This is a genomic window from Bacillus sp. J41TS8 (assembly GCF_018333035.1).
In the GTDB taxonomy this organism is placed as follows: domain Bacteria; phylum Bacillota; class Bacilli; order Bacillales; family Bacillaceae; genus Bacillus; species Bacillus paralicheniformis.
The window spans coordinates 1-115,343 of the sequence record NZ_BORF01000004.1; the positions used below are offsets into that span (position 1 = coordinate 1).

Annotated in this window: 108 protein-coding genes, 1 pseudogene and 4 riboswitches (1 of these 113 running past the window's edge); of the genes and pseudogenes, 73 read left to right on the forward strand and 36 right to left on the reverse strand. The window is 45.6% G+C overall.

The window, feature by feature from the left end; all coding sequences use genetic code 11:
• Positions 1-226: 226 nt before the first annotated feature.
• From KI350_RS07000 to KI350_RS07075, 16 genes are all read left to right on the forward strand, one after another.
• Positions 227-913, forward strand: coding sequence for a response regulator transcription factor (locus KI350_RS07000; protein ID WP_065644330.1), 687 nt, complete (start codon positions 227-229; stop codon positions 911-913).
• Positions 914-918: 5 nt separating this feature from the next.
• Positions 919-1,923 (forward strand): sensor histidine kinase, encoded by a 1,005-nt coding sequence (locus KI350_RS07005; RefSeq protein ID WP_212930452.1) that lies wholly within the window; start codon positions 919-921, stop codon positions 1,921-1,923.
• 101 nt (positions 1,924-2,024) lie between these two features.
• Complete coding sequence (locus KI350_RS07010; protein WP_020453508.1) at positions 2,025-2,786, forward strand: ABC transporter ATP-binding protein; 762 nt, start codon at positions 2,025-2,027, stop codon at positions 2,784-2,786.
• A complete protein-coding gene (locus KI350_RS07015) occupies positions 2,776-4,716 on the forward strand; it encodes an ABC transporter permease (protein WP_025810554.1) in 1,941 nt (646 codons plus the stop codon). Before KI350_RS07010 ends, KI350_RS07015 begins: the two co-directional genes overlap by 11 nt.
• A gap of 470 nt (positions 4,717-5,186) precedes the next feature.
• Entirely contained in the window at positions 5,187-5,948 is a 762-nt protein-coding gene (locus KI350_RS07020) for an Imm26 family immunity protein (RefSeq protein WP_065644333.1), read from the forward strand.
• Positions 5,949-6,187: 239 nt separating this feature from the next.
• Positions 6,188-6,880 (forward strand): DUF7003 family protein, encoded by a 693-nt coding sequence (locus tag KI350_RS07025; RefSeq protein WP_106070944.1) that lies wholly within the window; start codon positions 6,188-6,190, stop codon positions 6,878-6,880.
• Positions 6,881-6,904: 24 nt separating this feature from the next.
• Entirely contained in the window at positions 6,905-7,579 is a 675-nt protein-coding gene (locus KI350_RS07030) for a DUF7003 family protein (protein WP_065644335.1), read from the forward strand.
• A gap of 28 nt (positions 7,580-7,607) precedes the next feature.
• Positions 7,608-7,940: a DNA-binding protein gene (locus tag KI350_RS07035; RefSeq protein WP_306420063.1), complete on the forward strand. Its 333-nt coding sequence runs from the start codon at positions 7,608-7,610 to the stop codon at positions 7,938-7,940.
• A complete protein-coding gene (locus KI350_RS07040) occupies positions 7,916-8,674 on the forward strand; it encodes a hypothetical protein (RefSeq protein WP_065644336.1) in 759 nt (252 codons plus the stop codon). The genes KI350_RS07035 and KI350_RS07040 overlap by 25 nt, the downstream gene beginning before the upstream one ends.
• Before the next feature lie 14 nt (positions 8,675-8,688).
• On the forward strand, positions 8,689-9,162 hold the full coding sequence (locus KI350_RS07045) for a hypothetical protein (RefSeq protein ID WP_223254822.1): 474 nt from the start codon (positions 8,689-8,691) through the stop codon (positions 9,160-9,162).
• A gap of 219 nt (positions 9,163-9,381) precedes the next feature.
• Positions 9,382-10,056, forward strand: coding sequence for a hypothetical protein (locus KI350_RS07050; RefSeq protein ID WP_065644338.1), 675 nt, complete (start codon positions 9,382-9,384; stop codon positions 10,054-10,056).
• A gap of 191 nt (positions 10,057-10,247) precedes the next feature.
• Positions 10,248-10,403, forward strand: a complete 156-nt coding sequence (locus KI350_RS07055; protein ID WP_154495462.1) for a hypothetical protein — start codon at positions 10,248-10,250, stop codon at positions 10,401-10,403.
• 55 nt (positions 10,404-10,458) lie between these two features.
• Positions 10,459-10,812, forward strand: a complete 354-nt coding sequence (locus tag KI350_RS07060) for a YxiJ family protein (protein WP_065644340.1) — start codon at positions 10,459-10,461, stop codon at positions 10,810-10,812.
• A gap of 25 nt (positions 10,813-10,837) precedes the next feature.
• Positions 10,838-11,572 (forward strand): DUF2750 domain-containing protein, encoded by a 735-nt coding sequence (locus KI350_RS07065; RefSeq protein WP_223254821.1) that lies wholly within the window; start codon positions 10,838-10,840, stop codon positions 11,570-11,572.
• A 171-nt stretch (positions 11,573-11,743) separates the two neighbouring features.
• A complete protein-coding gene (locus tag KI350_RS07070) occupies positions 11,744-12,859 on the forward strand; it encodes a hypothetical protein (RefSeq protein WP_081303615.1) in 1,116 nt (371 codons plus the stop codon).
• Positions 12,856-13,323, forward strand: coding sequence for a DUF2716 domain-containing protein (locus KI350_RS07075; protein ID WP_065644341.1), 468 nt, complete (start codon positions 12,856-12,858; stop codon positions 13,321-13,323). Before KI350_RS07070 ends, KI350_RS07075 begins: the two co-directional genes overlap by 4 nt.
• A 41-nt stretch (positions 13,324-13,364) precedes the next feature.
• On the opposite strand, the gene KI350_RS07080 is transcribed toward KI350_RS07075, so the two are convergent.
• Complete coding sequence (locus KI350_RS07080; RefSeq protein WP_165395394.1) at positions 13,365-15,527, reverse strand: ArnT family glycosyltransferase; 2,163 nt, start codon at positions 15,525-15,527, stop codon at positions 13,365-13,367.
• Positions 15,528-15,741: 214 nt separating this feature from the next.
• On the opposite strand from KI350_RS07080, the gene yhfH reads away from it, so the two are divergent.
• The 3 genes from yhfH to aceA are packed head-to-tail and all read left to right on the forward strand — an operon-like array spanning position 15,742 to position 18,797.
• A complete protein-coding gene (gene yhfH, locus KI350_RS07085; protein WP_023856901.1) occupies positions 15,742-15,879 on the forward strand; it encodes a protein YhfH in 138 nt (45 codons plus the stop codon).
• A gap of 42 nt (positions 15,880-15,921) precedes the next feature.
• Entirely contained in the window at positions 15,922-17,511 is a 1,590-nt protein-coding gene (aceB, locus tag KI350_RS07090; protein WP_065644344.1) for a malate synthase A, read from the forward strand.
• 14 nt (positions 17,512-17,525) lie between these two features.
• On the forward strand, positions 17,526-18,797 hold the full coding sequence (gene aceA / locus KI350_RS07095) for an isocitrate lyase (RefSeq protein WP_065644345.1): 1,272 nt from the start codon (positions 17,526-17,528) through the stop codon (positions 18,795-18,797).
• Between the two features lie 50 nt (positions 18,798-18,847).
• Here the strand turns inward: aceA and KI350_RS07100 are convergent, their stop codons facing one another.
• On the reverse strand, positions 18,848-19,006 hold the full coding sequence (locus KI350_RS07100) for a hypothetical protein (RefSeq protein ID WP_020453503.1): 159 nt from the start codon (positions 19,004-19,006) through the stop codon (positions 18,848-18,850).
• 204 nt (positions 19,007-19,210) lie between these two features.
• Positions 19,211-19,315: riboswitch (TPP riboswitch) on the forward strand.
• A gap of 114 nt (positions 19,316-19,429) precedes the next feature.
• Here KI350_RS07100 and tenA point away from each other — a divergent pair.
• From tenA to KI350_RS07145, 9 genes are all read left to right on the forward strand, one after another.
• Complete coding sequence (gene tenA, locus KI350_RS07105; protein ID WP_065644346.1) at positions 19,430-20,116, forward strand: thiaminase II; 687 nt, start codon at positions 19,430-19,432, stop codon at positions 20,114-20,116.
• Positions 20,113-20,712 carry an ECF transporter S component gene (locus KI350_RS07110; protein WP_043925260.1) on the forward strand — a complete coding sequence of 200 codons (600 nt, stop codon included), beginning with the start codon at positions 20,113-20,115 and terminating at the stop codon, positions 20,710-20,712. Before tenA ends, KI350_RS07110 begins: the two co-directional genes overlap by 4 nt.
• Positions 20,687-22,279: an ABC transporter ATP-binding protein gene (locus KI350_RS07115; RefSeq protein WP_212930453.1), complete on the forward strand. Its 1,593-nt coding sequence runs from the start codon at positions 20,687-20,689 to the stop codon at positions 22,277-22,279. The genes KI350_RS07110 and KI350_RS07115 overlap by 26 nt, the downstream gene beginning before the upstream one ends.
• Positions 22,276-23,010, forward strand: a complete 735-nt coding sequence (locus KI350_RS07120) for an energy-coupling factor transporter transmembrane component T family protein (RefSeq protein ID WP_020453499.1) — start codon at positions 22,276-22,278, stop codon at positions 23,008-23,010. The genes KI350_RS07115 and KI350_RS07120 overlap by 4 nt, the downstream gene beginning before the upstream one ends.
• 182 nt (positions 23,011-23,192) lie before the next feature.
• Positions 23,193-24,026: a BglG family transcription antiterminator LicT gene (gene licT / locus KI350_RS07125; protein ID WP_020453498.1), complete on the forward strand. Its 834-nt coding sequence runs from the start codon at positions 23,193-23,195 to the stop codon at positions 24,024-24,026.
• A gap of 311 nt (positions 24,027-24,337) precedes the next feature.
• Entirely contained in the window at positions 24,338-26,197 is a 1,860-nt protein-coding gene (locus KI350_RS07130; protein ID WP_212930454.1) for a PTS beta-glucoside transporter subunit IIBCA, read from the forward strand.
• Complete coding sequence (locus KI350_RS07135) at positions 26,187-27,605, forward strand: glycoside hydrolase family 1 protein (RefSeq protein WP_059230929.1); 1,419 nt, start codon at positions 26,187-26,189, stop codon at positions 27,603-27,605. Before KI350_RS07130 ends, KI350_RS07135 begins: the two co-directional genes overlap by 11 nt.
• 167 nt (positions 27,606-27,772) lie before the next feature.
• Positions 27,773-28,225, forward strand: coding sequence for an AraC family transcriptional regulator (locus KI350_RS07140; RefSeq protein WP_020453495.1), 453 nt, complete (start codon positions 27,773-27,775; stop codon positions 28,223-28,225).
• Positions 28,226-28,371: 146 nt separating this feature from the next.
• A complete protein-coding gene (locus KI350_RS07145) occupies positions 28,372-30,456 on the forward strand; it encodes a catalase (RefSeq protein WP_020453494.1) in 2,085 nt (694 codons plus the stop codon).
• 61 nt (positions 30,457-30,517) lie between these two features.
• Here KI350_RS07145 and KI350_RS07150 read toward each other — a convergent pair whose 3' ends face one another.
• Positions 30,518-30,892: a DUF2178 domain-containing protein gene (locus KI350_RS07150; RefSeq protein ID WP_020453493.1), complete on the reverse strand. Its 375-nt coding sequence runs from the start codon at positions 30,890-30,892 to the stop codon at positions 30,518-30,520.
• A gap of 176 nt (positions 30,893-31,068) precedes the next feature.
• On the reverse strand, positions 31,069-32,262 hold the full coding sequence (locus tag KI350_RS07155) for a nucleoside transporter C-terminal domain-containing protein (protein WP_020453492.1): 1,194 nt from the start codon (positions 32,260-32,262) through the stop codon (positions 31,069-31,071).
• A gap of 134 nt (positions 32,263-32,396) precedes the next feature.
• A riboswitch (purine riboswitch) is annotated at positions 32,397-32,498 on the reverse strand.
• A 529-nt stretch (positions 32,499-33,027) separates the two neighbouring features.
• Between KI350_RS07155 and KI350_RS07160 the strand changes: the two genes are divergently transcribed.
• Genes KI350_RS07160 through KI350_RS07175 form a run of 4 tightly spaced genes read left to right on the forward strand, consistent with a single transcriptional unit; the run spans position 33,028 to position 36,546 of the window.
• The gene (locus KI350_RS07160) at positions 33,028-33,324 is read left to right on the forward strand and encodes a DUF4176 domain-containing protein (RefSeq protein WP_020453491.1); all 297 of its coding nucleotides are present in this window, start codon (positions 33,028-33,030) and stop codon (positions 33,322-33,324) included.
• 2 nt (positions 33,325-33,326) lie between these two features.
• Entirely contained in the window at positions 33,327-33,965 is a 639-nt protein-coding gene (locus KI350_RS07165) for a hypothetical protein (RefSeq protein WP_020453490.1), read from the forward strand.
• Between the two features lie 18 nt (positions 33,966-33,983).
• On the forward strand, positions 33,984-35,405 hold the full coding sequence (locus KI350_RS07170) for an alpha/beta fold hydrolase (protein ID WP_101561302.1): 1,422 nt from the start codon (positions 33,984-33,986) through the stop codon (positions 35,403-35,405).
• 10 nt (positions 35,406-35,415) lie between these two features.
• A complete protein-coding gene (locus KI350_RS07175; protein WP_025810560.1) occupies positions 35,416-36,546 on the forward strand; it encodes a hypothetical protein in 1,131 nt (376 codons plus the stop codon).
• A gap of 301 nt (positions 36,547-36,847) precedes the next feature.
• Here the strand turns inward: KI350_RS07175 and galE are convergent, their stop codons facing one another.
• From galE to KI350_RS07195, 4 genes are all read right to left on the reverse strand, one after another.
• Entirely contained in the window at positions 36,848-37,846 is a 999-nt protein-coding gene (galE, locus tag KI350_RS07180; protein ID WP_079289100.1) for a UDP-glucose 4-epimerase GalE, read from the reverse strand.
• 30 nt (positions 37,847-37,876) lie between these two features.
• Complete coding sequence (locus KI350_RS07185) at positions 37,877-38,875, reverse strand: glycosyltransferase family 2 protein (protein WP_020453486.1); 999 nt, start codon at positions 38,873-38,875, stop codon at positions 37,877-37,879.
• Positions 38,875-41,121 (reverse strand): glycosyltransferase family 39 protein, encoded by a 2,247-nt coding sequence (locus KI350_RS07190; RefSeq protein WP_079289099.1) that lies wholly within the window; start codon positions 41,119-41,121, stop codon positions 38,875-38,877. The genes KI350_RS07185 and KI350_RS07190 overlap by 1 nt, the downstream gene beginning before the upstream one ends.
• 139 nt (positions 41,122-41,260) lie before the next feature.
• Positions 41,261-42,391: a 5-methyltetrahydropteroyltriglutamate--homocysteine S-methyltransferase gene (locus KI350_RS07195; protein WP_065644362.1), complete on the reverse strand. Its 1,131-nt coding sequence runs from the start codon at positions 42,389-42,391 to the stop codon at positions 41,261-41,263.
• 73 nt (positions 42,392-42,464) lie between these two features.
• Positions 42,465-42,574, reverse strand: a riboswitch (SAM riboswitch).
• A 675-nt stretch (positions 42,575-43,249) separates the two neighbouring features.
• On the opposite strand from KI350_RS07195, the gene KI350_RS07200 reads away from it, so the two are divergent.
• On the forward strand, positions 43,250-43,933 hold the full coding sequence (locus KI350_RS07200; RefSeq protein WP_065644363.1) for a DUF3298 and DUF4163 domain-containing protein: 684 nt from the start codon (positions 43,250-43,252) through the stop codon (positions 43,931-43,933).
• A gap of 98 nt (positions 43,934-44,031) precedes the next feature.
• On the opposite strand, the gene KI350_RS07205 is transcribed toward KI350_RS07200, so the two are convergent.
• Both KI350_RS07205 and KI350_RS07210 read right to left on the reverse strand, forming a co-directional pair.
• Positions 44,032-44,562 (reverse strand): chorismate--pyruvate lyase family protein, encoded by a 531-nt coding sequence (locus KI350_RS07205; protein ID WP_059230916.1) that lies wholly within the window; start codon positions 44,560-44,562, stop codon positions 44,032-44,034.
• Between the two features lie 188 nt (positions 44,563-44,750).
• The gene (locus KI350_RS07210; protein WP_059230913.1) at positions 44,751-45,725 is read right to left on the reverse strand and encodes a LacI family DNA-binding transcriptional regulator; all 975 of its coding nucleotides are present in this window, start codon (positions 45,723-45,725) and stop codon (positions 44,751-44,753) included.
• Between the two features lie 233 nt (positions 45,726-45,958).
• Between KI350_RS07210 and KI350_RS07215 the strand changes: the two genes are divergently transcribed.
• Genes KI350_RS07215 through KI350_RS07235 form a run of 5 tightly spaced genes read left to right on the forward strand, consistent with a single transcriptional unit; the run spans position 45,959 to position 51,815 of the window.
• The gene (locus tag KI350_RS07215; RefSeq protein ID WP_025810563.1) at positions 45,959-47,257 is read left to right on the forward strand and encodes an ABC transporter substrate-binding protein; all 1,299 of its coding nucleotides are present in this window, start codon (positions 45,959-45,961) and stop codon (positions 47,255-47,257) included.
• A gap of 11 nt (positions 47,258-47,268) precedes the next feature.
• On the forward strand, positions 47,269-48,207 hold the full coding sequence (locus tag KI350_RS07220) for a carbohydrate ABC transporter permease (protein WP_025810564.1): 939 nt from the start codon (positions 47,269-47,271) through the stop codon (positions 48,205-48,207).
• Entirely contained in the window at positions 48,204-49,052 is an 849-nt protein-coding gene (locus tag KI350_RS07225) for a carbohydrate ABC transporter permease (protein WP_025810565.1), read from the forward strand. Before KI350_RS07220 ends, KI350_RS07225 begins: the two co-directional genes overlap by 4 nt.
• 34 nt (positions 49,053-49,086) lie before the next feature.
• Positions 49,087-50,322 carry an MFS transporter gene (locus tag KI350_RS07230; RefSeq protein ID WP_025810566.1) on the forward strand — a complete coding sequence of 412 codons (1,236 nt, stop codon included), beginning with the start codon at positions 49,087-49,089 and terminating at the stop codon, positions 50,320-50,322.
• Between the two features lie 14 nt (positions 50,323-50,336).
• Positions 50,337-51,815 (forward strand): glycoside hydrolase family 32 protein, encoded by a 1,479-nt coding sequence (locus tag KI350_RS07235; protein WP_079289097.1) that lies wholly within the window; start codon positions 50,337-50,339, stop codon positions 51,813-51,815.
• Positions 51,816-51,953: 138 nt separating this feature from the next.
• Here KI350_RS07235 and pepT read toward each other — a convergent pair whose 3' ends face one another.
• Positions 51,954-53,186: a peptidase T gene (gene pepT / locus KI350_RS07240; RefSeq protein WP_025810568.1), complete on the reverse strand. Its 1,233-nt coding sequence runs from the start codon at positions 53,184-53,186 to the stop codon at positions 51,954-51,956.
• Positions 53,187-53,325: 139 nt separating this feature from the next.
• Between pepT and KI350_RS07245 the strand changes: the two genes are divergently transcribed.
• The 5 genes from KI350_RS07245 to KI350_RS07265 all read left to right on the forward strand — a co-directional run bounded on the left by KI350_RS07245 (position 53,326) and on the right by KI350_RS07265 (position 58,700).
• Complete coding sequence (locus tag KI350_RS07245) at positions 53,326-53,739, forward strand: hypothetical protein (protein WP_025810569.1); 414 nt, start codon at positions 53,326-53,328, stop codon at positions 53,737-53,739.
• A gap of 95 nt (positions 53,740-53,834) precedes the next feature.
• Entirely contained in the window at positions 53,835-54,404 is a 570-nt protein-coding gene (locus KI350_RS07250; protein WP_025810570.1) for a sigma-70 family RNA polymerase sigma factor, read from the forward strand.
• Positions 54,374-55,765 (forward strand): DUF4179 domain-containing protein, encoded by a 1,392-nt coding sequence (locus KI350_RS07255; RefSeq protein ID WP_079289096.1) that lies wholly within the window; start codon positions 54,374-54,376, stop codon positions 55,763-55,765. Before KI350_RS07250 ends, KI350_RS07255 begins: the two co-directional genes overlap by 31 nt.
• A gap of 155 nt (positions 55,766-55,920) precedes the next feature.
• Entirely contained in the window at positions 55,921-57,240 is a 1,320-nt protein-coding gene (locus KI350_RS07260) for a PTS sugar transporter subunit IIC (protein WP_025810572.1), read from the forward strand.
• Between the two features lie 23 nt (positions 57,241-57,263).
• Entirely contained in the window at positions 57,264-58,700 is a 1,437-nt protein-coding gene (locus KI350_RS07265) for a glycoside hydrolase family 1 protein (RefSeq protein ID WP_023856929.1), read from the forward strand.
• A 53-nt stretch (positions 58,701-58,753) separates the two neighbouring features.
• Here the strand turns inward: KI350_RS07265 and KI350_RS07270 are convergent, their stop codons facing one another.
• The 6 genes from KI350_RS07270 to argR all read right to left on the reverse strand — a co-directional run bounded on the left by KI350_RS07270 (position 58,754) and on the right by argR (position 64,951).
• On the reverse strand, positions 58,754-59,431 hold the full coding sequence (locus KI350_RS07270) for a Crp/Fnr family transcriptional regulator (protein ID WP_020453468.1): 678 nt from the start codon (positions 59,429-59,431) through the stop codon (positions 58,754-58,756).
• A 109-nt stretch (positions 59,432-59,540) separates the two neighbouring features.
• Positions 59,541-60,491, reverse strand: a complete 951-nt coding sequence (gene arcC / locus KI350_RS07275) for a carbamate kinase (RefSeq protein WP_145608564.1) — start codon at positions 60,489-60,491, stop codon at positions 59,541-59,543.
• 21 nt (positions 60,492-60,512) lie between these two features.
• Entirely contained in the window at positions 60,513-61,919 is a 1,407-nt protein-coding gene (arcD, locus tag KI350_RS07280) for an arginine-ornithine antiporter (RefSeq protein ID WP_212930455.1), read from the reverse strand.
• Between the two features lie 53 nt (positions 61,920-61,972).
• The gene (gene argF / locus KI350_RS07285; protein ID WP_020453465.1) at positions 61,973-62,980 is read right to left on the reverse strand and encodes an ornithine carbamoyltransferase; all 1,008 of its coding nucleotides are present in this window, start codon (positions 62,978-62,980) and stop codon (positions 61,973-61,975) included.
• A 29-nt stretch (positions 62,981-63,009) separates the two neighbouring features.
• Complete coding sequence (gene arcA / locus KI350_RS07290; protein WP_212930456.1) at positions 63,010-64,245, reverse strand: arginine deiminase; 1,236 nt, start codon at positions 64,243-64,245, stop codon at positions 63,010-63,012.
• Between the two features lie 265 nt (positions 64,246-64,510).
• The gene (argR, locus tag KI350_RS07295; RefSeq protein ID WP_020453463.1) at positions 64,511-64,951 is read right to left on the reverse strand and encodes an arginine repressor; all 441 of its coding nucleotides are present in this window, start codon (positions 64,949-64,951) and stop codon (positions 64,511-64,513) included.
• Positions 64,952-65,120: 169 nt separating this feature from the next.
• Positions 65,121-65,227, forward strand: a riboswitch (guanidine-I (ykkC/yxkD leader).
• Between the two features lie 86 nt (positions 65,228-65,313).
• Here argR and KI350_RS07300 point away from each other — a divergent pair.
• The 6 genes from KI350_RS07300 (at position 65,314) to KI350_RS07325 (ending at position 71,299) form a co-directional block, all read left to right on the forward strand.
• Positions 65,314-66,150 (forward strand): YitT family protein, encoded by an 837-nt coding sequence (locus KI350_RS07300; protein ID WP_020453462.1) that lies wholly within the window; start codon positions 65,314-65,316, stop codon positions 66,148-66,150.
• 204 nt (positions 66,151-66,354) lie between these two features.
• The gene (locus KI350_RS07305; protein WP_025810573.1) at positions 66,355-66,912 is read left to right on the forward strand and encodes a YfjD family protein; all 558 of its coding nucleotides are present in this window, start codon (positions 66,355-66,357) and stop codon (positions 66,910-66,912) included.
• 272 nt (positions 66,913-67,184) lie between these two features.
• Entirely contained in the window at positions 67,185-69,104 is a 1,920-nt protein-coding gene (gene ltaS, locus KI350_RS07310; RefSeq protein WP_023856932.1) for a lipoteichoic acid synthase, read from the forward strand.
• Positions 69,105-69,234: 130 nt separating this feature from the next.
• On the forward strand, positions 69,235-69,882 hold the full coding sequence (locus KI350_RS07315) for a hypothetical protein (protein WP_020453459.1): 648 nt from the start codon (positions 69,235-69,237) through the stop codon (positions 69,880-69,882).
• Positions 69,883-70,026: 144 nt separating this feature from the next.
• Positions 70,027-70,296: an excalibur calcium-binding domain-containing protein gene (locus KI350_RS07320; RefSeq protein ID WP_020453458.1), complete on the forward strand. Its 270-nt coding sequence runs from the start codon at positions 70,027-70,029 to the stop codon at positions 70,294-70,296.
• A gap of 142 nt (positions 70,297-70,438) precedes the next feature.
• The gene (locus tag KI350_RS07325) at positions 70,439-71,299 is read left to right on the forward strand and encodes a glycerophosphodiester phosphodiesterase (RefSeq protein WP_144499069.1); all 861 of its coding nucleotides are present in this window, start codon (positions 70,439-70,441) and stop codon (positions 71,297-71,299) included.
• Positions 71,300-71,346: 47 nt separating this feature from the next.
• On the opposite strand, the gene cimH is transcribed toward KI350_RS07325, so the two are convergent.
• The gene (cimH, locus tag KI350_RS07330) at positions 71,347-72,699 is read right to left on the reverse strand and encodes a citrate/malate transporter CimH (protein WP_212930457.1); all 1,353 of its coding nucleotides are present in this window, start codon (positions 72,697-72,699) and stop codon (positions 71,347-71,349) included.
• A 605-nt stretch (positions 72,700-73,304) separates the two neighbouring features.
• Here cimH and KI350_RS23290 point away from each other — a divergent pair.
• Positions 73,305-74,456, forward strand: coding sequence for a glycosyltransferase (locus tag KI350_RS23290; RefSeq protein WP_130627154.1), 1,152 nt, complete (start codon positions 73,305-73,307; stop codon positions 74,454-74,456).
• Positions 74,457-74,488: 32 nt separating this feature from the next.
• Here KI350_RS23290 and KI350_RS07345 read toward each other — a convergent pair whose 3' ends face one another.
• The 7 genes from KI350_RS07345 to KI350_RS07375 all read right to left on the reverse strand — a co-directional run bounded on the left by KI350_RS07345 (position 74,489) and on the right by KI350_RS07375 (position 80,407).
• On the reverse strand, positions 74,489-74,740 hold the full coding sequence (locus tag KI350_RS07345) for a hypothetical protein (RefSeq protein ID WP_020453451.1): 252 nt from the start codon (positions 74,738-74,740) through the stop codon (positions 74,489-74,491).
• Positions 74,741-75,051: 311 nt separating this feature from the next.
• Positions 75,052-75,246, reverse strand: coding sequence for a hypothetical protein (locus KI350_RS07350; RefSeq protein ID WP_020453450.1), 195 nt, complete (start codon positions 75,244-75,246; stop codon positions 75,052-75,054).
• Positions 75,247-75,357: 111 nt separating this feature from the next.
• A complete protein-coding gene (locus tag KI350_RS07355; RefSeq protein WP_065644380.1) occupies positions 75,358-75,711 on the reverse strand; it encodes a YxeA family protein in 354 nt (117 codons plus the stop codon).
• Between the two features lie 6 nt (positions 75,712-75,717).
• On the reverse strand, positions 75,718-77,586 hold the full coding sequence (locus KI350_RS07360) for an FtsX-like permease family protein (RefSeq protein ID WP_065644381.1): 1,869 nt from the start codon (positions 77,584-77,586) through the stop codon (positions 75,718-75,720).
• On the reverse strand, positions 77,561-78,334 hold the full coding sequence (locus KI350_RS07365; RefSeq protein ID WP_020453447.1) for an ABC transporter ATP-binding protein: 774 nt from the start codon (positions 78,332-78,334) through the stop codon (positions 77,561-77,563). Before KI350_RS07365 ends, KI350_RS07360 begins: the two co-directional genes overlap by 26 nt.
• Positions 78,335-78,740: 406 nt before the next feature.
• On the reverse strand, positions 78,741-79,721 hold the full coding sequence (locus KI350_RS07370; RefSeq protein ID WP_023856939.1) for a sensor histidine kinase: 981 nt from the start codon (positions 79,719-79,721) through the stop codon (positions 78,741-78,743).
• Positions 79,718-80,407, reverse strand: a complete 690-nt coding sequence (locus KI350_RS07375; RefSeq protein ID WP_020453445.1) for a response regulator transcription factor — start codon at positions 80,405-80,407, stop codon at positions 79,718-79,720. The genes KI350_RS07370 and KI350_RS07375 overlap by 4 nt, the downstream gene beginning before the upstream one ends.
• Positions 80,408-80,612: 205 nt before the next feature.
• Here KI350_RS07375 and KI350_RS07380 point away from each other — a divergent pair, with 205 nt between their 5' ends.
• Positions 80,613-81,659 carry a lactonase family protein gene (locus KI350_RS07380; RefSeq protein WP_065644382.1) on the forward strand — a complete coding sequence of 349 codons (1,047 nt, stop codon included), beginning with the start codon at positions 80,613-80,615 and terminating at the stop codon, positions 81,657-81,659.
• A gap of 85 nt (positions 81,660-81,744) precedes the next feature.
• On the opposite strand, the gene KI350_RS07385 is transcribed toward KI350_RS07380, so the two are convergent.
• The gene (locus KI350_RS07385; protein WP_020453443.1) at positions 81,745-82,092 is read right to left on the reverse strand and encodes a helix-turn-helix domain-containing protein; all 348 of its coding nucleotides are present in this window, start codon (positions 82,090-82,092) and stop codon (positions 81,745-81,747) included.
• Positions 82,093-82,307: 215 nt separating this feature from the next.
• Between KI350_RS07385 and KI350_RS07390 the strand changes: the two genes are divergently transcribed.
• The 4 genes from KI350_RS07390 to KI350_RS07405 all read left to right on the forward strand — a co-directional run bounded on the left by KI350_RS07390 (position 82,308) and on the right by KI350_RS07405 (position 87,755).
• Positions 82,308-83,297 carry an asparaginase gene (locus KI350_RS07390; protein WP_065644383.1) on the forward strand — a complete coding sequence of 330 codons (990 nt, stop codon included), beginning with the start codon at positions 82,308-82,310 and terminating at the stop codon, positions 83,295-83,297.
• Positions 83,298-83,319: 22 nt separating this feature from the next.
• Positions 83,320-84,747, forward strand: coding sequence for an aspartate ammonia-lyase (gene aspA, locus KI350_RS07395; RefSeq protein WP_065644384.1), 1,428 nt, complete (start codon positions 83,320-83,322; stop codon positions 84,745-84,747).
• 244 nt (positions 84,748-84,991) lie between these two features.
• Positions 84,992-86,389: a Na+/H+ antiporter NhaC gene (gene nhaC / locus KI350_RS07400; protein ID WP_065644385.1), complete on the forward strand. Its 1,398-nt coding sequence runs from the start codon at positions 84,992-84,994 to the stop codon at positions 86,387-86,389.
• Positions 86,390-86,423: 34 nt separating this feature from the next.
• On the forward strand, positions 86,424-87,755 hold the full coding sequence (locus KI350_RS07405) for an NAD-dependent malic enzyme (RefSeq protein ID WP_065644386.1): 1,332 nt from the start codon (positions 86,424-86,426) through the stop codon (positions 87,753-87,755).
• A gap of 17 nt (positions 87,756-87,772) precedes the next feature.
• Here KI350_RS07405 and KI350_RS07410 read toward each other — a convergent pair.
• Positions 87,773-88,161 (reverse strand): annotated as a pseudogene (locus KI350_RS07410) (DUF1259 domain-containing protein).
• An 84-nt stretch (positions 88,162-88,245) separates the two neighbouring features.
• Positions 88,246-89,034: a formate/nitrite transporter family protein gene (locus KI350_RS07415; protein WP_065644388.1), complete on the reverse strand. Its 789-nt coding sequence runs from the start codon at positions 89,032-89,034 to the stop codon at positions 88,246-88,248.
• Positions 89,035-89,825: 791 nt separating this feature from the next.
• Between KI350_RS07415 and KI350_RS07420 the strand changes: the two genes are divergently transcribed.
• The 5 genes from KI350_RS07420 to KI350_RS07440 all read left to right on the forward strand — a co-directional run bounded on the left by KI350_RS07420 (position 89,826) and on the right by KI350_RS07440 (position 96,722).
• Positions 89,826-91,232 (forward strand): cytochrome ubiquinol oxidase subunit I, encoded by a 1,407-nt coding sequence (locus KI350_RS07420; protein ID WP_065644390.1) that lies wholly within the window; start codon positions 89,826-89,828, stop codon positions 91,230-91,232.
• The gene (gene cydB, locus KI350_RS07425) at positions 91,219-92,235 is read left to right on the forward strand and encodes a cytochrome d ubiquinol oxidase subunit II (protein WP_065644391.1); all 1,017 of its coding nucleotides are present in this window, start codon (positions 91,219-91,221) and stop codon (positions 92,233-92,235) included. The genes KI350_RS07420 and cydB overlap by 14 nt, the downstream gene beginning before the upstream one ends.
• Positions 92,235-93,959 carry a thiol reductant ABC exporter subunit CydD gene (gene cydD, locus KI350_RS07430; RefSeq protein ID WP_065644392.1) on the forward strand — a complete coding sequence of 575 codons (1,725 nt, stop codon included), beginning with the start codon at positions 92,235-92,237 and terminating at the stop codon, positions 93,957-93,959. The genes cydB and cydD overlap by 1 nt, the downstream gene beginning before the upstream one ends.
• Positions 93,956-95,707 (forward strand): thiol reductant ABC exporter subunit CydC, encoded by a 1,752-nt coding sequence (gene cydC / locus KI350_RS07435; RefSeq protein WP_065644393.1) that lies wholly within the window; start codon positions 93,956-93,958, stop codon positions 95,705-95,707. Before cydD ends, cydC begins: the two co-directional genes overlap by 4 nt.
• A gap of 163 nt (positions 95,708-95,870) precedes the next feature.
• A complete protein-coding gene (locus KI350_RS07440; RefSeq protein WP_065644394.1) occupies positions 95,871-96,722 on the forward strand; it encodes an NAD(P)H-hydrate dehydratase in 852 nt (283 codons plus the stop codon).
• Between the two features lie 37 nt (positions 96,723-96,759).
• Here KI350_RS07440 and KI350_RS07445 read toward each other — a convergent pair whose 3' ends face one another.
• From KI350_RS07445 to katA, 4 genes are all read right to left on the reverse strand, one after another.
• Positions 96,760-97,785 (reverse strand): pectate lyase family protein, encoded by a 1,026-nt coding sequence (locus KI350_RS07445; RefSeq protein ID WP_065644395.1) that lies wholly within the window; start codon positions 97,783-97,785, stop codon positions 96,760-96,762.
• Positions 97,786-98,118: 333 nt separating this feature from the next.
• Positions 98,119-99,072, reverse strand: coding sequence for a ferrochelatase (hemH, locus tag KI350_RS07450; RefSeq protein ID WP_065644396.1), 954 nt, complete (start codon positions 99,070-99,072; stop codon positions 98,119-98,121).
• Between the two features lie 6 nt (positions 99,073-99,078).
• On the reverse strand, positions 99,079-99,495 hold the full coding sequence (locus KI350_RS07455) for a Fur family transcriptional regulator (protein ID WP_020453429.1): 417 nt from the start codon (positions 99,493-99,495) through the stop codon (positions 99,079-99,081).
• A 114-nt stretch (positions 99,496-99,609) separates the two neighbouring features.
• Positions 99,610-101,067, reverse strand: coding sequence for a catalase KatA (katA, locus tag KI350_RS07460; protein WP_023856947.1), 1,458 nt, complete (start codon positions 101,065-101,067; stop codon positions 99,610-99,612).
• Between the two features lie 184 nt (positions 101,068-101,251).
• Between katA and KI350_RS07465 the strand changes: the two genes are divergently transcribed.
• Positions 101,252-102,850 carry a catalase gene (locus KI350_RS07465; RefSeq protein ID WP_065644397.1) on the forward strand — a complete coding sequence of 533 codons (1,599 nt, stop codon included), beginning with the start codon at positions 101,252-101,254 and terminating at the stop codon, positions 102,848-102,850.
• A gap of 284 nt (positions 102,851-103,134) precedes the next feature.
• Positions 103,135-103,566, forward strand: coding sequence for a hypothetical protein (locus KI350_RS07470; protein WP_065644398.1), 432 nt, complete (start codon positions 103,135-103,137; stop codon positions 103,564-103,566).
• Positions 103,567-103,585: 19 nt separating this feature from the next.
• Here the strand turns inward: KI350_RS07470 and KI350_RS07475 are convergent, their stop codons facing one another.
• Positions 103,586-104,797 carry an MFS transporter gene (locus tag KI350_RS07475; protein ID WP_065644399.1) on the reverse strand — a complete coding sequence of 404 codons (1,212 nt, stop codon included), beginning with the start codon at positions 104,795-104,797 and terminating at the stop codon, positions 103,586-103,588.
• Positions 104,798-104,949: 152 nt separating this feature from the next.
• On the opposite strand from KI350_RS07475, the gene sigY reads away from it, so the two are divergent.
• The 7 genes from sigY to KI350_RS07510 all read left to right on the forward strand — a co-directional run bounded on the left by sigY (position 104,950) and on the right by KI350_RS07510 (position 109,232).
• A complete protein-coding gene (gene sigY, locus KI350_RS07480; protein WP_065644400.1) occupies positions 104,950-105,483 on the forward strand; it encodes an RNA polymerase sigma factor SigY in 534 nt (177 codons plus the stop codon).
• On the forward strand, positions 105,480-105,803 hold the full coding sequence (locus KI350_RS07485) for a YxlC family protein (RefSeq protein WP_065644401.1): 324 nt from the start codon (positions 105,480-105,482) through the stop codon (positions 105,801-105,803). Before sigY ends, KI350_RS07485 begins: the two co-directional genes overlap by 4 nt.
• Entirely contained in the window at positions 105,804-106,022 is a 219-nt protein-coding gene (locus KI350_RS07490) for a transcriptional regulator (RefSeq protein ID WP_065644402.1), read from the forward strand.
• A complete protein-coding gene (locus KI350_RS07495) occupies positions 106,019-106,231 on the forward strand; it encodes a PLD nuclease N-terminal domain-containing protein (RefSeq protein WP_065644403.1) in 213 nt (70 codons plus the stop codon). Before KI350_RS07490 ends, KI350_RS07495 begins: the two co-directional genes overlap by 4 nt.
• Positions 106,231-107,118 carry an ABC transporter ATP-binding protein gene (locus KI350_RS07500; RefSeq protein ID WP_065644404.1) on the forward strand — a complete coding sequence of 296 codons (888 nt, stop codon included), beginning with the start codon at positions 106,231-106,233 and terminating at the stop codon, positions 107,116-107,118. Before KI350_RS07495 ends, KI350_RS07500 begins: the two co-directional genes overlap by 1 nt.
• Positions 107,115-107,891: an ABC transporter permease gene (locus tag KI350_RS07505; RefSeq protein WP_065644405.1), complete on the forward strand. Its 777-nt coding sequence runs from the start codon at positions 107,115-107,117 to the stop codon at positions 107,889-107,891. Before KI350_RS07500 ends, KI350_RS07505 begins: the two co-directional genes overlap by 4 nt.
• A 111-nt stretch (positions 107,892-108,002) precedes the next feature.
• The gene (locus KI350_RS07510; RefSeq protein ID WP_065644406.1) at positions 108,003-109,232 is read left to right on the forward strand and encodes a multidrug effflux MFS transporter; all 1,230 of its coding nucleotides are present in this window, start codon (positions 108,003-108,005) and stop codon (positions 109,230-109,232) included.
• Between the two features lie 41 nt (positions 109,233-109,273).
• On the opposite strand, the gene bslB (KI350_RS07515) is transcribed toward KI350_RS07510, so the two are convergent.
• On the reverse strand, positions 109,274-109,747 hold the full coding sequence (bslB, locus tag KI350_RS07515) for a biofilm surface layer hydrophobin BslB (RefSeq protein ID WP_065644407.1): 474 nt from the start codon (positions 109,745-109,747) through the stop codon (positions 109,274-109,276).
• 227 nt (positions 109,748-109,974) lie between these two features.
• The gene (bslB, locus tag KI350_RS07520; RefSeq protein ID WP_065644408.1) at positions 109,975-110,559 is read right to left on the reverse strand and encodes a biofilm surface layer hydrophobin BslB; all 585 of its coding nucleotides are present in this window, start codon (positions 110,557-110,559) and stop codon (positions 109,975-109,977) included.
• A 319-nt stretch (positions 110,560-110,878) separates the two neighbouring features.
• Between bslB (KI350_RS07520) and KI350_RS07525 the strand changes: the two genes are divergently transcribed.
• From KI350_RS07525 to KI350_RS07540, 4 genes are all read left to right on the forward strand, one after another.
• Complete coding sequence (locus tag KI350_RS07525; protein WP_065644409.1) at positions 110,879-111,541, forward strand: rhamnogalacturonan acetylesterase; 663 nt, start codon at positions 110,879-110,881, stop codon at positions 111,539-111,541.
• 114 nt (positions 111,542-111,655) lie between these two features.
• Positions 111,656-113,371 carry an ABC transporter ATP-binding protein gene (locus tag KI350_RS07530; protein WP_212930458.1) on the forward strand — a complete coding sequence of 572 codons (1,716 nt, stop codon included), beginning with the start codon at positions 111,656-111,658 and terminating at the stop codon, positions 113,369-113,371.
• 144 nt (positions 113,372-113,515) lie between these two features.
• The gene (locus tag KI350_RS07535) at positions 113,516-113,824 is read left to right on the forward strand and encodes a PadR family transcriptional regulator (RefSeq protein ID WP_020453412.1); all 309 of its coding nucleotides are present in this window, start codon (positions 113,516-113,518) and stop codon (positions 113,822-113,824) included.
• Positions 113,825-113,836: 12 nt separating this feature from the next.
• On the forward strand, positions 113,837-115,030 hold the full coding sequence (locus KI350_RS07540; protein ID WP_020453411.1) for a chromate transporter: 1,194 nt from the start codon (positions 113,837-113,839) through the stop codon (positions 115,028-115,030).
• A gap of 42 nt (positions 115,031-115,072) precedes the next feature.
• Here KI350_RS07540 and prpB read toward each other — a convergent pair whose 3' ends face one another.
• Positions 115,073-115,343: the final stretch of a methylisocitrate lyase gene (gene prpB, locus KI350_RS07545; RefSeq protein WP_020453410.1), read on the reverse strand. 647 nt of this gene lie beyond the right edge of the window; only the last 271 of its 918 coding nucleotides appear in the window; its start codon lies off the right edge, out of view; it ends in the stop codon at positions 115,073-115,075.

Genomic DNA, 115,343 nt, shown 5'->3' on the forward strand with positions numbered 1-115,343 from the left:
GTGAAGAATTTCTTGTGTAGAACATTAGAATGACACCGTCCTTTTCAATCCTTTTCTTTATTATAAAATGAAAAAATGGATAATTTAAGGAAAAAAATAAGACTGTCGAGATTTTCTCGACAGCCTGGCTGTCCTTTACAGGACAGCTCTTTTTTTCTCTGTAGCGCATGAAAACGATTTGCTATACACTTGATTTAGAAAAAAGACAAAAAGCGCGGTGAGACAAATGTTTAAACTGCTGTTGATCGAAGACGATGAATCGCTGTTTCAGGAAATAAAAGAGCGGTTAACCGGGTGGTCATATGAGGTGTACGGCATCAACGATTTCAGCGAAGTGATGCAGGAGTTTGCGGCGATTAAGCCTGATTGCGTCATTATCGATATTCAGCTGCCGAAATATGACGGGTTTCATTGGTGCCGGCAGATCCGTTCCCGTTCCAACGTTCCGATTCTCTTTTTATCTTCGCGCGACCATCCTGCTGATATGGTCATGTCCATGCAGTTCGGAGCGGATGATTATATTCAGAAACCGTTTCATTTTGACGTGCTGATTGCCAAAATCCAGGCGATTTTCCGCCGTGTTTACGACTATAATACGGAGCCTGAGATTTTGAAGAAAGCGTGGTGCGGTGCAACCGTTGATCCCGAACAAAACCGCGTCAGCAATAAGGCGGGGTCGATTGAACTGACAAGGAATGAAATGTTCATATTAAAACAATTGATCGACCAAAAAAACAAAATTGTCAGCAGGGAAGAATTGATGAGAAGCTTATGGAATGATGAGCGCTTTGTCAGCGATAACACGCTGACGGTCAACGTAAACCGTTTGAGAAAAAAACTGGATGCCTTGAACTTGGGGCAATTTATCGAGACAAAGGTCGGCCAGGGTTATATGGCGAAAGAAGAAGGATGATGAGAATGCTGAAAGCGTTTTTGACCGAGAGGCGAAGCTGGATCGCCATATTTGTCTTGCAGCAGATCGTCTTTCTGTTTATCGCTTATGTTGATGCATCCATACCTTTTACGTCGATTTTATATATGACCTATTTGTCTTCATTTATTTTTATCGTTTTTGTACTCGTCCGCTTTCGGAGGGAAACGAAGTTTTATAAAAGCCTGGAAGAATGGGATCACAATCTCGATGTGACAAACATTCGAGAGGCGGAAACGCCTTTCGAAACGATGATTGAAAAAAGCATAGCCGAACAAACGAAACAGTTAAAGCAAGAGGCGGCGCAGCATCGCCTGGCATTGGAGAATGAAAAAGATGAGCTCATGGCCTGGATACATGAAGTCAAAACGCCGCTTACCGCCATGCATTTGATCATGGAGACGATTGACGATCAATCATTAAAATCGAGACTCGACTATGAATGGCTGCGCGTTCACCTGCTGCTCGATCGCCAGCTTCATCAAAAGCGGATGTCATTTATCGAAAATGACTTGTCTCTTGAAGCTCTAGAGCTCAAACCTTTAATCTTTAAAGAACTAAAAGATTTGCAATCATGGTGCATTCCAAAAGGGATCGGGTTTGATATACAGCTTGAGGCCGGGGAAGTGCTCAGCGATGCGAAATGGCTGTCTTTTATCATGAGGCAGCTGCTGACAAACGCAGTGAAATACAGCGAAGCATCCGATATTTTGATTAAAAGCTATGAACAAGATGGCCAGGTGCATCTCGCAGTTCAAGATTTTGGACGGGGCATCGATCCAAAAGATATACCGCGTGTGTTTGACAAAGGTTTCACATCAACAACGGAGCATCATGATCAGGCCGCCACGGGAATGGGGCTGTATTTGGCGAAAAAAGCGGCAAAGCCGCTCCTGATTCATATCGAGGTTGATTCTAAACCAGGAACGGGGACAACCTTTACGCTGATTTTTCCGAAGCGGAACGAATTTTCCCGTGTGCTTGGCGTGTGACAAAAGTGTCACACGCTTTTCTTTTTTGTTCGCTGAATCGAAGGAAAACGGCTGTCCTCCTTTCTATAATAAAAATATCCAGTCAAAAGGAGATTTTAAAAATGATGATTTTAGAAGCGAAAAAAATACGAAAAAGCTATGGAAATAAGCACAATAAACACGAAGTGTTAAAGGGAATCGACATTCAGATCCAAAAGGGTGAATTTGTCAGTATTATGGGCCCGTCAGGTTCAGGCAAAACAACATTGCTCAATGTTCTGTCCTCTATTGACCAGGTGAGCGGCGGAACGATTAACATCAACCAAGCTGAGATGACGAATCTGAAGGAAAAACAGCTTGCTGAATTCAGGAAGCAGCATTTAGGATTTATCTTTCAAGAATACAATTTGCTCGATACGCTGACAGTGAAAGAAAATATCCTTCTGCCGCTGTCGATTACGAAAATATCAAAAAAAGAAGCCGGTCAAAAATTTGAGGAAGTCGCGAAAGAATTAGGCATCTTTGAGCTGAAGAATAAATATCCGAATGAAATTTCCGGCGGGCAAAAACAGCGCACATCAGCAGCCAGGGCGTTTATTCATGAACCGAGCATTATTTTCGCTGACGAACCGACCGGTGCGCTTGATTCGAAATCCGCATCAGACTTGTTAAACAAGCTGAGCCAGTTAAATCAAAAGCGCCGGGCCACAATCATTATGGTCACCCATGATCCCGTCGCCGCGAGCTTCTGCAGCAGAGTGGTTTTCATTAAAGACGGACAAATTTATACGCAGCTGAATAAAGGCGGACAAGACAGGCAGATGTTCTTTCAGGACATCATGAAAACGCAAGGCGTGTTAGGCGGGGTTCAGCATGAGTATTAATCAGCTAATCTTCCGCAACCTGAAAAAGAATATACGGAACTATTACCTTTATGTGTTTGCGTTAATCTTCAGCGTGGCGCTTTATTTTGCGTTTGTTACGCTGCAGTATGATCCGGCGATCGATGAAGTGAAGGCATCGATAAAAGGCGCAGCGGCTTTGAAAGCAGCTTCCATTCTTCTAGTGGCAGTAGTAGCAGTTTTTATTTTGTATGCCAATACGATTTTTATTAAGCGGCGCAGCAAAGAAATCGGTTTATTCCAGCTAATCGGCATGAGGAAGCAAAAAATCTTCCGTATTTTAAGTTTGGAAAATGTCATGCTGTATTTCGGCTCTTTGGTCATTGGGGTGTTTGCCGGGTTTTCGATCTCAAAGCTCGTGCTTATGACTTTATTTAAAATAGTTGATGTTCAAGCTGAAACCGAATTGAATTTTTCCGGAGAAGCGCTTATGCAAACTGTCATTGTATTCTGCGGAATCTACCTGCTGGTGATGGTGATGAATTATACGTTTATCAAAAAGCAAAGCATTTTGTCATTATTTAAAGCGACATCAGCTACGGAAGATAAGGTAAAGAGAATATCCGTTTTTCAAATGATCATTGGCTTATTGGGCATCTTGTTTATTTTGTCGGGATATTACATTTCTACTGAGTTGTTCAGCGGAAAATTCAAGACCATAGATGAGCTGTTTTATGCGATGAGCTTTATTCTCGGTACCGTTATCATCGGAACGTACCTCTTTTATAAAGGATCGGTCAGCTTTGTCTCCAACATCATCCGCAAAAGCAAAGGAGGCTACTTAAATATTTATGAAGTGCTGTCCCTTTCATCGATCATGTTCCGGCTGAAATCAAACGCTCTATTATTAACGATCATCACCACTGTTACGGCACTGGCGATCGGTTTGTTATCCTTGTGCTATATTTCGTACTACTCTGCAGAGAAAGCCGCCGAACAAAATGTAGCGGCTGATTTCGCTATGACAAATCAAAAGGATGCAAAACGGTTCGAACAACTATTGGATGAAAACAACATTTCATACAGCAAAAAAGAAATTCATGTCATTCAGGCGACTTTCAATCTGGAACAAGTTGTCGAAGGGGATCCTGAAAATATGGCTGGTGACCCGGGGAAATTACCCCTCGCCGTAGTCAGCGATGCAGAGATTGACGGGATTGACGTGCACAAAGGAGACGTCATTTTCTCAGGATATAACGACCTTCTCCAGAAACTTATGGCTTTAAAAGAGACGGGGGCCATTAAGGTAAAGAGCGAGCATGAGACGATTCCATTAAACTATTTAGGGCTGAGAAAAGAGTCCCTCTTATCCTTCAACTTTACCAGCGGCGGATTGCCTGTAGCCGTTGTGGATGATGCGCTGTTTAAACGTCTGAGCCAAGACAAAGATCCAAAATTACAGCAGAAGTCGAGTCTTTTTTACGGGATCAATTTAAAAGATGAAGATCAGATTCAGCAGGCAAATGAATTGTTTGCAACAGTGAATCAAAACGATCAGCATTTATCGCTCCTCGATGCAAGCACAGCTCAAAAATCGCTTTTCGGACTTGCCATGTTTATCGTAGGATTTCTAGGACTTACGTTTCTGATCACATCAGGATGCATCCTTTACTTTAAACAAATGGACGAAAGCGAAGATGAGAAACCGAATTACACGATCTTGAGAAAACTTGGTTTCACGCGCGGGGATCTTCTGAAGGGGATACGAATCAAGCAAATGTATAATTTCGGCATTCCATTGGTTATCGGCCTGTCTCACAGTTACTTTGCTGTCCAATCCGGCTGGTTCTTATTCGGAGCAGAGGTGCGGACGCCGATGATCATCGTGATGGTGCTGTACACCGTTCTGTATTCTATTTTCGGTTTGCTGTCCGTTCTTTACGGTAAGAAAGTGATCAAGTCGGCGCTGTAGCTGAGCCGTGTGGAATCTAGGCCACAGCATCAGAGACGAATGAAAAGGCTGTTCCCGAGTGGGGGCAGCCTTTTTTGCTTCGCTCAACAAATATAAAAAAATGTAATTTTTATTGGATTTTAACACCTTAAATATTTTAGGAATATTGTAACAGTTCTGTGCATCGGTTAAAATATGCATAATAATGAAGCTAAACGTTGGAAAAAGTGATCTATGCTGAAAAAGAGAGACCGTTGATTATGAGTTTGTGATTCAACCATTTTGATACAAAAGAGCGATTAGTCTTCCTTATGGATGACGACTAGAACGGTTGTTTGATTATACCTTGATTAATTCCACAGCTTGCGATTGCCCAGGTACAGAAACATTCAAAATAGTGCTGAACAGGCGGGTGTATACATACGGAAGAAACGCTATGAACACTTGCTGTCAGTTGCAATAGAGAAGAAAAAGTAGAAAGGAGCTTTCTATTGGGCTTTTGGGAAGAAGAACATAAAAACAAGAACATTATGATCGGTGATGACGGATTGGACATCCTTCACGATGCAGTAGAGAAATTCTATAAAATGTCCAAGGTGCATTTAGATAGGGAACCGGATTTAGACGAATTTTTCGTAACATTACTTCATGTATTGAACACAAATGGAGATTCATTTTTTCCGGAGCTAAACGAAAGACAAATTACAGATATAAAAGCTTCAACAAAAAAAGCAAAATCTCTATCAAAAATTGTGCCCGGCGCTATTATTGAGATTCCCTTAGAGGAGATAAATAAATACAACTATGCATGTGTTTTGGAAGGGAACTTGGCAAAACGTAAAGATGATGATGTGCTAATTCAGTATTATGACATTTTTGTGGATCAGAAGCTGAATAAAGCTAAGATACTTGACTTACTAAAACAAGAAAATAAACTATTTGTAGCAAATACCGGTTACACTGGTTTTTTGCAGGGTGATTGGAAGGTTGTTTATAATGCAACTCAAGATTTGTTGAAACAATATGATGAATCCAAATTAAGATTTATTACTTATGAGGATGGAAGGTATTACATTAGTGAAGGGAAAGAAGGCTCTTTAGGTGGAGATGATATATTAACAGAAGTAGATCAGAAAACAGGTAAGGCTATTTATAACCCAATAGGAATTTTTGGTCACTTAAGTATAGAGACGATTCTAATGAAGTATTCTAACGGCACTTCAATGGAAGATATCATTAAGTATGAAACATAAATAAATATCCAGTGTGTGGCTTGATATATTAATTAGGAGTAGCCATGGTAGCTGTTAAACAATCATAAAACACCATGAGCTTTTGGAAATTTGATTAGCGGTATGGCGTTTTATGACTTAAAATCAGTTTCCAAACGATTATATTAATAGAAATCTAATTACACGCTATGCTAAAGTTATTTTTTTGCTAAAAAATTACACATTAAAAATAGCAAAAGACATCAACGGGGGTGATGATCGTGCTCAAAAATAAAGAAACGATTCTTGCATTGCTTGATGATTCATTCAAAAAGGGAGAGTTTCCATTGCTTGATAACGGAAATTTTGACTTCGCAAAAGGCAAACTTTCGGTATTTGTTGAAGGGGATAACTGGCTCTTGACGTTTCAGTTGTTCGGATTGTCAAAATTGGGGCCGGCCATTGATTTTCATGTGATAGGCAATCAAGTAACCAATCATGAAGTAAGCTTTTTAATTGATGAGCCGTTTGCGTTTTTGGACGAAAAAGGAAACAAATTAGAGTTGGAGGATGTGGAAACCGGTTTTGCAAAAAATTCGTTTAGTGTTGTCCTTAGAGAGAAAGTATTTCATTTTTTCATTGAGCAGGAAGTGCAAGCAAATATTAATGCGGAGAATGAATGGATCACCTGTTTGAGGCAGATGAGTAAAAACCGTTTATTTCTCGACACGCTCTGGCTGACAGAACATGAACAGCTCCAAACTGCAGATCTCCCGTTATTGTACGATCAATTGTATTCAACAGAAACGTGGATACATCCAGAAACAGAAAAGGATTTGCCAAGTCTTTCTCCTTTCTTTCAATCAATTGCCGAAGCAATTTGCCGTAAAAAGGCATTATATCTACCGGACCATGCCGATGGAAATACAGAGTGGCCAATGTGGGCATCCACAGATTCTGTCGATTATTTTTAAAAAGGTATTTAAGGGAGAAATACATTGATTAAAAGCAGAGAAATTCTTAGTTTATTAGACGATGAATTTAGTGAATTAAACCGACCGATTTTTGAATGGCGCGAATGTAACTATATCGGCAGTAAGTGTACGTTAATGCGGTTAAATAAAGAACATTGGTTACTTTCAATACAATGCTTTCAAATAGATGATAAAGGGCCTTTTCTGTCTATTCATGCATACAGCAACAGTTTTTCAGACAACTACAGCTTAATCATTATTGACGACTTCTCTTTAACGACCAAAGCAGGTGAGCTGGTAACATATTATGAAAGTAATCTAGATCAATTAAGCGAAGTATCCAAAATTGAAATTGCGGAAAGTCTTTACTGTATAAAAGCTAACCAGAGAAACAGATACCAAAAACAGACAAAAGAAGGAGCGTGGAAAACATACTTTAGAAACCTGTTTAAAGATCCTTCTTTCAGAGAGGCTCTTTGGATAAAACCCGGAAATCTTCTGAATAAATTAGGGCTACAAGACAATTATGAAGGAGTATACGAAACAGAGAATTGGGAGTATCCCGATTATTTAACTAACCCAAGTGAATTGGTTTCATTTCAATCATTTGCAGAATATCTTGAAACTGGACGAGGTCCGGTTTGTGCAGGAGTCCCAAATAATGATTGGGAAAAGTGGGAAGATTACGATATCGACTAAAGCATGTAGGAAAGCCAATATCTACAATATGTGGGGAGAATCACATTCGATAACAAAAGAGGTGTCAGATGTGGAAAAACCTGAATTATCGGACTGTATCTGTAAAATGAAAGAGGTGCTAAAAGGAGATATGACGAGAGAGGAACTTTCGGATTGGGCAGGGGGTTATGTATACGCTGACGATCCGGAAGTAGAAGATGAGAGGGTATGGAATTTGTTGATTTTACTAAGCGGATTCGATTTAAAGGATTCACCTGAAACATATTTGCATGATAAAGAGGAACTAAAGGATTGGATAGAAGAATACTGGAATGGCCCCATTGGTGAGGCGAGAAAGTGCAGCAACGAACGTTTCGATTAGGAAAAATAGATATCTACTTTCCCGACTCTGTCATCAAGAAATATTGGTTTTATGCAGATGTGGCAGCATTATTGAATCAAGAAACGACAGAGCAGGCTGTCTCTCTCATTAGAAAAGAATTAAAGCAAAGAGGATTCGGGAGGATAGCCCTTGATTCAGAAGCCGATGGAACTTCAGTTTCCAATCGGGATGGCCAAAAAGTGTTTGAAGTGGCCGCGGTTATAAATGAACTGCATAATCCTTCCTTTATGGTACCTCAAGAACTGCGCGACAGTTTTAAAGAAGAGATCGTGAACTATAAGATTCCTAAAGGACAAAAATATAAAATTGGGGATAAGATCATTGTACCTGAAAGGCATAACACTTACTTTCATGTCATGCAGATGATAGATGAGTATGAAGGCAGTGCGGTCTGCATTCTGTTCAATAAGGTTTACAAGGGAATGGACGAGGCGGCTGCAGCAGAAATTGGGAAAGACTTATTAAAAGAACACGTCTTCGCGGCAGTGTGTTTACAAGAAAGCTATATTATCGATTATACCTTTAAGGTTATCAGCTCAAATCATGAGCCGCTCGCTCGTGTATTGTATACAAATCGAAGAAACCGTTTATTAGACGAAACCTTTCCGGATATATCAATTCAAGAATTGTTTGAGTTAGAACGGAATGCTGCAAATAGTGACTTTATGAAGGAAAGCAGACAAAAGCTATCATATCTGACCTGGATTAACTAGAAGGAGTGCGGTCCGTGTGTAAATTAAATACCGAGTCTTTGACGAGTATAGGAAATCTGGATGTGATCAACCTTCTGCATTACCATTCACTGTACTCATCCGATCTTCTGTCAAACAATGACCTCATTACATTTTTTGAACATCTCGATTTTAACCAGATTCTTATCGAAGTTATGGGAGCGCCCGGTTTCATAGAGGAAATGATCCCATTCATTGAAGATAAACAATTTGCTGTAAATGCCCTATCAAAAAGGCTCATCCACGTTGAGTGCATGTTTACTAAAGAAGAATTGCTAGAAAGACATAAGCTGACAGAATACCTCTCTTTTCTTGCATCAATCAATGATTTTGTTGTTTTAATAGCAGACCCTGTTCACAATAAAAAATATTTTAACAGCGTGACTCAAAAGGTTGATGTACGTATCGAATCAAAGGAGAAGGTCATCTGGTTTGAATTTGATGCGACTGATGTCTATGTCGTGGAATAATGCATCATCAAAGGGGCGTTTTTCTTCCCTGACTGAATAATAATAAAGGACTGAATAAAAGAGGTGAGTTCTTACTTTTTAGAATCCGGTGGGCATTAGATATTGAAAAGGTTGAGGGACACTTTAAACTTTATTAAAAGAATTGAAGATTTATATCAAGAGGATAATTACGGGTGCGAGCCCGTTTATTGGTAGTTTGTTTTCTTAGGAGGAAACCTTTTGGAACATATCTTTTACGGAAAAAGTTTCAGTCGACCGATCGGCTATAAAATCATGTTTGAAGAGTCACCGCGAGATGATCATCATCATGTCGGTGGGGATGAGTGGAATCTGCCGAATTGCAGGCTCTGCGAGACTCCGATGCATCAGCTTGTTTGTCTTGATTTAAAGGATGACCGGCTGAGCGAGTTGAGAGGGGAGCACTGTGAAGAACTGGTTTTGTTTTCATGCTTAAATTGTTCAATGCTCTGGGAGGAGCAATTTTTTAAGCTCGATTTTCAAAATCGCTCTGCAGCTGTCATCAAACAAGAACAGGAAGAGTTTGAAAAGGCTGATGACGAAGATCAAATAACGGCTCCGTTGCGGCATGTCCCGGTTTCGCTTGTCGAGATGGAAGCTGAAGATTATCCTACTTCTGAAGAGAGGTACGATGAGATTTTTACAGCACTCGGGACCGCATATTTTGGCCGCGTATTTGGCAAGCCTTTGCTCGCAGAAGATGAGCTTGATTTGACTTGCTGTGAATGCGGACAAGACATGACGTTTGTCGCTTTAATAACAGGTGAGAATGACTTCGACGAAAAATATGGAGATTTGTTTTTTGGAGAGGTGATCCTTTATTTTTCGCTCTGTCCGGCATGTCATATTCTTAAAGTCGAAGCTCAAAGTATATAAACGTGATTGTGAAGGACGATGAACAATGGACATATGGTCTGATTTAGCGTTTGATGGCACTCATCCTAAGGTGTGTTTTAACGGTTCACGAATTTTCACGAACCGTGAATATGAGGCATACCTTGAACAAGCCTGCCATTTTATCTATAAGATCCTGCCCGGAGAGGTGGGTAAGAAGAAGGAAATTCAAATTGGATTTTCGCTCAGAAGTCCATCTGACGAACCCTGCCGTTCCAGGCTTTCCATGCTACTCAGTCAGAAAGCATCATGACATTGAATCAGGCCGGTATTTGGGCGGATTACAAAAATATCTTGAATGGAAAGCGCGCGATGTATGCAATGATTAAGCTCCAATTTTCTTTTGACAAAACAGAATTTTTGACGATCCGCGGGTGAATGACAATGAAGAAAAGATACAGATATTATCGGCTTGATGCTGATACTGTAAATCAACTGAATGATATGGACAAGCGCTTGTCAGGACCGCTTCCGGCCGATTTGGATGCGTTTGAACAAGACGGGCACGGCTTGTCAGGGGATTTTTACGAGTATTTTGCGCTCGTCGCCGGCAGTTTGGGTTACGTTTTGGCGGATAAAAAAATGCCTCAGGCCCAGCGCCAATCACTAGAAAAATCGTTTTTTGAACTTAATCCAAAAGACAAAATCGAAAATTACCCTGAGACTTTTCATGTGGTGGCCATGCATGAAAACGTCAGGAGATTGTTGTGTTCGATCATAAACCGCAGGGAGACTTGATCATACCAATACAGAGGTGACTATAGTGGAGTTGTGCAAACACGAAAAGCTTAATCTGGAAATACCGGAGTTTTCACCGGTTCATATTAAAGAAATTATCCGGTTTCAATACTACAAAGAATTTCATGATGGAAAAGACATTAGTTCAATCGATATGACGGTTCTCTATGAAGATGAGAATGCCAGCTATCATATTGATTTGACATTTAAGGAGGTTTCTTCTGTTCGGTTAACCGATTTTGATCGGCATGGCGGTTTCAAAATCGATCAATTTAACGCCGGCTGGGAGAATATCAATTATGTTGTTGAAGATTATGAAGACGGGACGTTTCAATTTTATTGCCATACATATGATGTTTCACGCATTGAGCGAATCGTGCCAAGGCTCCACAAAAAAGAGGTCGGGGCTTTATTAAAGGCTTCGAAAGAGAAGCGGTACGAGTATTTTATTAAAAGAATCGCCGATTTTGAAGAGGTATGGTCATTATATGGCGACGGCTGGGTGATGACGGAGGATGATGACGGCCGCAAAATGATTCCATTCTGGCCGGCCAAGGACTATGCCGAATTGTGCGCAGTACAGGAATGGAGCGCATGCACAGCCAGACCGATCGATCTCGAAGACTTTGTGAATGAGTGGCTGCCGGGCATGAAAGAAGACGGAATTCAGCCGTCCATCTTTTTCAACTCGAGAGACGCTATTATATCGCCGATCGATTCTCTCTTGGAAGACATCTTGGCGGAATTGGAGAATTATTAAATGTATCGGAAAGGTGATGGTAAAAACAGCAGTGAGCTGCATCTCTTCCGGCAGGCAGCAGACAAATTATTAAATGCAGAAAAGGAGTTTCCAAATCTTGTGTTCAGACAGAAGTTCCGATAATTCTGTTTCGAAGAATTTCATTGGGTGTTGTCAGATGATAGCTGGCATATGCTAAGCCAATTGGCAGCTGCTTCAGGCGATGAGTATATTGTGATGGGAGGAATTGAGGAGTGGTCAGACACTTGGGTGAAGCTTCCCGTTGATATGTCGTCTGAAGCGTATCTTTCGGTTTTGACAAAGGGTTCGGATCAGAATGAAGACATGATAACGCTGGCTTCTAGAGTTGTGTGGATGTCTCCTTCACAAAAATGGGTTATCTACGGCTCTCGTACCTCTGAAATATGTGTCATCGGCTTTAATGATGATGTATGGAGGGAAAGTCTGAAGTCTTGGCAGCCGCTCAATGATATCGTGCTGGGGTGGGTTTCTGTCATATTTTACACCCAGACCATTCCCCCGGATTTGCAGGAAATTTTTCAGAGGCATTACGGAGAAAAGACGTGGAGGACAACTGACATGTTTTTAAAAGAGGTTCAGATGGTCGATGGATATGGGGAAGATTTGCAAGGCGAGTCAACATGTATCACAGAGATGTTTTTGTGGGAACTGGGTAAAACGTTTAAAACGAACGACTGTCAAGCGATTTTCTTTATATGCGGTGACTTTGGAGAGATGAAACTGGTAAAAACAGTCGAGGAAGAACCTGATATGCTTTGTCCAAAACACAGTTATGAAGCGGAGATTCCTTTTGATTTGCCCGCTTTCCAAAAGCTGCAGAGTTACGAGAAAAAAGTGATGATGGCAGGCGTACTGGAAGAAGCGATGCTGTTTGTAGCGGAACAGCGTAACTGGGATAAAGTGGCTGTTGCTAAGGCTTTTGCAAAGATGAGGCAGAAAGATTACAAACACCAGTTTAAAGCATGGCGGCCGAAAATGAGTCCGAATTTTAAATTAAAGGCGTACCCTCTGGTCGAGCTTGATATATACTCGTTCAGATTATATTTAGTGATTGAAGACAGAAAGAAAAATGTGATTGCTAAAGGGGTGGTGGCTGAAACCGAAACTTTTGTTGAGGACATCGCATACTATATGGACAGGCTGGAATGGTTGTCGAATGATGAAGTGGTGATATATACAATAGCTCACAAGCCGTCGTATTTCAGTCTGCGGGTAAACGGGAGCAGCAAATTTGTCAAACAGCAAAAGGAGAACGATACCCAATGAGCTGGACCGTTTTAAGCAGCCGGGAAAATGATGAAGTGTGGACAAAGGTGAATCGGGTCGTCAAATGGAAGCCCGGCTTTCAATGTTCAAAGATGAAGCCGCCGCGGCCGTTTATTGTCTATGATGTGTCCGCAGGGTTTAAAGCAGACGGCCGGTTTCTTGCCGATTTGGAGGAGATGATGATCGGCGCCTTCAAGGCGTGTACAGATCCGCTGGAGACGATGTACGCACTCGATTGGCAGCATGAAGGATATATGTTTCGTCCGCACGGACCGCTTCCTAAAGATGAATATGGGGATTGGCCGGTTCCGATCTTTCCAAATGGGGATTACTATTTCTTTTTCCAGCGGAATTTTGAATGGGGCGTGCTTGGCGACCCTTCGCGGAAAACGATGACCGTTTATGGAGAAAAACTGCTCTATCATATTGAACACCATCCGCCGGTTATTTTTAGAAAAGCATAATCAAAAGCCCATCGGACTCATCCGATGGGCTTCCTCATTTCCTACAGCTCAACCTTGTAGAGCGTTTGCTGCTGTCCGCCGCCCGGGCCGCCTCTTGCGCCCTGTTGTACGGAGCTGTCTGAATTGTTCGTTGTACTGTTGTATTCGTCAGACGAAATTTCGGTTCCGTTTTCTTTGATCCAGGAGACGAGCTCACTGTTGCCTGAGTTGTCGCTGATCAGGAAGTATTTTACTTTTCCTTCTTTGACGAGGTTTTTCAGCTCGCTGACCGACAGGATCGGGTCTGTGCCATTGAAGCCTCCGAGCGCCATGACATTTTCGTCGGCATTGATGATATACGGGGCTGCGGTTACTGTTGTCAATGTCGCGAACAGGTACTCTTCACCGGTATTATTTTTCCGGAGGTATGTGAGCAATCCTGTGTCCACATCCGAGCTGAACATTCCGCCTCCGTTGGAGCTTTGCAGCTGAGGCCCCGATTCAGGAAGAACGCTGTTTCCTCCGTAAAGGATCGGTGTTGCCGACCAATAGACCGGTGTCAAAAGAAGCACGCACAAGCTGATGATGGTGAGCTGCTTTCCGAATGGATGACTTCGCTTCAGTATCAGTAAGGCGATGGTGACACCAAGCCCCATGATTCCCATGACATACATCCAGGCGCTGTCGATTTGGTTTGTATAAGCACTTAAAATGTACACTTGGAATGCTGCCGTTGTCAGAACGGCCGCCGGCAGCAAATAGCTTGCCCAGTCTTTGTGATTTTTGTAAAGGCCGTACATTGCGTACCAGCCGATTCCTGACAGCGCGGCGATCGGCGGAGCCAGCATAATCAGGTAGTAGTGGTGAAAGAATCCGGCGATGCTGAAGAACCCGGCGACAGGAACGAGCCATGCGGCCCAAAAGATTGTTTCTTTCATTTCGCCCGTTTTTTCGCGGCGGCTGCGGTACCAGCTGATGATCATGCCGAGCAGTCCGAATAATGCGAATGGAAGCATCCAGCTGATTTGGCCCGATAAAGCCGATTGGAAGAGCCGCAGCGGTCCTGCGTCACCGGTGCCGAACATGTTCATGCTCTGTCCGCCGCCTTGACCTCCTCCTGGTCCGCCATTGCCTCCGCCCGGTCCGCCACCGGTTGGCGGCTGACTGCCGCCGTTTGCCCCTTGAGAACTGCCGTCAGACGAACCGCCCGCGCCCGGCGGCTGCATCGCGCCGTTTTGTCCATTGGAGCCGCCGGATGAACGGTTTCCGTCTTGAGTTTGCGCATTGCCGTCGGTCGCGCTGTCCGCGCCTGGCGGCTGCATTGCGCCGTTTTGTCCATTGGAGCCGCCGGACGAACGGTTTCCGTTCTGAGCTTGGGCATTGCTGTTCGGCTGCTGCATGTCTCCTCCAAAACCGTTCATATCGCCGCGGGCGTTGCCTGTCGTCTGGCCGAGCAGCCGCTCTGTGCCGTTGTAGCCGAAAGCCAGTTCCAGCACGGAGTTGGTTTGGCTGCTTCCGACATACGGGCGGCTGTCGGCTGATGTATAGTCGACAGCAAGCGCCCAAGAAAGCGAAACGCCGGTGAGAACAATAAGCGATAAAACCGCTGACACGATTTTTTTCTTCCAATTCGCATGGGCCGCGATGAGATAAAACAGCAAGAACGCGGGAAGCACCATAAATGCCTGAAGCATCTTCATATTGAACCCGAGGCCGATGAGGCCAAATGCAGCGAGAAGCCAGAGCAGCCTGCCTTGTTTGACCGCCTTCATCAGGCACCATGTACTAAGAAGGAGCGTGAAGACGAGCATGCTGTCGATATTATTCGTCCGGCTTACGGCTACCGCGATCGGCGTCAGCGCCATCACTAGCGCTGAAATGCGGGCGGCGCCTTTTCCGAATTTCGGCTTAATCAGTGCGTAAAGCAAATAGACGGAACCCGTTCCTGCAAGCGCCTGAGGCAAAATCACACTCCACGTATGCACGCCGAAGATTTTCGCACATATAGTCTGAATCCATAAAACGACGGGCGGCTTATCTACTGATACGAATCCGGAAGAGTCGAATGACGCAAAGAAGAAATTGTGGAAGCTTTGCGTCATGCTTTTGACCGCCGCCAAGTAATACTGGTTGGCGGCATCGTCCTGCCAAATGTTGTATGTATTCAGAATAAGAGCTGCCAACAAAATAAGAATCAGAATGACATCAAGTTGTTTGTTTTTTATTTTCATCATCACTTTCACCTCTTTATGTTCCCTATTCTAGAAGAAAAATATGAACAAGTTATGAATAAAAAGGGAACAATCTATTTTTATTTGAATGGAAAAAAATAAATATTTTTTGGAAAAAGGTGTGTACTTTTTTCTTTTTGCGCTGTATACTGTACTACAACAGAAATATAAAACAAAAAACTGTTCTATAAAAAGGAGAGTGACACAAATGAGCTTGAAAAGTCCGATGGAATTTTTCAGAACGCTTCCCAAAAAAACTTGCCCTGAATGCGGCGAAAAGATGGAGGAGCAGGCTGAATCTTACTTTATGGAATGCGAGCGCTGTCTTTCCAAAAAAGGCGAGTAAGCAAACTGTTTTATAACAATGCATGTAAAGGGGTAGGGAGACATGAAAACAGAGGAGAAGAGAATTCACATCACCGGATCGATGAATCCGCAGTATGAAGAGATTTTGACAAAAGAAGCGCTGGAGTTTATCGGACGTCTTGAACGCCATTTTGGGGGAAGAAGACGGGAATTGCTGCATTTGCGGACGATCAGGCAGGCTGAAATTGATCAAGGGAAGAATCCCGGTTTTTTGGCGGAAACGAAGCACATCCGCGAGGCAGACTGGACGGTCGCGCCGCTCCCCCGGGATTTGGAGGACCGCAGGGTTGAAATCACCGGCCCGGTCGACAGAAAAATGGTCATCAATGCTTTAAATTCAGGAGCGAAAGTCTTTATGGCCGATTTTGAAGATGCGAACTCGCCAACGTGGAAAAACTGCATTGACGGCCAGGTTAATTTACGGGACGCGGTTCGCGGAACGATTTCCTTTACGAATGAACAAGGCAAACGCTATGAGCTGAAAGAAAACCCCGCCGTCATCATTGTAAGACCAAGAGGATGGCACTTGGAAGAAAAGCATGTGCTGATCGGCGGCAAGCCCGTGTCAGCAAGCTTGTTCGATTTTGGCCTTTATTTTTTCCATAACGCAAAAGAGCTGATCAAAAAAGGAAGCGGTCCTTATTTCTACCTTCCAAAAATCGAAAACCATCTGGAAGCAAGGTTGTGGAACGACGTATTTGTTTATGCGCAAAACGATTTGCGCATTCCGCAGGGCACCATTAAAGCGACGGTTCTCATTGAAACGATCCTGGCTGCTTTTGAAATGGATGAAATCCTCTATGAATTGAAGGAGCATTCAGCTGGACTTAACTGCGGCAGGTGGGATTATATTTTCAGCTTTATTAAGAAATTCAGGAACAGGGATGACGTCATTCTTCCGGACCGCTCAACCGTGACGATGACGGTTCCAAACATGAGAGCCTACTCCCTCTTGGCGATTCAAACGTGTCATAAACGCAACGTCCATGCGATCGGGGGAATGGCGGCGCAAATTCCCGCTAAAGACAAACCTGAGATCAATGAAGCCGCATTTGCCAAAATCCACGAAGATAAGGAACGTGAAGTAAAAGACGGCCATGACGGAACATGGATCGCACATCCCGGCATGATTCAAACGGCGCTCGATGTATTCAATCAGCATATGCCGTCGGCGAACCAGATTCATAGAAAGCGGGAAGACGTAAAGGTCGAAGAAAAAGACTTGCTGGAAGTACCGCAAGGCCGGATTACAGAAGCAGGCGTCCGTACTAATATCAGCGCCGGCATCCGTTATTTAGCTTCATGGCTGTCGGGCAGAGGCGCCGCTCCGATTGACCACTTAATGGAGGACGCAGCAACGGCGGAGATTTCCAGAGCCCAGCTTTGGCAATGGATTCGCCATCCGAAAGGGGTTCTTGACGACGGCCGGAAAGTGACCTCCGAAATGGTCAAGATGATGAAAGAGGAAGAAATGCAGAAAATCTTCGAAGAAGCCGGCATAGAACATTTTCGGAGCGGCCGGTTCGAAGAGGCCGGACAGTTATTTGAACAGCTGATTTTGGATGATGAATTCGCGGAATTTCTAACGATACCCGCTTATGAAAAAATATGATGGGGGAATGTGCGATGCTGAAAGAAAAACAACTCGCAGAAAGCTGGGAGCATGAAGAACGCTGGAAAGGGATCACAAGGCCGTATCAGGCGGCTGACGTCATTCGGCTGAGGGGCACGCTCGAGATTGAATACACGATTGCAAGGAGCGGCGCCGAAAAGCTGTGGAAGCTTCTCCACACAGAGGATTTCGTCCCGGCGCTGGGCGCTTTGACCGGAAACCAAGCCATGCAGCAAGTAAAAGCCGGATTGAAAGCGATTTATTTAAGCGGCTGGCAGGTGGCTGCCGATGCCAATATGTCAGGGAGCATGTATCCTGACCAAAGCCTTTATCCGGCAAACAGCGTGCCGGAAGTCGTCAAAAAAATCAACCGCACGCTGCAGCGCGCCGATCAAATTCACCATATGGAAGGAAAAGAAGACATCGATTGGTTTGCTCCGATTGTGGCCGACGCTGAAGCGGGCTTCGGCGGACAGCTGAATGTGTTCGAGCTGATGAAAAGCATGATTGAAGCCGGCGCCGCGGGAGTTCACTTTGAAGATCAGCTGTCGTCTGAGAAAAAGTGCGGGCATTTGGGCGGAAAAGTGCTGCTTCCAACGCAAACGGCGGTGCGTAATTTGATTGCCGCGCGCCTCGCCGCTGACGTGATGGGAGTCCCGACCATTCTTATTGCCCGTACGGACGCGAATGCGGCCGACCTGATCACAAGCGACGTCGATTCATATGATGCGCCGTTTTTGACCGGAGAGCGAACAGCGGAAGGGTTCTTCAAAACAAAGCCGGGCCTTGATCAGGCGATTGCCAGAGGTTTGGCGTATGCGCCTTATGCCGATTTGATCTGGTGTGAAACGTCTGAGCCTAATATTGAAGAAGCCCGCCGGTTTGCACAGGCGATCCATGAAAAATTCCCGGGCAAACTGCTCGCCTACAACTGCTCCCCTTCGTTCAACTGGAAGGCCAAACTGGATGACAACACGATCTTGAACTTCCAGAAACAGCTCAGTGAAATGGGCTATAAATTTCAATTTGTCACACTGGCAGGCTTCCACGCCTTAAACCACGGCATGTTTGAATTGGCCCGCCAATATAAGCACCGCGGAATGGCGGCGTACTCTGATCTGCAGCAGGCCGAGTTTGCCAGCGAAGTCCACGGCTATACGGCGACAAGGCATCAGCGCGAAGTCGGAACGAGCTACTTTGATGAAGTCGCCCAGGTTGTGACAGGCGGGACTTCATCAACCACTGCACTGAAGGGATCGACTGAAGCGGAACAATTTCAATCATAAAAACGTAAAAAGCCGCCCAATCACGGGCGGCTTGCTTGTTGTCTATCAAGTTAGCAATTGACATCATTGGAAGGGGCGGTAAAAGGGTTTTCCCTAATAACAGTCAGTGTCTGATGATTCTTGTTGTTTCTTTTGGCCGGCCGATTGTCTTTGCTGAAAGAATAGAACAAATACACAGCCATTGTCAAAATCAAGATAAACATCATCATAAATATCCCCTCCAAATTTTTTTGTCTTCACTATATTAGACGAACAAGCCTGCAAAAAGGTTTCAGAAAATTAACATTTTTCCATAAATATTTTACCCGCTGCATCTTCTGTATGAAACCCGGCGGTTTTATACAAGAATAAAACTGAAAAACTCAGGTTGACATCATAATCATTGATGTGTAGAGTAAAAGTTAATGTAATAGGAAGTCCACTAGGGGAGCCGTAAGCCGGCTGAGACAAGAAGCGATCTTGGACCCTTTGAACCTGATCTAGTTCATACTAGCGTAGGGAAGTGGAGCCGGTGTCTTTATGATTTCATCATACAAAGGCCGCTCCATTTTGGGGCGGCTTTTTTTGCGTATAAAGCGGCTCGCTCCCCCTGTGCCTTCCTTATAAAACCGATTGCTGAGGAGGCTATCTACATGAGTTTTTCTGCAGAACTTCGCCGCGAGGCAGACCCTATTTTTGAAGCCATTTTTGAACATCCGTTTGTATTGGGGCTGGCGTCCGGGAGGCTGAAAAAGGAGCAGCTTATTCATTATGTGAAGCAAGATTACGAGTATTTGAACGCTTTTATTCAAATCTACGGAATTGCGATTTCCAAGTGTCAAAACCGGAAAGACATGGAGATGTTTCATGAGCAGATTTCGTTTGTATTAAACAGCGAAGTGCACCCGCACAACAACCTGTGCCGGGCCGCGGGGGTGGCGTATGAATCTCTGCAGGGCTATCCGCTTGCACCTTCTGCCCATCATTATATCCGCCATATGCTGACGGCGGCGCACGAAGGCACGCTGGGAGAGATATTAGCCGTCTTGCTGCCTTGTCCGTGGACATATTGGGAGATCGGAAAAAAATTGATGATGGACGTTCAGCCTGACCCGTCGCATCCATTTTATGACTGGATCTGTTTTTACGGAGACAGAACCGATTCGATCACGACAAAGTTTTGCGCCCGCCTGGATGAATGGGCCGAAACAGCGGGCAAGGCTGAAAAAGAAAAAATGAAGGAGCTCTTTTTGCAAAGCTGTCAGCTTGAATACGGCTTTTGGGAGATGGCTTATACGGTTGAAAATTGGCCTGTGGAAATGGAGGCGGTGAGACGATGAATTGGAACATGAAAGAAGTCGTGATGGCAGTGATCTTGTCTGTTGCATGCGGCGTCATTTACTTAGGATGGTCCACCTTGTGGATCCCTGTTTCAGCTATTGTCGGGCCCGTCGGAGCGAACTTTATGTTCGGCATTTGGGTGATCGCCAGCCCGATTGTCGCTTATATCATCCGTAAACCGGGGGCGGCGCTGATTGCCGAGACGGCGGCTGCGGCGGTCGAACTGCTGACCGGAAGCCACTTTGGGCTGTCAGCATTATTAATCGGTGTGTTCCAGGGAGCCGGTGCGGAAATCGCGTTTGCGATCTTTCGCTATAAGCGTTATAACTTGTTTACCCTTATGCTTTCCGGTGCGCTTGCCGCGGTCGGAAGCATGACATACAGCCTGATGGCGAACGGTTTTGCCTACTATACGACGCAAACGCTGATCTTGACGCTTATCATCCAAATCATCAGCGGCATTGTACTCGGCGGCTGGCTGGCAAAAGCCGTTGTCGAAGCGCTTGCGAAAACGGGAGTCCTGAACCAGTATGAGATCATGAAGGAACAGCGGAAGAAGGATGATGCCGATGCGTTCATTTCTCGGATGCAATAACCTTTCCGTCCGTTTTTATCATCGTCCTGAAACAGTCCTGGACCGGGTCTCGCTGTCGATTGGGCAGGGCGAAAAAGTGCTGATACTCGGTCCGAGCGGAAGCGGCAAATCGACGCTGTTGTCCGTGCTTTCCGGCATCATTCCTGAACATATCGAAGCTGAAGTCACAGGCGAAGTCAATCGCAGAAAGAGCGCCGGCGTTATGTTTCAGGATCCGGATTCGCAGTTTTGCATGCTTCATGTTGATGAGGAAATCGCTTTTAGCCTAGAAAACCGGTCCGTCTCCCGAAAAGATATGGACGGCATCATCTCGGAGCTGATGGAGCAAGTCGGCTTAAAGATAGATAAGAAAACGCCGATCGAAACCTTGTCAGGCGGGATGAAGCAGAGACTGGCATTAGCGTGCCTGCTCGCTCTGGAGCCTGAAGTGCTGTTTTTTGACGAGCCGACGGCGCAGCTGGACCCGGCCAGCCGGAAAGACATCTTTGCCTTGCTTCGTAACGTTTCCCGAAAAAGCGGACAGACGATGGTGTTCATCGAACACGTGCTGGACGGCTGTATCGAGTGGATGGACCGCGTCATTCTTTTCAATGGAAAGGGACAGATCATCGCTGACGGAAAGCCGGAAGAAATCGTGAAACATTTTCAGCAGGAGATGAAAGCGGCGGGCATCTGGCAGCCGAAACTGTACCCTGCGGTATGGGAAGATGTCATCACACAAGATGATCATCCGCTCGCCGTCAAGCTCTCTTCTACATTGAAAATGAAAGAGAAGGAGGCGAAAAACAGGCCTTCAGCGGACAGAGACATATTGATCCGTGCAGACGATGCGGCGATTGGCTATCGGAAAAAGATCGTGGCCGACGGCATCACCCTTGAGATTCCAAGGGGGGAATGGATTTCGGTCATCGGCGAGAACGGCAGCGGAAAGAGTACGTTTTTAAAAAGTCTGATCAGGCTTGAAGCGGTCAAAAAAGGGCGCCTTTATCTGGAGGATCGGGAGCTGAAGAAATGGTCCGACCGTACGCTCTATGAGAAGGCCGGCTTTGTTTTTCAAAATCCCGAGCTTCAATTTATTCGGGACACGGTGTTTGATGAGATCGCGTTCGGGGCGAGACAGCGGGGCTGGCCGGAGGACCGGGTCGAAAAGAAAACGGCTGAATTGCTGCGGGAATTCGGACTTGACGCTCATCAAAAAGCGCACCCCTTTACATTAAGCCTCGGGCAGAAACGGCGTTTAAGCGTTGCGACAATGCTTTTGTTTGACCAGGATCTGCTGCTGCTTGACGAGCCGACATTCGGTCAGGACGAAAGGACGGCGCAAGAATTAATCAAGCGGTTAAAGGAACGGCAGGAACGGGGAACGACGATTGTGATGGTGACGCACGACATGGACATCGTAGATGAGCATTCCGGCCGTGTCATCGTGTTTCATCAAGGGAAAGCGGCATTTCAAGGAACGCCGTATCGATTATTTTCTGATCAAGGCCTCGTCCGCCGCTTTTCATTGATACCGCCGCTTCATTACCGGTTCATGCATGAAAGAAAGGAGAGGGTTCCCGTATGAAAAGCAATGGTTCACTTCTTTCGGCATTGAACCCGAGCGCCAAGCTCTTTTCCCACCTCCTGGTCATGTGCTTGCTCATGTTTGTTTCAAATCCGAAACCGACTCTATTCATTTGGCTGTTTGCGGTTGCCATCGGAATTTTTTTCGGGGGATGGACTTTGTCTTATTTAAGTAAGCGGCTGTTGCCTTATCTCGTCTTTTTTATTCTCGTCTTTTGGATGATGGCCGCTTTTGGAAAAGGCGAGGAAACGATTTGGGAATGGGCCTGGTTCCGCGTCACCGAGGAAAGCGTCGGCAATGGGCTGACAATCGCGCTCCGGATGCTCGGGTTTGTCACATACGGTCTTTTGTTTACATCAACAACCGATTTGACGCAGTTTATTATGAGCCTGGTTCATCAATGCAGGCTGTCGCCTAAATGGGCTTATGGCTTGCTGGCCGGCTTCCGTTTTGTCCCGCTTTTTCAGTCTGAGCTTTCGCAAATGAAGGCGGCGCACAAAATCAGGGGCTATAAGCAAAAAAACAGCTGGAAGGCGTTTATTCGCTATGCGCTGCCTTTGTTTTCGCAAGGCATCCGCAAGTCGGAAAGAATCGCCGTTGCCATGGAAGCGAGAGGGTTTACCGGTGCAAAAGACCGCACCTACTATCAAACAGCGCGGCTTTCCGGAAAAGACTTCGTTTATTTTGCGGGTCTGGCGTCAGTCACAGCGGGAATTTTGCTCATTTTTTAAGAGGGTTTTTTACAGGGCCGCACTGCGGCTCTTTTTTTATAAATCGGGCATTCTGTAAAATGTAAATATTTCGGACGTTGACTGAAACATATTGACCTAGGCCAAAAAGATTGTACAATCAATGTGTACCATATGAAAAAAGAAATATAAAAAATCCCCTTACAAGATGGGAGTGGCGCGATGTGAAAATTGCCAAAGTGATCAACAACAATGTGATCAGTGTTTTAAATGAACAGGGTCAGGAATTAGTGGTCATGGGCAGGGGAATCGCTTTTCAAAAAAAGCCTGGGGAAGCGGTGGATGAATCGAGAATCGAGAAGATTTTCAGGCTTGATAATAAAGATGTATCAGAAAGATTTAAGACGCTGTTGGACGAAATTCCGATCGAATTTATGGAAATGTCTGAAGAAATTATCTCCTATGCGAAATTAAAGCTCGGCAAGAAGCTGAATGACAGCATTTATGTCTCGCTGACCGACCATATTCATTTCGCCGTCGAACGGCATAAAAAGGGTCTGGATATTAAAAACGCCCTGCTTTGGGAGACAAAACGGCTGTATAAAGATGAGTTCGCCATCGGCAAAGAGGCGCTGGCCATCATTGAAAAGAAGACGGGGACAGCTCTTCCGGAGGATGAAGCCGCTTTTATCGCACTCCATATCGTAAACGCCGAGCTGAATGAAGAAATGCCGAACATCGTCAATATTACGAAAGTCATGCAGGAGATTTTAAGCATCGTCAAATATCACTTTCATATCGATTTTGATGAAGAATCGCTTCACTATTACCGCTTCATTACCCATTTGAAATTTTTCGCGCAGCGGCTGTTCAGCGGAGCCTATATGGAAAGCCGGGACGACTTTTTATTTGAAACCGTCAAAAATAAGTACCGCGACGCTTATGTGTGTACAAATAAAATCAGGCAGTACATCGAAAAAGAATACGGTCATCAGCTCACAAACGAAGAGCTTCTGTATTTGACGATTCATATCGAGCGGGTCGTTCATCAAAAATAGAGGATGATGCTAAAATGAAAGCGTTGACAATTGGATAAATGTATGCTACTTTTTACTTACATCAACTTATACAGGTTGTTAGGATTGTTACTGATCATGCAGGCAAAACCTAAATGACTGTGAGCGGGATTCTTATGCCCTTGTTTTTCACAGTGATTTAGGTTTTTTTATTTTCATCATGTCTTAAAACGGGATTGTTACTGTTCGGCAGGCAAAACCTAAACTAAGCCTTCTTTGTACTGGCTTTAGTTTAGGTTTTTTATTTTTTAACAGCTTAATAGGGCTTTAGGAGAGACAGGAGATGATCAACGATGGATGTTCAATCAATGGCAAAAGAAATTCTGGAGCGCGTCGGCGGGGAGAAGAACGTTGTATCGCTAGTCCATTGCGCGACAAGGCTTCGCTTCAAACTGAAAGACCGTTCCAAAGCAGACAGGGAAGCGCTTGAAAATACGGATGGCGTGGTAACCGTAGTGGAGAGCGGCGGACAATTTCAAGTCGTTATCGGCAATAACGTTCCTGAAGTCTATAAAGAAATCGGCCGGATCTCTCAACTGTTGGAAGGTTCTGCGGCCGATCACAGCCAAAAAGAGAAAGGAAGCCTCGCCGGTAGATTAGTAGATATCGTATCTAGCATTTTCACTCCGCTGCTCGGTGTCATGGCAGGAGCAGGGATTTTAAAAGGCATGCTTTTGATTTGCACAAACGCCGGCTGGCTCTCGCCGGAAGAGACGACATATACGATTCTATACGCGGCAGCCGACAGCCTGTTTTATTTCCTGCCTTTGCTGCTCGCCGTTACGGCCGCCAAAAAATTTGGAGCGAACCCGTTCATAGCGCTGACGATTGCCGGGGCGCTGATCTATCCAACGATACTCGAACTGAAAAACAGCGGCGCCCAGACGGAGTTTTTCGGCATTCCGGTCGTCTTGATGAATTATACGTCGACCGTTATCCCGATTATCCTTGCCGTATTTGTAATGAGCTATCTTGAAAGATTATGTATGCGCTTTATTCATGAAAGCGTGAAGAACTTTATCACCCCTTTATTATGCCTGACGGTGATGGTGCCGTTAACTTTGATCGTATTCGGACCGCTCGGCGTTTACACAGGAAACGGGATTGCGGCGGCGATTCTGTCCGTTTTTGATTTCAGCCCGATTCTGGCAGGAGCGATTATCGCGGCCTTATGGCAAATCCTTGTCATCTTCGGCATTCACTGGGGGATCGTCCCTGTCATTTTGAACAACATTGCCGTCCACGGCAAGGACTACATCAAACCGGCGACGGCAGCCGCCGTCTTTGCCCAAACAGGAGCTGCGTTTGGTGTCATGCTGAAGACGAAAAACAAGAAGTTGAAAGCATTGGCAGGATCTGCTGCCGTTACCGGGATATTCGGGATTACAGAGCCGGCCGTCTACGGGGTGACACTCAGGCTGAAAAAGCCGTTTGTATGCGGTGTCATCAGTGCAGCGGCAGGCGGAGCCATTATCGGATACTCCGGCAGTGTCGCCCTCGCTTCCGGCGCTCCGGGCTTGTTGACGATTCCGATTTTTTACGGACCGGGCTTTCTCGGCTTTATCATCGGAATTACAGTTTCGTTTGTTTTATCAATTTTGCTCACTTACATTGTCGGCTTTGACGACCCTGTGGAGGAGACGAAAGAGCAGCCCGTTGAAAAAAGCGGCGGTGAACCAATTTACAGCCCTTTGCAAGGAGAAGTCCTGCCGTTAACAGAAGTATCAGATAAAGTGTTCGCATCGGGGGCGCTTGGAAAAGGAATCGCGGTGCTTCCGTCAAAAGGCGTTGTCACCGCCCCTGCGGACGGCATCGTGACAACGGCATTTCCGACGGGTCACGCATACGGCATAACGTCAGAAAGCGGAGCCGAGATTTTGATTCATATCGGGATGGACACGGTCAGACTCGATGGAAGGCACTTCAATTCCAAGGTCGAGCAGGGGCAAAAAGTGAAACGGGGTGATATACTCGCAGAATTCAATCTGGACGCTTTGAAAGAAGAAGGGTTTGACGTGAAAACACCAATCATCGTTACAAATTCCGGTCAATACACGGATATCATTCCAACGGATCAAAAACAGGTGAAAACTGAAGAACCGATCATCACTTTAATTTCATCACCATGGGAGGAAAATAATCATGAAATATAAAACATTAGCTCAATTTCCGGAAGAATTTTTGTGGGGTGCGTCTACTTCCGCTTATCAAGTGGAGGGCGCTTGGGATGAAGATGGAAAAGGGCCTTCTGTCATCGATGCGCGCGAAAGCTACCCGGAAGGGACAACCGATTTTAAAGTCGCAAGCGACCATTACCACCGCTATAAAGAAGATATCGCCTTGTTTGCGGAAATGGGCTTCAAAGCGTACCGTTTTTCGATTGCCTGGACGCGCATCATTCCGGACGGGGACGGCGATATTAATTCGAAGGGCATCGAATTTTACAGCCGTTTGATCGATGAACTCCTGAAATATGGAATCGAACCGATTGTTACGATGTACCACTTTGATCTGCCGAATGCTTTGCAGAAAAAAGGCGGCTGGTCGGACAGGGCCACGATTGACGCCTTTGAAAAGTATGCGAGAATCCTTTTTGAAAGCTACGGAGACCGCGTCAAATACTGGCTGACCATCAACGAGCAAAATATGATGATTCTCCACGGATCTGCACTCGGCACACTTGATCCAAACTTGGAAAACCCGAAAAAAGAGCTATATCAGCAAAACCATCACATGCTTGTCGCACAGGCAAAAGCGATCAAGCTTTGCCATGAGATGCTGCCGGAAGCGAAAATCGGCCCTGCGCCGAATATCGCGCTCATCTATCCTGCTTCTTCGAAACCGGAGGACGTGCTGGCGGCTTTTAACTATAATGCGATCCGCAACTGGCTTTACTTGGATATGGCCGTATTCGGACGGTACAATACAACGGCATGGGCATATATGAAAGAAAAAGACTGCACACCGGTCATCGCCGAAGGAGATATGGATATTCTGCGGTCAGCCAAGCCGGACTTTATCGCGTTTAACTACTATACGTCGCAAACGGCTGAAGCGAGCAGGGATGACGGCAGCGACACGGCTGCCCGAGGCGGCGACCAGCATTTGCAGACGGGAGAAGAAGGCGTATACAGGGGAAGCAGCAATCCGCACTTAAAGAAAAACGCATTTGGCTGGGAGATCGACCCTGTCGGTTTCCGTTCGACGCTGCGCGAGATCTATGACCGCTATCAGCTGCCGCTGATCATCACTGAGAACGGCCTCGGCGCGTTTGATCAGCTTGAAGACGGAGATGTCGTAAATGACGACTACCGCATCGATTATTTAAAGGAACATATTAAGCAAATTCAGCTGGCGATCACGGATGGAGTCGATGTTTTCGGCTACTCCCCATGGTCTGCCATCGACTTGATTTCAACCCATCAAGGCTGTTCAAAACGCTACGGATTTATTTATGTGAACCGCGACGAATTTGATTTGAAAGACTTGCGCCGCATTCGCAAAAAAAGCTTTTACTGGTATAAAGACTTGATTGCTTCAAACGGCGAAACACTAGATTAAACAAAGAAAGAGGATGTTCAGATGATCTCTGAATATCCTCTTTTTTGTTGTGAAAATGATCATTTTTAAAATTTACAGAAAATTTTAAAAATAAAAATGTGATTATTTTTAAAGCATGTTACATTCGAAACGTAACGAACAACAATCAGGAAAGGAAGAAAAAATCTATGACATTCAAAGTTGAAACACTTCCAAACTATCGTATTGCTTATATGCGACGAGTTGGTCCGTACGGTCCTGCCAATATTGAGGTAATGGAGGCATTAAAAAAATGGGCTAAGGAAAAAGGTCTTCTTGAGTCTGCCATTCTTTTTGCGATTCCACAGGATAACCCGGAAACAACATCTCCTGATCAGTGTAGATTTGATGCTTGTATTGTGATTCCGCATGATTATCAAGTCGATGATTCAGTTTTTGAAGGGGAAATTTCCGGCGGAAAATACCTGATTTACGATGTTAAACATACAGCAGAAGATATTCAAAAAGCATATTCTGATATTTTTTCATCTCTGCAAAACAATGAATTTCAACTGGACAATAGACCAATAATGGAAAAATACACGGGGGATATGTTGAGCAACCCGTATTGTGAAATATGTGTACCTTTAAAATCGGTTTAATTCATTTTCTTGTGCAAACTTTGAATTTATTAAAATTACATTTCCCTTTAACGAGCGCTGCGTTTAACTCGCTGATAGACAGGGTAAATCATAAAATAGCAATCCAGATCAACTACATAGGGAATAAGAATGGGGAGGGATGACAAGTGAATAACAATGATGGCCGCCGCAACGTCAATGAGCACAGCAAGGATCAACAACTTGAACAGTACCGGTCTGACAACCGGGGCAAAAAAATGACGACGAACCAAGGTTTACGCGTATCTGAAGACGAGCACTCTTTAAAAGCAGGCGTGCGCGGTCCGACGCTGATGGAGGACTTTCATTTCCGTGAAAAAATGACCCATTTTGACCATGAACGGATTCCGGAGCGGGTCGTCCATGCGAGGGGTTTTGGCGCGCATGGCTATTTCCAGGTTTACGAGCCGATGACGAAATATACGAAAGCAAAGTTTCTTCAAGATCCGTCAGTGAAAACACCGGTGTTTGTCAGGTTCTCGACTGTAGCCGGTTCCAGGGGCTCGGGTGATACCGTCCGTGATGTCAGAGGATTCGCGACAAAGTTTTATACAGAAGAAGGGAACTATGATCTCGTCGGCAATAACATCCCCGTTTTCTTCATTCAGGATGCCATCAAGTTCCCTGACCTGGTGCATTCCTTTAAGCCGGAACCGAATAACGAAATGCCGCAGGCTTCTACAGCGCACGATACGTTTTGGGACTTTGTCGCCAACAATGAAGAAACGGCTCACATGATCATGTGGGCGATGTCTGACAGGGCGATTCCGCGAAGCTACAGGATGATGGAAGGCTTCGGCGTTCATACGTTCAGGTTTGTAAATGAAGAAGGCAAGGCGCGCTTTGTTAAATTTCACTGGAAGCCCGTCCTTGGCGTCCATTCGCTCGTCTGGGACGAAGCGCAGACAATCGCCGGGAAAGATCCCGACTATCACCGCCGCGATCTTTGGGAAGCGATCGAAAGAGGCGATGAAGTGGAGTATGAGCTCGGCGTGCAAATGATTGACGAAGAAGACGAGTTCAAGTTTGACTTTGATATCCTTGATCCGACAAAGCTTTGGCCGGAAGAAATGGTTCCTGTTAAGATCATCGGTAAAATGACGCTGAATCGAAACCAGGATAACGTTTTTGCCGAAACGGAACAGGCCGCTTTCCATCCGGGCCACGTTGTTCCGGGAATCGATTTTACAAACGATCCGCTTTTGCAGGGCCGGCTCTTTTCCTATACGGACACACAGCTGATCCGATTGGGAGGTCCGAACTTTCATGAAATTCCGATCAACCGGCCGGTCTGTCCGTTCCATAACAACCAGTATGACGGCTATCACAGAATGACGATTAACAAAGGGCCTGTCGCTTATCATAAAAATTCGCTGCAAAACAACGATCCGGCGCCTGCTTCAGAAGAAGAAGGCGGATATGTGCATTACGAGGAAAAAGTCGAGGGCAAAAAAATCCGCCGGCGCAGCGAAAGCTTTAACGATCACTATTCGCAAGCGAAGCTGTTTTGGAACAGCATGTCTCCCGTTGAAAAAGAACATATCATTTCGGCGTTCCGCTTTGAAGTCGGAAAGGTCAAAAGCAAGGACGTCCGCCGCCAAGTCGTTCATATGTTTAACAGGGTTGACAGGGAGCTTGCCAAGCAAATCGCTGCGGGTGTAGGTGTAGAGCCCCCTGAAAAAGACGAAGGCTCCAATGTGACGTTCAAATCCCCTGCGCTCAGCCAGGAAAACACGGTCAAACTGCCGCAGACGAGGACCGTCGCCATTTTAGCAGAGCAAGGTTTTGATGATGAGGACCTCAGCCGGGTGTTGAAAGAGTTCAAAAAAGCCGACATCATTCCGGACATTGTCAGCTCGGCACTCGGCGTGATCAAAGGGACCGGCGGTACAGAAATAGAAGTCGGTAACACTTTGCAGACGGTCGATTCCGTGCTGTACGATGCCGTTTATATTCCGGGCGGCCAAGAAAGCATTGAACGCCTGCAATTGCATAAAGCCGCATCGGATTTTATCAATGAAGCATTCGGACATTATAAAGCGATCGGAGCCGCAGGCAAAGGGATCGATCTCCTGCTGTCCGCCGCCGGGTCCCACGCGGCAGCACAGCCGGGCATTATCACCTCTCGCGATGATAAGAGCAAAGACGACTTCGGCAAAAAGCTGGTCGAAGCGATCGGCGGGCACCGCCATTGGGATAGACAAGTTTCATAGTGAAGAGATTTCTAAGCACCCTGTTTCAAGGGTGCTTTTTCAAATAATGAATAAAAACAGTTTAAAACTTCCTGGATAAAATAATCCATGATGAAAATACCGTGATAATCTGTAATGAAACCAGTATCCGAATCACATCAATTCCCGCTAATGTGATAAAGCCCATTTGCATTCCGATGATGAGCACCAAAAGGTACACAGATAAAGCGATCATGGAAAACTGCATTCCTTTTTGTCTGATGTGTTGAGATCTTTCATCCTTTTGTTTGAATTGCGGATAAAGGTATCCTCCGGCAAAACTTAAAAAAGCTAATGTGCCAAACATTAAAAGTTCGATTAAAGATATTGAACCAGCAGCTATACCGAAGGCCAGTTTTGCAAGAAATATAAAGACAAACAATCCTCCAATGATGTAATAGGTTTTTCGCAAAGCCATGATATCTCCTCCTTACTAAAGTATTAGAAACTTTCTTTTTAAATGACCAGTGTGTGATTTTACCATTTACACAATTATATAGTAAAGTGAGCTTTACGTAAAGTCAGCTTTACAAAAAGAACAAAAAAACTTGCCACGTGAATGGCAAGCTAATACATGATGGATTAATAATCAGGTTACCAAACAAACAGCCCGACAATCCCCGCGCTCAACAGCGACACCGCTATTCCACTGACAAGGAGCTTCCACACATTTCTTCCGATAATCGCTGATTTTTCTCCGTTAAATAAGGAATTGTATGTTCCATAGATCATTCCGATCGTACTGAAGTTGGCAAACGACGTCAAAAATGTTGTGGCCACGGCGGCTGTATGGGGCGAAATCGTATCTAGCTGCGTTTTTAAATCCATCATCGCGACGAATTCGTTTGTTGCGAGTTTCATCCCCATCAGCTGTGCGACATACATCGCGTCACCCGGCGCCAGTCCAAGCAGGAATGCGAACGGACTGAAGATGTAAGAAAAGATTTTTTGAATCGTCAAACCGTCCATGATCAACCCCAACATTCCGTTCAAACATGAGGTTAAAGCGACATATCCGATGACCATGGCGAGAATGACGATGACCATGTTCATTCCGACCATCATGCTGTTTGAAATCGTTGAGAAAAAGTCCTTTTTCTCTTCTTTTGGCGGTACGTAAATGATGTCTTCATCCTTAGTGACTTCTACCGGGTTTAAAATGCTGGCCAAGATCAACGCATTTAAGCAATTCAATGGAATCGCTGTAAATACGTATGTTGCAGGAACCATCGTTAAATAAGAACCGAGAATCGATCCGCTGATACTGCTCATGCTCATAATGCCGAACGTCAGCAGGCGGTTGTCCTTTAATACGGCCAATTGCCCGCGAATCACGGCGAGCGCTTCAGTATTCCCCAGAAACATCATTTGAATCGAAAAGAAACTTTCTAATTTAGGAAGGCGCGAGACTTTCGAAATCACCCAGCCGATCTTATCAATCATCCATGTTAAAATTCCGAAATAAGCCAGTATATCAAAAAATGTCACCACAAAGATAATCGGCAGCAAGGCGCTGAAGAAAAAGTCAACGGTTTCATTGCCCATCACTGACGGAAAGGCAAACGCAATACCGTCGCTTGCACAAGCGATCAGCCACGAAAAGAAAGAGGCGATCAGGTTGATGGCCCATCCGCCGATTTTTGTCCCAAGCATAAACCAAGTCACCAAAAGCTCAACGATGAAAAGGGAGAGAATCGGCCTCCATTTTACGCTTTTCTTTCGCGGGGAACAAAAATAAATCACGGACATGACAATGAAAATGCCTAAAATGTTAATGAGAAAATACATGATGCCAACTCCCGAATGTTTTTTGAAAATAAAAAAGCTCTTACTTTTCATGGGTTCCGATAAAGAAAGCATGAAAAATAAGAGCAAATAAAAAATAGATATATTGTTTGCGCAATACACTTTTTACATGATCAAATCTATTCAAACTTCCTTGTAGTCTGGCGATTTACGGTTGCCAGGTAGAAACAATCAGACCCTATTACTGATTATATACAAGAAGTGAGCTTCTATTATTTTGACTGTATTTTATCTCGAGATTGTGTAAAATTCAAGCTAAAAATATATTTTCACAATAATTTTTTAAATAAAGTCACGTCTAGGAGAGGGTGCCGTGAGCTTGTTGCTTAGTCTTTGAAAGCCGGCTTTTCAAGCGGGAAAAATGATTGAAGTGACGATGCACAGAACAACAGACGAAAAATGGAAGGTGATAAGGTTCTTTTTATTAGAGGAGAATCGTAAGCGATTGCGCTTTATATTTCATGATGCCGCCGCCTACTATGGCGGTTTTTTTGTGAAACTTTATCTGAAAGGTTCCGTAAGTATGATGAATCGTTTCAGTGCTAAGTGCTCACTGTAACATACTAATGACACCGACAAACCTTACATAAAGAGCGAACCTTAAATCAAAAGTCTTTGATTTGAATAGGTAAAATTTCACGGTACTTTAGTTCGTTGAATGAAATGATACCTTTTTGCTATGATTTTCCTATGTTTTTACAACTTGTATATATGTCCAATTTCAGAGAAAAAGAGGGATAATCAATTATGCTATTAAAAAAGAACTATCTTCCTGTCGGCAGTGTTGTCGGCTTACATAATGATTCAAGACGTCTGCTTATCATCGGGCGGCAAATGTTTTCTGAGACAAACCATGTCATCAGAGATTATGCAGCTGTCGACTATCCAAACGGTTTTACCGATCCGAAAGAGCAGCTAGTTTTATTTAATAAACAAGATATAGAAGTTGTGTACCATTACGGATATGTAGATCAAAAAGAATTGCAGCTTGATGAGTTGCTAACAGAAGCTGAAGCAGGAAAAAACGAAAATAAGGAGCAATGACGATGGGACATTTTCGCTTCAACAAAGAACTTTCACATAAGGCAGCGGGGACCATTAGTCAGCTGGAAAACGCCTTTAGCCATGTATTTGAGAACATGGTGTTTTTTCGTGAAGAATTAGACCGGCACAGCGGAAAAGCCGCCGCAGCGCTGCAGAAAAAAATGAGTGACAACATCAACTTTTTCAGTAAAGCGAGCAGCTGTTTATTATATTTTGCAGACAGTGTGCGGTGTTTTGCAAAAGCGGTCGAACTAACGGACGAATCCGACAAACCGGCCAATGTTCAGCCGCAGTCAAGATCGGAAAGAAACCATACATTTTCGGCTGAAAGAGTCCAAAGTGAAATAAAAGTAAACGGCGAATCGTTACACCAGGCAACCGGAAAGTTTGAATCAAATCTATCTACATTAGACGAAGTTTTGCACCATTTTGACACAATGCTCAGAGAAATGATGTATGAAACAGAGTTTCCGTGGGAAAAATTCGATGACGTCTGGTCTGATGCAAAGTCGCACATCAAATCGATCATGACGGAGCTTAAAAAAAGAGTCAAAGAACTTTCAGCAAATGCCAAAAACATCATTAAGGAATTAAAGCGCGTCGATAACGTAATCTCACAACAACTGCAAAGAGTGAAATGATGGAAGGGAACTAGAGTTATGGCATATTATAATAGAGAGCCAGAAATCACAAACATGATCAAAAGCCATGAAAGAAGAGCAAATCGAATGCTGCAGCATGCTCAATCCAGCCGTTTGCTTGAAGCTTTTAATAAAATATGGGTTTCGATAGAAAATAAAGAACTTCCGAACTTTGTATCAAAAAACGTCATGAATTTTAATGTGGCGGATATCAAATCGGAAATCAACGATTGGATAAAGGATTTAAAAGATTGTCAGGAGAATGCCAGACGCAAGTTTGAGTCTATGGAAGACCCCTCACCGGAAGACATACAGAAACGCAACAATATTACGAGTGACGTCGTTCTTTTAATTAGCCAATACGAGAATCTAAAAAATGGCCTTGATCAGGTGGAACAAGATTTCAGCAATGTCGCCCGCACCCACCGCGCCCCAATGCGCGAAGCTTTGACAGATATCTCAATCTTGTATAATTCAGTTAACCATGTGAAAGGTGATTTTTCGGATTATAAGAATGTTTCTGTTTATGTGCATGGGATTGAGGATAGTGGAAATGGTTTCTATGAAAGTGTAAAAGAGGCTGCGCAGAAAGGCGATCTTATTATCTATGTCCCGAATGACGGAGGTAAAAGGGTATATAGGTTTATTGATAAAGATGGGGTAATATATGAGGAAGATTCATATGAAAAGATAAAAAAAGTGGACACCTTTAACACAAACGGACGCCTCCATATTGTTTATGATACAGAGTATATGAATGAACATCGCCAAGCAACAAGCGACGATTTAGCTGAAAAGCTGAATGAAATGGGGCTGATGAATGATACAACAAAGATCGATATGTTTGGCCACAGTTATGGGGGAAGAAGATCGCTGCAATTTGCGATGGATTACCCTGATCATGTGCGAAGCATCACAACAATCGGAACTCCATATGATAAAAATCTCTTAGCTATCGGCGCTAATAGAGCTCGATGGATTGCAGACAATGCTGCTGGAAGAGATACTATGAATACGAGTGATTATTTAGATTTTAATGAAGACAACAAAAACAATGATAATGGAAAAGACTACAGTAATGCCTACACTGATATGGACAGTGAGGCGATGACTGAAGACATTAATCATTTGAAATCTGCCAACCCTGAGGTGTACCAAAAGCTTCAGAAAATGGACATTACCGCTGCAGCGGGATACAGAACAGAGGATACTGTGAGTTTTTCCCCTTACTATACTGCAAGCGGAAAACATAAAATAAACAGTGATGATATCGTTTCAGTCGAAAGTCAACACGGTGACATATTAGGCGATCTTATTGATGAAAAGCCAGAAATTGAAGTAAAAGGTTTCGGTGTCACCAAACCTGGACATATTTATGAAGTTGAAGACTCTGAATTTATAGACTTAATTCGAGAGGTTAATAAAAAAGAAACAGAGTAGGAGCAGTTCAATGACAAAAAAAAGGTTTGTAAGCTTTAGTGTAATAATACTCTTACTAGTAATAACTGGATGCGGAAAAGGTGATGTTCAGGAAGTCATCTATAAAAAAGGCTTACCGAAAGAAGACAGTCCAGCATTTGGAGAATTTATGAGACATGAACTTGATTTAGCGACAGATGCAACTTTGAATTATCAAGATCATATTTATACGATTATGCGCAGTGATAAAGAAGGGCTTCGTTATTATAAATATACAGATAAAGAACTTATGGATTTGTACAAACCTATTTTCTCAGCTAAAAAAAATCCCTCGAAAAAGTTGTATGATTTAGCTCAAATTAATTTTTTAGAGAAAAGAAAAATAAACAATGAATTAGACGAAAATCTCCCGGAAATGATGTTAGACAAAAAAAATGTCCTAAAAGTGAAAACAACAAGCGGGGAAAAACAGTTTGAATTGCCTTCAGCAAATGGAAAAAAAGTATACTTGGCACTTCAAGAAATTAACAAAGAAAACATGCTTATACAAATAAGAATGTATAAAAAATTAAAAAATGGTAGCTTAGAAGGTAGACAAATTTATTATCTTTTTTTAAAACGAGATTTTTCAAAGCACGAGGTTGTAAAAGAAGAGGAATTAAATGCATCAATAGAGTCAGGAAAATTAAAGGAATACTTATCCGTCTTTCCAAAAGTGACAGAGGATGGATCATATCATAAGTTATTCGATAAATACATTTTCGAAAAAAAGGCGAATAAAGTCCGGAAAATTAAAGACACTGATATTCTGAGCAAAGACGGTAAGTATGTTTATATTAACGGAGCTAAAGAAAAAGAAAACTTTGTGATTTCGGATGGTATTCAACGAATACAAACAGTGGATAATTATCTAAAAGGGAATGAAAAATATGAAGCTCAGTTTAAGATTGACTTCAAGCAAATTGCAAAAGAGATGGATTTTAACGCAGGCGATGCAAGGATAGCTAATGTTCAATATTTTAATGAAAATTATGTGGTACTGTTTATTTCATACCATGGAAAAATGATTGGAACAGCAGGCTCCCTTAATGTGCTGATTGACTTACAAAAAAATAAAAAACAGCCGACCGCTTATTTGGTTGATTTAGGGATATCTAGATGATTTTCACTTGTTTTTTTAAAAGGGAAAAATGATTGGTTCAGCGGATGTTTTAAATGTCTTAAACAGTGACCGCTTACTTAGTTGATTTAGGAATTGATTAGGGGGAGGACGAGTGTTCAACTCTATTTTCATGTAATATGCAGGCCTCAAAGATAGTGCGAACTTTTCTGTTGGTATTCACTTTAAGGAGTGAAATGTTGTTGTCGGGCTTTTTAAGCCAATACAGTATACATTTATCATAAGAAAAAAACCGCACCTCCATCGTTAGACACTGCCTAACGATAGGGGTGCAGTTCATTTTTCACCCTTGCCTCACCTTCTCCGACGTATACCCATTCGGATTCGCAGAGTGCCAGTTCCAGGCGTCGCGGATGATTGCGATCAGGCTGTTGTGCTTTGGAGTCCAGCCTAATTCTTTTTTGGCTCTGGAGGAAGAAGCGGCAAATGTTGCTTGTGAGTCGATGTCCGTTTCTGTCAGCTTTGCGGCGATAAGAGGAATGCCTGTGACATATTGGGCGGCAAGGATGATTTGTTCAGCGGAGTAGCTTTCGCCATAGCTGAGATTGTAGATTCGGCTATCCCTGCCTTTCCGCAAATGGCTGATGGCGAGCACGTGTGCTTCTGCCAAATCCTGAACGTGAACATAATCGCGGAAGCCTGTTCCGTTTTCAGGGTGATCTATGTGAACAAAAGGAAGGTGTCCGAGAGCGGTTCGCAGAACATTGGAAATGAGATGTGTTTCACTTCCCCGGTCTTCGCCGATGATGACAGATGGGTGGGCGCCGCACGCATTGAAGGAGCGGAGGATCACATATTTCAGACCGTACGCTTTTTCCGCTTCCATCAGCATTTTCTCCATCATCCATTTGACCTTCCCGTGCGGGTGAACGGGTTCTGGTTCGGTTTCTTCTGTGACAGGGAGGTTCTGCGGACAGCCGTAGACCGCAACGCTTGATGCAAAAACGATCCGGCCGACATCGTATTCTTTCATCACCTCAAGCAGTGTTTCCATGCCTGTCATGTTTTCGTTGAAAGAAGAAAAAACGCGATTCGACTGTAATGGAATAGGTGATGCTGCGAAATGCATGACGGCTTCAATGTCTTCCTCATTTTCAAATACTTGCTTGAGAAAATGCCGGTCGCGAATATTCCCTTCATAAAACGCAGCTTCGGGGTGAACGGCTTCTGCGTGTCCCGTTGCCAGGGAATCCACAACGACGACTTTTTCTTTTTTCTCAATTAACGTGTAAACGGCGTGGGAACCGATATAACCGGCTCCCCCGACAACAAGTATGCTCATCGGAATCCCTCCTTTTGGATCTCTTATCTTCTACATGATATGGCGCTGCGGAGCTGCCGCCCGCCGCTGTTCTTCAAATCCGTATTTGCCGTCAATGATATATAGCGGCCTGTCTTTCACTTCGTCATAAATGCGGCCGATGTATTCGCCGATCGCTCCGAGGATGATCAGGATAAAGCCGCTGAACAAGCATTGCAGAATGATCATCGAAGACCACCCGGTAATGGTGCTTGTCGTAAACAGCTTCATGCAGACGACGATGAAGGCATATATAAAACCGACCGCTGACAGCGCGATTCCTGAGTAGCTTGCCAGTTTCAGCGGCTGAAAGGAAAATGAAGTGATGCCGTCGAGCGAGAGCTTCAGCATTTTTTTGAGAGGGTACTTCGTTTCCCCTGCAAGCCGTTCGTGGCGCTCGTAATAGACGGCGGTCTGCTTGAACCCGAGCCAGCTGACAAGGCCGCGGACGAACGGATTTTTTTCTTTCAGCTTGTTCATTTCATTGACCACCTTCCGGTCCATGAGCCGGAAGTCTCCCGTATCCACCGGGATATCAACGTCTGTGAGTTTTCTTAAAATACGGTAGAACATGGCGGCCGTTTGCTTTTTGAAAAATGTTTCTCCTTCCCGCTTTGTGCGGACGGCGTATACAACGTCAAAGCCTTGGCGCCACTTTTCCGCCATTTCCAAAATCAATTCGGGAGGATCCTGCAAATCGGCATCGATCACCACGATCGCTTCGCCGGCAGCATAGTCGGTACCGGCCGTAATGGCGATCTGATGACCGAAGTTTCTTGAGAAATTGATGCATTTTACTGCCGGGTCTGACTGAGCAAGCGACTTCAGCATGTGAATACTGTCATCGCTTGAACCGTCGTTTACAAAAATCAGTTCATAAGGGTCGCCTGTCGAGTCCATGACGGTTTTTAATCGGTCATAGGTGCTTTGAAGTACTTCCGCTTCGTTGTAGACAGGGACTACGATTGAAAATGTGACTTGTCTCTGCATATTCATCACCTTTCCTTTCATCAATCAAGCTCCACTTTATAAAGCGTCTGATTTCCGCCAGGTCCGCCTGACTGGGAATCGTTATCTGAAGAAGAGCTGCTGTATTCGCTTTTTGAAATTTCTTTTCCGTTTTCTTTAATCCAGTTAGTGATTTCTGAGTTGTCTTGGCCTCGACCTCGACCGTCGCCGATCATGAAGTACTTGACTTCGCCGTTTTTGACGAGCTTCTCAAGTTTTTCAACCGTCAAAATCGGGTCGCTTCCAGAGAATCCGCCCATCGCCATGACAGCTTTACCTGTTTTGATGATGTAAGATTGAGCAGACGTTGCGCTGGAGACCGCAAATAAATATTTTTCACCCGTGTTGTTCTTTTCAAGGTAGCTCAACAGTTCTTCATCGACTGATTCGCCGCTTCCAGGGCTGCCGCCGCTTGGTCCGCCTTGTTGACGGCCGCTTGCGCCTTCGCCGTTCTGATTTTGGCTGTTTTGGCCGGAACCGGTATCAGTTGAAGAATCATTACTGTTTGAACCAGGACCGAAGCCAGGTCCGTTATTGTTGTTTTGATCACTGTCTGTTTGACCGTCTTGGCTGCCGAATCCGGGAGGTCCGCTGCCGTTGTTATTCTGCATCTTCCCTCCGCCACCGCCGCCAAATGATTGTGCGGATTTAGGTCCGGCCTGCGGAATCATGCCGTTTACACCGTCAGCGAGCGTTGCTGTTGTCCAATAGAAAGGTCCGATCAGCATGCCGAGCAGCGCTGCAAGTGATACATAGTAGCTGAATGACTTTCCTTTTTTGAAAAAGATGAGAAGGCAGCTTGTGACAATGCCAAAAGCGCCGATCAATATGCTCCAGACGATGCCGATTTCGCTGAGATAAGGACTCAAAATATACAATTCAAATGCGGTTGTCAGCAAAATTCCGATCGGCAGAAGCTGTTTTTTCCAGCCGCTTTCCTCCTGATAGAGGCGAACGAGCGCTGTCCAGCCTGCACCTGATAAAGCGGCAATCGGTGCTGCCAGCATGATCAGATAGTAATGATGGAAGAATCCTGCGACGCTGAAGAATGCAGCGACTGGCAGAAGCCACATCATCCAGAAAATCGTTTCAGTCGTTATTTCATTGAATTTGCGTTGACCGCGAAGGCCCGTGATCAGCAAACCGATGATGCCGAAGAGTACAAACGGGATGAGCCAGCTTGCCTGTCCGGAAAGCTCGGATTGGAATAGTCTGAGAGGGCCGGGGTTTCCTGTGCCAAACATGCCGCTCGTGCCGCCGCCGGGACCTCCGCCGCCGCTTTGAACATCACCCTGCTGGCCGTCCGGTCCGCCTGAAGGCATCTCGCCCCCGCTCGGCGGAGCCATTTGTCCATTTGTCGAGTCTGAGTTGTTTTCGGTATCGCCGCTTTGCTGCTGCGGCATTTCCTGCTGCTGGTTCTTTTGATTTTGATCAGATGAGGAGGTTCCGCCCCCGCCAGCACCGTTTTGGCCTGTGAGACGCTGGATGCCGTTGTAGCCAAACGCCAGCTCAAGGACAGAGTTGGTCTGGCTGCTTCCAATATAAGGGTGCGAACTCTCCGGCTGACTATCGACGACTACCGCCCAGGAAACGGAAACGCCTGCCAGAACGATCAAGGCTGTGATAAGAGACACAATTTTTTTGCGAATCGTCGTTTTTGCTGCAATCATGTAAAACAGCAGGAATGCCGGTAATACCATGTATGCTTGCAGCATTTTGACGTTAAAGCCGACGCCGACCATACAGAATGCGCCGAGCAGCCAGCCGATTTTTCCTTTCCGGACTGCTTTAAACAACATCCAGGTTGCAATCATCAAACAAAGGGTGAGAATGCTGTCGACGTTGTTTGTATGGCTGACCGCAACGGCAATCGGCGTACACGCCATAATAAGAGCTGAAATTCTGGCCGCCGTTTTGCCAAAAGTAGGTTTTACAATAAAGTACAACAGTGCTACGGAAATCACTTCGGCAATGGCTTCAGGGAGAACGACGCTCCAGCCGTGCACGCCGAACACAAGTGCAAAAAGTGTTTGAATCCAGAGTGCGACAGGCGGTTTATCAACTGTTACAAAGCCTGCCGGATCAAATGATGCGTAAAAGAAGTTATGAAAGCTTTGGGTCATACTTTCGACGGCCGCCGTATAGTAGGCGTTGTCTGTGTCACTATTCCAGATGCCGTACAAGTTTAATGCTGCGGATAATACAAGAATGAAGACTAGGAATATATCGATTTTCCTTTTTTTAATCATTGTTCGATCACCTCACTAAAGAGCATTATAGAAGCCAAATATGATCAAACTATGAACAAATCAAGAAGGAATTTTAAATTGTATAGAGGGGCAAAAAAAAGAGACATGCCGTCATTAGGCATGTCTCAAATATGAGATGTTATTTCCATACGTCTTCAGCGATCTCGACGACATGACGCAGTTTTTCCCATTGCTGCTCTTCCGTCAGGAGGTTGCCTTCTTCTGTGGAGGCAAAGCCGCACTGCGGGCTTAGGCACAACTGGTTCAGGTCGACGAAGCGGGAAGCCTCTTCGATGCGCCGCTTAATGGCATCCGGGTTTTCAAGCTCACCGAATTTGGATGTGATGAGACCGAGGACGATTTGCAAGTCTTTCCGTTTGACATAGCGAAGCGGTTCGAAGCCGCCGGAGCGCTCGTCATCAAATTCAAGGAAAAGTCCGTCTAAATTGAGTCCGTCGAAAATCGTTTCTGCCGCCGCATCGTAGCCGCCTTCCGCCACCCATGTTGATTGGAAGTTGCCGCGGCAGATGTGCATGGTGACCGTCAAATCGTCTGGGCGTCCTTCAACTGCTTCATTAATCGTGTTGGCGAAAGACTGGCGCAGTTCATCAGGCTGGCGGCCGAAGGCTTTGATCTGCTCATGTCCTTTGTCTGAGAAAAATACCGACCAGGCCGTATCATCCAGCTGCAAATAGCGGCAGCCGGCGTCGTAAAATGCGCGGATCGCTTTTTTGTAAGCCTGCGCGACATCGTGATGGAACTCATCCAGATCCTTGTACGGGCTTTCTCCAAGTTTTCCTCTGAAAAACAGCATATTCGGGCTCGGAATCGTCATTTTCGGCGTATGTGTGCCCGCAATATCATGAAGAAATTGATAATCTTCCAGCATCGGATGGTTTGTAAAATCGACTTTGCTCGTTACTTTGATACCTCGCGGCTTTGTTTCAACATTATGAAATTGAATGCCCTTGTCCGCTGTGTATCCTTCTACGCCATCAAGTCCTTCAAGAAAATCGAAATGCCACCATGACCTGCGGAATTCCCCGTCAGTAACGGCTTTAAGGCCAATTTCTTTTTGTTTTTCGACAATGCGCTTAATCTCTTCGTTTTCGACTTCGCGCAGTTGCTCAGCGCTAATTTCACCGTTCGCTTTTTGAATACGCGCTTTTTTTACGGGCGCAGACCTTAAAAGGCTTCCCACCTGATCAGCTCTGTACGGTCCGATTTTTCTTCCAGGCGTTTGCTTCAGTACATCAGTTGATTGTGTCATGCTTCATCCCTCTTTCTTTATAGACATAAAAAAGCCCTTCCCGATAAGGAAGAGCTTGATATATTCAATCTCCTCCTTATCTTCAAGAGCACGAACATGCTCTTAAGGATTTAGCACCATTCTGTCATAGACAGCGGTTGCCGGGTTTCACAGGGCCAGTCCCTCCACCACTCTTGATAAGGAAAACCTTTTTATGCGATTTTTTTAATAATTTTAATATTAATACTTTTTATAAAAATGTCAATGGTTAATAAAAGAGCATTTTTAATTTATTCGAGTATTTTTCCAGACGGTTTTGTACTTTTTTTGATATTTTTCATTCTCTTCTTCTGCGATTAAACCGGCGGCAATGCTTTTGATATCGTTATCCTTCAAGCATCGTATAAGTGTCTAAGGCTTTGGATCATATCAAATCGAATCAGCGTGTAATTTTTTTCGTAAAGACAGCCGTTAAAACAATCAACGAGGTGTTTGACGACTATTTTCCGCTGTTGATCCCCTGCCAAACCGACTCTCCAAATTTTATACGTCACTTAGCATTCTGTTTTCCGGGTCACTGATGCTCAATGATAGAGAAATTGCGCTTTATGATTGTCTTTACCATCAAGATCTTTTATTAATTGATCCCATACTTAATAGGCCCAATCGACTTCTTTTTCGGTGAAGGACAGGATGTGTTGATATGCTTCATATTGGAGCTGTCGATCGTCTGACTCCAAATCTCTAAAATACATGTGAATCGCATTGAATTAGAATATTTTTCAAAAACTGAAACTTTTTATCGAGTTCACCGGTCTATCATGTGTACCTGATTTCAAAGTGGGTATGATAAACAATGAAAGATTAAGGAGGGTTCTTATGAACAAAAAAACAGTGTTTAAAGCGTTAGGTATGTTGATGACAGGGATATTGTTTTTTGCGCTGTACAGTGCGGCCGCACTTCCTTCTGCACACGCGGCAAATGAAAAAAAGCCGACGGTCACGAGCCATACTTACAAAAACGTTAAGGCTTTGAAATACCCGCAGGTTGCAAATGTAAGCACCAAATCTCTCCAAAATAAGATCAACAAAGATTTTAAACGTTATATTGAGCAGTCTTACAAAGATTATGTAAAAAACAAGAAAGACGGTCAACAGCACGGATACCAAACCGATTATCAAACGTCCTTTGAAGTGAAATACCGGACCGGCCAAAAGCTGAGCATCCTGACAAGTAATTACGTCTACTCCGGCGGAGCGCACGGAAATACGGCAGTCCGCTCTTTCAACTATGACCTTGCCTCTAAAAAACGGGTGTATTTATCAGACATCCTAAATACAAAATCGAAAATGGATAAGACAAAAACATACATTTACAACTATATTCAAAAACACAGCGACATTTTCTTCCCGGATGTGAAGAAGAAAGACATCGTCCTTGGTAAAAACACGGCTTTTTATTACACAAAAGACGGCATTGCGATCGTCTTCCAGCAATACGATGTAGCCCCTTATGCTGCCGGAAATCCGGTCGTTGCCGTTCCGAAAACGGTGTATCAATAAATAACAGCCCCTGTTTCGCAGGGGTTTTTGTTTTGAGGGAAGAAGGATTGGGGAGGTTTTGGAAGCTCTTTCATAAAGCGGCAGCTGACGGGCATGATTCAGCCCGGCGTCAGTTCGCAGATTTTTTCTAAATCGAACAGCTCGCAGACATAGAACATGCACTGTCGGCCGCTGATGATCTGATATTTTTTAAAAGCATATGTCCGGTCTGCCGAAACAGGTACAAGGTGTGTGAAATGTTTTCCCAGGCAGTCGCCCGTGCTGAAAATTTCACGCCTTGACTCCAGTTCTGCAATGATTTTCCCGATGGGAAGTCTTTCTTCCTGCAAATCTTGTTTGATAGCGGGCGGCAGTAAGTTTGTTTTGACATAGACATAATTATAAGATAAATAATCAGCGCCTGATTTCAAAGAGGAGGTTCTAAACAAGATGTCATCATCGCGTTGAAACAGTCTCGCTTCTTCAGGTGACAGTTTGTCATAATCAATATTCTTTTGCTGAAAAACTTCGATTTCGGCTTTGCCGCCGATCAGCGTTTCAATCGCTTTGGTTGTTGAACCATCGGTTTTGGTTAACATGTCTTTTACAAGAGCAACAACAGTTTCAGGAAAAAAGTGGCTTACGCTCAATGAAAGGCACCTCCGTACCAAAATTAGAATTTTTTGAAAACTTGTCTTTAAATTTATCATGTGGAGGTGAGTTTGTCTAGAAAAATAAGTTAAATTTTAGGTTAGTAATGTAAATTTTATCTTTTTTAAAATTGAATAGATATATGGAAAAAGGAGACGTCAAAGTCTCCTTTTTTTGTGCCATTAATTTAAGTCGTCTCTCCTTCTAAAAGCTGTACGGGCAAATAGGTTTCCAGCGGCAAGTCATCGAATTCGCCTTCAATGGCTTTGGACAAAATCTCGATGGCCGTCTTGGAAATGAGTTCAATCGGCTGCTGGATGGTTGTCAATTGCGGGAGGATGGACTGAACCGCTTCCGTTCCGTCGTAGCCGATCACCTTTAATTGCCCCGGAATGTCTTTTTTGCGTTTTTTTGCTTCGGTGATGACTGTAGCAGCCATGAGGTCATCACTGGCAAAAATGCCGTCAGCTGCAGGCTGTTCATCAAACAGTTTTGAGATGATTTCCCGGTAATTTTGATGAAAGGGAACTTCATATGTAATCGGCTGTCTCCCGTGTTGTCGCATCACATCTTCATATGCTTTTCTTCTAAGGTTTGCCGGTGTTTTCAGCTCAATTGGTCCGTTGATATGGATGATGTGCCGGCAGCCTTTTGCAATTAACAGTTCTGTCGCTTTTCTTCCTCCGGCATAGTTATCGGAGCCGATGACGGGAATCGTTTCCGATAAGTAATGGTCGATGGCGACAATCGGCAGGTTTTGCCGATGATAATTTAAAATTCCCCTGTTGTAAGTCACGGCGATGACGCCGTCCACTTGATTTCGCATCAGCATTTCCAAGTATTTTTCTTCTTTGTCTTTGCGGTTCAAGCTGTTGCAAAGCAGCAGTTTGTAGCCCATGGCAGCGCAGATGCTCTCAATATGAAAGGCCAGTTCGCCGAAAAACGGGTTGCTGGAGTTAGGGATGATGAGCCCTATTAAATGGGTTCGTTTACGAAATAAAGAGCGGGCCAAATCGTTTGGAAAGTAATTGATGTCTTCCATCGCTTTATAGACTTTTTCTTTTGTTTTTTCACTAATATAGCCGCGGTTATTTAATACCCGCGATACGGTTGTTGGTGAAACTCCCGCTTTTTTTGCAACGTCGTGAATGCTAGGCTTCATTCCCTTTTCCCCCTGCTAGTTTACTGAAATGGCTTACAATTCTCGTCACGCACTTATTTTAGAGAATCGGACTGATATGTGCAAGAAAATGCCATGATTCTGAGAAATGTACCGGGATGAATAATTGGGGAAAAAATATGTCAACCGGTTGACATGTGAAACCGGTTGACATACAATTCACTTGAAAGCGCTTTTATCTGTTGATTTATGAAAAATGGGGGGAAGTGACAAAGATGAAAAGGTGGCTCTTCGGAATTTTTTCATTGTTACTGATGTTTGCGATGTGGGGCTGCAGCAATAGCAAAAGTGCAAATAGCCAAGATGGGAAAACGCTTACGATGTGGGTGCACGTATCTGATGATAGTGAAGAAGGAAAGGTCTATCAAAAGCGGGTGGACGCTTTTAATAAAAAGTATGCCTCTGAAAATGTCAAGGCCAAAGTTGATTTCATTCCCAGAAGCGGAAACGGCGGCGGATATGAAGACAAAGTGAACGCGGCGCTGACAACGAACACCTTGCCGGATGTGATCACTTTGGACGGACCGAATACGGCGGCTTATGCGAAATCTGGTGTAATTGCGCCATTGGATGAGTATATCAAAGACCAGGATGATTTATTGCCGAGCATTAAGCAACAGGGAACCTACCAAGGGAAACTGTATGCGATCGGCGTCAGCGAATCGTCGGTCGGTATTTACTATAACAAAAAAATGCTGAAGGACGCCGGCGTTGACTTGAAAACGCTGCCAACGGTTGAGAATCCATGGACGTGGGACGAATTTCTTGAGCTTTGCAAAAAGCTGAAAAATAAATATGACAAACCGGCCATCGATATGCAGTTGCAGTCAAAAGACGAAATGCTGACTTATGCGCTTTTGCCATTTGTTTGGTCGGCTGGCGGTGATGTCCTTTCAAAAGACGGCAAGAAGTCGGAGGGTGTTTTTAACGACAAACCGACCGCTGCAGCGATGACATTTATTCAAACAATGCTGAAGGAGGGTTATACGACCCGGACTCCGGTTAAGCAGGCGTTTGAAACGGAAAAATATCCGATGAAAATGAGCGGTGTTTGGACGGTAACCGACATGGAAACAAATTTCCCTAATGTCGATTATGGGGTGATGCCGTATCCTGTTTCGCCAAAAACAAAAAAGCTTGTGTCCCCTTCAGGAAGCTGGCAGTTCGCCATGACACAGACGTCTGAAAACAAGGAATGGTCGGCAAAATTGGTCGATTGGATGACAAACAAGGAATCCAACCTGGAATTGAGCCGTTCGATCGCCGCGCTGCCTGTGCGCTATTCATCAGAGAAAGTGCTGGCAAAGGAATTCTCAGATGAAATGAATGTCTTCTTGCAGCAGCTGAAAGAAACGGGGCACGCCCGACCGGTGACACCGGCATATCCGCAGGTGACACGCGCATTTCAACAAGCGATCGATGACATCAGCTTCTTTGATCAGCATCAGGATATTCAATCGGTGCTGGATACGCGTGCAAAAGAAATGCAATCAGCCATCGATAAGGCTAACTAGAAGGTGGAACCATGAATAAAATTCCGTTGAAAGAAGCAAGGACGGCCTTTCCGCTGAAAAAAATCCCGGCCAATAAAATAGGGTGGCGGGACAATGTGCTGGCCTATACATTTTTAGGTCCGTCCTTGCTGATTTTGTCAGTGTTTCTCGTGATTCCTTCGATTATGGCGGTTTACTACGCATTTACAGATTATTATTTGTTAACACCTGACCTGCGCAAGTTTGTCGGTTTTGACAACTTTATCAAATTGTTCAAAGACCCTATTTTCTTGAAAAGTTTGAGCAACACATTGAAATTTGTTGTCCTTGTGATTCCATTACAGATCGGGGCCGCTCTCGGGCTGGCCCTTCTGTTGAATAAAAAGCGCAAGGCCAATACGTTTTTCAAAGTCGCATACTTTAGCCCCGTCGTCATGTCGCTTGTTGTCATCTCCGTTTTGTGGCTGTACTTGCTGAATCCGAATGAAGGAATGATCAATAACGTACTGACGCATGTCGGTTTACCGCCACAGCCGTTTTTGACAAGTCCTGAACAGGCGATCTTTACAATTGTTTTCGTTTCAGTCTGGCAGGGAGCGGGATTTCAGATGCTGATTTTTTTAGCGGGCCTGCAAAACATTCCCGGAGATGTCTACGAGGCGGCGCAATTGGATGGTATGAATAAATGGCAGCGGTTTATTTATATTACATTGCCTTTGTTGAAACCGACGTCGATTTTTATCTTTATTACAACGCTGATCAGTGCGTTTAAGCTCCTCGTGCAGCCAATGGTCATGACCCAGGGGGGACCAGTCAATTCAACGATGACAGTTGTCTATTATATTTATCAAACGGGATTTACCGATCGGATGGTCGGCTATGCAAGTTCAATTGCGCTCTTGTTTGGCACGATGATTGGATTGGTGACGCTTGCGCAGCGCAAGTTGGTGAAGGAGGATGAAGGCGGATGAGAAGGAAATTCGGGCCTTTAACGATACTGGAATATATATGCCTTGTTTTGCTGGCGGTTCTGTTTATATTTCCGCTGATTTGGATGGTTGCTTCATCGATGAAACCGGAAGCCGATATTTACAACAATATCAGCAGCATTCAAGCGTTTCTCCCGTCTTTTCATCCGTCGGAATGGTTTCAATCCTACAGGGAGGTGCTGTCACGGTTTGATTTACTAATGTATATCGGTAACAGTCTGTTTTACGGTTTGTGTGTGGCGGTGGGAGCGGTCATTATCAACGGAATGGCGGGCTTCGCATTCGCCAAGCTGCAATTCACAGGTAAAAAAGTGCTGTTTACCATATTGCTGGCGCTTTTAATCGTGCCGATGGAAACGATTTTAATCTCGCAGTTTACAATTGTTCATAAGCTCGGACTTGTTGATACGCGCCTTGCCGTGATTTTGCCGGCGCTTGCCGGGGCTTTCAATATTTATTTGTTCCGAAACTTTTTCATGGCGATCCCGGGGGAGATGATTGAGTCGGCCAAGCTGGACGGAGCCAATACATGGCAGATTTTCTGGCGGGTGATGCTGCCGATGTCGAAACCGGCTGTTGCTACTGTGGGGACATTGGCTTTTATCGGCAGCTGGAATGACTATATTTGGCCGCTGATGGTTTTGACGGATAAGTCGAAATTTCCGATCCAGGTGGCGATTACAGCCATCAACAGCACCGAGCCGGTTTATACGAACCAGGTAATGGCAGTCCTGACGATTTCCACGATTCCGCTGATTCTGATCTACATTGTAGCCCAACGCTACATTTTAGATGGCCTCGGCGGTTCAGGGACAGGCATCAAATAGATATATCCAAATCGGGTTAAAGGAGCAAATGAAAATGAAAAGCTCAAACAGTCTGTATTGGAAACTAAGCGCTTATTTTTTCTTTTTCTTTTTTACTTGGTCTTCCAGCTATTCTTTATTTGCGATTTGGTTAGGGCAAGAAATCAATTTGAACGGGTCCGCGACAGGCATTATCTTTTCTGTAAACGCTATCTTTACTTTGTGCATGCAGCCTTTGTACGGTTTTATCTCTGATAAGCTCGGTCTGAAGAAAAACATATTATTTATGATCAGCTTGCTTCTCGTATTTACGGGTCCCTTTTATATTTTCGTCTACGGACCGCTTTTGCAATACAATGTCTTTCTCGGGGCTATCGTCGGCGGAATTTATTTGGGAACTGCTTTTCTCGCCGGAATCGGCGCGATTGAAACCTTTATTGAAAAGGTCAGCCGCAAATATCACTTTGAATATGGAAGAACAAGGATGTGGGGATCCCTCGGCTGGGCTGCGGCGACATTTTTTGCAGGTCAGCTGTTCAATATCGACCCGAATATCAACTTCTGGGTTGCTTCCGTTTCAGCAGTCATATTGGTAGCCATTATTGTTTCCGTAAAAATTGAGATGACAGATGATGAAAAGGAAAGGGCAGACTCGGTCGGATTAAAAGACGTGGGAGGGCTTTTTCTCTTAAAAGATTTCTGGTTTTTGATGTTGTACGTGATCGGCGTAACTTGCGTATACGGCGTCTATGACCAGCAGTTCCCGCTTTACTACGCTTCCTTATTTCCGACTCCGGCTCTGGGGAACCAAATATTTGGATACCTTAACTCATTCCAAGTATTCATTGAAGCGGGCATGATGTTTCTTGCGCCTTTCATCGTCAATAAGCTTGGTCCTAAAAAAAGTTTGATTTTAGCGGGGCTGTTAATGGCTTTCCGCATTATCGGCTCCGGACTTGTCAGCGGACCGGTCGGAATTTCATCGATGAAACTCATTCATGCTGTAGAATTGCCGATTATGCTGATTGCGGTGTTTAAATATTTGGCGACTAATTTTGATAATCGTCTTTCATCCGTACTTTATCTTGTCGGCTTTCAATTCGCATCCCAGGTAGGCACGTCGATTTTTTCGCCGCTTGCGGGAGGCTTATACGACAGCATCGGATTTCGCCAAACTTATCTCATCATGGGAGCAATGGTCCTTTGTTTCACCATTATTTCGATTTTTACCTTGCTAGACTCAAAGAAAGACGTTGAATTTGCTCAAAGTCTACAAAGAAAGCATATATAGAAAGGGTGTCACAGATGAATAGAATTCACCAGGCAGAAGAAGCATTGAAGAAAGCCGGAAAAAAAGTGAATCACCGATACCGAATGGGCTATCACATGATGCCCCGGGCGAACTGGATAAATGATCCAAACGGACTGATTCAATATAAAGGGGAGTATCATGTCTTTTATCAACATCATCCGTATGATGAGAATTGGGGGCCGATGCATTGGGGCCATTTGAAGAGCAGGGATCTTATTCACTGGGAACACTTGCCGATTGCTTTAGCCCCTGGCGATGCATTTGATGAGAGCGGCTGCTTCTCAGGAAGCGCAGTCGAATATAACGGCGACCTTGCTTTAATCTATACAGGGCACAATATGATAGATGAAGAGAAAGACGATTTCTATCAAAATCAGAATATAGCAGTCAGCAAAGATGGTATCACCTTTGAAAAACTGAAAGAAAACCCTGTCATCGCAGAGCCGCCGGAAGACAGCTCCCGCCACTTTCGCGATCCGAAAGTATGGAGGCATGGCGAGACCTGGTATATGGTGATCGGAAACGCCTCAAAAGAAAATGTCGGTCGGGTCATTTTATATCGCTCGCCTAACTTTGTAGATTGGGAATATGCAGGCGTCCTCGCCCAAAGCGACGGGAATCTCGGCTTTATGTGGGAATGTCCGGATTTCTTTGAATTAGACGGCAAACACATTTTGCTGATTTCTCCTCAGGGTATAGAGGCGGATGGTGATTCATATCAGAATCTGTATCAAACAGGCTATTTGATTGGAGATTATGATGAAGGCACGAATGAGTTTGTACATGGCTCCTTTAAGGAATTGGACCATGGCCATGACTTTTATGCCGTGCAAACTTTGTTGGATGACAAAGGGCGCAGAATTGCGATTGGCTGGATGGATATGTGGGAGTCAGAGATGCCGACGAAAGCGGACGGATGGTGCGGGGCTTTAACTTTGCCGCGTGAATTGACGTTGAAGAATGATCACAAAATTTTAATGAATCCGGTTGAGGAGACTCAATTACTTCGTGAATCGGAACATCATGAATGTGCCAATCAATCGATTTCCGGCAGCTATTTAATAAAGACAGCCGAAAAGCTTCTTGAAGTGGTGGCCGTTTTTGATTTGACAATTTGCAGTGCCGAAACGGTTGGCTTAAAGATTTGGGGGATTGAACAGGAAGAGACAATCATCCAGTACAGCTTGGTTGATCAAAAGCTGACGCTCGACTGTTCAAAGTCCGGCAAAGCGCGGGACGGTGTGAGAAATGTACGGCTTGAAGCGGAGGAAAAGCTCACCTTGCATCTGTTTCTTGACAGATCGTCTATTGAAGTATTTGCAAACCATGGTGAAGCGACAATGACCAGCCGCATATATCCCAAAGAAGGAAGAGCCGGGATTGAGCTGTTTTCTGAGAAAGGCAATGTACGGGTCGAAGAGTTCACTTACTGGACGTTGAAAGATATTTGGAAAGGCGATGAAGCCGAATGAGCAGAATTTTTTGCATCGGTGAGACGTTAATCGGCTTTAACCCGAAACATGTTCTTATATCGGCAAAGCGCAGATAAAGATTGATCTGACAAAAAAGCGGCTGTCGTGTCTTGCAGCCGCTTTCCGCTTTTTTTCATATTACGCTCTTTCTTCAAACAGCTTCACAATTTCCACGATGACATTCGCGGCTTTTACCATATTGTCGGCGGAAATATACTCGTATTTTCCGTGAAAGTTTTCCCCGCCTGTAAAAATGTTCGGACAAGGAAGCCCCATGTATGAGAGCTGGGAGCCGTCTGTACCGCCGCGGATCGGTTTCACAACCGGCTCGATGTCCAGATTTTTCATCGCTTCATAGGCAATGTCGACAATCTCTTTGACCGGTTCGATTTTTTCCCTCATGTTGTAATATTGATCATTCATGTCCATTGTGATGCTGTTTTCGCCGTATTTGGCTTTAAGGTCGTTTGCAATTTTTTGGACGGTTTCTTTTCTCTCGTTAAATCGGTCTCTGTCAAAATCCCTGATGATATAGGAGAGAGTGGTTTCAGAGACATCGCCCTTGATCGAAAGCAGATGGTAGAAGCCTTCATAACCTTCAGTAAATTCAGGAGCTTCGTTTTCCGGAAGTCCGGCGTGAAACTGCATCGCGATTTTGGCGGCATTGACCATTTTTCCTTTTGCTGTGCCGGGGTGGACGTTCGTTCCTTTACAAGTGATTTTCGCGGCTGCAGCATTGAAGCTTTCGTACTGCAGTTCGCCGAGCGGTCCGCCGTCAACCGTATACGCGAATGTGGCGTTGAACGCCTCTACGTCAAACTTGTGGGGCCCTCTGCCGATCTCTTCATCAGGCGTAAAAGCGACTCTGATCTTCCCGTGTTTGATTTCGGGGTGCGCAATTAAATATTCGATTGCCGTCATGATTTCAGAGATTCCCGCTTTATTATCGGCGCCGAGCAAAGTCGTTCCGTCGGTAGTGATCAATGTATGTCCCGCATAATCTGCAAGCTCGGGAAATTCCTTGGGCGATAAGACGACATTGAGAGATTCATTCAGCACAATGTCCTTTCCGTCGTATTGTTCGATAACCTGCGGATTGACGTTCTTTCCGGTAAAATCTGTTGCTGTATCCACATGAGCCAGGAAGCCGATCGTCGGCACCTCTTTTTCCGTATTCGAAGGAAGCGTCGCCATCACATAGCCGTTTTCATCGATTGTGACGTCCTTCATGCCGATCTCTTTCAGCTCTTCAACAAGCATATTGGCAAGCGTCAGCTGCCCGGGAGTGGAAGGCGTCGTCTGACTGTTTTCATTTGACTGCGTATCCACTTTCGCATAAGAAATGAGACGTTCAATCAGTTTGTTCTTCATGTTTCCTTCATCTCCAATTGTTGGTTTTATGTTTATCTTATCATTCATGGCGGGCGAATCGAAAACTTTTATTCCTGTATAGGAAAATTTAGTATAATATAGTTCTAAAGGATCATCACAATTGTAAGGGAGTATCACAATGGCTAAAGGTTATACAAATGAAGGAACAAAATGGGAGTTTGCACATTCTTTCTGGCTTGTGTTCACATGGGTTCCTTTTGGATTTTTAAGCTGGTTTGCATTTATTTATATCGCAGCGCGAACGAAACAAAGAAAATGGTTATTTGCCGGGATCGGATATGCAGTGGCTGTTTTATTCGCTGCTTTTACAGCCAGAACGTTCCTTTTCGATTTGGCTATGAAAGCCTTGCTTATCGTTTGGATCATCTCAATCATTCATGCTTTCAAAACAAGGGCCGAATATTTGGTTCGGCTTGAAGCCGTCTATCGAATCAAACGATCAAGTATGAATGAACTGAGGGAAGAGCTTAAATATGAACAGGAACCGCACGGCCAAACCGGAACTTCTAAAGTGACGCTGACAAAGAAGTAAATAGAATCCGCTATTTTCGATGAAATAGCGGATTTTTTTAATGCAGAGAAAAAATTCCGTCCTTTTGAAACTTTTCTCATCCATTCTCTTCTCTAATGTTTGAAGGAGGCGCAACAGTGAAGCAAATCAGATTAGTTAAGAAAGCTGTCGCAGGCAATGCCAAAGCTTTTGAAACGCTGTTTCAAAAGCACAGCGATCAGCTTTACAGAACAGCTTACATATATGTGCGAGATAAGGAGGACGCGTTAGATATCGTTCAGGAGACGGCGTACAAGGCATTTTTATCGATTGCCCAGCTGAGGAATCCCGAATACTTTTTGACATGGCTGACGAAAATCCTCATTCATCATGCATATGCCTTATTAGACAAGAAAAAGAAAGTGGTTTTAATGGACAGGCCGCTGCAGGATGAAGGCCAGGAGCAGGAGATGGATGCGGACGACAGAATGGGGATGCTTGAAGCCGTTCAGCGGTTGCGAAAAGAATATCAAACCGCCATCATTCTATTTTATTATCACGACCTGCCGATACATGATATCGCCGAGGTGATGAATGCTCCCGAAGGAACCGTTAAGACCTATTTGAAAAGAGCGAAGCTTGAATTAAAACAACTACTGACTGGGGGAGAAGACGCATGGACAAACAATGGTTCAAAAACGAAGTAAACAAGATCAATGTTCCTACAAAAGAAATCCGCGAATCAATCGATAAAGGCATCAATCGGGCCAAGCGGGAAAAAAGGTTTCGGCCGAAGCACGCCATGAAACGAACCATTTTTGTTTCAGGCGCGGCCGCTGTGCTCCTTCTCGGCAGCGGCTTCGTTTCCCCAGCGATGCAAAGCGTGTTGGCTGACGTCCCGCTGTTTGGGAAAGCGTATCAACAATTCCATGACTATGTCGGTCAAAACTTGGTGGCGGGCCAGCTTGTCACTGAACTGAACGAGAAAGCGTCCAGCAACAACATAGACGTGACGGCGACAAGCGTTTATTTTGACGGTGGAATCATCGGTATGACGTTTAAGGTGAAAAGTGATACAAGAAAAGATTTGGATGATGGAGCGAGAATGATTCATTTCACATTATTTAATGGCGAGCGCAAATGGGCGATCGCTTCTCAAGGAGACATAAAGAAAACAGAGGATGGCTATACTGGCTACATTCAAATGGGCTATCCAGACAAACATATTCCCGATAAACTGACACTCCCGGTTACGATCACAGATATTAACGGAATCAGAGGGAAATGGAAGTTCGACATTCCGGTTGATAAACTGCCGTATAAAACGCTCCACGTAACCAAAAACAATACACAATCGGCTGATGGCCATAAGCTCGCCGTAAAAACGGTAATTCTCGGAAAAGAATCCACTGTCATCGACTATGAAGTATCCAATTCAGAGGAACATCCAAATGATCGTACATCAATTATAAAAGTGACAGATGATAAAGGAAACGAAATCCCTCATATAAGCGGAGGGCAGCGGACGACAGACAGTACAAAGAAAGGAAACAAGGTTCGTCACGAAGAAAGGCTGATCCTTGAAAAAGTGAATAAAGGAACAAAATACCTCAAGATTGAGGCGAGCAGCAGTATGGGCGATTCCGAAAAAACGCTGCCGCTCACAAAAACGCCCGCCGTGCTGAGCGCTGACCGTCATGATTTCCAGATTGCCGTTGATCAGGTGAAACAAAACGGCAGCAAACTGTCTGTCGACTATCATTTGAAACATGTCGATCAATCTAAGATCGATATGGACAGCATGCAAAATTTTTTAGAAACGATGTCGCTGGTTGATTCGGCTTATAAAGGCTTTGACGAGGCGCCGGAGGGACACAGCGTAAAAGGTAATTTTACAAAAGTGCTAGATCCTGAAAAACTTCGATTCCGTTCAGACTTTACGTTAGATGGTGAATTTGGAGTGAAAAACTTCAGTCTTGACCAATATTCGCTTGATGTCGAGTTTGGTTATTTAAGCGCATTTTATTCTACACCGTTCAAGCCGATCAAAGTGCAATTGCCACAGTAAAATATATGACCCGCTGTTTCAGTGAAACGGCGGGTTGTCTGCTTTGATGGCCTCCCAACTTGAAAATTTCCTCTCCCAAAGGAAAAAATATGCACCAAAAAGAAAGCGTTTTCATTGTAAAGTAAAAGCAAACCACAAAAAAAGGGGGAGAGTAAATGAGCAGGATGGCGAAGGTGACCGAGATGTTTGAGCGGGTCGCTTTTAAAATTACAAGCTTCAAATATATCATGGTCATTAAGTCGGCGTTTGTTACGCTGATGCCGGTCATCATTGCCGGGGCGTTTGCGGTTCTGATGCAGAATATGGTGATGAGCCCTGAGACGGGACTTGCGGTTTTCGAGCCTTTTCGGTTCTTGTCTGCGCTTGAGCCGATTATGGCCTCGATCAATTATGCGACGCTGAACTTTATTACGATCGGCGCAGTGTTTTTGATCGGGATTGAGCTCGGGAAGCTGAATGGGCATGAATCATTTTTTCCCGGCTTGATGGCGCTGATGTCCTATATCTCTGTCATTCCATCGACGGTGCTGTTGGAAGTGAACGGTTCGATGCAGGAAGTGGTTAATGTGCTGGCCAAGGAATTTACGGATCCGAAGTCGCTGTTTTTGGGGATGTTTATTTCGATTGTGTCTGTTGAAATCTTCAGCAAGCTTTCGAGCATGGACCGGCTCAAAATTAAAATGCCGGACAGCGTGCCGGCCAATGTCTCTGTCTCGTTCGGCACTTTATTTCCTTCGATTATTACGGTCACGATCATCGCCAGCTTCGGATTTGCTTTTCATCGGCTGACGGGCGTATACCTTCATGAAGCTGTGTACAATGTCGTGCAAAAACCGCTTGAGGGTGCGATTCAAGGCCTTCCCGGGATTTTGCTGCTAGTGTTTGTCGCACAGTTTTTCTGGGTCATCGGCATACACGGAAACCAGATGGTGAAGCCGATCAGGGAGCCTTTGCTGCTCGCTTCGATTACCGTCAATATGAATGCATACGCTGCCGGCGAATCGATTCCGAATATCATTACGATGCCGTTTTGGGATGTGTACATGAGCATCGGCGGATCCGGCGTCACGATCGGCCTGTTGATCGCGATTTTTATCGCGGGGAAACGGGAGGATTTGCGCAGCATTACAAAAATTTCGTTTGGTCCCGGCATCTTCAATATCAATGAACCGGTGATCTTCGGGGTTCCCGTCATGCTGAATCCGTTAATGGCGATTCCTTTTATTGTGACGCCGCTTGTGACGGGGGCGATCGGTTACATCGCGACAGCGGCGGGCTTTGCCGGAAAAGCCGTTGTCATGGTGCCGTGGACGACACCGCCGATTATCAATGCGTGGCTGTCGACAGGAGGAAGCCTCGGCGCCGTCGTCACACAAATCGTATGCATCATCGTCTCTGCCCTTATTTATCTTCCGTTTGTGATGTTGATGAATCGAAGCCTTACGGTAAATTCTGAAAACAATGTTTCCATGTAAAGGCGTTGAAAGGAGCGAACAAAATGGCGAGACAAACGTGGAAGATTCCCGCCGATTTTATTCTCGGCGCAGCAGCGTCGGCGTGGCAGACAGAGGGGTGGGCCGGGAAGCGGCCGACACAGGATTCTTATTTGGATATGTGGTACAAGAATGACCCGCATGTATGGCATAACGGATACGGACCGGCTGTGGCAACCGATTTTTATAACCGCTATAAAGAGGATATTCATCATATGAAAGAGATCGGCTTGACACATTACCGGACATCGATTAACTGGTCCCGCTTTCTGATTGATTATGAAACAGCAGAAGTTGACGAAGTGTACGCAGGCTATATCGACGATGTCATCAATGAGCTGATTGCATCAGGTGTGGAACCGATGATTTGCCTTGAGCATTATGAGATTCCCGCAGTTTTAATGGAGAAATACGGAGGGTGGGGGTCTAAACATGTCATAGATTTATTTGCGGCATATGCGAAAAAAGTATTTGAACGATATGGAGACAGGGTGAAATATTGGTTTACTTTTAATGAACCGATTGTCCCGCAAACCCGGATTTTCCTTGATGCAATTCGATATCCATATGAGCAGAACACAAAAAAATGGATGCAATGGAATTTTAATAAGGCATTGGCGACGGCGAAATGCGTCAGGCTTTTTCACGCCCGCAAGTCCGATTGCCTGGAAGGCGCCAAAATCGGCGTTATTTTGAATCCGGAGGTTACTTATGCGAGATCAAGCGCGCCTCATGACCAAAAAGCGGCCCGCATCTATGATTTGTTTTTTAACAGGGTTTTTTTGGATCCGAGCATCAAAGGCGCCTACCCCGATGAATTGATAGAGCTCTTGGTTAAACACGATATTCTGTTTGACCATGATGAGGCGGAGCTTGACATCATCAAACAGCATACAGTAGATTTTGCCGGCATTAACCTTTATTACCCCCGCCGTGTAAAAGCTCCGTCAAGACAGTGGAATGACTCAACGCCATTTCATCCCGCTTATTACTATGAATACTTTGAGCTGCCCGGCAGAAAAATGAACCCATTCAGAGGATGGGAGATCTATCCCCAAATTGTCTATGATATGGCGATGAGACTCAAACATGAGTACGGAAATATCGAATGGCTGATTGCGGAAAACGGGATGGGCGTCGAACATGAGGAGCGTTTTAAAAATGAAGAAGGTGTCATTCAGGATGACTACAGAATCGATTTTATTTCGGCCCATTTGCGAGAGGCAATGAAAGGGATCGCAGACGGCGCAAACTGCAAAGGCTATATGCTTTGGGCGTTTACGGACAACGTCTCTCCGATGAACGCCTTTAAAAACCGCTACGGCCTTGTTGAGATCCGATTGGAGGACAACCGCAGCAGGGCGCTGAAAAAATCGGCTTGCTTTTATCGGGATATCATCAAAAACAGACAGTTTGAAACAGAGGAATTCCGGTATAAATAAGGCGGCGGGGGGAATCATCCCGCTTGTAGCCGGGATGATTTCTCATATATGATCTACATAAAATACTCCGGCCGGTTGATCATAATCTGCTTGTTCATTTGACTGATCACGCCTTCGCAGCGGAGCTTTTTCAGGACGGCGCTGACGGTTTCGCGGGATGTCCCTGAGATTTTGGCAATTTCAGCAGCGGTGATCGGACAGTTGATGACGGTTGAATTGCTTTCTTTTTGACCGAGGCTTTCGGTTAAATAGTAAATGGCTTGTGTGACCCTGTCGTGTGCATGGGAGAGTGTAATGCGCTTCAGCCTTTCCTCGTGGAGGGCAAGAATGTCTGATAAATGATTGAGAATATCGTAAAGCAGGTTTTTGTTGTCCCGGACGAGATCTTCGAAGATGTTCATGGGTATATAGTAGAGTTCAATATCTGTTAAGGCTTCGGCGGCATAGTGATAATGCTCATCCCGAAACAAGCCTCCAAATGGAAAGAGGGTATGAGGACGTACATAGTCGGTATAAAACATGGATCCAGCTTCGTTTGATTTTTCGAGTTTGATAAAGCCGTCGAGAAGAAGGTACATTCGTTCCCGGGGGTCGTCTTCCATAAATAATATCTGGCCTTTATGGTAAGTGCGCCAATAGATAAACTGTTTCATATCTTCCAGATCTCTTTTATTCAGGGAAGCGAGAAGAGGAAACTTTTTCAGTTGATGTACGATGTCTTTGTTCTTCATATGGACCACCCTTATCGATTTTCTTATGTTGCGGCTATATAGTTTAAATTTTACTTGTTTTTGACGATTGGCAAAAGGAAGAACCCTCCCCGAGCCCTTCCTTTTGCTTTTAGGCTTGTTCGACAATCGTGCCGGCATTTCCTTGGAGAGCGTCTTTGGCTAATTTCAGGGATGTGATGACCGTTTTATTGCCTTTTTTGGCTTCGGCAAATTGGATGGCTGCTTTGACTTTTGGCAGCATGCTTCCTTCTGCAAATTGCTTTTCTTTTATATAACCTTTCAGTTCTTCGGTGGTGACGCGTTTCAGCGCGCGTTCTGTCGGCTTTAAATAATCGACGGCAACATAGTCGACACCTGTTAGAATGACCAGTTCGTCAGCCTGCACAAGTTCCGCCAGTTTGCAGGCGGCAAAGTCTTTGTCGATGACGGCGTCAATACCGGAGACGGCATCGCCGTTTTCAATGACGGGAACGCCTCCGCCGCCGGCCGCAATGACGATATGTCCGTGTTCGACAAGATCATTGATAACATCGTGTTCAAGGATCGATACCGGAGCCGGAGACGGTACGACCCGGCGCCAGCCTCTTCCGGCGTCTTCTTTAAAAACGAGGCCGCCGTTGCGGCTGTTCATCAGTTCTTTCGCTTCTTCTTCGCTGTAAAACGGACCGATCGGTTTTGTCGGGTTGCGGAATGCTTCATCATCGCCTCGGACGGCGACGCGGGTGATGACGGTTGCCGCATGTCCGCCTTTCCCTTTCGCATGCAGCGCCCGGTCAAGAGCATTTTGCAGCCAATAGCCGATCATTCCCTGGGTCATGGAAACACAAGTTTCAAGCGGCATGGCCGGTGTTTTCGGGGAATCCGCCTCTTTTTGCTGAATCATCAGGTTTCCGACCTGCGGGCCGTTTCCGTGCGTGACGATTAATTCGGCGCCGCTGTCGATCATATCCGCCAAATACATGGAGGTTTCTTCAAGCGCGCGCTTTTGCGCTTCTGCACTGGCATCTCCGGTTTGGATGGCATTACCGCCAAGTGCGACGACAATTTTTCTTTTTTTCATTTGATCATCACCTCTGTTTTGTTAAATTGAAATGCTTCCCGCAGCCAGCCTGATCACGGCGATGATAGCCAATACAAGAATCGCGGCGGCAATCAAAAGCTCGGTTTTATTGAAGACGGGGCCTTCTTTTCCTTTGCGGACAGCCCGGAATACGAGAATGCCGGGAGCGTATAAAATCATGGTCAAAAGCAGGTAATCAAGTCCTGCGGCATATACGAGCCAGACGCCGTAAATGCTTGCGATGATCCCGATGATGAGGTTCTTTCCCCGCTTGGGTTCTTTGTGCAGCCAGCTGTATTTAAGCTGATAAAGCCCGGAAAACAGATACGGGATCAAGATGGCCGAGGAAGCCAAGGAGAATGCAAACTGATAGGCCGCATCCGAAATGAGAAACGTCAGCAAAAACAGCTGGATAATGGCGTTTGTCAAAGTCAGCGCATTTGTCGGCGCGCCGTTTTTATTTTCTTTGCCGAACCATTTCGGGAAGACCCCTTCGCGCGCCGCGATCAGCGGGAGTTCGCCCGCGAATAATGTCCAGGCCAGCCAGGCGCCCAATACGGAAATGATTAATCCCAAGTTGATGAGCACAGCTCCCCATTTGCCGACGATATGCTCCATGATCGCGGCCATTGAAGGATTCGGAAGCCCGGCCAAGTTTTGCTGATTCATGACGCCGAGCGACAGCATCGTAATCATGACGTAAATCACAAGTACACTGATCAAGCCGATGACAGTCGCTTTGCCGACATCGCTTGATTTTTTGGCACGGCTTGAGAATAAGACGGCCCCTTCAATTCCGGTAAACACCCAGACGGTCACCAGCATCGTGCTCTTGACCTGTGTCCCGATGGAACCGAGCGACAGCCCTTTTCCCCAGAAATCGTTCGTAAATAAATCAAGATGAAACACAAAGATAATGGCGATAATGAAAGCAAAAATCGGTACCAGTTTTGAAATGGTCGTAATTAAGTTGATCATGGCAGCGGACTGTACCCCGCGCAGGATCAAAAAGTGCACGCACCAGAGGATTACGCTTGCACCGATAATCGATGCGACGTTTTGTCCGTCTCCAAAGGCAGGGATGAAATATCCGACTGCGCTGAACAGCAGCGTTCCGTATGCGACATTGCCGAGAAGGGCTGCGAACCAGTACCCCCAGCCGCTGTTAAACCCCATAAAATGGCCGAATCCTTCCCGCGCATAAGTGAAAATACCGCCGTCTAAATCAGGCCTTTTCGTGGTCAAGTTTTGGAAAGAGAAGGCCAGGGCAATCATGCCGACTCCGGTGATGATCCAGCCGATTAAAATGGCTCCCGCCCCCGCTCCTGAAGCCATGTCGCTTGCAAGGTTGAAGGCGCCCCCGCCGATCATCGATCCGATGACAAGCGCGATAAGTGCAAACAGCCCAAGTTTCTTTTCTTCCGCCATTTTTGTCACCTCATTCGGTTTAGAATGGAAAAGGGAATGAGCCCCTTTTCCTGTCAGTCAAGATCGCCGAGTGTCGCTGCCATGACAGCTTTAATTGTGTGCATGCGGTTTTCAGCTTCATCGAACACTTTAGAGTGTTTGCTGCGGAACACTTCGTCCGTCACTTCCATTTCTTTAAGGCCGTGCTGATCGTAAACGTTTTGTCCGTAAGTTGTATGAAGGTCGTGGAAGGCAGGCAGACAGTGCAGGAAGATGACGTTATCGTTACCTGTTTTCTTGACGAGATCCATATTCACTTGATAAGGCTTGAGCAGTTTGATCCTTTCAGCGAACTTGTCTTCTTCTCCCATGGATACCCAGACGTCCGTATACAGAACGTCGGCTCCGGACACAGCTTCATCTGTATCGCTTGTGACGGTGATTTTTCCGCCGGATTCTTCGGCGAACGCTTCCGCCATTTTAACGATGTCTTGATCAGGGAACAGCTCTTGAGGCGAGCAGATTCTCACGTCCATGCCGACTTTGGCGCCGCCGATGAGCAGGCTGTTTGCGACGTTGTTACGGCCGTCGCCGATATAGGTGAGTTTGATCCCTTTTACGCGTCCCGTATGTTCTTTCACTGTCATAAAGTCCGCAAGCATCTGCGTCGGATGCCATAAATCGGTCAGCCCGTTCCATACCGGCACACCGGAGTGCTCTGCCAGGGAAATCACTTTTTCATGTTCAAATCCGCGGAATTCAATTCCGTCGAACATGCGGCCGAGAACTTTGGCTGTGTCTTCGATCGATTCTTTTTTGCCGAGCTGAATGTCGTCTTTGCCCAAATATTCGGGATGCGCACCGAGGTCGATACAGGCTGTCGTGAAAGCGCAGCGCGTTCTTGTAGAAGGCTTTTCAAACAGCAAAGCGATGTTTTTACCTTCCAAATAGCGATGCTTGATGCCTTGCGCTTTTTTTTCTTTTAATTTTTGGGCGAGATCGAGCAAATAGAGGATTTCTTCTTCGGAAAAATCTTTTTCAGCTAAGTAGCTTCTGCCTTTTAAATCAATCGTTTGGTTCATGGATCTCTCTCCTTTTTCTTTAGGTTTGGCTATTTCACATCTTCGCGATAGAGCGGCATGCTCATGCAGCGCGGGCCGCCGCGTCCTCTTGAAAGCTCCCCGCTCGGGATTTCGATAACTTTAATGCCCTGTTCTCTCAAACATTCGTTAGAAATGTAATTCCGGTCATAGGTGACGACGACACCAGGAGCGATCGCGAGTGTATTGGAACCGTCATTCCACTGCTCCCTGGCTGAAGCGATTTCGTCTCCGCCGCCGCAGAAGATCAAGTTGACATCTGAAAGGCCGAGCGTTCTTTTTAGCACTTCCGGCAGATTGTGTTCTTCAGTCGTACGAATGTCGTCTGCCGTTTCCCCTCTCTCAAGAACGAAGATCCGCATGTCTCCTTCAGGCCCCTGGATGGCGGGATGGATCGTGAATTGATCTCGGTCAACCATCGTGAAGACGGTATCTAAATGCATAAAGGCTCTGCTCTTCGGTATTTCGACGGCCAGTACGCGGCGAATCCGGCTCTGCCGCTGAAATAAGTTCCGGACAAGACGCTCGATCGCCTGAGCCGTTGTCCGTTCTGATACCCCGATCGCTACGGTATCTTCATTTAAGACAAGCTCATCTCCGCCTTCGATATTGAATTTGAAATCACGGTCAAGCCAAACCGGAATCTCATGCCCTTTAAAACGCGGGTGGTGATTGATAATGTAGCGCATAAACAGCGACTCTCTCCTGCGAGCAGGCTCTTTCATTTTGTTGATGGTCAGTCCGCTGCCGATGGCGGCCGCCGGATCTCTTGTGAAGTAAAGGTTTGGCATCGGATCGAGATAAAATGGATAATGGTCTTCCATCAGCTCATGAAGATGCGATTTTTTTTCGCGTTCCAGCTCATTTTTTCGAATGCCGCTCATCACATGTTCGACCATCGAATCGGCGTCAAAGGTGAGCAAGAACTCTTTCAGTCTGTCGTAAGCGCCGTTGATATCTGCTTTGCTTTCTGTTAAAAGCTCATCGATAAACCGCTCGCGGACGAAAGCGTCATCCAAGGCTTCGGCCGTTAGCTTTTCTAAATAAAGAACTTCAACTCCCTGTTTCTTTAACGTTTCTGCAAATTGGTCATGCTCTTTTTGCACCGCTGGCAAAAAGGGAATATCGTCAAAGAGAAGCCTTTCCAGATATTCGGGTGTGAGGTTTTCCAGTTCCCGACCGGGCCGCTTCAGCATGACGGTTTTCAAAGGGCCGATTTCAGAGTAAACGTGTATCGGTGTTGTCATGATCATCCCGCCTCCTAAGCTCTTTTTGTTACATGTACAGCTTAAAACAGGAAGGAAAAGCGCGATGTGAAAGCGATAACAACGAAAACGTGATATATTTCACATGTTTTTTGATGAAGCAAAAACAAAAATGAATAATTATGATAAATCGAAAATGAGTCCTTGCAGGAGCAGAGAATAGAACGTATAAAACGTGTATATTTTTAAAGGGGATTTTTTGAAAAAATTTTTTTTGAGGGAAAAAAAGCTGATCCGGATGGCCGGATCAGCATAAGTGATCACAAAATGATTGGGCTGCCTCAGGCGATTGGGAAATCACAAGGCATGTATCGTTCCCGCATATACAGCCCAGCATTTCCGGGCTTCCCAGCTTATCAAGAAGGACGCCGATGGCATGGGCGTTGCCGGGCATTGTTTTAATAATGATCAAGTTGTCCGTCCGATGCACATGCAGGACAACGTCGGAGATTTTATCTTTTAATATTTTGGAAGGGTTGATGGATAAGGAAGCATTTGTCGTGTAGACAAGCTTTCCGTTTTCACCGGGCTGTTTCACAAGATACATTTCTTTAATATCGCGGGAAATGGTAGACTGCGAAACGGCGATGCCCCGTTTTTCCAGCAGGGATGCCAGCTGTTCCTGATTTTCTACCGGATGTTCGAGAATGGTTTGCTTGATGAGCCATTGCCGTTTTTGTTTGTTCATAAGAGCGCCTCCCAGGCAAAACACGTATATCTATTATTATAGGACGGTTTTATCGTCGGCAGATGGAAGCTATTTTACAAAAAAACAAATCTTTCAGGCTGTAAAAGGGGTTGATAGACCCCACAATTTCACTTATAATGCTTGAAGATGACAAATTGATAACAGAGAAAAGGTGGTTTTCTAGGGTTCCGCAGTGGGTTCCGCGCTGGTCTGGTCCGAGAGAAAACACATAGCGAAGATATCGTTATGACACGGTGGGATAAAAGCCCAGGAGTTTTTGCTCTTAATCAAAGAGCTTCTCTCCGGGGCTTTTTTACTTTTTACAGGAAATCGACTACGAATAAGGAAGGGGATGCAGTTTTATGAAAAAGAAAGCAATGGATATGATCCTGATTGTTATAGGCGCATTTTTCTTTGCGTTAGCCGTGAATCTGTTCGCCATCCCGAATGACTTGGGAGAAGGCGGCGTCACGGGGATCACGCTGATTTTATACTACGTTTTTGAATGGTCTCCGGGCATCACAAACTTTGTGCTGAACGGCATTCTTCTGATTATCGGCTATCGCTTTTTGGATAAAAAAACGACGATTTATACCATCATTGCGGTGGCGGCCAATTCATTTTTTCTGCATGTTACTGAAGATTGGACGGTGCCGGCTGATGAAGTGATCATCAGCACGATCTTTGCCGGGGTATTTGCCGGCGTCGGCATCGGCATGATCATCCGTGTCGGCGGAACCACTGCCGGGTCTGCGATTCTCGCGAGAATCGCCAATAAATATTTCGACTGGAACATCAGCTATGCCTTGCTGATGATCGATTTAGTTGTCGTGTTCAGTTCCTACTTTATCATTGGTGCTGAAAAGCTGATGTTTACGATTGTCATGCTGTACATCGCCACAAAGGTCATGGATTTCATTATCGAAGGGCTCAACACGAAAAAAGCGATCACGATCATTTCTGAGCATAAAAACGAGATCGCCGCGCAGGTCAATACCTTGATGGACCGCGGCGTCACGATATTAACGGGACGCGGACACTATACGGGCGATTCCAAAGAAATTCTATACATTGTCATTAATAAACAAGAGCTGTCCATGCTCAAGAAAATTATAAGAAGCACAGATAAAAAAGCATTTGTCATCATCCACGATGTCAGGGATGTATTCGGCGAAGGATTTGTTGATATTTCAAAATAGGGGAAGGCTGCCGGCAGATGGCCGGGAGTCTTTTTGTATTCATCGGGTCGTGATTAGGGACAGATCGTCTGCTGATTGGACGAATACGTGATCATTCACACTGCAAGTTTTATGCAGAAACCGGTTTCTGTGGTAAGGTAGATTGTGGCATGAATATCATTAATATAGAAATCCGCTTGCTGAAGTAAAGGAGGTCTATTATTTTTGGAACAGGAAGAAAAAAAACCAATTGATGTGAAAAGCCGAATGTTCTTTAGAGTATGGGCTTTTGCGGGGACGGCAGGTTTCGGATTGGTCGGATTGTGGCTCTTTTATGAAGCAATAAAACTCGAATCGAAATATTCATTGCTTTACCTGGGAGTCGGACTTTTCGGGATCATCTATGGTTTGATTACTTTTCTAATGATATTTCCGGCATTCACGAAAAAAGGAAACATCATCTTCAGCATGATCGAGGGAGAAGGCGGGCGGCTGTTCTCAGGGAAGAAATCTGTATTGTTCAAGGACATTAAAAGCCTTAAAATGGCGCAGCACCGCTTCAGCCCGAAAGGCATTTTCTTTATGGATATACTGATAGAGACGCGCGGGAACGGCATGGTGCGGATTCCGACGTACAACATTCTTCCTGAACCGGCATTTTATAAAGCGGTCGAGCTATACATTCTGCCCTATATGACGGAGGAAGCGCGTGCGGACTGGATCGGCCGGTTCACAGAAGCTCAAAGAAAAGCTTATTTAAATGAATTTCATAAAGATATTTAATCGTCCGGGAAAGAGCAATTTTCGAGATGAATGAAAATAACTGAAACCTTTGGGGAAATTCATTCGTCTTAATTAGAGGCCGTAGTCTTAAATGCGGAATTTTTTTACGCAGACGTGGACTGTTTGAGTGAGGGAAGCTGGGGGATTTTCATCGTGGACGTGCTTGAATAACCGCCGAGACTTTTAGTAGAATGATATATTATCGTTTCCTCACGCTTCATTGACTGAAACAGAAAGCGGTCTGAAAAAAGTTTAAAAAGGTAGAGGTTATCATGAAAAAAATATTCTCTCATAAGCTAAGCTTTTTTGTGTTAGCTGTTGTTTTTGTATGGGCTAAAACCTATGCTTCCTACTTTTTAGAGTTTAATTTGGGTGTGAAAGGGTCTACGCAGCACATGCTGCTGTTTATCAACCCATTCAGCTTCACGATTGCTGCACTCGGTTTGGCTTTGTTTGCTAAAGGCCGTCGGTCGGCGATATGGATCATCATCATTGATGCTGTGATGACGTTTGCTTTATATGCAAATATCCTGTTTTACCGTTTCTTTGATGACTTTTTGACGTTTGCAAACTTAAAACAAGCCGGAAACCTCGGCAACATGTCGGATGGCGTTTTTGACATCATGGCATTTCATGACGTTATCTATTTCGTCGATTTGATCATTCTGATTGCATTATGTGTGAAGCTGCCTGAACTGAAGGCGGCACAACTGAAAAAAAGATGGGCTGCAACTGTCGTTATCGGCGGAGTGGCGCTGTTTTTCATCAACCTTGCAGTTGCTGAGACAGACCGTCCGGAGCTTTTGACAAGAACATTTGACCGAAATTATATCGTCAAGTATTTGGGGCCTTACAATTACATGATCTATGATGGTGTTCAGGCTGCCCAAAACGCGAGCCAAAAGGCATATGCGAGCAGCGACGACCTGACGAGCGTCATTAACTATACAAATTCGCATTATGCAAAACCGAATGACGAGTATTTCGGCGCAGCAAAAGGTAAGAACATCATCAAGATTCATTTGGAAAGCTTCCAGACGTTTTTGATCGATTATAAGCTGAACGGAAAAGAAGTCACGCCGTTCTTGAACAAGCTGGCGCACGGCCAGAATGACATGATGTATTTCGATAACTTTTTCCATCAGACCGGTCAAGGTAAAACCGCGGATGCCGAATTGATGATGGACAACAGCCTTTACGGACTGCCTGAAGGCAGCGCGTTTGTAACAAAAGGGCAAAATACGTACCAGTCCCTGCCGGCGATTCTGAACCAAAAAGAAGGCTACACAAGCGCCGTGCTCCACGGGGATTACAAGTCATTCTGGAACCGCGACCAGGTGTATAAACAAATTGGCTATGACAAATTCTTCGATGCCAGCACATATGACATGTCAGAGGAGAATCTCGTCAACCTTGGCTTGAAAGACAAGCCGTTCTTTGAAGAATCAATTCCGAAGCTGAAATCGCTGAAACAGCCGTTCTATGCGCATTTAATCTCGCTGACAAACCACTATCCGTTCATTTTGGATGAAAAGGATGCCACCCTTGAAAAGGGAACGACGGGAGACAAAACGGTAGACGGGTATTTCCAGACGGCGCGTTATCTTGACGAAGCGCTTGAAGATTTCTTTAAAGAGCTGAAAAAATCGGGATTATATGATGATTCCGTCATCGTCATCTATGGCGACCACAACGGAATCTCAGAGAACCACAACCGTGCGATGAAAGAAGTATTAGGAAAAGAGATTACACCGTATCAAAACGCGATGAATCAGCGCGTACCGCTTATGATCCGCGTTCCGGGCAAAAAAGGCGGAGTCAATCATACGTATGGCGGCGAAATGGATGTCATGCCGACACTTCTTCACCTGCAAGGTATTGACAGCAAAAAATACATCAACTTTGGTACAGACCTCTTTTCTAAAGACCACGACGAAACCGTGGCTTTCAGAAATGGAAACTATGTAACGCCGAAGTACACGATGATTGATACGACCGTATACGATACAAAGACAGGAAAAGAGATCAAAGGCAACCAGGAAACGGAAAACCTCAAATCACAGGTGTCCGAACAGCTGGATCTGTCCGACCAAGTACTCTATAAAGATCTGTTAAGGTTCCACGAAATTTCAGACTTCAAACCTGTTGATCCATCAACGTATCATTACGGAAAAGAAAAAACCGGCGAGTAAAAACGAAAAGCCGCCTGACTGCTTTATGAAGCGTCGGGCGGTTTTTTTGTGAGGCTGGTCCGCCGTTGTTCTAAGAAGCCGGCCCGGCACATAGATTGATAGGAAAGAGGACAGAACAAGGATAGAGGATGTGAGAACGTTGACCAAATCTCAGTATTTTTTTAAATTGCATCCTTTAATGGTGCCGGCCGGCTGGACAGTGAAAGAAAATCATTTGTATCAAAAGCCGATTCGCGATCCCCGCCGTACGCTCTTCACCTTGGAGAATGAAACCTCCGGTAAAATGGTACAAGTTGAATATGCTGGAGAACTGAAGTACGTTATCAGGATGCTAAATGCTGATCAAACGCTGGTCAGTGAAGATTCGGATACGCCGTATGAACAGCTGGTCGAACGGTTGGAAGATAGGATTCGCGCCTCTGGCGGCGCCCGCAATTTGCTGAGGCTTAGAATCCCGGCCGGTTGGACGGTTGTGCATCACTCATTAACCGATACAAACCCCGATGAATTGGCGCCTGACAGCAAGGCCTGGCGGTCAGATTTCAAACGGGATCTTTTGAAGCTGCGGCATGAGGAAGAATGCCTCCTCCTCGATATAGAGTGGTATCCCGAGTGCAGTCCGGCCGGCCATTATGCGCTGAAATTGATTAAGAACGGGAACTGGAACAGTCCTTTGGAAGACATGCTGTGCATCCATCCGAAGGAATTGGCCTATGAGATTCACGCTGTTTTGAAAAAGACTTGTGAACATCAATATGTTGATGAAGCCGGCGCATAACGCGGCCGGTTTTTTGTGTGGAAAGTCCTTTGTCCAATAGATACTTTTTATTCAATAAAATGTCATATTTTTCTTGAGTGAATAAGAAAAATATTTTATCATGGTAAAAGATACATAAGAATTAGACGAAAGGGGTCAAACGGGATGAAAAAAATAGCAGCGGGTCTTTTGTCTGCCGGTCTTATCATCGGTTTTTCCTGGGGTGCCGGCGATGTGGCAGAAGCAAAAACGAAGGTAAAAACGTACAAAAACTGCAAAGCTTTAAATAAAGACTATAAAGGCGGCGTCGCACGTTCGAAGTCGGTCAAAAACAAAGGCGGAAAAACGAAGTACAAGCCGTATGTTTCAAAAGCGCTTTATGACGCCAATAAAAAGCTGGACCGCGATAAAGACAAAATTGCCTGTGAGCGCTGATATATCCAAAAAAAGATCTCTTGCTGAGGGGGTCTTTTTTTGTTTATCAGGAAATTTATGAAAATTAAAGACTGCTGAAACATAATCTTAACAGTGCGAACCTATACTTTGGCAAGAGAAGAGCAAAAGGGGAGTGGATGATGTGTCAGCTTTATTAAAGAAATTGATGTTATCTTCATTGATCGGGGTTTCTATCGGGTCAGCACTGTTTGCACCGGACGCGGGAGCGCAAGAGCCGGCGGCGAAGCCTAAAAAAGTGGCTGTCATTGCGCACAGAGGTGCTTCGGGATACGCGCCGGAAAACACGATGGCTGCCTTTGAAAAGGCGCATCAGATGAAAGCGGATTATATCGAGCTGGATGTTCAAATGTCCAAGGACGGGGAGCTTGTCGTCATTCATGATACAACTGTAAACCGTACGACAGACATCGGCTCAGTGCTGCCGGTCGCCGTAAAGGACTTGACGCTTGCCGAGCTGCGCAAGCTTGATGCTGGCAGCTACTTCGGGCCGCAGTTCGCCGGGGAACGCATTCCGACATTTGAAGAAGTGCTTGACCGGTATAAAGGAAAGATCGGAATGCTGATCGAATTGAAAGAACCTGCACGCTATCCGGGAATCGAAGAAAAAGTATCAGCGGCATTGAAAGAGCGGAGAATGGATAAGCCTAAAAACGGAAAAATCATTGTACAATCGTTTGATTTCAACTCTGTATACAAAATTCATCAGCTGCTCCCATCAATGCCGACAGGTGTCTTAACGTCAAAAACAGCGGACTTAACAGATGCAAAGCTCAAGGCATTTTCCGGCTATGCCAAATATGTGAACGCCAACTTAAAAAATGTGGACGCTGATCCTACACTTGTGCCGAGGATTCATGCGTTCGGCATGAAAATTACGCCATGGACCGTCCGCTCCCGCGATGAAGTGCCTCCGCTTTTAAAGGCCGGCGTGGACGGGATTGTGACAGACTTTCCCGACTATGTTCCGAAAAAAGTACGCTAGATACTAAACAGAAGGCCTGCAGTTTGCTCTGCAGGCTTTTTCATTCATCAATAAAACTGGGCTAACAGCAGCAATGTCAGTGTAACGGTTATCGCTCCGCCGATTCTTGTGGATACCTGAGCAAACGGCATGAGCTCGAGGCGCTCGGCGGCGCTGAGAATGGCGATGTCCCCCGTTCCGCCCTGACCTGAATGGCAGGCATTGATAATCGCGGTTTCGATCGGGTACATGTTCAGCCACTTTCCTGTAAAAAAGCCGACGGCTATCATCGTGATCACGACAGATACGATCGTAATAATATTGGCAATATTAAAAGCAGCGATCAGCTTGTCCCACGGTGTCATGGAGACGCCAATGGCAAAAAGCAGCGGATATGTCACAGCAGTTGAAAAGAAGCGTGACACGCCGTAGGCGCCGTTTTCCAAATTCGCCGGAGCCAAACGAAACAGTTTCACGGCAACAGCCAAGAGAAGCATCATGACGGGTGCTGGAAATCCGAACAATTCATGTGAAAGCATACCGACCAAATATAATGAGACGGCAAGAATGCCTCCCGATGCAAAGTGGGAAAGGTTAAAAACGCTTTCTTTGTCTTTGTCGCGGCTTTCAAGCGGCAGTGCGTCCCCACTTTCGAAACGGTCGACTTTTCCGTTGCCTGTCCATTCAGGCTTTTTCTTCCCCATTACATTTAAAACCCCGGACAAAATGACAGCGCTTAAGCTTCCGAACATAATGGAAGGAATGACAAGTGCAAAAGCTTCCCCTTGTGACATGTGCATGATTTCCGAATAGCCGATGGACAGCGGAATGGCTCCCTCGCCAACCCCTCCGGCCATGATCGGAATCACAATGTACAGCAGCGTATGCTGAAATCCGAGGCCGAGCATTGTACCAACTGTCAGACCGACTGCCGCTGCGGCAATTGTCCCTGCGATCAGCGGAATGAAAATTTTAATGAACGCCCTGACCAGCGTTTCTCTTTTCATCCCTAAAATGCTTCCCACTACAATGGCTGAAATAAACAAATAAAGAAAGTTTGAGTTTTCTGTAAATTCAGTTGTTGATTTGATAATGTCATCGGGAATGAGATGGTAATAGACGATAGCTGAAGGAATAAATGTCGCAAGTATAGCGGCACCGCCGACAGAACGAAGAAGCGGCAGCGACTTTCCGATTTGGGCGAAGGTGAATCCGAAAAAGCCCGTAACCGCAATAGCTGTTAAAATGTCGCTTTTCAGATCGTGCATATAGACAAACGTCACAATCAAAGCGAAGAGCAGCAAGTATACGGGCAGCGGAATGATGCCGATTTTAACATTCATTGCTCTTGCAAAAAAATTTTCATCCGGTTCTTTCGTTGTTTGAATCGGTATATGTTGTACCTTTGGTTTTGCTTCCATTTTCTTTCCCCCATCCTTTTTGTTATCCCTTTGCTCTGAGTTATTTAACTAAATTAAGTATACTAAAAAAATCAAAATTCAGACAACCGTGCAGGAAGACCTAGCTGTTTTCACATGATGATCTAGAGCGGGTCCATTTGGTTAAAGACGTGTCTGGACACTGTTTAATGGCCTTGTGCAGGCTTTTTTTGATGCGGTAATTCCCGAATCTCCTTTTACTGGAATCAAAATCGACACAAAAAAGCTGTCAATCCGTCAAAAATAAATCAAACATTTAGGAGAAGAGACCTTTTTCCCTGTGTGAACCGTTGATACATTCAGCTCCCGTCTCCGAAGAGACAGAGGACGTCTGCGACAAAAGATTCAATCTTGAGGTGGCATATATGTGAAGGGTTATCAACGTGAGCCTTATGGATTTTTTGGAAGAGAGTCTATAGTCTTATATTTTTCGCGTTTAAAAGAAAATTAGATATGTTTTTTTATTATTTTTAAGGAAATTTAGGTCTAAAGGTGGTAATATATTCGAGTGCAAAAGAATGAAATGAAGGAAAATTTTAGAGAAACCATTCCCGAAGGGTTTTTTATCAGCACATAAGGAGAAGAAAATGGAATTTATCTTACACTGCTATCCCGCCGCAATGATTGCCCTTATTCTCATCGGTTTTTTGGGATCTTGGATGAATCCGCGTTTCAAGAAATTTTTAATCATATTGTGTCTTATGACGAACGGCGTGTATATTGTTTGGCGGTTCGGCTATACACTGCCTGTCTCTCGCCCCGCCGACATCGTGATGGGCGTGATCCTGATTGCAACTGAATGTATCGGATTTTTACAGCTCTTGGTCTTTTATACGCTAGTATGGAAGGAAAGGAAGCGGGAGCCGGAAACGCTGGGCGATCAAGACCATTGGCCGAGCGTTGATATTCTCATTGCAACTTATAACGAGGAGCGCCATGTGCTGAAAAAGTCTGTGGCAGGCTGTCTGAGCCTCGACTATCCAAAAGAGCTTGTCAACATTTATTTGTGTGATGACGGAAGGCGGACGGATATTCAAAAACTGGCTGAGGAACTTGGCGTTCATTACGTTACAAGGCCAAACAATGAGCATGCAAAAGCGGGGAATTTAAACCATGCGATGAGCTGCTCGAACGGGGAACTGATTGTGACGATGGATGCCGATATGGTTCCGCTCCCTTCATTTTTGCAGAAAACTGTCGGCTATTTTAAGAAGGAAAAAGTGGCTTTTGTTCAAACGCCGCAGGCCTTCTATAATGAAGATCCTTATCAGTACAACTTATTTTCCGGTGCGAACATTCCGAATGAGCAGGACTTTTTTATGCGCAGGCTCCAGGCCGGGAAAGACCGTTTTAATGCCGTCATGTACGTCGGCAGCAATACGGTTTTCAGAAGAAGCGCTTTGGAGGAAATCGGCGGTTTTGCGACAGGCGTGATTACGATCAATCATGTCGAATTGAACGGACTTGCTCCAGAGCAGCAGCTGAGTGAAATGACTCGTTCCAAAACATTGTTTGACGGCATGCTTCAGCAGAACACAACCATGCTGAGTTATCCAGTTGGACGCTATAATGCCGAAACGCTCAAACAGGCTGAGAAGGCGGGGTATCAAATGGCGGTGACGACAGAGCCGGGGGCGGCTGCTAGGGATCAGGGGATGTATGCGCTGCACAGGGTCCGCATCTCGCCGGGAATGTCGCCGGACGCCTTTGGAAGAATGGTGGAACACAGCATACAATAGGAAAGACGGCATTTATCATGATGCCGCTTTCTTTATTTTTTTTCATTTTGGTCCGTCGGGCTCATGACAAGCCGCAGATTTGGACGCATACCTTCAGAGGTTCGGCGGTTTACCGGCTGCCCGGGTGCGGTTTCGATGACCCTCAAAAATCCGGTCGGCGCAGCTGCCTGGCGGATCAATATTCTGCTTTTCGGTGCCGCTTTTGTATAAGATCTTTTGTTGCTCTTGTCAAAAAAGAATGAATACAAAATAAACAGAGCCAATAAAACCAGTAAAAAAATCATCTGGAAAAAACCCTCCTTATTGTGAATGTCTTCTTTTAATATCGAACAAGTAGGTGCAAAGTTTTATATATTTTGTAACAGAATCGATTAATTGTGACTTTTAAATCGTTTGAAGAGCGGGAATCTGCTGTCTTTACATCATTCCCAATCGGAAGTCTGGTTAAACAACTGGATTGATGATGGCGTATTTGGAGTTAGATGGTGAATGAATGATGAAGTGAGATGGCTGGAACATACCCGGCTGACTGCAGCAAGAACTGCATACAGCCTAAGGGTCCGAGCAGAAGATAGGGAAAGGCAGCCCGCGGGTCTTAACAGCCGCCGCCATCACCGCCGCCGCCACAATCTCCGCCGCCACCGAAATCACTTCCGCTGTCGCCGGATGAATCAGGACCCCCGACAAAGAAAGTTGAAGAGCTGCTGCCGCTGTTGTTTCCGTCGGACGGCGCCATGGCGGCGTAGAGGAAGAATCCCACCAGGATAAAACCGATCATTCCAACAATCATATGAAAACCTCCTAACCAATATGACTTCTGTTTTACTACGAACAACGGGCCAAAAAGTTTCGGAAATCTGTAAAATTATAGTAACACAAAAAACGGCTAGACGCCGTTTTTTTACTGCCTGATCAATTTGGTCCGAACTGCACTCGGCATATCGCCGGGCTGTACTTCTTCCCATGTCTCAACGTATTTTCCCTTCGCGTGTACCTTTAGGTAGGCGTTTTTTCGAAGGGAGCCGCTGGAGGAGAATGTAATTTCTTTTTCCTTCCCAGTGTCATTATATCCTTCCAGCGTGTACTCATAGCGGCCCGGACTCAAGTGCTTTCCGTCTTTGTTGATTTGGACATACACGCTTTCTTTCTTCACAAGTGGATTGAACCTGTCTGTCACCTCATGATGAATTAATAGAAATGCACCGATGCATACAACAGCCAAACCGGCTGTAATCAGAGAAATTGTTTTTTTCATATTTTATCACCTTAAAAATCCTTTTAATTTTTTCAAATAGCTTTTTCGAATGATCATAAAGAATAATAGTTGGAAGGTCAGAAATCCGCCTATCGTCATCAACACCGGAGCTGCAAAATGACCAAGACTCTGCGCCTCGAGCGTCTTCATCGCAAAATACGTATGAACTGCTGCAAGAGCGAACGGAAAGAAGAACAGGATGGCCAATTGAATCGTCACGCTCTGCAACATTTCCTTTTCGCTCAGGCCGATTTTTGCAAGCGACCGGTAGCGCTGCTGATCTTCTTCAAGATCGGTAAACAGGCGGAAGTAAAGAAAACTTCCGGATGCCGTAAAAAAGAGAACCGCAATAAAAAGGCCGATAAACAGACTCAGGCTTGGAAGCTGAACAGTTTCAAAATAAGTACTGGCCTTTGCGTCAAATTGAAATCGGATATTGGGAGCTTTTTCTCTAAGATTTTTTTCCAGTGATTGGATCATATCAAGGCTCTCTTTCCAGCGGTTGTAGTTATAGCCATACAATGTGACGAATTCGCCTTGTTTTTTCAGTTTTTCGAAGGTTTTGCCGTTTACGACAACGACGCTGTTTAACAAAATGAGGGGTTTTTTAATACCTTTCACTTTTAGGCGTTCATTTGCCGGCTTCGAATCTTTGTTTAACATGTTCAAGGTCTTGGGAATTTCCGGCTTTTCTTTCGCCTCGATGGCGTTCGGATAATACATCGCCTCGCCGTCTTTCAGTTCGCCGGAATCTGACTTAAAGTGCTTTTGGAATTCGCCTTCAGAGGTCAGGAGCACCCAGGGTCCCTGGCTATAGCTCATATAAATTCCTTTTGTCACTTCCTTTTCATATGAAAAATGTCCGTCCTTCAACTTTTGTTCGATCAGCTTAACGTGTGTCTGTTCCTTTTGGTTCCCGCTGTATAATAAGTACTCTATCTCATATCGAGAATCCAATTTTCCGATAGAAGTCTTGGAAATCACCAATGTGCCAGTGGCGGTAAAGGCGACGGCTGAAATGATGCAAACGAGAAAGAACAGACGGGCATTATCGTTCAGCCGATAGACAAGATCGGATACCCAAAGCACGTTTTTTCCGCGCAAATAAAATGACTTCCGTTTTTTTAAGAGCCGCAGCAGCCAAATGCTGCTTTGGCGAAAGAAGAAATAAGTCCCGATGATCGTCAGAATTAAGATCGTGACGGCTTGGGGAAAATGGATGTCGGCGAACAATACGAGCCAGTAGCCTGAGCCGAGGCAGCCGATGCCGATGACCGAAAAGATAACAGACGGTTTTGGCTCAGGTTTTATTTTCCCTGTGCCTTTGATCAGCTTGGTAACGGTTTTTGATTTAATAAACAAAACCGTAAATTGCGACAGCAAAATAAACAGCATGAGAAAGCAGGCGGCTGTGAGAGCCAGCGCTTTCCAAGGCAGATACAATGGCAAAGCGTCCATTTCCAAAATATAAGCGCCGATCGTAAAAAATGTTTTTGCAAAAACCAGACCGCCGATGATCCCTGTAACGATCGAGAGCACGCCGATGATGATGTTTTCTGCGGTAATCAGCTTCCTCAATTGACCCGGAGCGATTCCCTGGATGGTGAGGATCCCGAATTCCCTGCTTCTCGACTTGAGAAAGGCGTTGACGGAATAAAGCACAAACAGAATGGAAAAGGCGAAAATCATCCATTCAGCCACCGATAATCCCCGCTTTGCAATGGTGTTTAAGTAGCCTTTCTCTAAAGCGGGGTGGAACAAAAGCATCGCAAATGTGAAAAAAACCATCACTGAAAACGCGCTGCTTAAAAAGAAGGCAAGGTAGGCTCTTTTATTCCGGACGACGTTTTTATAAGCGAACTGAAGAAAGGTCATTGGCGTTTCCTCCCAGCATGGACAGCACATTCAGTATCTCTTCATAAAATATTTGGCGGTTGGCGCCGCGGTGGATTTCGTTGAATAATGTTCCGTCTTTAATAAAAATGACGCGCCGGCAATAACTTGCGGCAACAGGGTCATGCGTGACCATCAATATCGTGGCATTGTCGTTTTCATTAAGATGCTGCATCGTTTCCATTACGTCTTTTGACGCCTTCGAATCGAGGTTTCCTGTCGGTTCGTCGGCGAGGATGAGAGCGGGCTGATGAATGACGGCTCTTGCGATGGCCGCCCGCTGCTTTTGTCCGCCGGATACTTCAAACGTCCGTTTATTCAGAAGTTGTTCGATGCCGAGTTTTTCAGCAATCGCCTGAAGTTTATCTTCCATGACGGAAAGCGGTTTATTTTCAAGCGTTAAGGGCAGCATGATATTTTCACCGATCGTCAGCGTATCCAGCAAATTAAAATCCTGGAATACGAATCCGAGCTGTCTGCGGCGAAAGTGGGCAAGCTTGGCCCTCTTCAGATGATGCGGATTTTCTCCGCGAATCAAAATGTCGCCGGAATCGGGGCGGTCAATCGTCGAAATGATATTGAGAAGCGTCGTTTTTCCGGAGCCGGACGGCCCCATGATCGCCGTGAACTCACTGCCCTCGACATTGAATGAAATATCTTTTAAAGCCTGATGAGAGACTTGTCCTTTATATGTTTTATTGATGTTTTTAACGATCAGCATGTCTGTCATGATATCCTCCTTTTGCGGTGCTTTTTAGGGGTGCCCGCTTCCAATATGTTGCGATTCTTCACATCCACTCCAGTGCCCATTCGGAATGCTGAATGGCCGGTGTGCAGAAGCAAAGTATGGCGGGCCTCGTTTTTTGTTCAGCGCGTCGATAATGACGAACAAAAAGGAAAAGATCATGTAGAAGCGCTGAACAAGTGACGTTTATTTGGGCGATCAGATGGCTGAGGGTCCGCCTGCCCTGAAGTCGATCATAAAAATGATTCCGCATAAAGCGTATCATCGATTGTGTCGATTCTTTTCATAAACTTGGATTGCAAATAAAAAATCCTCCTTGCCACGTTTGTTTGTGTAAACAAATCATATCAAGGAGGATATGGATGAGCTATGCGGTTTTATTAAAGAAGACTTACATTTTTGTAAGGAACGAAAATTGCACAGTCGTTCCTTTCCCTTCTTCTGAAGCGATGCTCACATCATGATTGAGCTTTTCCGCAATCTCTTTTACAAGGTAGAGGCCGATGCCCGTTGATTCCTGAAAGCGTCGTCCGTTTTCCCCGGTGTAATAAGGCTCAAATACCCTTTTCAAATCTTGTGAAGGAATTCCGACTCCGTAATCTTTGATTTCCAGGATGATGCGTTCGCCATTACGGAATAGCGTCATATCGATGCGTTCGCTTTTTCCTGACGAATACTTCACAGCGTTGGTGATAACCTGGCCAACGGCAAACTTGAGCCATTTGCGATCGGAGTAAATAACGGCGTCTTCAGCGGGAACCTGTTTATTTGGATAGACCCGATGCTGTATAAAATAGCGTTTATAGCGCTGAATCTGAGAATGAAGCAGCTCGCCAAGTGACACGGCTTCAATTTTAAAATCCTTTTCAAACAGGTCAAGCCTTGATGAATAGAGGAGTGTTTCCAGTCCGTATTCAATCTGCTGGACTTCTTTTTTGATTTGTTTAAAAACGGGTTCGTCCTCTTCCTGGATGATCAGATTGATGACGGAAAGCGGTGTTTTCACCTGATGCACCCATTGATTCATGTAGGTTACCCTGTCTTCCAGCTTGGACTCCATCTCATGTATTTTGCGGTGGTGGAGCCGGCTCAGCTCCATATGTTTTTCATAGAGCTCTGAGCAAAATTCAGCCGTCCCCAAAAAAGGAATTTCTGTATCTTTTTGTTCTGAGCCGAGCCACTGGTAGACTCTGTGTTCTTCATACCATTTGTACGAAAGATAAAGCGCCAGCGCCAGAAGCTGAACGCCGAGAATGTAAAAAAGGTGGGTGAAAGTCTGCATGCCGGCAAACCAATAGTAAAAAAACACGAATCCGCCCTGAAAAAGAAACAGAAGAATGAGAACGGCATGGTTTTTTAGGAACAGCTTCATGATTTCGCCCTCAGCTGATACCCTTCGCCCCGCACGGATTCAACTGAGAAGGGCACGTCCATGCTTCGCAATTTTTTGCGAATCCTTGTAATATAGACATTTAACGTGTTTTCATCTATAAATGTATCGGTTTCCCATGTCTTCTCCATCAACCGGTCTCTGCTTGTCACTTTTTCTCCTCTTTCAAGCAGCACTTCCAAGAGTTTGCTTTCCTTTTTTGAAAGCTCGAGCTTCTCATCCCGGCAGCGCAGCTCAAATCGTTCGACAAACAGCTGAACGCCTTCAAATTCAATCACTTTTTCTCCTTGCTTAACGGCGTATTCTCCAAATGCCCTGCGAATTTGGCCTTTAATTTTAGCGAGCACCACTTCATAGGAAAAAGGCTTTTCTATATAATCATCGCCGCCGTTTTCAATCGCCATGACCTGATCCATTTCTCCGCTTCTCGCTGAAATGAAAATGATCGGACAAGTCGAATGCTGGCGGATTTGCCGGCACCAGTAGTACCCGTCGTATGCCGGCAGATTGATGTCAAGCAATATCAGATCGGGCTTCTCTTGGAGAAACATTTCAAGGATAGAGGTGAAATCAGTAGCTGCAACAGTTTCGTATCCGTATTTTTCTAAATGATCGCATAAAAGCTTCCGAATGTCTTCGCTGTCCTCGACAATCATGATTTTCGTCATTTTGAACACTCCTATGAACAAGTCTCCGCTGCCGAAAATGAGCGATTCCATTATAAAAGCGGCAGTGAAGGTCTCTTAAGTTAAGAATATCATAAAAAATTTTTTTTCATGTGAGCGCTTAAGGTTTTTGCATACCAGATCATGATAATTCAGTTTCTGTGAGTTAAAATAGGAATGGACGACTGTCAAAAAAGGAGAGGATCAAATGGCAAAATACAGAGGCTATATCGGAACATATACAAAAGCAGACAGCGAAGGGATTTATACATTTGAGCTTGATACGGAAAAAAAGGCGTTAAGCACGCCAAAGCCGGCAGCAAAGCTGGGCAGTCCGACATATTTGAATATCGCCAAAGACAATGAAATGCTCTATGCAGTGGTCAAAGACGGCGATAAAGGCGGGGTTGCCGCATACCGTGTTGACGGTTCCACAGGAGAGCTGACTTTCGTCAATCAGCAGGCCGGGGAAGGACCGTCACCTTGCCACGTCAGCGTCGATCAGAATAACCGTTATGTTCTGTCCGCCAATTACCACAGCGGGACGATCATGGCATACCCTTTAAATGAAAGCCGCGGCTTGCTTGAGCCTTCAGCAAAAGTGCAGCATCAGGGATCAGGACCGCATGAAAGACAGGAAAAAGCGCATACTCATTATTCCGGTTTCACACCTGGTGAGAAGTATGCAGTGGCCGTCGATCTCGGAACGGATCATATCATCACGTATCAATTGAAAGAGGACCGGCTTGAAACCGTAAAAAAACACGCTGTTGCACCGGGCTCAGGGCCGAGACATATCGAGTTCCATCCGCAGGAAAAGTATGCGTATGTATTAACGGAGCTGAGCAATGAAGTCATCGTGTTGGAATACAACCCCGATTTGGGTGAATTCAGGGAGATTCAAGTCATTTCGGCATTGCCGGAAGGGTTTGACGGTGCGAGCCAAGGCGGCGCCATCCACATCACTAAAGACGGCAAATTTGTATACGCTTCAAACCGCGGACACGACAGCATCGCCGTCTTCAGCATCAACGAGTATTCGGGCGAACTTTCCCTGGTTGAACACGTATCAACTGAAGGGGAATGGCCGCGCGACTTTGAGATTGATCCTTCAGAGCAATTTTTAATCGCTTCTAATCAGGAAACAGGGACATTGACATTGTTTGAAAGAGACCGGACAACGGGCCGGCTGACGCTTTTGCAGTCCGGAGTTCCTGCTCCTGAAGCGGTTTGCGTTAAATTTTTACATCAATAAAAGTAAAAAAACTTGATTGGCCTTTTTAGCCAGTCAAGTTTTTTCTTTTTATAACACTTGCAGCATGCGGTTAACCGCTGTCATTTTACCCCGCATCCAGCTCTTTTTTGACCTTGATAAACGCAACCATCTGCTTGATTTCTTCTTCGGAAAGAAGCGTCCCGTCGACTGCCAGCTTGAGCTTATCCCACTCCGTCAGTTCAATGGCTTCGTTTTTAGCCTTTTCATCCCGGGGATCGTCAACTCTGCCAAGCAAAAAATCGGTGGAAGTATTGAATAAATCAGCGATTTCGATAAGCGCCTCTAAAGAAGGGCGGCGGTAGCCCGATTCATAGCCCGCGTAAGTGCTTTTCGCAATACCGAGGCGGTCGGCAGTATATTGCAATGACCATTTTTTATTTTTTCTCAGTGTTGTTAATCGATCTAAATTCATATCTTACGCTCCTTTTAATACACAGTGATTATAGCACATTATCAGCAAAAGCGTACGCGAAATGAATAAAGTTTCTTGATTATTTCACATTTGAGGACTATAATTGCATTGAAGGTACGCATAAAGCGTATACATTCCTGATGTATCAAGCCTTCTTTGCTAAAATAGATCTTGCTTTATACTGTATAAAACTACTTCTTAAAGAGGTGTAGCACATGAAAAAGTTACTGCTGTTGACCACCGGCGGGACCATCGCTTCAGTAGAAGGCGAAAACGGACTGGCTCCGGGGGTTAAAGCGGAAGAGCTTCTCAACTATTTATCTGATGACCATTCTCATTATACGATAGATTGCCAATCTTTAATGGATATAGACAGCACCAACATGCAGCCTGAACATTGGGTGATGATGGCTGAGGCTGTATATGAGAATTACAGCCGCTACGACGGATTTGTGATCACGCACGGAACCGATACGATGGCCTACACCTCGGCGGCGCTTTCATACATGCTGCAGAATATTGATAAGCCTGTTGCAATTACGGGTTCCCAAGTTCCGATTACATTTAAAAAAACGGATGCGAAAAAAAATATTAAAGATGCGGTCCGCTTCGCGTGCGACGGTATCGGCGGAGTTTACGTCGTCTTTGACGGCCGCGTCATTTTAGGCACGAGAGCGATCAAATTAAGAACGAAAAGCTACGATGCATTTGAAAGCATCAATTATCCTTACGTTGCTTTCATTCATGACAAGGAGATCGAGTATAACAAACGGATTCCCGAAGTGAAGCCAGGCGCTTTGAAACTCGATACTTCCTTAAATACCGATGTTTGTCTGGTGAAGCTTCATCCCGGCTTAAAGCCTGAGTTTTTTGATTGTCTGAAAGGTTCATATAAAGGTATTGTGATTGAGAGCTACGGAAGCGGCGGCATTCCTTTTGAGAAAAGAAACATTTTAGAAAAAGTGAACGAGCTGATCGATTCCGGAGTAGTCGTAGCGATTACGACGCAATGCCTTGAAGAAGGAGAGGATATGAGCATTTACGAGGTCGGCCGCAAGGTAAACCAGGATGCAATCATTCGCTCGAGGAATATGAACACCGAAGCGATCGTTCCGAAGCTGATGTGGGCATTAGGAAAAACCGGACAACAAGCTGAAGTCAAAAAGATTATGGAAACGCCAATTGCAGACGATATCATCATCTAAAAAAAGAAAGCAGGGTTAAAAAATGAAAGCTGAAATGACATACCGGACGGAAAAGGATTTTCTCGGAGAAAAGAAGATTCCGGCCGATGTCTACTACGGTATTCAGACATTGCGGGCAGCGGAGAACTTTCCGATTACAGGATATAAAATCCACGAAGAAATGATCAAGGCGCTGGCAGTAGTGAAAAAAGCGGCCGCGCTTGCCAACATGGAGACAAAACGTCTTTATAAAGGCCTTGGAGATGCCATCGTCCAAGCCGCTGATGAGATCCTTGAAGGAAAGTTGCACGATCAATTCATCGTTGATCCGATTCAAGGCGGCGCAGGCACTTCAATGAATATGAACGCGAACGAAGTCATCGGAAACCGTGCACTTGAACTGCTCGGCCACAAGAAAGGCGAATATATTCACCTGAGTCCGAATACGCACGTCAACATGTCTCAATCGACAAACGACGTATTCCCGACGGCGATTCACATTTCAACGCTCAAGCAGCTGGAAAAGCTGCTGGACACAATGGAATACATGCTTGACGCGTTTAAGAAAAAAGCGCGCGACTTTGACCACGTCATTAAAATGGGCCGCACACATCTTCAAGACGCCGTGCCGATCCGCCTTGGGCAGGAATTTGAAGCCTACAGCCGCGTGATCGAACGCGACATCAAACGGATTAAACAATCGCGCCAGCATCTGTATGAAGTCAATATGGGCGCTACCGCGGTTGGAACGGGATTGAACGCGGATCCGCGCTATATTGAAAATGTTGTCAAGCACTTGGCTGAGATCAGCGGTCTTCCGCTAGTCGGCGCCGACCATCTGGTGGATGCGACGCAAAATACGGACGCGTACACAGAAGTTTCAGCTGCATTAAAAGTATGCATGATGAACATGTCGAAAATCGCCAACGACCTTCGGTTGATGGCATCAGGTCCGCGCGCAGGACTTGCCGAGATTTCTCTTCCGGCAAGACAGCCGGGTTCATCCATCATGCCGGGGAAAGTCAATCCGGTTATGGCTGAGCTGATCAACCAAATCGCATTCCAAGTGATCGGAAACGACAATACGATCTGTCTCGCTTCTGAAGCCGGACAGCTCGAACTGAATGTGATGGAGCCTGTGCTCGTCTTTAATCTCCTGCAATCCATCAGCATCATGAACAACGGATTCCGTTCGTTCACCGATCACTGTGTAGCAGGAATTGAAGCGAATGAAAAACGCTTAAAGGCATATGTAGAAAAAAGCGCAGGCGTCATTACTGCTGTCAACCCGCATCTTGGCTACGAAGCAGCTGCAAGAATTGCGAGAGAAGCGATTTTAACAGGGCAATCCGTCCGCGATCTCTGTCTTCAAAATGATGTGTTGACAGAAGAAGAGCTTGATCTGATTTTGAATCCTTATGAAATGACAAAACCGGGGATTGCCGGGGCTGAACTTTTAAATCGGGATTAAGCTGGAAAAAACAGTACGCGAAAACACTCTGAAGCATTTTACCGGGATAGAAACACAGAGTGTTTTCGCTTTCCTTCAATAACTTTATGAAGAGAAAGGATAACAGCGGTGAAGTGGTACCGCATTAGCCTTTTTCATGGTATACTGTTCGTTGTTAGTTAAATTTTTAAGAAAAAATTGAAGCAGATTGCTATTTTTATGTAGTTTATTTTGAAAGCGTTTCAATAATTAAGGGGGATTTAGGTTGAAAACAGCACGGTTGCCATCAATGTTGGAAATCATTTGTGTATTAGGTGCATTTTTAGCGATAGTTTGTTCATTTACAGTCAAATTCCATCTGCCGATTCAGCTGGCATTGTTTATTTCATGGTTTTTAGTGATTTTGCTCGGTCTGCGTTTGGGGCACCGGTATGAAGATTTGCAAAAATCGATTACAAAAGGAATTTCAAACGGACTCGAAGCGATATTGATCCTGATTGCCGTCGGCGCTCTGATCGGCACATGGATAGCCGGCGGTGTTGTGCCGACTTTGATTTATTACGGGCTTGAGTTTATCCACCCGAGCATATTCCTGCTTGCCACGCTCATTATTTGTTCGATCACCTCTGTGGCCACAGGTACATCTTGGGGTACTGTAGGAACGGCCGGGATCGCCATGATGGCAATCGGTGAAGGGCTGGGGCTTCCGCTTCCGCTTGTAGCCGGAGCCGTGCTGTCCGGAGCCTATTTCGGAGATAAATTATCACCGCTATCCGATAGTACAGTGCTTGCGTCATCCCTTTCAAAGGTCGAAGTGATTACCCATGTCAGAGCGATGTTGTATTTGTCGGTTCCCGCTTATTTGATCACGGCGGTGTTGTTCACCATTACCGGGTTTATGTACGGCGGCCGAAATGTCGATTTGCAGAAAGTCGAATTTTTGAAAACTTCTTTGCAAAACACGTTTGATATTCATATTTGGATGCTTGTTCCGGCTGTTATCGTCATCGTTCTTTTGGCGATGAGAAAGCCGTCTGTGCCGACGATCGCGATCGGCGCACTTTTGGGGGCGATCTGGGCTGCAGTCTTCCAAGGCATGAATTTTGCGACTGCACTTGGCACGGCATATGACGGATTTTCCATCAACACCGGGATCAAATTTATGGACGAGCTCTTAAACCGCGGAGGAATTCAAGGCATGCTCGGTTCGGTCGTCGTTATCATTCTCGGTCTGGGCTTTGGCGGCCTTTTGGAGCACTTAGGCGTTTTAAAAGTGATCGTCTCCAAGTTCCAGCAAAAGCTGACTTCTGCCGGCAACGTCACATTCTCGACGATTATCGTCGCTTTCCTGGCGAATGTGTTCGGCTGCGCGATGTACGTCTCGCTCATTTTAACACCGAAAATTATGGAGAAAAGCTATGACAAGCTCGGAATTGACCGGAGGGTGCTATCCAGGAACGCGGAAGTCGGCGGTACGATGACGTCGGGCATGGTGCCGTGGTCAGACAACGGCATATATATGGCGGGGATTCTCGGCGTTTCCACCTTCTCTTATCTGCCGTTCATGTGGCTGAGCTTCGTTTCAATCGGCCTTGCGATTTTGTACGGATACACAGGTAAATTTATTTGGTACACCGATAAAAAAGACTCGCCGGTTCAGTAGCCGATTTTAAAACAATTGATGGAGGTATTCTGTTATGAATGGCAACAATATTATTCGGAATTTGATGCTGGAAATCCCTTCAGCACCCGGAAACCTTGGAAAGGTGACAACGGCGATCGGCCTTGCCGGCGGTGATATCGGAGAGGTTGAAACGATCAAGGTGGGGCCGAATTATACGATGCGGAACATTACGGTTCAAGTTGAGCATGAAGAACAGCTTACCGAGATCCTTGAAGTGATCCGCAACTTAAAAGAAGGCATCCATCTTCATACCGTTTCAGATGACGTGCTGGCTGCACATGAAGGCGGCAAAATCCGCATGAAAAGCAAGATGCCGATTCGCTCGCTCGCAGATCTGCGGCGGGTGTATACGCCGGGTGTCGCAAATGTGTGCGAGCTGATTAAAGAAGAGCCGCAAAAAGCGAATATCTATACAGGCATCGGCAATTCGGTTGCAATTGTCACGGACGGTACGGCCATCCTTGGCTTGGGAGACATTGGGCCTGTGGCGGGAATGCCTGTTATGGAAGGGAAGGCCGCACTTTTCGACCAGCTTGCGGACATCAGCGGGGTACCGATTCTGCTCGACACGAATGATCCTGACGAAATCGTGCAGACGGTTAAAAACATCGCGCCCGGATTTAGCGGTATTTTGCTTGAAGACATCGGTTCACCGCATTGTTTTGAAATCGAAGAGCGTCTGAAAAACGACCTGAATATTCCGGTCATGCATGACGACCAGCACGGTACTGCGGTGGTGACGCTGGCGGCCGCCATTTCAGCCGCCAAGAGTGCAGGGGTCGATCTGAAGCAGGCCCATGTCGGCCAAATCGGCCTGGGTGCGGCAGGGGTCGCGATCTGCAGAATGTTTATGGCATATGGGGTAAAACGTGTCGTCGGAACGGATAAATCGCTTGAGGCGATGGCGCGTTTGGAGAACTATGGCGGCCATGCGGCTGAAAGCATCGAAGAATTGATGGAAAGCTGCGATATCATCGTCGCGACAACCGGTGTTCCGGGATTGATCAATAAGAAATGGGTTCGGGAAGGCCAGGTAATTTTGGCTCTGTCCAATCCGAAGCCGGAGATTGAGCCTGAGGATGCGCTCGAGGCCGGGGCAGCCTATGCTGCGGATGGACGGTCTGTCAACAATGTGCTGGGGTTCCCCGGTATTTTCAGGGGCGTGTTAAATGCTGGAGCGGAATCGATCAGCCACCCGATGCTGGTCGCGGCCGCCGAAGCGATCGCATCCTGCACAAAACAAGGCGATCTCGTGCCTGATCCGCTGAATCCTGACGTTCACGAAATTGTGGCCAAAGCAGTCGAAAGGGTCGCACTTTCAGAGATGGGAAAAATGAACGGATAAAGAAAACAGCTGCTGCTTTATCGCAATACGGATAAAGCGGCAGCTGTTTTTCTTGCGAATGTTAGCGGCGGTTCTACAGATTGAAAATGAATATATAAAATATTCGGTTTTGTAAAAATCCAATGATTGTGGAGAGCGCTGATAATGATGCCTTGATCGACAAGCTTTTTTGTAAACAGCGGAATTTCTTCAGGCAAAATTGCGACTTCGGCCATATTCAAGGCGATTCCGTTTTGATCGAGCGACTCGAACATGACTTCTTCCATGCCGACTCCCCGGCTTGGTCTTCCTTGAATCGTGATGCGCAAATTCCGTTTGATGCGACAGAACAGACACCGTGTTCAATGTGCGGCTCCCCATTTAAAATATGTCCAAACTGTCGGCAAAGCGAATGAAAATTTTGCATCTGCTGAACCTCCATTTTTAAAGTTACCACGATTTTATGAAGGGAACCTGCATATTTAGAATCCTTTAAAAATGGACGATCCTTTTATTTGATGATTTCTTCACCGCCCGGCTTGTTTGCATAGTGGTACATGAAGCCCATCATAAACGCGCCTCCGATCAGGTTCCCGAGAGTTACCGGGATCAAGTTATGGATTGCACCTGCAATCGAAATCGTATCCGGATGCTCGGTCACCAGGGAGACGGCAAAAGTGGCCATGTTCGCGATGCTGTGTTCATAACCGGAAATAAAGAAAGTAAAAACAAACAGCATCATAGAGAACATTTTCGCTCCGTCTCCTTTTTGCGCCATCGGAACAAAGAACGCAAGGCAGACAAGCCAGTTACACAAAATCGCTTTGAAAAACAATTCGGTCACCGGCGTATTCATTTTATGCTCCGCCACGCTAAGAATAAAGCCGGTGGAAGAAGAATCTTTAAATAAACCGGTCGCAAAGATGAGGCCTGCGAAAAACACGGCGCCCATTAAATTCCCTGCATAGCTGAACATCCACAGCTTGATAACAGTGGGCCAACGCATTTTTTTACGAAGCGCAGCCAATGTATAATAAAATGTATTTCCCGTAAATAAATCTCCTCCGCCATAGACGATTAGAATAATGGCGCCCCCGAACGTGATTGCTGCAATTGGATATGTGAACGGAGAATGTTCAACATAAAAGAGATTCCCCGTTTTAAACGCTACAATGACGCCGAACCCGATAAACATACTGGCCAGCATAGCCCGTAAAAGATAACGAAGCGGGCTTTGCATAAAGATACTTTGCTTTTTTAAGGCAAGCTCTTCGACAAGAACAAGTGATTTTGATTCCATGTTTTCCACCACCATCAAGTGTTTACTTAAGAAGTATCTATCATAAATACAACCTAAGTATAGCAGGATATTGTGAAACATTTCACAAATTTTGTGTATTTTGTTTGAACAAATGTATGGTTCGATTTTCATAGAATAAACAGGGTATCGTTATTGTTTATTTTTAAGTCATAAATATTCCATCCATTCGTTAAAGCCTGAGGGAGCGATGTTTCAAAGATAGCTGTACAGGGAGGGATACGGCAGCAAGCAAGTAAATGCGCAATGCAGTCAGCAGGTGCTGCATGAAGGCATAGATGAAGGACGTGCGCAGAAGGTTGAAGGGAGATTTCACAGATTGGACAAAATAGCAGGACTTTCCGTCAGGCGTTTTCAAACTGAAGAAAAGCGCCGAATTTGTTTGATTGCATATCACGGTATTCTTTTGACCCGCAAGGCTTTGCACAGAGAATCGCAAATGTTGAATGATGAAATGCTCCGCGGGAATGAGGGGCATTTTTCTCATTCTCATTTAGTACTTGTTAACCACCGCGTCACAAAATAGCTATAATTTCTTCGTATAATTGTCACAATGGCATCCATAAATTAGGGAATATGTACTTTATTTAAGAAGGAATTCGCGGTAAAGTACAGGTATAAATAACCATCCGGATAATAACAGAACATCAATGTGGGCCGAGGTCACCCTTTTGTCTGTGATCATATTCATAAAATTCATGTGAAACTTTGAGCAAGGGTGATGCCCATTCGACAACGGGTCCGGCTAGAACAAAGAGGAGGAGACTGGAACAGTGGACGAACTCATTTTGGCAAGATTTCAATTTGCTTCAACAACGATCTTTCACTTTATTTTTGTGCCGATGTCAATCGGGCTTGTCTTTATGGTTGCTTTAATGGAAACTCTTTATGTCGTAAAGAAAAAAGACATTTACAGAACGATGGCTAAATTTTGGGGGCACTTATTTTTAATTAATTTTGCAGTCGGTGTGGTCACCGGGATTTTACAGGAATTTCAGTTCGGAATGAACTGGTCGGAGTACTCCCGCTTTGTCGGTGATGTATTCGGCGCTCCGCTCGCGGTGGAAGCGCTGCTCGCTTTCTTTATGGAATCGACGTTTATCGGTTTGTGGATATTCGGCTGGGACCGGCTTCCGAAGAAGATCCATTTGCTGTCCATCTGGCTTGTTTCGCTTGGAACGATCATGTCGGCGTTTTGGATTTTGGCGGCCAACTCGTTTATGCAGGAGCCTGTCGGATTCGCGATCAAAAACGGCCGCGCGGAAATGACCGATTTCTTGGCGATTATTAAAAACCCGCAGCTATGGGTTGAATTTCCGCACGTCATTTTCGGTGCGCTTGCCACCGGGGCGTTTTTCATTGCCGGTGTCAGCGCGTATAAAATGCTGAAAAAACAGGAATTGCTCTTTTTTAAAAAATCCTTTCAAATCGCGATGATTGTGGCGCTTGTTTCGGGCATCGGCGTAGCGTTCAGCGGACATGAGCAGGCCCAGCATCTGATGAAGAGCCAGCCGATGAAAATGGCTGCCAGCGAAGCGCTTTGGGATGACAGCGGCGATCCGGCAGCTTGGACGGTGCTTGCGAACATTGACGCGGACAAGCAGGAAAACAAATCAGAGCTCAGCATCCCGTATGCGCTCAGCTATTTGGCTTATAAACAATTCAGCGGCGATGTGCCCGGAATGAAGACGCTGCAAAAGCAATATGAAGAAAAATACGGAGAAGGAAATTATATTCCGCCGGTGAAAACGACGTTCTGGAGTTTCAGAATCATGGCCGGTTCAGGACTTTTAATGATCGTTGCCGCTTTGACTGGCCTCTATCTCAGCTTCCGCAAAAGACTTGAAACAAGCAAATGGTTTTTGCGGACGATGGTAGCTTTGATCGCCTTTCCATTCATTGCAAATACGGCGGGGTGGATCATGACTGAAATCGGACGCCAGCCGTGGACGGTGTTCGGTATTTTGACAACGGCGCAGTCCGTGTCGCCGAACGTATCAGCGGGAATGCTGCTGTTTTCCGTCATCGCGTTTACAGCGATTTATCTTGTACTGGCGCTCGTTCTTGTCTACTTGTTTGTGCGGGAGATTAAAAAAGGGGCTGCACACCATGACCACCATCATGATGATTCCGTATCGACAGACCCGTTTGATCAGGAGGTTTACCATGGTATCTCTTAATGAACTTTGGTTTATATTAGTCGCTGTGCTGTTCATCGGTTTTTTCTTTCTTGAAGGCTTTGATTTCGGCGTCGGAATGGCGACCCGGTTTCTCGGACGCAACGAGCTTGAACGGAGGGTGATGATCAATACGATCGGCCCTTTCTGGGATGCCAATGAAGTCTGGCTGCTGACTGGGGGAGGCGCGATTTTCGCGGCTTTTCCGAACTGGTATGCCACGATGTTCAGCGGATATTACATTCCGTTTGTCTTTGTTCTTCTTGCATTGATCGGCCGCGGGGTCGCGTTTGAATTTAGAGGAAAAGTCGAAACCGCAAAATGGAAGAAAACATGGGATTGGGTCGTATTTTTCGGCAGCATCCTACCCCCGTTTTTGTTCGGTGTTTTGTTTACCAGCATCTTGCGCGGCATGCCGATCGATGCCGATATGAATCTGCACGCCGGTTTTACTGATTATGTGAACGTCTATTCCGTGACAGGGGGAGTCACCGTTACGCTTCTCTGCCTGCTGCACGGCCTGATCTTTATTACATTGAGAACGGAAGCCGATTTGCGCGACCGGGCAAGACAGCTGGCCAAAAAAATCGTATTCGCCGTTTTGGCGGCGCTTGTTGCCTTTGTTGCTTTATCCATTTTTGAAACGGACTTGTTCACGGGCAGGGGACATGTAACGATACCGCTTGCGGCTCTGATTGTCGTTTGCTATGTGCTGTCGATCGTATTTATGAAACAAAAACACGACGGCTGGACATTTGCTATGACAGGGGCAGGGATCGCCCTCACAGTGGCGACGATTTTCACTGCGCTGTTCCCGCGCGTCATGATCAGCTCGGTCAAAAGCGCATATGATTTAACGGTTTATAATGCTTCATCAGGAGACTATTCTTTAAAAGTGATGACGATCGTCGCGCTGTCACTGCTTCCGTTCGTGCTGGGCTATCAGATCTGGAGCTACTATGTTTTTCGAAAACGGGTCAGCAGTAAGGAGCCAATGATTTATTAATGGGAAAAGATCTTTTGCAATATAAAGGAATGAAGCGAATTCTTGCAGCACTCACCGTACTGACATGCATGCAAGGCGCAGCTATTATCATGCAGGCCGAATGGCTTGCTGAAGCGGTGACCCGCCTTTTTAACGGCGAGCGGGTCGGTTCGCTTGTTCCGCTGATCATCTTATTTACCGCCGCTTTTTTATTCCGCCACGCCGTGACCCTTGTCAGGCAAAGGCTGATTTTTGATTATGCCGCCAAGACGGGGGCCGACCTAAGGAAAAAGTTTTTGGAGAAGCTTTTCCAATCCGGCCCCAGACTGGCGAGAAAAGAAGGAACAGGTCACGTCGTCACACTCGCGATGGAAGGAATTGCGCAGTTTCGCCGCTATTTGGAGCTGTTTTTGCCGAAAATGATCAGCATGGCCGTTATACCGCCGGCGGTTGTCTGTTATGTCTTTTTTAAAGACACATCCTCCGCTGCAGTCTTAATGATTACGCTGCCGATTTTAATCGCATTTATGATCCTTCTCGGCTATGCGGCAAAAAGAAAAGCGGACAGCCAGTGGAAGACGTATGAGATGCTTTCAAATCATTTTACTGATTCCTTGCGCGGCCTGGAAACATTGAAAGTGCTGGGCATGAGCCGTTCACATACGAAGAATATTTTTCATGTGAGCGAACGGTACAGGAAGGCGACGATGGGCACGCTTAAAATTGCCTTTCTGTCTTCGTTTGCACTTGATTTTTTCACCATGCTGTCCGTGGCAACCGTAGCCGTTTTTCTCGGTCTCGGTCTTGTTGACGGCACCATCATGCTGGAGCCGGCGCTTGCCATTCTGATTCTTGCGCCTGAGTTTTTTCTCCCAGTCCGGGAAGTCGGCAATGACTATCATGCTACATTGAACGGCCGGGAAGCCGGTAAAGCGATCAAGGCGATATTGGAGTCGCCCGGTTTCAAGGATGAGGAGCCTTTGGATCTTGAGCGATGGTCAGACGACGATCAAATCGAGTTCAAGCATGTAGAGGTGCGGCATGATGAGGAGGAAAACTCCTCTTTATCCGGCATTTCTCTATCGTTTAAAGGAAAGAAAAAAATCGGAATCATCGGGGAAAGCGGTGCCGGAAAATCTACGCTTATCGATGTGCTCGGCGGTTTCTTGGAAACGAAAAGCGGCGTGATCAAAGTCGGGGGAAAAGAGAGGACGCATTTGCAGACGGACAGCTGGCAAAATCAGCTCCTGTATATTCCGCAGCATCCCTATATCTTTCCGGATACGCTCGGAGCCAATATCCGTTTTTATCATCCCGGCGCTTCTGACGAAGAAGTTGAACTGGCAGCAAGAGCCGCCGGGCTGACGGAGCTGATTGATCAGCTTCCGTCCGGCTTAGAAGAGCGGATCGGTGAAGGCGGGAGGGCATTAAGCGGCGGACAGGCGCAGCGCACAGCCGTTGCCCGGGCTTTCCTGGGCAACCGTCCGATTCTCCTTTTAGATGAGCCGACCGCTCACTTGGATATCGAAACAGAATACGAGTTGAAAAAAACGATGCTGAAACTGTTTGAAGACAAGCTGGTTTTTTTGGCAACCCATCGTCTTCACTGGATGCTTGATATGGATGAAATCATCGTGCTGAAGGATGGGCAGGTGGCTGAAACCGGTACACATCAAGAACTGATCGAAAAGCGGGGCGTTTATTACGAGCTCGTGCAGGCGCAGTCGTTTGGAGGTGCATCATGAACAATGAAGACGGGTGGATACTGCCCTATATCAAGAAAAATATAAAGCTTTTGATCATTGTCGTGTTGCTTGGCGGATTGACGGCATGCTCGGCTGCAGCTCTCATGTTTACCTCCGGTTATTTAATATCCAAAGCGGCTACGCGTCCGGAAAATGTTTTGATGATCTATGTCCCGATCGTAGCGGTCCGCACCTTCGGGATTCTGCGCTCGGTGTCGCGCTATGTTGAGCGGTTGACCGGACACCATATCATCTTGAAAATTTTATCCGATATGCGCGTCAGGCTTTACAGGATGCTGGAACCTCAAGCTTTAAAATGGCGTGAACGCTTCCGGACGGGGGATATGCTCGGCATGTTGGCCGACGATGTTGAGCATTTGCAGGACATGTACTTGAGAACGGTATTTCCCGGGCTGTCGGCGCTTCTTTTATATGGCGTATTCATCACTGCTATCGGCTTTTTTTCATGGCCTTTTGCAGGGCTGATCGCGATCTATGCCGCGGTTTTCGTGTTTCTTGTTCCGCTTGTTTCCCTGCTTGTGACAAGGGCGAAAAATGTTGCGCTGAAAAGAGGACGAAGCCTCTTGTACCGTCAGTTGACAGATGCTGTCATGGGCGTGAGCGACTGGGTTTTCAGCGGCCGGCAAAACGACTTCGTCCATGCGTATGAAGCGGCAGAACAGGAATGGTTGGCGATCGAAAAGAAACGGATACGCTTCAGTCGTTGGAGGGACTTTGCCATGCAATGCCTGGCGGCAGGACTTGTTCTTCTGATGTTGATATGGGCGGGCGGACAAAGCGCGGAAGGCGCCTTGGCTCCTGTGTTTATTGCGGCGTTTGCCCTTGTTGTGTTTCCTTTGACAGAAGCTTTCTTTCCGCTTTCAGACGCAGCGGCGTCAATCCCTGAGTATCAGGATTCTTTAGAAAGAATGGACGGGCTTGAGCCGTCGAAAAGGGAAGAAATTGGAGCCGCTGTTCAGCAGGAACGGGCGGAGGCCGTAGGTTTGGATGATGTCACCCTTCGCTTTGAAGATGTTTCTTTTTCTTATGAAGAAGGCCATCCGGTGTTGGACGGTGTTTCATTTATATTAAAACAGGGGGAAAAGACCGCGTTGCTCGGGCCGAGCGGCGCTGGTAAATCGACGATCTTGTCGTTGATACAAGGGGCGCTCGCTCCTTCTAAAGGAAACATTACATTGAACGGCATTTCTGCGCAGTCTCTGCAGGGAGAAATCTCACGCGCAGTCTCCGTTTTTAATCAGCAGCCGCATCTGTTTGATACGACGGTTTTGAATAATATCAGGCTCGGAAACCCTGACGCGAGCGATGAGGACGTGTATTGGGCGGCGCGCCAGGTGAAGCTTCACGATTATATTCAGTCTCTTCCCGCAGGATATCATACATCTGTTCAAGAAACGGGCATCCGTTTTTCAGGCGGAGAACGTCAGCGGATTGCATTGGCGCGGATTCTGCTGCAGAATGCGCCAATCGTTGTATTGGATGAACCGACCATAGGTCTTGATCCTAAAACAGAGAAAGAGCTTCTAGCAACGATGTTTCAAGTGCTTGATGGAAAGACGGTTCTATGGATTACACACCATTTGGCAGGAGCCGAAGCGGCCGACCGGCTTCTTTTTTTAGACAAAGGGAAGCTTGTAATGGCAGGGAGCCATCAGCAGCTTTTGAAAAACAATCCGCGCTATTCAAGACTTTATCGTCTGGATGCGCCTGTCGGCCGGCTTTCTTAGTAGAAAACCGCAAAAGACAGCTTCAAGCCGCGAAGCTGTCTTTTTTATATGGCCCGCTCATCAACTGCTTTTATTTTGCATGTTAAAGAGCGGTGAAGGGTATGATTCAGTTAGAATTTAATTAAACGTTTGTTTAAACTTTGTATTGAAAGGTGTGATCCGGATGTCTGCAGAACAATTGCCGATATGGACGAAAGACTGCGTGAAGGGCTCATTGCCGAAAAGGGGGAATGGAAGTCATAAAGGAACTTATGGAACCGGCCTTTTGCTCGCGGGAAGCGATGACATGCCGGGAGCGGCTCTCCTTGCAGGAATCGGGGCGATGCGGAGCGGTCTTGGAAAGCTTGTCATCGGAACGTGCGGAAGTGCGATTCCGTTGATCGTCCCCGTTCTCCCTGAAGCGACGTATTGGCGGGACGGCTTAGAAAAGGCGGCGTCCGGCGAGATTGCCGAATCTTACCGGGCGATTGCGATCGGGCCGGGGCTGCCGTCTTCGCAAGTGACTGATCAAGCGGTCCGGAACGTATTGGAAAAAGGCTGCCCGGTTGTCCTTGATGCGGGTGCTCTTGCAAAACGATCGTACCAAGAACGGGAAGCGCCGGTGATATTAACGCCGCATCCGGGCGAATTTTCGAGAATGACAGGCTTGTCCATTCAAGAAATTGAGGCGAACCGAGCCGGTTATGCTCGAGATTATGCAGAGGAACACGGTGTGACTCTTGTCTTGAAAGGCCATGAAACGATCATTGCTTTCCCGGACGGCAAGTGCTGGAGGAATGTAACGGGAAACGGGGCGCTGGCAAAGGGAGGAACCGGAGATACGTTAACCGGGATGCTTCTCGGGATGCTGTGCTGTCATGAGAATCCGAGAGAAGCGGTGCTGAATGCTGTCCACTTGCACGGCGCATGTGCGGACGCATGGACAAAGACCAGATCGGCTCATACGCTTCTTGCGCATGAACTTTCCGATCTGCTGCCTACGGTTTGGAAAGCGTATGAGGATGGAAATGAGTGAAACGCTCGAAATGCCTCCGAACGTTTCACCTCAAAGTTTATGGATTGACTTTGCCGACTCCGGCATTTTGCTTGACAATTGATTTTACATTGTCGACATTGTCGAGTGAGTAGCTGTATGGCGGATTATAGGTTGTAGTAGAGGTAGTCGGCATGCTGCCCCTAGAGTTTACAAATTTGTTGTTGGATACATGCCAATAGCCTGGTGAACTGCTGTACCAAGAGACAATCGGATCTTTGGCGTTTTCAAAGAGGTTGTTCTCAATTTTGATGCGCGCGCCCATCCTCGAATTAATGCCGCTGTCGATGATCTTATTGTAATAGTTGTTGTAAATATGGCCCTCTCCGAAACGGAATGACGGCACACGCGAATTCAGATTCTCAAACCAGTTATGGTGGAATGTAATCGTCCTGTTGTAATTGTCGCTGTCCGATGAGCCCATCAGCATGGATTTCCACCCATCGTGGACATAGTTCCAAGAGAATGTAATATATTCCGCATCTCTTTTGACGTCAAATAATCCGTCATAGTAATCTTTGTCAACGTTCAGGCTGTGGTAAAGCTCATTATGATCAACCCAAATGTTTTTAGAAGGGCCTTCAAGGCCGATCGCGTCTTTATCGCCTGAGGCTACTTCATGAATTTTTAAGTTGCGGATGATGATGTTGTTGGCGCGCCATATTTTGATGCCAATACCTTTGAGTTCGCCTTTGGTCCCTGACCCGACAATCGATACGTTTGACACGTCTTTGACGTCAATCTTTGATGCGGATGTATTTGAAGTTGTAATGGTGCCGTTGACATAAATTTTTAAAGGCGTATTTGCATTCTTATTTTTTAATGCCGCAATCAGCTGATCTCCCGTTGTGACGGTTACCGTCTGACCGCCTTCTCCGCCTGTTGTTCCGCCGTTTAGTGTCGCGAAGCCTTTTAAGCTGAAATCGGCAAGCGGATTGACTTTGCCCGAGCTGAACGAAGAAGCTGCTTCTGCCGAAACCGCCGCTGTCAAAGACCCGATAACCCCTAATACAAAGATAAAGATGATGCTGATTAATTTCTTCATATGAATTCCTCCTCTTCTTTTTTCATGCCGCCGCTGCATAGGAAGCGCTTACAATTATGGCGGATACCGAGTGATGGACACTGGTTATCCCTCCCTTTTATTGGAATCAGAGAGAGCATAGCATATGTTTCTGAATGATCTGAATAATCATGATGTGAGTTGGATTTGCGCATAAGCTGGTGATTATGCCAAATGACACGAATCTGAGAATAAGCGCATTTAGATAAAGGTCTTTCATCATAATGGTGCAAAAAAAAGAATCTATGGAAATGAAAATCCACAGATTCTGATTCTAAATGATGTTTTCTTCAGTTTTTCATTTTTCGGAGCGATCTACAGCTCTGCTTTCTCCTGTTCTGTGCTGTTGTATGTTCGCTCAACGACTGCGGCAAGCGTATCGATGAAGCGCGGATCGGTGTTCGGCATAGGCGGACGGTGATAGCTTGCGCCAAGCTCGTCCGTAACCGCTTTACACTCATAGTCGTTGTCATACAGCACTTCCAAGTGGTCAGAGACAAATCCGACCGGTGCGTAAATAAATGACCGGAAGCCTTCCTGATACAGTTCTTTTGTTAAGTCTTGGACATCCGGACCAAGCCACGGATCGGGTGTGTTGCCCTCACTTTGCCAGCCTACGGCGATCTGGTCAAACGACAGTTGTTCTCCGATTAGTTGGGCCGTTTTCTCGAGTTGATCCGGGTATGGATCTCCATGCTCCTTGATTTTTTCCGGCAGGCTGTGTGCTGAGCATACAAGAACCGCTTTTTTTCGTTCTTTTTCAGACATGCCGTTTAAAATGCTGCCGATTTCTTCAGACCAATAGCGAATAAAGCCTTCTTCCTGGTACCATTCGTCAATCGATGCGATCCGGGGGCCGCCGATTGCTGCTGCGGCCTGTTTGGCGCGCCGATTGTATACTTCGGTACTGAAGGTGGAATAGTGGGGAGCTAAGACGACGGAAACGGCCGCTTCAATTTGGTCTTTTTTCATTTGTTCAACCGCATCCTCGATAAACGGAGAGATGTGTTTTAAGCCGAGATACATCACGTATTCGACCTCATCTTGGCGCTCGTTCAACGTTTTTTCCAGCTCTTTTGCCTGAGCGAGCGTAATTTCCGCGAGCGGAGAGATTCCGCCGATATGCTTGTAGCGTTTTTTCAAGTCTTCAATCATATCATCGGACGGCCGTTTTCCATGACGGATATGCGTGTAATACGGAATGATATCTTCTTCCTGATAAGGGGTTCCGTATGCCATGACTAACAGGCCGACTTTTTTTCGGTTCATATGTCTTCACCTCTGCTGCTGTTCTTGGCATGTTGTACAGATTCCGTAAATCCCTAAATAATGCGAGTTCACTTTAAAGTTCGTCAATTGTGCTGCTGCATGCTCAACCTCTTTGAGGTGAGGATAGTCCAGATCAGCGATTTTTCCGCATGATTTACAGACAACATGATAGTGCTCTGATGTAAATAATTCATATTTGCTTTTTGCGTCTCCGTGGGACAGCTCTTTTAAAATGCCGAGCTTCACAAATAATTTCAAGTTGCTGTAGATTGTCGGGAGACTCATGTACGGCAATTCCCGGTGAATGTCTTCCGCCGATGGGTGGCCGCCCAGAGAAGCAATCGTTTTTAAAATCAGGACGCGCTGAGCCGTTATTCGTAAACCCCGCTTCTTTAAGAAAGGGACGAGCTGTTCGTCTTCCACACGTAACATCCCCTGTCGTTCTTTGATTAAGGTCAGGCACCCGCATGCTTAAGAAGACGGGTGCCTGTACCTGAGAAAATGAGAATATTCATTGAGAATGATTGTGATTTAGCCTTAAACTTCCTGCGGAACGGACAAGCCCAATCCTTCGGCAACTCGTGTGCCGTACTCCGGATCTGCTTTATAGAAATGCTGAATTTGCCGAAGCTTGATTTCGTCTTTTGTCACCTGCTTCATCGAACCTACGATATTGCTGACAAGACGAGTCCGCTCTTCTTCGCTCAAGAGGCGGTAAAGATCGCCAGCCTGTGTGTAGTGGTCGTTATGGTCGTAAGAAGTGCTGTCCGCCGAACCAGACACCGGATAAGCCGTTGTTTTGTTTTCAGGAGATTCCTGAGGGCCTCCGAAGCTGTTCGGTTCATAGTAGACAGAGCCCCCGCCGTTTGAATCAAAGCGCATTTGTCCGTCTCTTTGATAATTATGGACGTCCGCTTTCGGACGGTTGATCGGCAGGCTGTTATGGTTTGCGCCGACGCGGTAGCGGTGCGCATCCGCATATGCGAACAGGCGTCCCTGGAGCATTTTGTCGGGAGACGGTTCAATGCCGGGCACCAATGTTCCAGGGGAGAATGTAGCTTGTTCAACCTCTGCGAAATAGTTTTCCGGATTGCGGTTTAGAACCATGCGGCCGACTTCAATCAGCGGATAATCTTTTTGCGACCATACTTTTGTAACATCGAACGGATCAAAACGGTACGTATCCGCATCCTCCAGCGGCATGATTTGAACGTACAGCTTCCATGCCGGGAAGTCTCCTTTTTCAATCGCCTCATACAAGTCCTGTGTATGATAATCGGGGTTTTCACCTGCAATCTTTGTCCCCACTTCTTCGGTCAGGTTTTTAATGCCTTGTTCTGTTTTGAAGTGGTATTTGATCCAGACGCCTTCTCCTTCGGCATTCACCCATTTGAATGTGTGGGAACCGAAACCGTGCATGTGCCGGTAAGTGGCGGGGATGCCTCTGTCAGACATCAGGATGGTCACCTGGTGAAGGGACTCTGGAGACAATGACCAAAAATCCCATACGGCATCCGGGTTTTTCAAATGTGTGACCGGATGGCGCTTTTGTGTATGAATGAAATCAGGGAATTTAATCGCATCGCGAATAAAGAAAACAGGTGTGTTGTTTCCGACGAGATCATAGTTCCCTTCCTCTGTATAAAATTTAACAGCAAATCCGCGCGGGTCGCGGACGGAATCGGCTGAACCGTTTTCGCCTGCAACAGTGGAAAAACGGACGAATAACGGTGTGCGTTTTCCGACTTCTGATAAAAATTTGGCTTTTGTATATTTGGAAACGTCATTTGTGACTTCAAAGTAACCGTGCGCACCGGCGCCTTTTGCATGCACAACTCGTTCAGGCACACGCTCTCTGTTGAAGTGGGCGAGCTTTTCGAGCAAGTGGACGTCCTGAATCAGCGTCGGTCCGCGTGAACCAGCTGTCATTGAGTTTTGGTTGTCTCCAACGGGAGCGCCCCAGCTGGTTGTTAGGTTGTTTTTATTTGTCGTCATCAAAGGATCACCTCGCGTAAATTTTAATTACAAAATAATGATAACATTTCTCAAGAAAAAAACAATATTTATTTATAATAATTATAAAGAAAAATTCATTATCGTTGATTAAATATATTAAAACTGAATAACTCCCTTCATTTGGGATAAGTTATTATTAATTCCAAATAAAGGAGGTACGGAGATGGATCAGCATTCAAACGAGCAGAAATCTGACATGGAGACGGATGAGACGTTAACGAACCGGCAGGGCCACCCGATCACAAACAATCAGCATATCAGGACCGTGGGCAACCGGGGGCCTTCCACATTGGAGAACTATGATTTCTTGGAGAAGATCAGCCACTTTGACAGGGAGAGGGTTCCCGAACGGGTCGTCCATGCCAGGGGGGCCGGAGCGCACGGCTATTTTGAAGCTTATGGAACAGCAGGCGATGAGCCGGTCTCAAAATATACGAGAGCAAAACTGTTTCAGGAAAAAGGGAAGAGAACCCCGGTGTTTGTCCGTTTTTCGACGGTGACCCACGGGATATCTTCACCGGAAACGCTTCGCGATCCCCGCGGATTTGCCGTTAAGTTTTACACGGAGGACGGGAACTGGGATCTAGTCGGAAACAACTTGAAGATCTTCTTTATCCGCGATGCGGTGAAGTTTCCTGATTTAATCCATGCATTTAAGCCGGACCCGGTTACGAATTTGCAGGATGGCGAAAGAATCTTTGACTTCATTTCCAACACGCCTGAAGCCATGCACATGATCACATTTTTGTTTTCTCCTTGGGGCATTCCGGCAAACTACCGGCAGATGCAGGGGTCCGGTGTCAACACGTACAAATGGGTAAACCAAGAAGGAGAAGCCGTCCTTGTGAAGTATCACTGGGAACCGAAGCAGGGCATAAAAAACTTGACGCAAAAAGAGGCGGAAGAAATTCAGGCGAAGAACTTCAATCACGCCACACAAGATTTATACGAAGCGATTGAGCGGGGAGACTATCCCGAGTGGGAGTTGTTCGTTCAAATCATGAGCGATGATGAGCATCCTGAACTTGATTTTGATCCGCTTGACGATACGAAGCTATGGCCTGAGGATCAATTTCCTTGGCTTCCTGTCGGCAAAATGGTATTAGACAAAAATCCGGAAGACTACTTTACAGAAGTCGAACAAGCGGCATTCGGAACAGGGGTTCTTGTCGACGGGCTTGATTTTTCCGATGACAAAATGCTTCAGGGACGTACGTTTTCCTACTCGGATACACAGCGCTACAGAGTGGGAGCCAACTATCTGCAACTGCCGATCAATGCGCCGAAAAAAAGGGTGGCAACCAATCAGCGGGGCGGCCAGATGCAGTACAAGGTCGATTTAGGCAAAAATCAAAGCCCGCACTTCAACTATGAACCTTCAACCATCAACGGGCTGAAAGAAGCGAAGCAGGATGGCAAAGAATATACTCCGCATGTCGAAGGAAATCTGGTGCGCGAAAGTATCGAAAGGCAGAATAATTTCAAGCAGGCCGGGGACACGTACAGGCATTTCGAAGATTGGGAAAAGGACGAGTTGATTACGAATCTGGTCAATACACTTGCCCCATGCGATCAAAGAATTCAAACGAAAATGATCGAGATGCTGAAGCAATGCGACAAAGAATATGGAAGCAGGGTCGAGGAAGGATTAAAAAACGCTTCCAGCCAAAATACATCCAGCCGGGAGCCGATCGGGGCAGAAGGCGCCGAAGATGCGCCGAGACAAGCGGAAGAAAAAGGGCATAGTGAAGATCCTTATTAAAGGATCTTCATTGTCTATTCAAATTGATATTAAGATATGGATGCGCTTCAGCGTATCCTTTTTATTTTGGAATAATGGAGACAATTGGTTCAGTCGTGGAGGGAAAAGAAGAATACAAAAAGAGGCTTAGGGTGTTCGCTCCCATTTGTCGAGAAAATAACGAACAGCTCTTTAACTGATATTTTCCTATATTCAATAAATGTACAAACCTACAGCAAAGAAGCAAACGGAAAATATGGTAAAATTAAACATGTGCAAAAAATTGAAAAAAGGGAGGCGTTTTCATGTTGAAAAAGTTGGCAGCGGTCGTTTTCATGTTGGGAATCATGCTTTGCGGCGCAGGCGGAACGTCTGTTTTGGCATACGGAAAGTCAATTTCTCAGGAATCGATTCAGCCCTACAGCACGGCATATACAGATGTCAAGGTGGTTGGCAAAACAGTTCGCTTTTATATTAAAGGATTGGAGAGTCCGTTTAATCAGACTTATTATGAAAGAGTCGCATGGACAAGCACTGATGAGGAGCCTGATACATTAAAGGACAACATTTTATCTGTGAAAGTACCGGCGAAAACGGGAAGCAGGTATGAGGCAAATTCAAGCGAAAGGCTTGAGCTGATCAGAGAAAAGGTCAATTCAGGCGATATGGTTTACGGATGGGCAAAAGCGCAGAATGGCAATTGGTATCCTGCCGGTTCTGCTAAAATATCTTATTGAGCAAAGAAAAAAGCAGGCATCATCCCCGCCTGCTTTTTGTACGTATCGAAAACTGCTTTGAAACGAGCATCACTCCTGCCCCTGCCAATGACAAAGCCCCGGCAAACCAAAACACCTCCCGCAGCCCGAACAGTTCAGCCGTTTTTCCCGCCACAACCGGTCCGAGAAAAAAACCGAGCGCATAAAAAGATTGATAGAACCCCATCACAGACATTTTGAGCTGAGGCGTACCAAGCTGGACGACTTTGCTGACCAAAAGCGGAAAAATAAATCCCAATGTCAGTCCTGTCACGGCGTGGATCACACACACCGCGAAAAGAGTCTCGGCGAACGGCAGCAAGGAAAAGAAAACAGCCGTTATCACATAAGATATCCATATCAGTGCATCGGCGGCCTTGACTTTGTAAAAGATACACCACACGGAAGCCAGCGTTTGCGGAACAAAAAAAGCGCACATGATCCAAATCAGCTGCTTCTCATCGATGCCGACCGATTCCGCGTAAATCGGCGTGAACCCGAACACAGTCATAAATAGCACGGCGTGGGCTAAAAACGATAATGTTGTAATCGCTTTTAAATCAGAAAGGCGCAACGTCTGTTTAACATAGTCTGACAAAGCCATCCCCTTGACCGTATGGCCGGGCCCGTTATCTTTAATGTAAAATGACAGAATCAGCCCGATGCACGAAACGGCAACACCGATCCAAAACGGAAACATCCAGCCGAACAAATGGACGAGGTATCCGCTGACAGCCATGCTGACAAATTGGGGGAGAACCGTTAAAAACTGCAGAATGCCCATCGCTTTTGACGATTGATCTTTTGTGAAATACTGCGAGTATAAAACGGTTGCCATCACCCACATCGCCGCAGTCATACCGGCGAGCAGTCTGGCCGTGATCACCATGATGAACGAATCGAACAACAGAAATATGCAGCAGCTCAACAGAGACATTGCAAAGCCGCTGATCAACAGCTGTTTTCTAAGCGGCGAAAGAACATCTGACAGGATGCCGAACGGAAACCGCAGTAATATCTGGGTGACGCCGTAGCTTCCGAGTATGATTCCTATCGCTGAATATGAAAATCCGATGTTGTCTAAATATAATCCGAAAACAGGGACATAGATGTATGTAGCAAACCATAAACAAAAGACGGCACCCCAAAAGATGATATGATCTTTCCTTAAAATTTGTTTTTCTTCATAGACGATTTGTTTTTGCAGTTCCATCCCTTTTTACTCACACCCCTTTAAATTCCAGTACATCATAAACCCCTGTCGGAAAACAAGACGATTTTTATCTTATTGAAATACAATTGAACGGTTTGCTTGCAGCCGTCGTCCTAGATACAGAGACAAAAAGAAAGGGGGTTGGCGTTTTAGTGGATCAAGCAGATGAAAAAGAACTGATCATACAGGCAAAAGACGGGGAAGATGCGGCTTTTACGAAACTGTTTCAGCTTCATTACCCCTTTGTATATCAATATGTTCTGAAATTAACGCTGAACCCTGATCTCACAGAGGACTTGGTCCAGGAAACGATGCTGAAAGCGTATGTCAGCCTCCATCAATTTCAAGGCAACGCGAAATTTTCAACATGGCTGATTTCAATTGCTTCCCGGCTGTTTATCGACCATCAGCGCCGGAAAAAACGCGAAAATCGCAAAACGAAAGCAGCAGGAGAGGAAGCCTTGCGAAAAATGAAATGGAAGTCCGCCCTTCACGGTCACGAATGGAGCGAATGCTTGGAGCTTTTTGCTGCTCTTGAGCCTGAGTTCAGAATGCCAATCTTGTTAAGGCACTATTACGGGTTTACTTACCCTGAAGTGGCAAACATGCTGAAAATAAAAGAAGGTACCGTCAAATCGCGCGTGCATCATGGATTAAAGAAGATTCGAAAGGAGTGGGGGCAGTGAATGACCGAGAAGAAAAAGAAACGGTTACACAGTTGAAACGCGAACTCGAAAGAATGGATGATAACTTTGTGCCGCCGGTTCCTCAAGTATTTGAACTGAATCAGCGCTTAGCGCGGTTTAAGCAAGAACGCAAGCGGGCGCTCAAAAAGGAATTGCTTTGTTTTATCGTCATAGCGCTGGCGATTTTATCGGCTTACTTGACGATTTCCGTTCAAGTGCCGGCTGTTTTTATCATGGTGCAGGGTGCGGCGCTTATATTTCTGCCGGCGCTCGCCCTATTAGAAAAAAGGCGGCGTGCGGCTGACGGGGAGGCTGATTAAATGAATCTTGATATGACTCAGGAAAAACTGCTGCTGCTGCTTTACATTTCACCGCTTTTATTTGCGCAGAGTATCTTTCTATTTCTTCATGCGAAGAAAAAAGGAGCCAATGCGTGGTTTTGGGGCATATGGGGCTTGATCCAAATACCGATGCCTTTATTATTCTATTATTTATTTGTTGTAAGGCCGTTTCATAAGAAAAGGAGGCCGTCATCATGACTGAAACAGATATACCTTGGGCGCTGCTCGCTCCTTTCATTGTGCTGTATTTCATTTTAGCGGTCTCCGCATTGATCAGTTGCATGAAACAGGAGAAAACGAATGGCCCAAAGTGGATGTGGATTTTGATCATTTTCGGGATCAGTTTTGTCGGTCCCGTCTCTTACTTTATTATCGGTAAAAAAACATATGAGAGGAGGCGGGTGTGATGCTGTCCGTCAATGGTTTAACAAAAATGTATCAGCAGCACCAAGCTGTCCGAAATGTCAGCTTCGACCTTGAATATCAGCAATGCGTTGCTCTTCTCGGGCCGAACGGAGCGGGAAAAACGACGACATTGCAAATGCTTTCCGGTTTATTGGCGCCTACATCAGGAGGCATCCGCTTTTTGGGGAGGGAATCGATAAACAGGCTGGAAATCGGATATTTGCCTCAGCATCCTGCGTTTTTTTCATGGATGACAGCTTTGGAATATATGGTGTTCGCTGCAAGACTTTCTAAAATGAAACGTCGTGAAGCCCTGGAAAAGAGTCGAACCGCTTTGCGCTATGTCGGTCTGGAAAAGGAAGAAGATCGGAAAATCGGCGGTTTTTCAGGAGGAATGAAGCAAAGGCTCGGGCTTGCGCAGGCTTTGGTTCATGAGCCGAGCCTGTTGATTTTGGATGAACCTGTTTCTGCCCTCGATCCGGCGGGGCGGCGTGAAGTGCTTGATATGATGAAAGATTTAAAAAAGAAGATGACAATCCTATTTTCGACTCATGTGCTGCATGATGCCGAAGAGGTGTGCGATCAAGTGATCATGCTGAAAGAAGGGGCTGTCAAATGGTCTGGTCCGCTTCACAGATTGAAGAACCGGCATTTCAAGCCATCTTATATCCTGGCAGCTGAAGAGAGCCTTGAAGGATGGCTGGAACACCTGCCTTATGTCAGCAAAGTCGTGTATCATAAGCCCTCACAAGCTGAATTTTATTTAACAGATCGGTCTGACAGCCGCCGACTGTTGGCTGAATGCTTGAGCAGACAAGTATCGATTGTTCGTTTTGAACAAAAAACGATGTCGTTGGAAGATATGTATTTGAAGGTGATGGGGTTATGAATTCATTTTTTATGTTATTTCAAAAAGAATGGACGGAAAGCTGGAGGGACGGAAAGCTGCTTTGGCTGCCAGTCATTCTGATCCTTCTGGGCTTGATTCAGCCGCTCAGCCTGTATTATATGCCCCAAATTCTCGATATGGCCGGGAATTTGCCTGAGGGAGCCGTGATCGATATACCAAGGCCGAGAGGTGAAGAGGTAATGGCGAGCACCTTGTCCCAGTTCGGCACGGTCGGTACGGCAATTTTCGTTTTGAGTGTGATGGGCAGCATTGTCCACGAACGAAACCAAGGATCCCTTTCATTGGTGATGGCGAGACCTGTCAGCCCGCTGCAGTATATCGGCAGCAAGTGGCTTCAGCAGGTGCTGCTCGTATTGGTTTCGTTTGCTGTGAGCTACGGGTTAGCTTTTTATTATACAAACCTTCTATTCGGCAAGGTTGAAATTAACCGGTTCTTATTTAGTTTATTCGTGTACAGTATATGGATTGTATTTGTCATGTCGGTCACGATGTTTTTCGGTGCCCTGTTTCGCCGTATCGGGGGGATTGCCGGCATGAGCATCAGTTTCATCGCCTTCGTTTCACTGGCGGGTTCCTTATTTCCCCGTTTTACCGAATGGATGCCTGATAAGGCGAAAAGCCAGGCTGACTATTTTATCATGCATGGTTCATGGGATAATGCTTTCGGCTGGATGGTGTTTTCGTCTTTGGGAATTGTGCTTCTTTTGTTCATGTGCACCGTTTTTGTTTTTAAAAGATATGAATCTTACTAATCAGCCGGGCTCGCCCGGTTTTTCTGATTGTCATCTACATAACTTAAGGTATACAATACACTGGTAGGTTCTGAGGGCGGTATGTAAGAATATAAAAAAAGGAGTGATCCAATGGGTGCGTTTAACAGCCAGGCAGATCTTGCGGCTCAGTCAAAAGCTAAGCCGAACAGGGTATGGATCGCTGTCATATTGGGTATTTTATCGGGAATCGGTCCGGTTGTGATCGATTTATATTTGCCCGGCCTTCCGCAGATGGCATCTGATTTACATACGAATGCTTCCGTCGTTCAGCTCAGTTTAACATCGTGTTTACTGGGGCTGGCAATCGGCCAAATTGTCATCGGTCCTTTCAGCGATGTCCTTGGAAGAAGGCTCCCGCTGATCGTTTCGCTGTCCGTTTTTGCCGCGGCCTCATTTTTATGTGCTATGACATCCTCTGTATGGGTCTTGATTGCGATGCGCTTTATTCAAGGTGCAGCGGGTGCAGGCGGCATTGTCATATCACGCGCGATTGCTCGTGATCTATATTCTGGTACAGAATTGACAAAGTTCTTTTCGCTCTTGATGCTGGTTAATGGGATTGCGCCTATCATATCCCCGGTAGCGGGCGGCCAGCTGATGAAATGGACGACTTGGAACGGCGTATTTTTCATTATCGGCCTTTTTGGTTTACTGATGATTTTGTCCGTTATATTCGGAGTTAAAGAATCACTGTCTCCGGAAAACCGCACGGCAGGCGGGTTCAAAGAGACGTTTGTATCATTTGGAAGGCTCTTCGGCCAGCGCACATTTATGGGATACGCTTTGGCGCAAGGGCTGATCGTAGCGGGGATGTTCGGCTATATATCGGCCTCTCCGTTTGTTTTGCAGGACATTTACAAATTGTCGGCGCAAGCCTTTAGTTTTTGTTTCGCATTAAACGGTTTGGGCATCATTATCGCAGCCCAGATTACGGGCAGGCTTGCCGGCCGGTTCGGCGAAGCTTCCCTTTTGCGGAGCGGTTTGCTGCTGTCTTTTACCGCAAGCGTTGTTTTATTTGTTTCTGTCTTTTTCAAAGCACCGCTGATTCTGATTTTAATTCCGCTGTTTGTCGTGGTTTCCTGCATCGGAATCGTGACGACGACCAGCGGATCCTTAGCGATGCAGAGCCAGGGAAAATCGGCCGGAAGCGCATCTGCGCTTTTAGGACTGCTTCCGTTTATTTTAGGAGCTGCCGCGGCGCCGCTCGTCGGTATTGGCGGAAGCCATACAGCTTTACCGATGGCAGTCGTCATTCTGTTTTGCAATATCAGCGCGCTCGCTTGTTTTAACATGCTGGTTCGGCGGGCAGCGCTTAAATGAAAAAAAGCCTGCCGGTTCTTTTGCCGGCAGGCTGAAATGTTTTAGCGTGGCAGGATATCAACTGTAGCTTCAGCGTGGTTGTAGTTTCGTCCGAACTTTTGCAGCTCCGCGGTGACTCTGTGAGTTCCTGCGTTTGGAAGCGTTTTCCGAACCATGACCAGTTTGAACGTAGAAGAGCTGAAAGCGTAAACCGGCACTCTGACGGTTTGCCCGTCATTTAAAATTTGTGTATAGTTCAGTGTTTTGCCGTTCAGCGAATCTCTTGTGTTCGCATGGAAGCGGTATGGAAAGTTAAATTCAACATAGCTTGAACCGACAAAAGAGTTCGGTTTGTAAGTGACTTCAATGTCTGAGGTTGTCCACTCTTTGTTGCTGTCAACCGTTTCGACATGAAGCGTCGGAGCGTTTCTGAAAAAAGTGGCGCTCGCTTCCTCGGTCGGAAGAATGAAAGAAAACAATGCTGCCGAAGTTAATAGCCCGACTCCCATTTTTCCGATAAATTTACGTTTTAACATGTACTTACCCCTCCCGTTGAGTACTTTTAAAAAATGATGAAAAAGGAAAAAATAAGTCCGTCATCTACTATATTCCTTTTCCTGCCCCATCAATCTATCACCGTTTACCATTTAAGTAAATATTTTTTGAGGAAAATTCTAAAAACTTTTAAAAAATGCATGATATGTAAAGGGAAATACAGCAGAACGGCTGCCGGCAAATTGAAGCCGGCAGGCCGAATATTGATTTAACGAGGAACAATCTCCAAAGTTGTTTCAGCATGGTTGATGTTTTTTCCATTTTGCTGCAGTTCAGCAGTAATTCTGTGAGTCCCTGCATTTGGAAGCGTTTTCCGAACCATGACCAGTTTGAACTCAGAAGAGCTTAAAGCATAGACAGGGACACGGACCGTTTGTCCGTCATTTAAAATTTGTGTATAGTCAAGCGTTTTTCCATTTAGTGTATCTCTTGTGCTTGCATGAAAGCGGTATGGAAAATGAAATTCAACATAGCTTGAACCGACAAAAGTGTTTGGTTTATAAGTAATTTCGATGTCAGAAGTTGACCACTCTATATTGCTGTTAATCGTTTTTGCCTCAAGCACAGGTTTCTGAGTCGGGTTATCCGGTTGCGGATAATCCGGCTGCGGTTTTTGAGGCGGCTGCGGCTTAGGTGACGGCTTGAATGGCGGCGGACAAAAGATCGGTCCTCTAAAATGATTTGTTTTCACCTCTTGAGCATTTGCCCCTTGGGTAGGAATGATAAATGAAAACAATGCTGCAGAAGCTAATAGACCAACACTGATTTTGCGAATGAATTTTCGTTTAAGCATCGATAAGTTCCTCCTAAATGCAATGTTAAAGTTAAAAAGTAGAGGACGTCCTTTTATTTTCAAGAAAAGGTAGAAATGAGATCGCGATCAACTATATTCCTTTTCTTGTTTACTTAATCTATCACCATTTACCAGCCAAGTAAATATTTTTAGATAAATTTCTAAAAAAAATTAGTATAAATTGATAGTTTTCTGTCAACTCATAGCCTTTTTTTATAAAAAGGAGTCGTATAAAGAACAAAGTGGATAAATATGTATATTGGGTTGCGGTTCTTTGAGGGGCGTTTTAATATAAAACAAAAAGGAATGAGGGGGCTGGATGATGAGAGATGTTCAGTTGTTTTTGGCCGGGGATTCAACGGTTTGCGATTATGATAGCGACAGGGCGCCGCGTGCAGGCTGGGGACAGAAAATTGGCGCGTTTTTAAGCGCCGGTGTTTTGATCCGCAATGAAGCGGCATCAGGGAGAAGCTCAAAAAGCTTTATTGAAGAAGGCAGGCTGGAGCGAATTATGACACAGATCCGAAGCGGTGATTATTTGTTTGTCCAGTTTGGTCATAACGACCAAAAGCCGGATGATCGCTATACAGAGCCATACACAACTTACAAGCAGCATTTGCGCCGGTATATAGATGACGCCCGGTTAAAAAAAGCCAATCCGGTCCTCATTACACCGGTCCAGAGAAGATCATTTGAAAGCGACGGCCGGTTCAAAAATACCCATGGCGACTATCCTGATGCGATGATACAGCTTGCGGAAGAGCTTCGGGTGCCGCTTATCGATCTCGCCTTCAAAAGCCGTCAATTGCTTGAATCGCTGGGACCGGAAGCTTCCAAAAAGCTGTTTTTATGGCTTGAACCGGGGGAACACCCCAACTATCCGGACGGAGCAAGGGATGACACCCATTTTTGCGACTACGGGGCAAATGAAATCGCTAAGCTTGTTGCACAGGGCGCAAAAGAAACGGGAATTCCTTTATAAAACAATCTACTTGAGAATAATTTTCAATTATTTTTCGAAATTTTTGCACTTCCGATCCCAAACTGTGATACGATCAATCTCGTAAAGATTCTCAAAAGGAGTGCACATCATCTTATGATACGCCGCTTTTTTTCATACTATAAACCTCATAAACGTCTGTTCTTCATCGATTTCAGCAGTGCGATCATCGTCGCAATGCTTGAGCTGGCTTTTCCCCTAGTCGTTCAGTGGTTCATCGATACGCTGATTCCCGAGGGAGACTGGCTTGAAATTGTCTGGGTAAGCATCGGCCTCTTACTGATTTATTTGCTCAGCACGGGCCTGCAATACATTGTCAATTATCTCGGGCATAAGCTCGGCATCAATATTGAAACGGATATGCGCCAGGAGCTTTTCCAACATGTACAGCGCCAATCTTTCCGATACTTTGACAATACAAAAACTGGACATATCATCAGCCGCATCACAAATGATCTGTTTGATATCGGAGAGCTGGCCCATCACGGACCGGAGGATTTGTTCATCGCCGTGATGACCTTTTTCGGTGCATTTTGGATCATGCTGACGATTAATGTGAAGCTTGCCTTGGTTGCTGTTCTGTTTGTGCCGTTATTGATTATTTTAATCACTTATTCAAATATCAGGATGAACCGCGCTTGGCGCCAGATGTACAGCGAAATCGCCGATGTTAACGCCAGGGTTGAGGACAGCGTCTCAGGCGTTCGCGTCGTTCAATCTTTTACGAATGAACGCTTTGAGATTTCCCGGTTTTTAAAGAACAATCAAAAGTTCCGCAAGGCGAAGCTGAAAGGCTACAAAACGATGGCTCTCACGACTGCGGGGACCTTTTTGATGACGCGGCTGATGATTCTGGCAGTGCTTGTGTACGGAGCTTGGCTCAGTTTTTCCGGGAATATGTCCTACGGGGAATTCGTCGGGTTTGTTCTTTATGTCAACGTGTTGTTTAAGCCGATTGATAAAATCAGCGCCATTTTGGAGCTTTATCCGAAAGGAATGGCAGGATTTAAGCGGTTTACGGAGTTGATCGATACAAAGCCGCAGATTGTCGACCGCAAAGATGCGATTGATGTTCAGCTGTTGGAAGGAAACATCGTCTTCAAGAATGTGACGTTCGGCTATGAAAAACATAAACCTGTCCTGCAAGGCGTCGATCTGTCAATTACAGCCGGAGAAACGGTCGCTTTTGTCGGCCCTTCGGGAGCGGGCAAAACGACGATCAGCTCGCTGATTCCGCGTTTTTACGATATAGACGGCGGAGCCATCACAATTGACGGCATCGATATTCGCGACATGACAAAACGTTCTCTCCGTTCGCAAATCGGCATCGTCCAGCAGGATGTGTTTCTTTTTACGGGGACGCTCCGCGAAAACATCGCCTACGGAAAACTGGATGCGACAGATGAAGAGATTCAGCGGGCCGCCAAAATGGCGCATTTAGAACAGCTGATCGAGTCGCTCCCGGACGGTTATGAGACCCAAGTCGGCGAAAGAGGGCTGAAGCTGTCAGGGGGCCAAAAGCAAAGGATCGCAATCGCCAGGATGTTTCTTAAAAATCCGCCGATTCTCATATTGGACGAAGCCACATCAGCACTTGACACAGAGACGGAGCAGGTGATTCAAAACGCTTTGACAGAGCTCGCAAAAGACAGGACGACGCTTGTCATTGCTCACAGACTTGCTACGATCCGCAATGCCGACCGGATTGTGGTCGTGACAGAAAACGGAATCGCAGAAGAAGGAACACATGATGAACTGGTTGAGCGCGGCGGTATTTTTGCGAATCTTCATCGTGTACAGTATCAGTCGTAAATGTTTGAAACAGGCAAGCCCATGTTTGGGCTTGTTTTTTTAAGGGCAAAAGACCTTGAAAAGAGAGAGAACCGATGCTACACTTTCGTTATAAACTGTCGATATCGGATTTCGATATTGAGTTTCGTTAAAGGGGGTGCGGTATTGGAAGATAAAGTATTGCGAAAGCTATTTCTGGGATTTATTCAAATTCATATTTTGCACCACGCCAGCGAACATCCGATTTTCGGCTTGTGGATGCTTGAGGAATTGAAAGAGCACGGATATAACATCAGTGCGGGAACGCTGTATCCGATCCTTCATTCAATGGAATCTGACGGACTTCTTCGAAAAGAAGAACAGAATGTGGACGGGAAAATCAGAAAATACTACTCAACTACGGAAAAAGGAGCAAGCGTACTGAAGGAAGCAAGGTTGAAAGCATATGAACTGTTTAAAGAAATTAAAGAATAGAGGAGTGAAATCATGACAAAGCATAAAGCGGACCGAAGCTTGAGGTCGCTGCTTGAAATTCTATTCGTTTCAACCAGGCTTGGATTGACATCGTTCGGAGGGCCGATCGCCCATTTGGGATATTTTCATGCTGAATATGTCCGCAAAAGAAAATGGATGGACGAAAAAAACTATGCCGATCTGGTCGCTTTATGCCAGTTCCTGCCCGGCCCTGCCAGCAGCCAGGTGGGGATCGGAATCGGCGTCATGCGAGCCGGCATCATTGGAGGCATCTTAGCGTTCATCGGGTTTACTCTCCCATCTGTCATAGCACTCGTATTATTTGCTATGATTCTGCAAGGCTTCGATATCGGGACAGCCGGCTGGATTCATGGGTTGAAAATCGTAGCCGTAGCCGTAGTCGCCCATGCTGTTTTGGGGATGGCGCAAAAGCTGACACCTGATAAAAGGCGCAAGGCGATCGCGCTGTTTGCTCTAGTCGCCACCCTTCTCTGGCAGACGGCTTTTACACAGGTCGGAGTCATCCTGCTCGCCGCTTTCGCCGGTTATCTCATCTATAAAGAGCAAGTTGAGACAGATGATTCTGTCATGCGATTTCCAGTGTCGCGCCGTTTTGCGGCGGTTTGTCTCAGCTTGTTTTTCGGGCTTCTCATACTGCTGCCGATGCTCAGAGAACTGACATCTTCCAGCTGGATTGCCATGTTTGACAGTTTTTACAGGTCGGGTTCTTTAGTCTTCGGCGGAGGGCATGTGGTCCTGCCGTTATTAGAACGGGAATTTGTACCGACGGGCTGGTTAAGCGAAGAGGCTTTTCTAGCCGGGTATGGAGCCGCTCAAGCTGTCCCGGGGCCTTTGTTCACATTCGCTGCATATCTTGGTGCGGTGATCAGCGGCTGGCAAGGCGGAATGCTCGCCACAGCGGCGATTTTTCTGCCGGCGTTCCTGCTGATTTTGGGGACGCTGCCCTTCTGGGATACGCTGCGCCGCAATCCTAAAGTGAAAGGCGCTTTAATGGGAGTGAATGCAGCCGTTGTGGGAATATTGATTTCCGCATTTTATCATCCGATCTGGACCAGCTCGATATTGGCGCCGGTTGATTTTGCATTCGCCGCGGTTTTATTCAGCCTGCTTGTCTACTGGAAGCTTCCGCCATGGATCATCGTTGCAGCCGGTGCTGCCGGCGGTGCATTGATGCAACTGCTGTAAATGGAGAAGGCTGCCGACAATTCGGCAGCCTTTTTTCTCGTATTAACGATGTTCTTTTCCGATTTCGGGAAGCACCGTTTTGGCGATATTTTCGTCCAATTTTTCATAGTCGTAGTATTGAATCGCATCATATAATTCTTCGCGCGTCTGCATGTCATCGAGCACACCCTTTTGCGTGCCTTTTTCGAAAATTTCTGCGAAGACCCGTTCATAAGCTTTTGCGGCAGCGCGCAGGGAGGTTACCGGGTAAATAACCATGCTGCAGCCGAGCATTTGGAATTCGTCAGCCGTGTAATAAGGCGTTTTTCCGAAT

Coding starts and splice junctions, on each gene's coding strand:
- KI350_RS07000 (WP_065644330.1), top strand. CDS start 227: ATGTTTAAACTGCTGTTGATCGAAGACGATGAATCGCTGTTTCAGGAA.
- KI350_RS07005 (WP_212930452.1), top strand. CDS start 919: ATGCTGAAAGCGTTTTTGACCGAGAGGCGAAGCTGGATCGCCATATTT.
- KI350_RS07010 (WP_020453508.1), top strand. CDS start 2,025: ATGATGATTTTAGAAGCGAAAAAAATACGAAAAAGCTATGGAAATAAG.
- KI350_RS07015 (WP_025810554.1), top strand. CDS start 2,776: ATGAGTATTAATCAGCTAATCTTCCGCAACCTGAAAAAGAATATACGG.
- KI350_RS07035 (WP_306420063.1), top strand. CDS start 7,608: ATGTGGGGAGAATCACATTCGATAACAAAAGAGGTGTCAGATGTGGAA.
- KI350_RS07060 (WP_065644340.1), top strand. CDS start 10,459: ATGAAGAAAAGATACAGATATTATCGGCTTGATGCTGATACTGTAAAT.
- KI350_RS07070 (WP_081303615.1), top strand. CDS start 11,744: ATGCTAAGCCAATTGGCAGCTGCTTCAGGCGATGAGTATATTGTGATG.
- KI350_RS07075 (WP_065644341.1), top strand. CDS start 12,856: ATGAGCTGGACCGTTTTAAGCAGCCGGGAAAATGATGAAGTGTGGACA.
- yhfH (WP_023856901.1), top strand. CDS start 15,742: ATGAGCTTGAAAAGTCCGATGGAATTTTTCAGAACGCTTCCCAAAAAA.
- aceB (WP_065644344.1), top strand. CDS start 15,922: ATGAAAACAGAGGAGAAGAGAATTCACATCACCGGATCGATGAATCCG.
- aceA (WP_065644345.1), top strand. CDS start 17,526: ATGCTGAAAGAAAAACAACTCGCAGAAAGCTGGGAGCATGAAGAACGC.
- KI350_RS07100 (WP_020453503.1), bottom strand. CDS start 19,006: ATGATGATGTTTATCTTGATTTTGACAATGGCTGTGTATTTGTTCTAT.
- tenA (WP_065644346.1), top strand. CDS start 19,430: ATGAGTTTTTCTGCAGAACTTCGCCGCGAGGCAGACCCTATTTTTGAA.
- KI350_RS07110 (WP_043925260.1), top strand. CDS start 20,113: ATGAATTGGAACATGAAAGAAGTCGTGATGGCAGTGATCTTGTCTGTT.
- KI350_RS07115 (WP_212930453.1), top strand. CDS start 20,687: ATGCGTTCATTTCTCGGATGCAATAACCTTTCCGTCCGTTTTTATCAT.
- KI350_RS07120 (WP_020453499.1), top strand. CDS start 22,276: ATGAAAAGCAATGGTTCACTTCTTTCGGCATTGAACCCGAGCGCCAAG.
- KI350_RS07130 (WP_212930454.1), top strand. CDS start 24,338: ATGGATGTTCAATCAATGGCAAAAGAAATTCTGGAGCGCGTCGGCGGG.
- KI350_RS07135 (WP_059230929.1), top strand. CDS start 26,187: ATGAAATATAAAACATTAGCTCAATTTCCGGAAGAATTTTTGTGGGGT.
- KI350_RS07140 (WP_020453495.1), top strand. CDS start 27,773: ATGACATTCAAAGTTGAAACACTTCCAAACTATCGTATTGCTTATATG.
- KI350_RS07150 (WP_020453493.1), bottom strand. CDS start 30,892: ATGGCTTTGCGAAAAACCTATTACATCATTGGAGGATTGTTTGTCTTT.
- KI350_RS07155 (WP_020453492.1), bottom strand. CDS start 32,262: ATGTATTTTCTCATTAACATTTTAGGCATTTTCATTGTCATGTCCGTG.
- KI350_RS07160 (WP_020453491.1), top strand. CDS start 33,028: ATGCTATTAAAAAAGAACTATCTTCCTGTCGGCAGTGTTGTCGGCTTA.
- KI350_RS07165 (WP_020453490.1), top strand. CDS start 33,327: ATGGGACATTTTCGCTTCAACAAAGAACTTTCACATAAGGCAGCGGGG.
- KI350_RS07170 (WP_101561302.1), top strand. CDS start 33,984: ATGGCATATTATAATAGAGAGCCAGAAATCACAAACATGATCAAAAGC.
- KI350_RS07175 (WP_025810560.1), top strand. CDS start 35,416: ATGACAAAAAAAAGGTTTGTAAGCTTTAGTGTAATAATACTCTTACTA.
- galE (WP_079289100.1), bottom strand. CDS start 37,846: ATGAGCATACTTGTTGTCGGGGGAGCCGGTTATATCGGTTCCCACGCC.
- KI350_RS07185 (WP_020453486.1), bottom strand. CDS start 38,875: ATGAAAGGAAAGGTGATGAATATGCAGAGACAAGTCACATTTTCAATC.
- KI350_RS07190 (WP_079289099.1), bottom strand. CDS start 41,121: ATGATTAAAAAAAGGAAAATCGATATATTCCTAGTCTTCATTCTTGTA.
- KI350_RS07195 (WP_065644362.1), bottom strand. CDS start 42,391: ATGACACAATCAACTGATGTACTGAAGCAAACGCCTGGAAGAAAAATC.
- KI350_RS07200 (WP_065644363.1), top strand. CDS start 43,250: ATGAACAAAAAAACAGTGTTTAAAGCGTTAGGTATGTTGATGACAGGG.
- KI350_RS07210 (WP_059230913.1), bottom strand. CDS start 45,725: ATGAAGCCTAGCATTCACGACGTTGCAAAAAAAGCGGGAGTTTCACCA.
- KI350_RS07215 (WP_025810563.1), top strand. CDS start 45,959: ATGAAAAGGTGGCTCTTCGGAATTTTTTCATTGTTACTGATGTTTGCG.
- KI350_RS07220 (WP_025810564.1), top strand. CDS start 47,269: ATGAATAAAATTCCGTTGAAAGAAGCAAGGACGGCCTTTCCGCTGAAA.
- KI350_RS07225 (WP_025810565.1), top strand. CDS start 48,204: ATGAGAAGGAAATTCGGGCCTTTAACGATACTGGAATATATATGCCTT.
- KI350_RS07230 (WP_025810566.1), top strand. CDS start 49,087: ATGAAAAGCTCAAACAGTCTGTATTGGAAACTAAGCGCTTATTTTTTC.
- KI350_RS07235 (WP_079289097.1), top strand. CDS start 50,337: ATGAATAGAATTCACCAGGCAGAAGAAGCATTGAAGAAAGCCGGAAAA.
- pepT (WP_025810568.1), bottom strand. CDS start 53,186: ATGAAGAACAAACTGATTGAACGTCTCATTTCTTATGCGAAAGTGGAT.
- KI350_RS07245 (WP_025810569.1), top strand. CDS start 53,326: ATGGCTAAAGGTTATACAAATGAAGGAACAAAATGGGAGTTTGCACAT.
- KI350_RS07250 (WP_025810570.1), top strand. CDS start 53,835: ATGTTTGAAGGAGGCGCAACAGTGAAGCAAATCAGATTAGTTAAGAAA.
- KI350_RS07255 (WP_079289096.1), top strand. CDS start 54,374: ATGGACAAACAATGGTTCAAAAACGAAGTAAACAAGATCAATGTTCCT.
- KI350_RS07260 (WP_025810572.1), top strand. CDS start 55,921: ATGAGCAGGATGGCGAAGGTGACCGAGATGTTTGAGCGGGTCGCTTTT.
- KI350_RS07265 (WP_023856929.1), top strand. CDS start 57,264: ATGGCGAGACAAACGTGGAAGATTCCCGCCGATTTTATTCTCGGCGCA.
- KI350_RS07270 (WP_020453468.1), bottom strand. CDS start 59,431: ATGAAGAACAAAGACATCGTACATCAACTGAAAAAGTTTCCTCTTCTC.
- arcC (WP_145608564.1), bottom strand. CDS start 60,491: ATGAAAAAAAGAAAAATTGTCGTCGCACTTGGCGGTAATGCCATCCAA.
- arcD (WP_212930455.1), bottom strand. CDS start 61,919: ATGGCGGAAGAAAAGAAACTTGGGCTGTTTGCACTTATCGCGCTTGTC.
- argF (WP_020453465.1), bottom strand. CDS start 62,980: ATGAACCAAACGATTGATTTAAAAGGCAGAAGCTACTTAGCTGAAAAA.
- arcA (WP_212930456.1), bottom strand. CDS start 64,245: ATGACAACACCGATACACGTTTACTCTGAAATCGGCCCTTTGAAAACC.
- argR (WP_020453463.1), bottom strand. CDS start 64,951: ATGAACAAACAAAAACGGCAATGGCTCATCAAGCAAACCATTCTCGAA.
- KI350_RS07300 (WP_020453462.1), top strand. CDS start 65,314: ATGAAAAAGAAAGCAATGGATATGATCCTGATTGTTATAGGCGCATTT.
- ltaS (WP_023856932.1), top strand. CDS start 67,185: ATGAAAAAAATATTCTCTCATAAGCTAAGCTTTTTTGTGTTAGCTGTT.
- KI350_RS07320 (WP_020453458.1), top strand. CDS start 70,027: ATGAAAAAAATAGCAGCGGGTCTTTTGTCTGCCGGTCTTATCATCGGT.
- cimH (WP_212930457.1), bottom strand. CDS start 72,699: ATGGAAGCAAAACCAAAGGTACAACATATACCGATTCAAACAACGAAA.
- KI350_RS23290 (WP_130627154.1), top strand. CDS start 73,305: ATGGAATTTATCTTACACTGCTATCCCGCCGCAATGATTGCCCTTATT.
- KI350_RS07345 (WP_020453451.1), bottom strand. CDS start 74,740: ATGATTTTTTTACTGGTTTTATTGGCTCTGTTTATTTTGTATTCATTC.
- KI350_RS07350 (WP_020453450.1), bottom strand. CDS start 75,246: ATGATTGTTGGAATGATCGGTTTTATCCTGGTGGGATTCTTCCTCTAC.
- KI350_RS07355 (WP_065644380.1), bottom strand. CDS start 75,711: ATGAAAAAAACAATTTCTCTGATTACAGCCGGTTTGGCTGTTGTATGC.
- KI350_RS07360 (WP_065644381.1), bottom strand. CDS start 77,586: ATGACCTTTCTTCAGTTCGCTTATAAAAACGTCGTCCGGAATAAAAGA.
- KI350_RS07365 (WP_020453447.1), bottom strand. CDS start 78,334: ATGACAGACATGCTGATCGTTAAAAACATCAATAAAACATATAAAGGA.
- KI350_RS07370 (WP_023856939.1), bottom strand. CDS start 79,721: ATGAAGCTGTTCCTAAAAAACCATGCCGTTCTCATTCTTCTGTTTCTT.
- KI350_RS07375 (WP_020453445.1), bottom strand. CDS start 80,407: ATGACGAAAATCATGATTGTCGAGGACAGCGAAGACATTCGGAAGCTT.
- KI350_RS07380 (WP_065644382.1), top strand. CDS start 80,613: ATGGCAAAATACAGAGGCTATATCGGAACATATACAAAAGCAGACAGC.
- KI350_RS07385 (WP_020453443.1), bottom strand. CDS start 82,092: ATGAATTTAGATCGATTAACAACACTGAGAAAAAATAAAAAATGGTCA.
- KI350_RS07390 (WP_065644383.1), top strand. CDS start 82,308: ATGAAAAAGTTACTGCTGTTGACCACCGGCGGGACCATCGCTTCAGTA.
- aspA (WP_065644384.1), top strand. CDS start 83,320: ATGAAAGCTGAAATGACATACCGGACGGAAAAGGATTTTCTCGGAGAA.
- KI350_RS07405 (WP_065644386.1), top strand. CDS start 86,424: ATGAATGGCAACAATATTATTCGGAATTTGATGCTGGAAATCCCTTCA.
- KI350_RS07415 (WP_065644388.1), bottom strand. CDS start 89,034: ATGGAATCAAAATCACTTGTTCTTGTCGAAGAGCTTGCCTTAAAAAAG.
- cydB (WP_065644391.1), top strand. CDS start 91,219: ATGGTATCTCTTAATGAACTTTGGTTTATATTAGTCGCTGTGCTGTTC.
- cydD (WP_065644392.1), top strand. CDS start 92,235: ATGGGAAAAGATCTTTTGCAATATAAAGGAATGAAGCGAATTCTTGCA.
- cydC (WP_065644393.1), top strand. CDS start 93,956: ATGAACAATGAAGACGGGTGGATACTGCCCTATATCAAGAAAAATATA.
- KI350_RS07440 (WP_065644394.1), top strand. CDS start 95,871: ATGTCTGCAGAACAATTGCCGATATGGACGAAAGACTGCGTGAAGGGC.
- KI350_RS07445 (WP_065644395.1), bottom strand. CDS start 97,785: ATGAAGAAATTAATCAGCATCATCTTTATCTTTGTATTAGGGGTTATC.
- hemH (WP_065644396.1), bottom strand. CDS start 99,072: ATGAACCGAAAAAAAGTCGGCCTGTTAGTCATGGCATACGGAACCCCT.
- katA (WP_023856947.1), bottom strand. CDS start 101,067: ATGACGACAAATAAAAACAACCTAACAACCAGCTGGGGCGCTCCCGTT.
- KI350_RS07465 (WP_065644397.1), top strand. CDS start 101,252: ATGGATCAGCATTCAAACGAGCAGAAATCTGACATGGAGACGGATGAG.
- KI350_RS07470 (WP_065644398.1), top strand. CDS start 103,135: ATGTTGAAAAAGTTGGCAGCGGTCGTTTTCATGTTGGGAATCATGCTT.
- KI350_RS07475 (WP_065644399.1), bottom strand. CDS start 104,797: ATGGAACTGCAAAAACAAATCGTCTATGAAGAAAAACAAATTTTAAGG.
- KI350_RS07490 (WP_065644402.1), top strand. CDS start 105,804: ATGAATCTTGATATGACTCAGGAAAAACTGCTGCTGCTGCTTTACATT.
- KI350_RS07495 (WP_065644403.1), top strand. CDS start 106,019: ATGACTGAAACAGATATACCTTGGGCGCTGCTCGCTCCTTTCATTGTG.
- KI350_RS07500 (WP_065644404.1), top strand. CDS start 106,231: ATGCTGTCCGTCAATGGTTTAACAAAAATGTATCAGCAGCACCAAGCT.
- KI350_RS07505 (WP_065644405.1), top strand. CDS start 107,115: ATGAATTCATTTTTTATGTTATTTCAAAAAGAATGGACGGAAAGCTGG.
- KI350_RS07510 (WP_065644406.1), top strand. CDS start 108,003: ATGGGTGCGTTTAACAGCCAGGCAGATCTTGCGGCTCAGTCAAAAGCT.
- bslB (WP_065644407.1), bottom strand. CDS start 109,747: ATGTTAAAACGTAAATTTATCGGAAAAATGGGAGTCGGGCTATTAACT.
- bslB (WP_065644408.1), bottom strand. CDS start 110,559: ATGCTTAAACGAAAATTCATTCGCAAAATCAGTGTTGGTCTATTAGCT.
- KI350_RS07525 (WP_065644409.1), top strand. CDS start 110,879: ATGATGAGAGATGTTCAGTTGTTTTTGGCCGGGGATTCAACGGTTTGC.
- KI350_RS07530 (WP_212930458.1), top strand. CDS start 111,656: ATGATACGCCGCTTTTTTTCATACTATAAACCTCATAAACGTCTGTTC.
- KI350_RS07540 (WP_020453411.1), top strand. CDS start 113,837: ATGACAAAGCATAAAGCGGACCGAAGCTTGAGGTCGCTGCTTGAAATT.